At 62.2% G+C, this 113839-nt stretch carries 105 protein-coding genes and 1 pseudogene (1 of these 106 cut by a window edge); 60 read left to right on the top strand and 46 right to left on the bottom strand.

Features of this window, described 5'->3' with window-relative positions; all coding sequences use genetic code 11:
• Positions 1-323, top strand: partial view of an aspartate/glutamate racemase family protein gene (locus tag AAIL66_RS17250; protein WP_003063973.1) — the final stretch only. The gene continues 412 nt to the left of window position 1, outside the view; the window shows 323 of its 735 coding nt (coding positions 413-735); the start codon falls outside the window, past its left edge; it ends in the stop codon at positions 321-323.
• A 157-nt stretch (positions 324-480) separates the two neighbouring features.
• On the opposite strand, the gene AAIL66_RS17245 is transcribed toward AAIL66_RS17250, so the two are convergent.
• Complete coding sequence (locus AAIL66_RS17245; RefSeq protein WP_343497302.1) at positions 481-1368, bottom strand: LysR family transcriptional regulator; 888 nt, start codon at positions 1366-1368, stop codon at positions 481-483.
• Positions 1369-1619: 251 nt separating this feature from the next.
• Between AAIL66_RS17245 and AAIL66_RS17240 the strand changes: the two genes are divergently transcribed.
• The 7 genes and pseudogenes from AAIL66_RS17240 (at position 1620) to AAIL66_RS17210 (ending at position 12139) form a co-directional block, all read left to right on the top strand.
• Positions 1620-3317, top strand: a complete 1698-nt coding sequence (locus AAIL66_RS17240) for an acyl-CoA dehydrogenase family protein (protein WP_343497301.1) — start codon at positions 1620-1622, stop codon at positions 3315-3317.
• 95 nt (positions 3318-3412) lie between these two features.
• Positions 3413-4408, top strand: a complete 996-nt coding sequence (locus tag AAIL66_RS17235) for a tripartite tricarboxylate transporter substrate binding protein (protein ID WP_343497300.1) — start codon at positions 3413-3415, stop codon at positions 4406-4408.
• A gap of 41 nt (positions 4409-4449) precedes the next feature.
• Positions 4450-5433 (top strand): annotated as a pseudogene (locus AAIL66_RS17230) (tripartite tricarboxylate transporter substrate binding protein).
• 169 nt (positions 5434-5602) lie between these two features.
• Positions 5603-6781 (top strand): M20 aminoacylase family protein, encoded by a 1179-nt coding sequence (locus AAIL66_RS17225; RefSeq protein WP_343497299.1) that lies wholly within the window; start codon positions 5603-5605, stop codon positions 6779-6781.
• A 29-nt stretch (positions 6782-6810) separates the two neighbouring features.
• A complete protein-coding gene (locus AAIL66_RS17220) occupies positions 6811-7818 on the top strand; it encodes a tripartite tricarboxylate transporter substrate binding protein (RefSeq protein WP_343497298.1) in 1008 nt (335 codons plus the stop codon).
• A gap of 92 nt (positions 7819-7910) precedes the next feature.
• Positions 7911-9050, top strand: a complete 1140-nt coding sequence (locus tag AAIL66_RS17215) for a CoA transferase (protein WP_343497297.1) — start codon at positions 7911-7913, stop codon at positions 9048-9050.
• 167 nt (positions 9051-9217) lie between these two features.
• Positions 9218-12139: an aconitate hydratase gene (locus AAIL66_RS17210; RefSeq protein WP_343497296.1), complete on the top strand. Its 2922-nt coding sequence runs from the start codon at positions 9218-9220 to the stop codon at positions 12137-12139.
• A 72-nt stretch (positions 12140-12211) separates the two neighbouring features.
• On the opposite strand, the gene AAIL66_RS17205 is transcribed toward AAIL66_RS17210, so the two are convergent.
• From AAIL66_RS17205 to AAIL66_RS17195, 3 genes are all read right to left on the bottom strand, one after another.
• Complete coding sequence (locus tag AAIL66_RS17205; RefSeq protein ID WP_012839226.1) at positions 12212-12601, bottom strand: VOC family protein; 390 nt, start codon at positions 12599-12601, stop codon at positions 12212-12214.
• 149 nt (positions 12602-12750) lie between these two features.
• On the bottom strand, positions 12751-13866 hold the full coding sequence (locus AAIL66_RS17200) for a PepSY-associated TM helix domain-containing protein (RefSeq protein WP_343497295.1): 1116 nt from the start codon (positions 13864-13866) through the stop codon (positions 12751-12753).
• Between the two features lie 49 nt (positions 13867-13915).
• Positions 13916-16132, bottom strand: coding sequence for a TonB-dependent siderophore receptor (locus tag AAIL66_RS17195; RefSeq protein ID WP_343497294.1), 2217 nt, complete (start codon positions 16130-16132; stop codon positions 13916-13918).
• 540 nt (positions 16133-16672) lie between these two features.
• Here AAIL66_RS17195 and ilvD point away from each other — a divergent pair.
• Together ilvD and AAIL66_RS17185 are read left to right on the top strand one after the other, a co-directional pair.
• Positions 16673-18487: a dihydroxy-acid dehydratase gene (gene ilvD, locus AAIL66_RS17190; RefSeq protein ID WP_034359447.1), complete on the top strand. Its 1815-nt coding sequence runs from the start codon at positions 16673-16675 to the stop codon at positions 18485-18487.
• Between the two features lie 97 nt (positions 18488-18584).
• Positions 18585-19580: a Bug family tripartite tricarboxylate transporter substrate binding protein gene (locus AAIL66_RS17185; protein WP_034359444.1), complete on the top strand. Its 996-nt coding sequence runs from the start codon at positions 18585-18587 to the stop codon at positions 19578-19580.
• 264 nt (positions 19581-19844) lie between these two features.
• Here AAIL66_RS17185 and AAIL66_RS17180 read toward each other — a convergent pair whose 3' ends face one another.
• The 3 genes from AAIL66_RS17180 to AAIL66_RS17170 all read right to left on the bottom strand — a co-directional run bounded on the left by AAIL66_RS17180 (position 19845) and on the right by AAIL66_RS17170 (position 23182).
• Positions 19845-20705, bottom strand: coding sequence for a plasmid replication/partition related protein (locus AAIL66_RS17180; protein WP_034359442.1), 861 nt, complete (start codon positions 20703-20705; stop codon positions 19845-19847).
• Positions 20706-20860: 155 nt separating this feature from the next.
• On the bottom strand, positions 20861-22249 hold the full coding sequence (gene yegQ / locus AAIL66_RS17175) for a tRNA 5-hydroxyuridine modification protein YegQ (protein WP_343497293.1): 1389 nt from the start codon (positions 22247-22249) through the stop codon (positions 20861-20863).
• A gap of 27 nt (positions 22250-22276) precedes the next feature.
• The gene (locus tag AAIL66_RS17170; RefSeq protein ID WP_343497292.1) at positions 22277-23182 is read right to left on the bottom strand and encodes a LysR substrate-binding domain-containing protein; all 906 of its coding nucleotides are present in this window, start codon (positions 23180-23182) and stop codon (positions 22277-22279) included.
• A 146-nt stretch (positions 23183-23328) separates the two neighbouring features.
• On the opposite strand from AAIL66_RS17170, the gene AAIL66_RS17165 reads away from it, so the two are divergent.
• Positions 23329-24087 (top strand): sulfite exporter TauE/SafE family protein, encoded by a 759-nt coding sequence (locus AAIL66_RS17165; RefSeq protein WP_343497305.1) that lies wholly within the window; start codon positions 23329-23331, stop codon positions 24085-24087.
• A 73-nt stretch (positions 24088-24160) separates the two neighbouring features.
• Here AAIL66_RS17165 and prfH read toward each other — a convergent pair whose 3' ends face one another.
• From prfH to AAIL66_RS17110, 11 genes are all read right to left on the bottom strand, one after another.
• On the bottom strand, positions 24161-24748 hold the full coding sequence (prfH, locus tag AAIL66_RS17160) for a peptide chain release factor H (protein ID WP_343497291.1): 588 nt from the start codon (positions 24746-24748) through the stop codon (positions 24161-24163).
• Positions 24739-25893, bottom strand: a complete 1155-nt coding sequence (locus AAIL66_RS17155) for an RNA ligase RtcB family protein (protein ID WP_343497290.1) — start codon at positions 25891-25893, stop codon at positions 24739-24741. The genes prfH and AAIL66_RS17155 overlap by 10 nt, the downstream gene beginning before the upstream one ends.
• A 389-nt stretch (positions 25894-26282) precedes the next feature.
• Complete coding sequence (gene tolA / locus AAIL66_RS17150; protein WP_343497289.1) at positions 26283-27437, bottom strand: cell envelope integrity protein TolA; 1155 nt, start codon at positions 27435-27437, stop codon at positions 26283-26285.
• Positions 27438-27514: 77 nt separating this feature from the next.
• Positions 27515-27946, bottom strand: a complete 432-nt coding sequence (locus tag AAIL66_RS17145; protein WP_012839211.1) for a biopolymer transporter ExbD — start codon at positions 27944-27946, stop codon at positions 27515-27517.
• Between the two features lie 124 nt (positions 27947-28070).
• Positions 28071-28775 carry a protein TolQ gene (gene tolQ / locus AAIL66_RS17140; RefSeq protein WP_003063920.1) on the bottom strand — a complete coding sequence of 235 codons (705 nt, stop codon included), beginning with the start codon at positions 28773-28775 and terminating at the stop codon, positions 28071-28073.
• Entirely contained in the window at positions 28772-29206 is a 435-nt protein-coding gene (gene ybgC, locus AAIL66_RS17135; RefSeq protein ID WP_034359495.1) for a tol-pal system-associated acyl-CoA thioesterase, read from the bottom strand. Before ybgC ends, tolQ begins: the two co-directional genes overlap by 4 nt.
• 52 nt (positions 29207-29258) lie before the next feature.
• Positions 29259-30452 (bottom strand): pyridoxal phosphate-dependent aminotransferase, encoded by a 1194-nt coding sequence (locus AAIL66_RS17130; protein ID WP_343497288.1) that lies wholly within the window; start codon positions 30450-30452, stop codon positions 29259-29261.
• Between the two features lie 207 nt (positions 30453-30659).
• Entirely contained in the window at positions 30660-31196 is a 537-nt protein-coding gene (gene nusB, locus AAIL66_RS17125) for a transcription antitermination factor NusB (RefSeq protein ID WP_003063915.1), read from the bottom strand.
• Positions 31189-31662: a 6,7-dimethyl-8-ribityllumazine synthase gene (ribH, locus tag AAIL66_RS17120; RefSeq protein WP_003063913.1), complete on the bottom strand. Its 474-nt coding sequence runs from the start codon at positions 31660-31662 to the stop codon at positions 31189-31191. Before ribH ends, nusB begins: the two co-directional genes overlap by 8 nt.
• A 15-nt stretch (positions 31663-31677) precedes the next feature.
• On the bottom strand, positions 31678-32799 hold the full coding sequence (gene ribBA / locus AAIL66_RS17115) for a bifunctional 3,4-dihydroxy-2-butanone-4-phosphate synthase/GTP cyclohydrolase II (protein ID WP_003063911.1): 1122 nt from the start codon (positions 32797-32799) through the stop codon (positions 31678-31680).
• A gap of 359 nt (positions 32800-33158) precedes the next feature.
• Complete coding sequence (locus tag AAIL66_RS17110) at positions 33159-33464, bottom strand: 2Fe-2S iron-sulfur cluster-binding protein (protein ID WP_012839207.1); 306 nt, start codon at positions 33462-33464, stop codon at positions 33159-33161.
• Positions 33465-34016: 552 nt separating this feature from the next.
• Between AAIL66_RS17110 and AAIL66_RS17105 the strand changes: the two genes are divergently transcribed.
• From AAIL66_RS17105 to AAIL66_RS17095, 3 genes are all read left to right on the top strand, one after another.
• The gene (locus tag AAIL66_RS17105) at positions 34017-34928 is read left to right on the top strand and encodes an SDR family NAD(P)-dependent oxidoreductase (RefSeq protein WP_003063906.1); all 912 of its coding nucleotides are present in this window, start codon (positions 34017-34019) and stop codon (positions 34926-34928) included.
• A gap of 317 nt (positions 34929-35245) precedes the next feature.
• Positions 35246-36772, top strand: coding sequence for a glutamate--cysteine ligase (gshA, locus tag AAIL66_RS17100; protein WP_045840008.1), 1527 nt, complete (start codon positions 35246-35248; stop codon positions 36770-36772).
• A gap of 157 nt (positions 36773-36929) precedes the next feature.
• Entirely contained in the window at positions 36930-38585 is a 1656-nt protein-coding gene (locus AAIL66_RS17095; RefSeq protein WP_238585749.1) for a methyl-accepting chemotaxis protein, read from the top strand.
• Positions 38586-38602: 17 nt separating this feature from the next.
• Here AAIL66_RS17095 and AAIL66_RS17090 read toward each other — a convergent pair whose 3' ends face one another.
• Both AAIL66_RS17090 and AAIL66_RS17085 read right to left on the bottom strand, forming a co-directional pair.
• Positions 38603-38821, bottom strand: coding sequence for an oxidoreductase-like domain-containing protein (locus AAIL66_RS17090; protein WP_080746229.1), 219 nt, complete (start codon positions 38819-38821; stop codon positions 38603-38605).
• A complete protein-coding gene (locus AAIL66_RS17085) occupies positions 38818-39042 on the bottom strand; it encodes a hypothetical protein (protein WP_343497287.1) in 225 nt (74 codons plus the stop codon). The genes AAIL66_RS17090 and AAIL66_RS17085 overlap by 4 nt, the downstream gene beginning before the upstream one ends.
• A 123-nt stretch (positions 39043-39165) precedes the next feature.
• Between AAIL66_RS17085 and ylqF the strand changes: the two genes are divergently transcribed.
• Positions 39166-40119 carry a ribosome biogenesis GTPase YlqF gene (ylqF, locus tag AAIL66_RS17080; RefSeq protein ID WP_034359425.1) on the top strand — a complete coding sequence of 318 codons (954 nt, stop codon included), beginning with the start codon at positions 39166-39168 and terminating at the stop codon, positions 40117-40119.
• Between the two features lie 166 nt (positions 40120-40285).
• Entirely contained in the window at positions 40286-42571 is a 2286-nt protein-coding gene (locus AAIL66_RS17075) for a GGDEF domain-containing phosphodiesterase (RefSeq protein ID WP_034359423.1), read from the top strand.
• Positions 42572-42636: 65 nt separating this feature from the next.
• Here the strand turns inward: AAIL66_RS17075 and AAIL66_RS17070 are convergent, their stop codons facing one another.
• The gene (locus tag AAIL66_RS17070) at positions 42637-43833 is read right to left on the bottom strand and encodes a M20 aminoacylase family protein (protein WP_034359420.1); all 1197 of its coding nucleotides are present in this window, start codon (positions 43831-43833) and stop codon (positions 42637-42639) included.
• Between the two features lie 338 nt (positions 43834-44171).
• On the opposite strand from AAIL66_RS17070, the gene AAIL66_RS17065 reads away from it, so the two are divergent.
• Positions 44172-45191 (top strand): phosphoesterase, encoded by a 1020-nt coding sequence (locus AAIL66_RS17065; RefSeq protein ID WP_003063891.1) that lies wholly within the window; start codon positions 44172-44174, stop codon positions 45189-45191.
• Positions 45192-45245: 54 nt separating this feature from the next.
• Here AAIL66_RS17065 and AAIL66_RS17060 read toward each other — a convergent pair whose 3' ends face one another.
• Positions 45246-46013 (bottom strand): pseudouridine synthase, encoded by a 768-nt coding sequence (locus tag AAIL66_RS17060; RefSeq protein WP_343497286.1) that lies wholly within the window; start codon positions 46011-46013, stop codon positions 45246-45248.
• A 201-nt stretch (positions 46014-46214) separates the two neighbouring features.
• Between AAIL66_RS17060 and rarD the strand changes: the two genes are divergently transcribed.
• Both rarD and AAIL66_RS17050 read left to right on the top strand, forming a co-directional pair.
• On the top strand, positions 46215-47105 hold the full coding sequence (rarD, locus tag AAIL66_RS17055; RefSeq protein WP_034359486.1) for an EamA family transporter RarD: 891 nt from the start codon (positions 46215-46217) through the stop codon (positions 47103-47105).
• A gap of 81 nt (positions 47106-47186) precedes the next feature.
• A complete protein-coding gene (locus AAIL66_RS17050) occupies positions 47187-48182 on the top strand; it encodes a diaminopimelate dehydrogenase (protein WP_034378409.1) in 996 nt (331 codons plus the stop codon).
• 94 nt (positions 48183-48276) lie between these two features.
• On the opposite strand, the gene AAIL66_RS17045 is transcribed toward AAIL66_RS17050, so the two are convergent.
• The gene (locus tag AAIL66_RS17045; RefSeq protein WP_034391897.1) at positions 48277-49581 is read right to left on the bottom strand and encodes an MFS transporter; all 1305 of its coding nucleotides are present in this window, start codon (positions 49579-49581) and stop codon (positions 48277-48279) included.
• 344 nt (positions 49582-49925) lie between these two features.
• Here AAIL66_RS17045 and AAIL66_RS17040 point away from each other — a divergent pair, with 344 nt between their 5' ends.
• Positions 49926-50273 carry a hypothetical protein gene (locus AAIL66_RS17040; RefSeq protein ID WP_003053278.1) on the top strand — a complete coding sequence of 116 codons (348 nt, stop codon included), beginning with the start codon at positions 49926-49928 and terminating at the stop codon, positions 50271-50273.
• A 437-nt stretch (positions 50274-50710) separates the two neighbouring features.
• Here the strand turns inward: AAIL66_RS17040 and AAIL66_RS17035 are convergent, their stop codons facing one another.
• Positions 50711-51532: an META and DUF4377 domain-containing protein gene (locus AAIL66_RS17035; protein WP_034391894.1), complete on the bottom strand. Its 822-nt coding sequence runs from the start codon at positions 51530-51532 to the stop codon at positions 50711-50713.
• Between the two features lie 437 nt (positions 51533-51969).
• On the opposite strand from AAIL66_RS17035, the gene AAIL66_RS17030 reads away from it, so the two are divergent.
• Positions 51970-52428, top strand: a complete 459-nt coding sequence (locus AAIL66_RS17030) for a DUF2242 domain-containing protein (protein ID WP_224648528.1) — start codon at positions 51970-51972, stop codon at positions 52426-52428.
• Between the two features lie 112 nt (positions 52429-52540).
• Here AAIL66_RS17030 and AAIL66_RS17025 read toward each other — a convergent pair whose 3' ends face one another.
• The 5 genes from AAIL66_RS17025 to AAIL66_RS17005 form a co-directional block, all read right to left on the bottom strand.
• Positions 52541-53422, bottom strand: coding sequence for a M23 family metallopeptidase (locus AAIL66_RS17025; RefSeq protein ID WP_034391891.1), 882 nt, complete (start codon positions 53420-53422; stop codon positions 52541-52543).
• 115 nt (positions 53423-53537) lie between these two features.
• Entirely contained in the window at positions 53538-54164 is a 627-nt protein-coding gene (locus AAIL66_RS17020) for an FMN-binding negative transcriptional regulator (protein ID WP_034391889.1), read from the bottom strand.
• Between the two features lie 127 nt (positions 54165-54291).
• Entirely contained in the window at positions 54292-56403 is a 2112-nt protein-coding gene (locus tag AAIL66_RS17015) for a DUF3300 domain-containing protein (RefSeq protein ID WP_343497285.1), read from the bottom strand.
• Positions 56404-56739: 336 nt separating this feature from the next.
• Positions 56740-58152, bottom strand: a complete 1413-nt coding sequence (locus tag AAIL66_RS17010; RefSeq protein ID WP_343497284.1) for a YdgA family protein — start codon at positions 58150-58152, stop codon at positions 56740-56742.
• Positions 58153-58463: 311 nt separating this feature from the next.
• Positions 58464-60281, bottom strand: a complete 1818-nt coding sequence (locus AAIL66_RS17005) for a glutamine--tRNA ligase/YqeY domain fusion protein (RefSeq protein ID WP_343497283.1) — start codon at positions 60279-60281, stop codon at positions 58464-58466.
• A gap of 225 nt (positions 60282-60506) precedes the next feature.
• Between AAIL66_RS17005 and AAIL66_RS17000 the strand changes: the two genes are divergently transcribed.
• From AAIL66_RS17000 to AAIL66_RS16980, 5 genes are all read left to right on the top strand, one after another.
• On the top strand, positions 60507-60848 hold the full coding sequence (locus AAIL66_RS17000; RefSeq protein ID WP_343497304.1) for a hypothetical protein: 342 nt from the start codon (positions 60507-60509) through the stop codon (positions 60846-60848).
• A 132-nt stretch (positions 60849-60980) separates the two neighbouring features.
• Positions 60981-61424, top strand: coding sequence for a type II 3-dehydroquinate dehydratase (gene aroQ, locus AAIL66_RS16995; protein ID WP_034359392.1), 444 nt, complete (start codon positions 60981-60983; stop codon positions 61422-61424).
• On the top strand, positions 61418-62356 hold the full coding sequence (locus AAIL66_RS16990) for an alpha/beta hydrolase (protein WP_034359390.1): 939 nt from the start codon (positions 61418-61420) through the stop codon (positions 62354-62356). The genes aroQ and AAIL66_RS16990 overlap by 7 nt, the downstream gene beginning before the upstream one ends.
• Positions 62353-62763, top strand: coding sequence for an alternative ribosome rescue aminoacyl-tRNA hydrolase ArfB (gene arfB / locus AAIL66_RS16985; protein WP_003063861.1), 411 nt, complete (start codon positions 62353-62355; stop codon positions 62761-62763). The genes AAIL66_RS16990 and arfB overlap by 4 nt, the downstream gene beginning before the upstream one ends.
• Before the next feature lie 195 nt (positions 62764-62958).
• On the top strand, positions 62959-63651 hold the full coding sequence (locus AAIL66_RS16980; RefSeq protein ID WP_034378397.1) for a dienelactone hydrolase family protein: 693 nt from the start codon (positions 62959-62961) through the stop codon (positions 63649-63651).
• On the opposite strand, the gene AAIL66_RS16975 is transcribed toward AAIL66_RS16980, so the two are convergent.
• From AAIL66_RS16975 to AAIL66_RS16965, 3 genes are all read right to left on the bottom strand, one after another.
• Positions 63645-63977, bottom strand: coding sequence for an SMR family transporter (locus AAIL66_RS16975; protein ID WP_034359382.1), 333 nt, complete (start codon positions 63975-63977; stop codon positions 63645-63647). The two genes, AAIL66_RS16980 and AAIL66_RS16975, sit on opposite strands and share 7 nt — an antisense overlap.
• A 140-nt stretch (positions 63978-64117) precedes the next feature.
• Positions 64118-64924, bottom strand: coding sequence for a type I methionyl aminopeptidase (gene map, locus AAIL66_RS16970; protein ID WP_034359380.1), 807 nt, complete (start codon positions 64922-64924; stop codon positions 64118-64120).
• Positions 64921-65184 carry a ParD-like family protein gene (locus tag AAIL66_RS16965; RefSeq protein WP_003063854.1) on the bottom strand — a complete coding sequence of 88 codons (264 nt, stop codon included), beginning with the start codon at positions 65182-65184 and terminating at the stop codon, positions 64921-64923. Before AAIL66_RS16965 ends, map begins: the two co-directional genes overlap by 4 nt.
• Positions 65185-65570: 386 nt before the next feature.
• Here AAIL66_RS16965 and AAIL66_RS16960 point away from each other — a divergent pair, with 386 nt between their 5' ends.
• The gene (locus AAIL66_RS16960; protein WP_012839185.1) at positions 65571-66950 is read left to right on the top strand and encodes an FAD-dependent oxidoreductase; all 1380 of its coding nucleotides are present in this window, start codon (positions 65571-65573) and stop codon (positions 66948-66950) included.
• 1 nt (position 66951) lies between these two features.
• On the opposite strand, the gene AAIL66_RS16955 is transcribed toward AAIL66_RS16960, so the two are convergent.
• The 3 genes from AAIL66_RS16955 to AAIL66_RS16945 all read right to left on the bottom strand — a co-directional run bounded on the left by AAIL66_RS16955 (position 66952) and on the right by AAIL66_RS16945 (position 71316).
• Positions 66952-68622 (bottom strand): phospholipase D family protein, encoded by a 1671-nt coding sequence (locus tag AAIL66_RS16955; protein WP_343497282.1) that lies wholly within the window; start codon positions 68620-68622, stop codon positions 66952-66954.
• 22 nt (positions 68623-68644) lie between these two features.
• Positions 68645-70252, bottom strand: a complete 1608-nt coding sequence (locus tag AAIL66_RS16950; RefSeq protein ID WP_343497281.1) for an alkaline phosphatase D family protein — start codon at positions 70250-70252, stop codon at positions 68645-68647.
• A gap of 86 nt (positions 70253-70338) precedes the next feature.
• Complete coding sequence (locus tag AAIL66_RS16945) at positions 70339-71316, bottom strand: NADPH:quinone oxidoreductase family protein (protein ID WP_034405774.1); 978 nt, start codon at positions 71314-71316, stop codon at positions 70339-70341.
• A gap of 123 nt (positions 71317-71439) precedes the next feature.
• Between AAIL66_RS16945 and surE the strand changes: the two genes are divergently transcribed.
• The 23 genes from surE to AAIL66_RS16830 all read left to right on the top strand — a co-directional run bounded on the left by surE (position 71440) and on the right by AAIL66_RS16830 (position 95074).
• Positions 71440-72225, top strand: coding sequence for a 5'/3'-nucleotidase SurE (gene surE, locus AAIL66_RS16940; protein WP_034359368.1), 786 nt, complete (start codon positions 71440-71442; stop codon positions 72223-72225).
• Positions 72222-73007, top strand: a complete 786-nt coding sequence (locus tag AAIL66_RS16935; protein WP_034359483.1) for a protein-L-isoaspartate(D-aspartate) O-methyltransferase — start codon at positions 72222-72224, stop codon at positions 73005-73007. The genes surE and AAIL66_RS16935 overlap by 4 nt, the downstream gene beginning before the upstream one ends.
• Before the next feature lie 13 nt (positions 73008-73020).
• Positions 73021-73881 (top strand): peptidoglycan DD-metalloendopeptidase family protein, encoded by an 861-nt coding sequence (locus AAIL66_RS16930; RefSeq protein ID WP_034359366.1) that lies wholly within the window; start codon positions 73021-73023, stop codon positions 73879-73881.
• Positions 73882-73883: 2 nt separating this feature from the next.
• Positions 73884-74942 carry an RluA family pseudouridine synthase gene (locus AAIL66_RS16925; RefSeq protein WP_343497280.1) on the top strand — a complete coding sequence of 353 codons (1059 nt, stop codon included), beginning with the start codon at positions 73884-73886 and terminating at the stop codon, positions 74940-74942.
• Positions 74943-75041: 99 nt separating this feature from the next.
• Positions 75042-76214 (top strand): SMC-Scp complex subunit ScpB, encoded by a 1173-nt coding sequence (gene scpB / locus AAIL66_RS16920; RefSeq protein ID WP_343497279.1) that lies wholly within the window; start codon positions 75042-75044, stop codon positions 76212-76214.
• Positions 76211-77797 carry a pseudouridine synthase gene (locus AAIL66_RS16915; RefSeq protein ID WP_343497277.1) on the top strand — a complete coding sequence of 529 codons (1587 nt, stop codon included), beginning with the start codon at positions 76211-76213 and terminating at the stop codon, positions 77795-77797. The genes scpB and AAIL66_RS16915 overlap by 4 nt, the downstream gene beginning before the upstream one ends.
• Positions 77798-77919: 122 nt before the next feature.
• A complete protein-coding gene (gene ndk / locus AAIL66_RS16910; protein WP_003053316.1) occupies positions 77920-78345 on the top strand; it encodes a nucleoside-diphosphate kinase in 426 nt (141 codons plus the stop codon).
• A 132-nt stretch (positions 78346-78477) separates the two neighbouring features.
• A complete protein-coding gene (gene rlmN, locus AAIL66_RS16905) occupies positions 78478-79599 on the top strand; it encodes a 23S rRNA (adenine(2503)-C(2))-methyltransferase RlmN (RefSeq protein WP_034376389.1) in 1122 nt (373 codons plus the stop codon).
• A gap of 25 nt (positions 79600-79624) precedes the next feature.
• On the top strand, positions 79625-80476 hold the full coding sequence (pilW, locus tag AAIL66_RS16900; protein ID WP_223305607.1) for a type IV pilus biogenesis/stability protein PilW: 852 nt from the start codon (positions 79625-79627) through the stop codon (positions 80474-80476).
• Complete coding sequence (locus AAIL66_RS16895; protein ID WP_343497276.1) at positions 80469-81452, top strand: RodZ domain-containing protein; 984 nt, start codon at positions 80469-80471, stop codon at positions 81450-81452. The genes pilW and AAIL66_RS16895 overlap by 8 nt, the downstream gene beginning before the upstream one ends.
• A 19-nt stretch (positions 81453-81471) precedes the next feature.
• Positions 81472-82752: a flavodoxin-dependent (E)-4-hydroxy-3-methylbut-2-enyl-diphosphate synthase gene (gene ispG, locus AAIL66_RS16890; protein WP_034378387.1), complete on the top strand. Its 1281-nt coding sequence runs from the start codon at positions 81472-81474 to the stop codon at positions 82750-82752.
• A 199-nt stretch (positions 82753-82951) separates the two neighbouring features.
• On the top strand, positions 82952-84268 hold the full coding sequence (hisS, locus tag AAIL66_RS16885) for a histidine--tRNA ligase (RefSeq protein WP_012839174.1): 1317 nt from the start codon (positions 82952-82954) through the stop codon (positions 84266-84268).
• 49 nt (positions 84269-84317) lie between these two features.
• Positions 84318-84995, top strand: coding sequence for a tetratricopeptide repeat protein (locus AAIL66_RS16880; RefSeq protein ID WP_034359353.1), 678 nt, complete (start codon positions 84318-84320; stop codon positions 84993-84995).
• 2 nt (positions 84996-84997) lie between these two features.
• On the top strand, positions 84998-86173 hold the full coding sequence (gene bamB, locus AAIL66_RS16875) for an outer membrane protein assembly factor BamB (protein WP_052057692.1): 1176 nt from the start codon (positions 84998-85000) through the stop codon (positions 86171-86173).
• Positions 86174-86188: 15 nt separating this feature from the next.
• A complete protein-coding gene (der, locus tag AAIL66_RS16870; protein WP_012839171.1) occupies positions 86189-87529 on the top strand; it encodes a ribosome biogenesis GTPase Der in 1341 nt (446 codons plus the stop codon).
• A gap of 104 nt (positions 87530-87633) precedes the next feature.
• Positions 87634-87888: an RNA chaperone Hfq gene (gene hfq / locus AAIL66_RS16865; RefSeq protein ID WP_012839170.1), complete on the top strand. Its 255-nt coding sequence runs from the start codon at positions 87634-87636 to the stop codon at positions 87886-87888.
• Between the two features lie 62 nt (positions 87889-87950).
• Positions 87951-89153, top strand: coding sequence for a GTPase HflX (hflX, locus tag AAIL66_RS16860; protein WP_034359351.1), 1203 nt, complete (start codon positions 87951-87953; stop codon positions 89151-89153).
• Positions 89154-89224: 71 nt separating this feature from the next.
• Positions 89225-90616, top strand: coding sequence for an FtsH protease activity modulator HflK (hflK, locus tag AAIL66_RS16855; RefSeq protein ID WP_034359349.1), 1392 nt, complete (start codon positions 89225-89227; stop codon positions 90614-90616).
• Positions 90617-90627: 11 nt separating this feature from the next.
• Entirely contained in the window at positions 90628-91518 is an 891-nt protein-coding gene (gene hflC, locus AAIL66_RS16850) for a protease modulator HflC (RefSeq protein ID WP_003063801.1), read from the top strand.
• Positions 91519-91664: 146 nt separating this feature from the next.
• Positions 91665-91853 carry a DUF2065 family protein gene (locus tag AAIL66_RS16845; RefSeq protein WP_012839168.1) on the top strand — a complete coding sequence of 63 codons (189 nt, stop codon included), beginning with the start codon at positions 91665-91667 and terminating at the stop codon, positions 91851-91853.
• Between the two features lie 93 nt (positions 91854-91946).
• Positions 91947-93095 carry an ATP phosphoribosyltransferase regulatory subunit gene (locus AAIL66_RS16840; protein ID WP_003063798.1) on the top strand — a complete coding sequence of 383 codons (1149 nt, stop codon included), beginning with the start codon at positions 91947-91949 and terminating at the stop codon, positions 93093-93095.
• A gap of 37 nt (positions 93096-93132) precedes the next feature.
• Complete coding sequence (locus AAIL66_RS16835; RefSeq protein ID WP_003063796.1) at positions 93133-94509, top strand: adenylosuccinate synthase; 1377 nt, start codon at positions 93133-93135, stop codon at positions 94507-94509.
• Positions 94510-94549: 40 nt separating this feature from the next.
• Positions 94550-95074, top strand: a complete 525-nt coding sequence (locus AAIL66_RS16830; protein ID WP_003063794.1) for a phosphoribosyltransferase family protein — start codon at positions 94550-94552, stop codon at positions 95072-95074.
• Between the two features lie 116 nt (positions 95075-95190).
• Here AAIL66_RS16830 and AAIL66_RS16825 read toward each other — a convergent pair whose 3' ends face one another.
• Positions 95191-95337, bottom strand: a complete 147-nt coding sequence (locus AAIL66_RS16825) for a hypothetical protein (protein ID WP_165570843.1) — start codon at positions 95335-95337, stop codon at positions 95191-95193.
• 17 nt (positions 95338-95354) lie between these two features.
• On the opposite strand from AAIL66_RS16825, the gene AAIL66_RS16820 reads away from it, so the two are divergent.
• The 9 genes from AAIL66_RS16820 (at position 95355) to AAIL66_RS16780 (ending at position 105466) form a co-directional block, all read left to right on the top strand.
• The gene (locus tag AAIL66_RS16820) at positions 95355-96521 is read left to right on the top strand and encodes a beta-propeller fold lactonase family protein (RefSeq protein ID WP_034378382.1); all 1167 of its coding nucleotides are present in this window, start codon (positions 95355-95357) and stop codon (positions 96519-96521) included.
• 72 nt (positions 96522-96593) lie between these two features.
• The gene (locus AAIL66_RS16815; protein ID WP_343497275.1) at positions 96594-97421 is read left to right on the top strand and encodes a polysaccharide deacetylase family protein; all 828 of its coding nucleotides are present in this window, start codon (positions 96594-96596) and stop codon (positions 97419-97421) included.
• Positions 97422-97442: 21 nt separating this feature from the next.
• The gene (locus AAIL66_RS16810; RefSeq protein WP_034359337.1) at positions 97443-98423 is read left to right on the top strand and encodes a sterol desaturase family protein; all 981 of its coding nucleotides are present in this window, start codon (positions 97443-97445) and stop codon (positions 98421-98423) included.
• 14 nt (positions 98424-98437) lie between these two features.
• Positions 98438-99325 carry an EI24 domain-containing protein gene (locus AAIL66_RS16805; RefSeq protein ID WP_034359334.1) on the top strand — a complete coding sequence of 296 codons (888 nt, stop codon included), beginning with the start codon at positions 98438-98440 and terminating at the stop codon, positions 99323-99325.
• A 322-nt stretch (positions 99326-99647) separates the two neighbouring features.
• Complete coding sequence (glnA, locus tag AAIL66_RS16800) at positions 99648-101063, top strand: type I glutamate--ammonia ligase (RefSeq protein WP_003063782.1); 1416 nt, start codon at positions 99648-99650, stop codon at positions 101061-101063.
• A gap of 179 nt (positions 101064-101242) precedes the next feature.
• Positions 101243-101755, top strand: coding sequence for a hypothetical protein (locus AAIL66_RS16795; RefSeq protein WP_343497274.1), 513 nt, complete (start codon positions 101243-101245; stop codon positions 101753-101755).
• Positions 101756-101791: 36 nt separating this feature from the next.
• Positions 101792-102901, top strand: a complete 1110-nt coding sequence (gene glnL / locus AAIL66_RS16790) for a nitrogen regulation protein NR(II) (protein ID WP_034359329.1) — start codon at positions 101792-101794, stop codon at positions 102899-102901.
• Between the two features lie 46 nt (positions 102902-102947).
• A complete protein-coding gene (ntrC, locus tag AAIL66_RS16785) occupies positions 102948-104498 on the top strand; it encodes a nitrogen regulation protein NR(I) (RefSeq protein WP_034359327.1) in 1551 nt (516 codons plus the stop codon).
• A gap of 200 nt (positions 104499-104698) precedes the next feature.
• Positions 104699-105466, top strand: coding sequence for a hypothetical protein (locus tag AAIL66_RS16780; protein ID WP_343497273.1), 768 nt, complete (start codon positions 104699-104701; stop codon positions 105464-105466).
• A gap of 13 nt (positions 105467-105479) precedes the next feature.
• Here AAIL66_RS16780 and xth read toward each other — a convergent pair whose 3' ends face one another.
• From xth to AAIL66_RS16745, 7 genes are all read right to left on the bottom strand, one after another.
• Complete coding sequence (gene xth, locus AAIL66_RS16775; protein ID WP_041744257.1) at positions 105480-106256, bottom strand: exodeoxyribonuclease III; 777 nt, start codon at positions 106254-106256, stop codon at positions 105480-105482.
• Between the two features lie 129 nt (positions 106257-106385).
• Entirely contained in the window at positions 106386-106571 is a 186-nt protein-coding gene (locus AAIL66_RS16770) for a helix-turn-helix domain-containing protein (RefSeq protein ID WP_343497272.1), read from the bottom strand.
• Positions 106572-106860: 289 nt separating this feature from the next.
• Positions 106861-107088: a hypothetical protein gene (locus AAIL66_RS16765; protein ID WP_343497271.1), complete on the bottom strand. Its 228-nt coding sequence runs from the start codon at positions 107086-107088 to the stop codon at positions 106861-106863.
• A complete protein-coding gene (locus AAIL66_RS16760) occupies positions 107089-107304 on the bottom strand; it encodes a hypothetical protein (protein WP_343497270.1) in 216 nt (71 codons plus the stop codon). It abuts the gene before it with no gap.
• On the bottom strand, positions 107301-107864 hold the full coding sequence (locus tag AAIL66_RS16755; RefSeq protein ID WP_343497269.1) for a hypothetical protein: 564 nt from the start codon (positions 107862-107864) through the stop codon (positions 107301-107303). The genes AAIL66_RS16760 and AAIL66_RS16755 overlap by 4 nt, the downstream gene beginning before the upstream one ends.
• 183 nt (positions 107865-108047) lie before the next feature.
• Positions 108048-108857 carry a hypothetical protein gene (locus tag AAIL66_RS16750; protein ID WP_343497303.1) on the bottom strand — a complete coding sequence of 270 codons (810 nt, stop codon included), beginning with the start codon at positions 108855-108857 and terminating at the stop codon, positions 108048-108050.
• Positions 108857-110005 (bottom strand): hypothetical protein, encoded by a 1149-nt coding sequence (locus AAIL66_RS16745; RefSeq protein WP_343497268.1) that lies wholly within the window; start codon positions 110003-110005, stop codon positions 108857-108859. The genes AAIL66_RS16750 and AAIL66_RS16745 overlap by 1 nt, the downstream gene beginning before the upstream one ends.
• Positions 110006-110305: 300 nt before the next feature.
• Here AAIL66_RS16745 and AAIL66_RS16740 point away from each other — a divergent pair, with 300 nt between their 5' ends.
• On the top strand, positions 110306-110707 hold the full coding sequence (locus AAIL66_RS16740; protein WP_343497267.1) for a lysozyme inhibitor LprI family protein: 402 nt from the start codon (positions 110306-110308) through the stop codon (positions 110705-110707).
• A 1011-nt stretch (positions 110708-111718) separates the two neighbouring features.
• Here AAIL66_RS16740 and AAIL66_RS16735 read toward each other — a convergent pair.
• The 3 genes from AAIL66_RS16735 to rdgC all read right to left on the bottom strand — a co-directional run.
• The gene (locus AAIL66_RS16735) at positions 111719-111976 is read right to left on the bottom strand and encodes a hypothetical protein (RefSeq protein WP_012837702.1); all 258 of its coding nucleotides are present in this window, start codon (positions 111974-111976) and stop codon (positions 111719-111721) included.
• A 709-nt stretch (positions 111977-112685) separates the two neighbouring features.
• Complete coding sequence (locus AAIL66_RS16730) at positions 112686-113084, bottom strand: hypothetical protein (protein WP_343497266.1); 399 nt, start codon at positions 113082-113084, stop codon at positions 112686-112688.
• 94 nt (positions 113085-113178) lie between these two features.
• A partial coding sequence (gene rdgC / locus AAIL66_RS16725) for a recombination-associated protein RdgC (protein ID WP_343497265.1) occupies positions 113179-113839 on the bottom strand: 661 nt, incomplete at its 5' end.

The raw sequence follows: 113839 nt of genomic DNA, 5'->3' as shown, positions 1-113839 counted from the left end.
CGGTTCGCGCCAGCGGCATGGCTGTGCTGGAGTTGGAAACTCAACCCGAGCGCGCGGTCGAAGCGATTGTTCGTCAAGCCAGCCTTGCCGTCAGCGAAGACCATGCGGAAGTCATTTGCCTCGGCTGTGGAGGCATGGCTGAACTGGATGCCAGGATCCGTGAACTGACCGGTGTACCAGTGGTCGATGGAGTAGCCGCGGCCGTGACCATTGCCGAGTCGCTCGTGCGCCTGGGCCTGAGCACTTCCAAGGTCCGTACCTACGCTCCCCCCCGAGCCAAGCGTGTGACCGGCTTCCCATTCACTAGCCAAGTGGCAGGATGAATTGCCCGGAGTTGTGTAAATCGTCCTGGCCCCTTATTTCCATGCAAATAAGCGTTCCTTGTGAGCAGCCAATGCTATTTCGAAGAATTCGGCGGTGAAGCGTTGAAGCAGATCCGGGCAGGCCTGCCGGTCAGCGATGATCAGTCCTGACTTGGCCTCATAGTTCCGTCACGGCCTGCTGCAGGCAGGCCAGCAATGCCTGCACCAGCGGATTGGCCGGTGTACGCCGCCACATGGCCAGCATCTCTGATGATGGCTGCGAGCCTTTGAGCGGGCGGAACACCAGGCGCGGCATGCCCACGCGTGTCAGCGCCTGGGGTACCAGTGCCACGCCCTGACCCAGCGAAACCAGCGAGATCACCGACAGCCAGTGCCGTACCTCGTGGCGTACTTCGGGTGCAAAGCCATGGGCCAGGCACATCTCGTAGATGCGCTGGTGATAGGTAGGCGAGACCAGGCTGGAGAACAGGATCAGACGGTCGTTTTTGAGTTCGGCCAGATCGATGGCGGCGCTGGCCTGCAGCGGGTGGCGGTCGGGCAGGCAGACCACGAAAGGCTCTTCCATCAGCAGCCGGCTGGCAATTCCTTCGGGCGGCTGTATGGAGTGGACCAGGGCCATGTCCAGCCGCATTTGCTGCAGGTCCAGGATTTGCTCTGCGCTGTTGGCCTCAAGCATGTCCACGCGCACCAGGGGGTGGTCGTGCTGGAATCGTTCCAGCGCCTGTGGCAAGCCGCGGTACAGGCTCGACCCCACGAAGCCCAGGCGCAGATGGCCGCGCGTGCCCTGGGCCACGTCGCGCGTTTCCTGTGCGGCCTGCTGACTCAGAGCCAATAGCTGGCGTGCCTTGTCCAGCAAATGTTCACCGGCCGCAGTCAGCCGTACGCCCTTGCTGCTGCGCTCGAACAACTGGGCCTGCAGTTCCTGCTCCAGCTGCTTGATGGCCACGGACAGCGGGGGCTGGGAGATCGACAGCCGCTGCGCCGCACGGCTGAAATGAAGCTCTTCGGCGAGGGTGACGAAGTAGTGCAGCAACCTCAGTTCCATGATTTATTGATATTTAAAAAGTATTGAGAAAGATTTTAATAATATTTGACGTGAATATATGAGGGTGCTGAAATTCGTGGCAGTCCTTGCCTCAATTGCCGGCTTTGTGTGCGGTACATATCGCCTGAATTCGTCATGGCCGAACCCAGAGACGGCAAGCAAGGTAAGCCCTGTAGCGAGGTTGTCGTTCTCTTTCCAATGAGAGGGTGCTCAGCTCCTCAGGGGATATTCGAATTCAGCAGGAGACGTTCATGTCCGCCAACGATAAGAGCCAGATGCATGCCGTGGCCCAGGCTGCCCATCCCGTGCCTGATCGCCACGGTGCCAATTTCTATGCCACCGATCCTGAGTTGCAGTCGCTGCTGGCGCTTTATCTGCCAGCCGATCTGCTGGCCCATCTGCAGCCCTATCTGCAGCGCATGGGCGAGTTGGCCGGTGGGCGCATCGACGAGCTGGCCGGCATGGCCGACAGGAATCCGCCCACGCTCGAGCACCGCAGCCGCGCCGGCCAGGACAGCCAGCGCATCATCAAGCATCCAGCCTATGAAGAGCTTGAGCGCATCGCTTACGGAGAGTTCGGCCTGCAAGCCATTTCTCACCGGGAAGACATGCTGGGCTGGAGCGGCAAGATGCCGCCCATCGTCAAGTACGCACTGACCTTTCTGTTCGTGCAGTCCGAGTTCGGTCTGTGCTGCCCGTTGTCCATGACCGATTCGCTGACGCGCACGCTCAAGAAGTACGGTACCCCCGAGCTGGTGGACAAGTATTTGCCTCAGCTGCTCTCACTGGATTGGGAGAACCAGGCTCAGGGCGCGATGTTCATGACCGAGCAGGCCGCAGGCTCGGACATCGCGGGCACGCTGACTCTGGCCGCCCCGCAGGCCGACGGCTCATGGCTTCTCACCGGCGACAAGTGGTTCTGTTCCAACCCCGATGCCGAGTTCGCCATGGTGCTGGCTCGTGTGGAGGGCGGGGCGCCGGGCATGAAGGGCATCTCGCTGTTTCTGCTGCCGCGTTCCCTGGACGATGGCAGCACCAACCGTTACCGCATCATCCGTCTCAAGGACAAGCTGGGCACCAAGTCCATGGCCAGCGGCGAGATCCGCATGGACGGCGCCGTGGCCTATCTCGTGGGCCAGCAAGGCCGGGGCTTTGTGCAGATGGCCGACATGGTCAACAACTCGCGCTTGTCCAACGGTGTGCGTTCCGCCGGCATGATGCGCCGTGCTGTGGCCGAGGCCGAATTCATCGCCCATGAACGCATTGCCTTTGGCAAGCGCCTGGAGCAGATGCCGCTGATGCAGCGCCAGCTCGACAAGCTGCGCGTGCCCGCCGAGCAGGCGCGCACCATGGTGTTCCAGACCGCGCAGACGCTGATGCGCTCCGACGCGGGCCAGCCGGATGCCTATGCGCTGCTGCGCATTCTGACGCCGCTGATCAAGTTCCGCGCCTGCCGCGATGCACGCAAGGTCACTGGTGATGCGATGGAAGTGCGCGGCGGTTGTGGCTATATCGAGGAGTGGAGCGATCCACGTCTGGTGCGCGATGCCCACCTGGGCTCCATCTGGGAAGGTACAAGCAATATCGTGGCGCTGGACGTGATCCGCGCCATCAAGCGCGAAGGTTCGTTGCCTGTGCTGCAGCAGTATCTACATGGCTTGCTCGATCATGCCAGCCTGGTGCCCGGTTACCGCCAGGCGCTGGAAGATGCATTGACCCGCGCCGGCACCCTGGCCGACAGGGCCGCTCAGGACGGTGGCGAAGTGCTGGCCCGCCAGGCCGCCACAGCTCTCTACAACTGCACCACGGCCATCGCCATGGCTTGGGAAGCCGCACAGACCGGCTCGGCCGAGCGCCTGCGCCTGTCGCAACTGGTGCTGCTGCACCGTGTGCTGCCGCGCGATCCGCTGGACGATGCGGCTGCCGTGCCGGCGCAGTGGCTGGAGTGATTGCCGGCGGCCTTGAAATAAGTAGAAGAAACGGCTGAAACGCTTCGTGAAAAAGGTGTTATCGGCTCTCGGATTATTTCTGCAAGGAGACAAGTATGCGCAATCACGCAAGAGAGCGCCGACGGCTGCTGGCCGCAGCCTCGGGTGCAGTGCTGTTGGCGGCAGCCCATTCGGCCGCACAGGCTCAGGGTGACTCCTATCCGGTTCGGCCGATTCGCCTGGTGGTTCCCTATGGTGCCGGCGGACCGACGGACGCGCATTTGCGGGTGGTGGCACAGCAAGCCTCGCAGCTGCTGGGGCAACTGGTGGTCATAGAGAACAAGCCAGGCGCCAACGGCACGTTTGGTGCGGTGGAGCTGGCGCGGGCTCAGCCGGATGGCTACACCCTGGCGGTGCTGCCTGCCAGTGTCTATCGCGAACCGTATCTGAACCGGGTGAGCTTCGACCCCTTGAAGCTGAGCTACGTGATCGGCATGACCGACTACACCTTCGGGCTGGCTGTGCGTAGGGAAGCGCCGTGGAAGAGCTGGAAGGAGTTTGCCGAAGATGCGAGCAGGCGTCCCGGCCAGATCTCCGTCGGTGCGGCCGGTCCGGTGCAAACGCCCAGCATCGTACTGAGCGAGCTGGTGCAGTCCACGGGCCTGCAGCTCAATCGCGTGCCCTACAAGGGAGATTCGGAGCAGGCCAGCGATCTGTTGGGCGGCCACATCGATGCGGGCGTGCTCTCCGGCGTAGCCTCCCAGCATATCCAGTCGGGCCGATTGCGCTACCTGGCAATGTTCACGTCCAGCCGTGTTCCGCAGTTCCCCCAAGTGCCCACTTTGAGAGAGCTGGGCGTGGACGCGGTGATCGAGTCGCCCTATGGCATTGCCGCCCCTGCCGGCCTGGCGCCAGCGCGGCTGCGCATCATTCATGACGCCTTCAAGGCGGCGCTGGAGTCGGCACAGGGGCGCAAGATCCTCGAACAACTCAATCAGCCGCTGAACTACCGCAGCCCGCAAGAGTTCGAGCAGTACGCGAGGAGCGCCTACGCACGCGAGAAGACGCGCATGGAGCGCTTCAAGGCCGTTGCCGGCGGCACCCCGCAGTGATTTTGCCGGTTCATCGGCAACACCCTTCCAAGGAGACAGACATGCATAAAGCCAGACGCGCAGCGCTGGGCCTGATGGCATCCGCCGCCCTGTCGGCGGCACTGCCCGCGCTTGCCCAGGAGAAATATCCGACACGCCCCATCACGTTCATCGTGCCGTTTCCGCCCGGCGGCCCTACCGATGCCATGGCACGCATTCTGGCGACCGAGCTGACCAAGGAGCTGGGCCAGAGCGTGATCGTGGAGAACAAGGCTGGCGCCGGCGGCAATATCGGAGCGGACTTCGTGGCACGTGCCAAGCCTGACGGCTAAACGCTGATGTTCGGTACTTCGGGTCCGCTGGCCATCAACAAGCCGCTGTACAAGTCCATCAGCTACGACCCGCGCACCAGCTTCACGCCCATCATCTACGTGGGCTATCTGCCCAATGTGCTGGTGGTTCGGCCGGACTTGGGTGTCAGCAACGTCAAGGAACTGATCGCGCTGGAAAAGAGCAAGCCCGGCAAGCTCAATTTCGCGTCTTCGGGCAATGGCGCTTCATCCCATCTGGCGGGTGTGCTGTTCAACGGCCTGGCCGGCACCCAGCTGCAGCATGTGCCCTACAGGGGCACGGGGCCGGCGCTTAACGACCTGCTGGCCGGTCAGGTGGACATGAGTTTCACCGACATCCTCACGGCCATGCCCTATATCAAGGCCGGCAAGGTCAAGGCCCTTGGCGTGGCCACGGCCAAACGTTCCAGTGCCATGCCCCAGATCCCCACGATCGCCGAGCAGGGTCTGGCAGGCTATGACGTGAGCGTGTTCTTCGGCGTGGTCGGCCCCAAGAGCATGCCGGTGGAGCGGGTTGAGCTGCTCAATCAGGCCTATGCCAAGGCGCTGGATTCCGAGAATGTGAAGAAAGCCTTTGCGGCCCAGGGCCTGGAGCGCGGCGCGGATGCACAGCCCGCCTATCTGGCTGGCTTCGTGAAGAGCGAGCTCGACAAATGGAGCGAGGTGGTGCAAAAGGCCGGCGTGAAGCTTGACTGATGGCGCTGTCGCTTGGGCGCAAGCGCAGGCATGCCATCGAAGGGTGGACGTGTTAGAACTTTTCGAAACGTCTCGCCTTGGCCGAGAGGAGGACACTGTTTCGCACTGCCTGCCACTGCCCGAGAGCCCATGCAAGGCATGAGTCGGGGTATTTCAACTATCCATAGCCATGACATCTTCAACTTCCCTTCTGCTCGCCCAACTGCAGTCCGTTGCTGCCGAGTTCGTGGAGATCCGCCGCAGCATTCATGCGCATCCCGAACTTGCCTTCGAAGAGACGCGTACCAGCGATATGGTGGCCGAATCCCTGGCTCGCTGGGGCTATACGGTGCACCGCGGCCTGGGTGTCACCGGTGTGGTCGGCGTGCTCAAAAAGGGCTCGGGAAGCAAGTCGCTGGGCATACGCGCGGACATGGATGCCTTGCCTATCCATGAAAGAACAGGCCTGGACTACGCCAGCCGCCTGCCCGGGAAAATGCACGCCTGCGGTCATGACGGACATACAGCCATCCTGCTGTGCGCGGCAAAGTACGTTGCCGAGAAGCTTGATTTCAACGGTACGCTGAACCTGATCTTCCAGCCGGCCGAGGAGAACGAAGGCGGCGCCATGCGCATGGTGGACGAGGGCCTGTTCGAGCTGTTTCCCTGCGACGAGATCTATGCGCTTCACAACGCACCGGGTCTGCCCGTGGGCCGGATGGCCATCAGCCAGGGACCGGCCATGGCCTCGTTCGACCGCGTGACCGTTACGCTGCGCGGGCGCAGCGCCCATGGCGCCATGCCGCACCACGGCATAGACAGCATGCAGTGCGCGGCCAGCATCGTGCTGGGGCTGCAGTCCATCATCACGCGCGAGATCGATGCCCAGCAGGCGGCCGTGATCACGGTGGGCTCCATCCAGGCCGGCGAGGTCTTCAACATCGTGCCTGAAAGCGCCGTGCTCAAGATCGGCGTGCGCGCCCTGCACCCGGACGTGCGCAGTTGGGTGGAAAAGCGCATCAAGGCCTTTGTGCAGGCCCAGGCCGAGAGCTATCAGCTCAGCTGCGACATCGACTACGTGCACAAGTACCCAGTGCTCGTGAATTGCGCAGCCCAGACCGAATACGCGCGGCAGGTGGCCATACGCCTGCTGGGCGAGGACAAGGTGGGCGAGCGCACGCCGACCATGGGTAGCGAAGACTTTGCCTACATGCTGCAAAAGCGCCCCGGCGCCTATATCCGGCTGGGCAATGGCGTGGGGGAGGACGGAGGCTGCATGGTGCACAACCCGCTGTACGACTTCAACGACAAGGCCCTGCCCATAGGTGCGGCCTTCTGGGCGCACTTGGTGCAAAGCTATCTGGCCTGAGCGGTCGCACCTTGAACGGGAGAGAAGAGATGAACACATGGAACCGCCGCGGCTTTATGCGGCACACGCTGTGGCAGACGGCTGCCCTGGCGGCAGATTCGAGCTGGGTCCGGGCTGCAGAAAGATTTCCTGCCAAGCCACTGATTCTCATGGTGCCTTTTCCCGCAGGCGGGGCCAGCGATGTGGCGGCGCGCATCTTTGCCGAATCCATAGGCCGCAGCATCAGGCAGCAGGTGGTGGTGGAGAACCTGGGCGGCGGAACGGGCCTGATTGCCGCAGCCAAGGTGCTCAACGCGCCTGCAGACGGCTATATGTTCTTCCATGGTTCGGCCAACGAGATCTTCCTGGCACCCATGCTCAATACGGCAGCGCGCTACAAGCCGGGGGACTTCACGCTGGCCGCTCCCACGACGGAGTCGCCCATAGTGCTCATGGTCAAGAGCGGGTTGCCGGTCAACAGCTATGACGAGTTCATCGAATATGCACGCGCCAGCAAGAACGGCCCGCTGACCTATGGCACGGTGGGTGTGGACTCCATGTACAACCTCATGGGCGATGCTCTTGCAGCCAGACTGAGGCTGCCGTTTTTGCATGTGCCCTACAAGGGCGGCGCGCCGGCCCTGCAGGACCTGGCAGGAGGGCAGGTGGACTTCGCCATCCTGCCTTATCAGGCAAGCTTTGAAGGCATGGCCAAGCAGGGACGGCTGAAGATTCTGACCAGCTTTTCCAAGGTATTGCCCAAGGAGCTGACCCATGTTCCGCTGATATCGCAAAGCCGCCTCAGCCCGGATTTTGAATACACCGTCAGTGCGGGCTATTTTGTGAAGAGGGGCACCTCCGCGGACCGGGTTGCCGCGCTGCGCAGTGCCATAGGGCAGGCGCTGGTGAATCCGGAAATCCGCGCCAAGCTGGAACTGGAGGGCAAGCACCTGCGCCAGCCTGTTGCCTCGCAGGTAGAGGCGGACCAGAGCTTCCATGCCATCCATCAGCGCCTGAGCGCGCTGGTGCGCAGCGTGGGCCGAAAGCCTCTGGCCTGAGACATGGGCTGCCGCGACTGGCGGTGCATGCCCACGAGCAATCTTTGATCAACACGCAGGCCATGGGCCCGCATTCTGTCGGAAAGTGAAACATGCACAATCCAGCCACGATTGGCGCCGGAGCCCTGCAGGGCGTCAAGGTGCTTGATCTGTCACGCATTCTCGGCGGGCCGTTCTGTGGCCAGATACTGGGCGACCATGGCGCCGATGTGCTCAAGGTGGAGCCGCCGCAGGGCGATGACACCCGCACCTGGGGGCCTCCGTTTAGCGACGGCGTGGCCTCCTACTACTTCGGCTTGAACCGCAACAAGCGCCTCCAGTTTCTCGATCTGTCCGCGCCCGAAGGCCAGCAGCGCGTGCGCGCCTTAATGGCCGAGGCTGATGTGGTGGTGGAGAACTTCAAGGTCGGCACCATGGAGAAATGGGGCATAGGCTATGAGCAGATGCGCGAAGAGCTGCCGCATCTGATCTGGTGCCGCGTCACGGGCTTCGGCGCCGACGGCCCTCTGGGAAGCCTGCCCGGCTACGACGCCGCCATCCAGGCCATGGCCGGCATCATGAGCATCAACGGCGAAGCCGACGGCGACCCGCTGCGCGTGGGACTGCCGGTGGTGGACATGGTGACGGGGCTGAATGCCACCATAGGCGTGCTGCTGGCCCTGCACGAGCGGGGGCGCAGCGGACAGGGGCAACTGGTGGATGCTTCGCTCTACGACTCCGGGCTGTCGCTGCTCCACCCCCATGCGGCCAACTGGTTCATGGGGCGCAAGGTGCCGCAGCGTTCGGGCAATGCACATCCCAATATCTATCCCTATGACGTGCTCAGCACGGGCGGTGCTCCCATCTTTCTGGCCGTGGGCAACGACAGGCAGTTCCGGTTGCTGTGCCAGCATGTCGGGCAGGAGGGACTGGCGCAGGACGAGCGCTTTGCCACCGCAGGCCAGCGCTCCGTCCATCGTGCCGAACTCAAGCCCTTGCTCGAGCAGGCGTTTGCGCCCTTAGATGGCGTGAAGCTTGCCGACGAACTGATGGCCATCGGCGTGCCTGCCGCACCGGTGCTCGATGTAGCTCAGGCGCTTGAGCACCCGCATACCGTACACCGCGAGATGGTGGTGACGATGGGCCAATACCAGGGGCTGGGCGCTCCGGTCAAGCTCAGCCGCACGCCGGCCAGCTACCGCTTTGCGCCCTTGAGCGAAGGAGAGGATTTTCTGCCGGACGCCGGCGCCTGAGCTTGCTTCGGCGCGACTCCAGCCCGCCCCGTGCGGGCTTTCTTTTCTTGCGCCCATGTGAGCCGGTTTGCGTTGCCGGCGCCCTGTCCCACCCTTTTCACGGGCATTGTGTGCACAATGGAATGCAAAAGCGTTTTCCCTGTGTTCTGTCCATGGAGAGTCTCACGATGTCGCATGCTTTTGCCAAAACCCTGAAGTCCTTTGAACTGGCCGAGGGCAAGAAGGGCAAGTTCTATTCCTTGCCGGCCCTGGCCAAGCAGTTCCCGGAGATCAAGCGCCTGCCTGTCTCGATTCGTATCGTGCTCGAATCGGTGCTGCGCAACTGTGACGGCAACAAGATCACCGAGGAGCATGTGGCGCAGCTGGCGCGCTGGCAACCCAAGGCCGAGCGGGTCGACGAGATTCCGTTTGTCGTCGCGCGCGTGGTGCTGCAGGACTTCACCGGCGTGCCCTTGCTGGCCGATCTGGCCGCGATGCGCAGCACCGCTGCCAAGCTGGGCAAGAAGCCCAAGTCCATCGAGCCGCTGGTGCCCGTGGACTTGGTTGTGGACCACTCCATCATGGTGGACTACTTCGGCACCAAGAAGGCGCTGGACTTGAACATGAAGCTGGAGTTCCAGCGCAACCAGGAGCGCTACCAGTTCATGAAATGGGGCATGCAGGCCTTCGACACCTTCGGTGTCGTGCCGCCGGGCTTCGGCATCGTGCACCAGGTCAATCTGGAATACCTGGCGCGCGGCGTGCACAAGGCCAGGAGCGGCAAGGGCGAGGCGGTGTACTACCCCGACACCCTGGTCGGCACCGACAGCCATACCACCATGATCAACGGCATAGGCGTGGTGGCCTGGGGTGTGGGCGGCATCGAGGCCGAGGCGGCCATGCTGGGCCAGCCCGTGTACTTCCTCACGCCTGATGTTGTGGGCTTCGAGTTGACCGGGCAGTTGCGCGAAGGCGTGACGGCCACCGATCTGGTGCTCACCGTCACGGAGCTGCTGCGCAAGGAAAAAGTGGTCGGGAAGTTCGTCGAGTTCTTTGGCGAAGGAACGCGCAGCCTGTCGCTGCCGGATCGCGCCACCATCGGCAATATGGCCCCTGAATATGGGGCGACCATGGGCTTCTTCCCAGTCGATGAAAAGACCATCGAGTACTTCAAGGGAACGGGACGTACCAAGAGCGAGATTCAGGCCTTCGAAGCCTACTTCAAGGCCCAGCAGCTGTTTGGCGTGCCCAAGGCCGGCGAAATCGACTACTCGCATGTGGTCAAGCTGGATCTGGGCAAGGTGGCACCGAGTCTGGCCGGGCCCAAGCGCCCGCAGGACCGCATCGAGATCGGCCATGTGGCCGGGCAGTTCGACGAGCTGTTCAGCGCTCCCGTGGCCCAGAATGGCTTCAATCTCCCAGCCGATCAGCTGGCGCGTCGCCATGTGGTGAGCCCCGATGGTCCCGAGGCCTTGCAGCCCGAGAGCAAACCCCTGTCGGCCGGTGCGGAGCGCAACAAGGCCGAGATGGTGAGCAACACACCCGAGACCGGCAAGGTCGAGGCCAGTGCGATTGCTGCTGATGCCAGCCATGCGGTTGCAGCGCCGGAAAAGAGCTTCGATATCGGCAGCGGCGATGTGCTGATTGCAGCCATCACCAGCTGCACCAATACCTCCAACCCCAGCGTCATGCTGGCGGCGGGCCTGCTGGCCAAGAAGGCGGTACAGGCAGGCCTCAAGGTCAAGCCGCATATCAAGACCTCGCTGGCCCCGGGCTCTCGCCTGGTCACCCGCTATCTGACCGAGGCGGGCTTGCTGCCTTATCTGGAAAAACTGGGCTTTGCGCTGGCAGGCTACGGCTGCACCACCTGCATCGGCAATGCCGGTGATCTCACCCCCGAGATCAATGCCGTCATCACGCAGAACAATCTGGTCTGCTCGGCCGTGCTCTCGGGCAACCGCAATTTCGAGGCCCGCATTCACCCCAATATCAAGGCCAACTTCCTGGCCAGTCCTCCGCTGGTGGTGGCTTACGCGATTGCCGGCACGGTGCGCAAGGACCTGATGACCGAGCCCGTGGGCAAGGGCAAGGGCGGCAAGGATGTGTATCTGGGCGATATCTGGCCCAGCAGCGAGGAAATTCAGGAGCTGCTCAAGTTCGCCATGAACGGCAAGGCCTTCCGCAGCAATTACGAGCAGGTGGCCAGCGAGCCAGGCAAGCTCTGGGAAAAGATTCGGGGTGTGACGGGCGCCACCTATACCTGGCCCGAGAGCACCTATATCGCCGAGCCGCCGTTCTTTGCCGACTTCGCTCTGGATTTGAAAGCACCACCCGAAGACGGGGGCAGCGCTTCAGGTCAGAAAGGCTCTAACTCCAGTGCGGTGCACGGTGCTCGCATCATGGCCTTGTTCGGTGACTCCATCACCACCGACCATATCTCGCCCGCAGGCTCCATCAAGGAGTCTTCGCCGGCAGGCAAGTGGTTGCTCGAGCATGGCGTGCACAAGGCCGACTTCAACAGCTATGGCTCGCGCCGGGGCAACCACGAGGTGATGATGCGCGGCACTTTTGCCAATGTGCGTATCAAGAATCTGATGATCCCCGCCGCAGGCGACGGCTCGCGCGAGGAGGGCGGTGTCACCCTGTTCCGCGACGACCATGGCCGGGCCGAGAAGATGGCCATTTACGACGCGGCCATGAAATACCAGGCCGCGGGCCGTGCCACGGTGGTGCTGGCAGGCGAGGAATACGGCACGGGCTCCAGCCGCGACTGGGCGGCCAAGGGCACGCAACTGCTGGGCATCAAGGCCGTGGTGGCGCGCAGCTTCGAGCGCATTCACCGCTCCAATCTGGTGGGCATGGGCGTGTTGCCGCTGCAGTTCAAGGGCAATGACAGCTGGCAAACCCTGGGTCTGACGGGCGAGGAGTTCATCGATGTGATCCCGGCCGCCGACCTGGCGCCGCAAAGCGATGCCCAGCTGGTGATCACCAGGCCCGATGGCAGCAAGAAAACCGTGACCGTGAAGCTGCGCATCGATACCCCCATCGAGGTGGACTACTACCGCCATGGCGGCATCCTGCCCTATGTGCTGAGGCAGTTGCTGGCCTGATTGCGCCAGCTTGCCAGGTAAAAAGGCCTGTCCTCCTCGGAGGCAGGCCTTTTTCGTGGGCTGGCGCGAGCCCTATTTCATCGAGTGCAGGCCAAACATATTGCCTTCGGTATCGATGGCCAGGGCAATAAAGCCATAAGGGCCTATGGAGACTTTGTCGCGGTGCAGGCTGCCGCCGTTGCGTGCGACGCGGGCGGCCTGCTCGGCGCAGTCTTCACAGACGAAATAGACCAGCGTGCCGCCGCCGCCAGAGGGGCATTCCGGCATGCGGACCAGCGCTCCGGTGGCACCAGCGTTATCCGGCTGTCCTGGAAAGGCCCACATCTCCATGTCGGGGTGCTCGCCGCCTTCCGGCATGGCCAGCGCTTGCAGCTGACAGCCCAGCACGGCTTCGTAGAAGCTCCTGGCGCGCGACATGTCCTGCACGTAGATCTCGAACCAGCCAACGGGATTCATAGCCATCTTCAGCTCCTTGTCTGCTCATCGGTGGAAGTCCAGATGCTGAGGCCGCAGAGGCTGTGATGCAAGCAGACCCGGCCCTTAACAGGGGCTTCGAGCCTGGAACATGGGGCAAGGGCCGGGCGCGGGCTGCCGGGCGCCGGCCCGCACTCTCAGGGCTTTCTCTGGGCGGCAAGCTTTCTGGCCTTGCGGCGGTGCCACCAGAGCCAGATTCCGCTGATGCCCAAGCCACCCAGCACCAGGCCGTTGAGGCCGGCCAGGATTTCCATCAGTACGCCACCCAGCTCGCCCGTGTGCAGCGGATAGGCCATGGCCACCGCCGCAGCGCCGGGGTCGAGTTCATTCCAGCGCCTGACGTCCAGCACGGCACCATTGCGCGGGTCCAGCCATACCGAGCTGATGCCGTTGGGGTGCGGTTCACCGGGGGCGCGAAAGCGGATGCGTACTGCCTGCTTGGCATTGGGCGGCAGCTGCACGAAGCTGGCCTGGGCATCGGGCATGGCCGCGCGGGCCGAGGCCAGCATGGCATCCACATCGGCTGGCAGCGGTTTGGCAGATGTTTCCGTAGTCAGTGCGGGCAGCTTGGGTGGCTTGATTGCCGTGCTGCTGCTGAGCACATTGAGCCAGTCGCCCAGCGGCCGCCATGCCATATAGGCACCGGTGACGACCGACACCGCTATCAGCAGGCCCATGATCACGCCGCCGATGCGGTGCATGTCGAACAGGGCGCGCACCAGGCTTTTATTGAGTTCTATGCGCCAGTTGCCCGGCCAGCGCTTGGGCCACCAGAGAATGACGCCCGTCAGCAGCAGCAGCAGGTAGGCCAGGGTGGTCCAGGCCAGTATGGCCTTGCCGTTGGCGTCCAGCAGCAAGGTGCTGTGCAGCTTGAACAGCGTGTTGACAAAGCCCTCGGTCTCGCCGCGGCGGCCCTGCTCCGCTCCGGTGACGGGGTCCAGGTAAATGGTGCCGCGCCAGTCCGCAGCCTGAACGCGCAGCCACAGGCTGTCCTGTGTCTCCTGAGGCAGCCGGAAGCGCAGAGTGGCTTTGCTGCCGAACTCCTCATGGGCTCTTGCCAGTATCGGCGTCAGTGCTGCGGCCTGCTGCGCATGCGCCGTGCGGGCCTGGAATAGCTCGGGGTGTGCCATGCGGTCCAGCGGCTGGCCGATGATGAGCAGGGTGCCGGTGAGCCCGGCCAGAATCAGAATCCAGCCCAGGCCCAGGGCAAACCAGCGATGCAGCCGCAGCCACAGAGAACGGAGCGAAGTCATTGCGCGTGATGGTGTGATGCCCCGCGAGGTGGGCTCGCGGGGCCGCCGCTTAGAACGGCAGGGTGGCCTGAACGTACAGGGTGCGTGGCATGCCCACGTATTTGCCACCGCCGTTGTTGTCGGTGGAGCGGGTGAAGTAGCGGCGGTCAAACACGTTCTTCATGCCAACGGTCAGGCGCAGATTGTTCAGCTCCTTGCCGGCCTGGTAGCTGGTGCGCAGGCCCAGGATGGCAAAGCCCGGGATATCGCCCAGATTGCCATTGGCGTCTTCCTGCGTGATGTAGGGATTGGGCTTGGCGCTGGTGCCGGGCGTGCCGGGCGAGCGTTGCTTGGACTGGGCGTTCAGATCGGCATTGAAGGTCCAGCGCTCCATCGCATAACGTGCCGACAGGCCGGCCGTGTGGCGCGAATAAAGCGGCAGGTCGCGGCCTGCGAAGGGACCGGCCTGGCTGGTGGCCTGGGTGAAGGTATAGCTCATGCCCAGCGACAGGCCCTTGAGTGCCGGGTAGTTCTTGCCGAAGTCATAGCGCAGCGCCGATTCCAGACCACGGTGGCGCGTGGCACCCAGATCGGTCCAGATGCCGTTGCCGGTGCCGTCGCCCGGGCGGTCCAGGAACAGCTCCTTGTTGAAGTCGATATTGAACAGCGTCAGCTCGCCATTCCAGGTGTCGCTCTTGTAGTGCGTGCCCAGCTCATAGGTCTTGGCCGATTCGGGATAGAGCTGGTTGTTGGACGACTGGGCCAGCTGTGCGTACTGCTGAGGCCCGAAGGACTTGCCGGCATTGGCGAACACCGACCAGTGGCTGTCGACGCGGTAGAGCACCGACAGCGTGGGCAGCCATTCGTTGGCGGCCGCCGTCGGGTAGATGGCCGCTGCGGTCGCGCCCTTGTAGTCCACCACATTGTTGAAGGAGCGGATGCGCTCGTAGCGCACGCCGGGCGTGATGGTCCAGTTGCCCACATCGATGCGGTTGTCGATATAGAAGGCATTGGCCGTGGTGCCGCCCTGGCTGGTCTGGGTGGTGTTCAGCGGCAGGGCCATGGCATCGACCTGGCCGGGCACATAGAAGCCCGAAGTGGCCAGCGCCGTTTCTGAGCTCTTTTCCTTCAGGTAGCGATAGCCAACGCTGACTTCCTGCACCACGGAGCCGGTCTCGAAAATGCGCGAGTAGCGCGGCTCCACGCCGTAGTAGCTGTAGTCGCGCGGTGCGGCCGTGAGGCTGCGCTTGCCGGCATTGGCACCAGTGGCGTCGCGTTCGATATAGCTGCCGCGGAAGGAGTCCACGTAGTAGCTGAGCACTTCGAAGTTGTTGCGACCGTCCTTGTAGCTGTACTTGAGCGAGCCGTCGGTGCGACGGCCCGTGAACTGGTCATAGTTGCGCGTGCTCTGGAACGGGTCGGCTGCGTACTGGGCCGTGGTCAGGCCGCCGGGCATTTGGCCCTGGCCCTCGAAATGGTGCAGCGAAGCGGAAATGCTGCTGTTGTTGCTGAGCTTGTAGCTGCCCTTGACCAGCAGGTCGTCGATGTCGGTCTTGTCGTTGTTGCTGCGCCAGCCCTTGCCGTGCGTGCCCGAATACAGCACGGCCAGGCCCAGGCCCGACTCGTTGGTGCCGCCCACAAAGAAGCTGGGCGTGGTCTTCACGTTGCCGCCGTGGCTGTAGATCTCGGTGCCGATGGAGGCTTCGGCCGCAAAGGTCTTTGGAATGGCACGCGTCGTGAAGTTGATGATGCCACCCACGTTCTGCGGGCCGTAGCGCACCGAGCCTGCACCGCGCACCACGTCGATGGAGTCCAGATTGCCCAGCGCCACGGGCGCCAGCGACAGCTGGGGCTGACCGTAAGGAGCGTAGGAAACGGGCACGCCGTCCTGCAGCACATAGGAGCGTGGCGACAGGCGTGCGGTCAGACCGCGCACGCTCAGGTTCAGGGAGATATCGCTGCCGCCCGTGCCGTTGCTGTCCTGAACCTGCACACCGGGCACCAGGCGCAGCGCTTCGCGCAAGGTGGCCGCGCCGCTTTCCTGAATGCGCTCGCGCTCGACGATGGTGCGGGCGCCTGGATGCTCCAGCACCTTCTCGGCGTTGGACATGTCGCCATCCAGCCAGTTGCCGGTGACGGTGACCGAGTCCAGGGCGGCTTCGGCAGCGGCGGCGCTGGCCGTCTGTGCATGAACGGGGCTGGCGAGCACGCCAAGGGCTGCGGCAACGGCAGCGGCGGCGCTGCTCAGGCGAAAAGCGGGGGAGTCGGAAAGATGGAGGTTAGCCATGGGTGTTGTAGGGGAGTGCACACAGCACCTGGCTGGCATGAACAGCGCGCTGCCCCAGCCTTGCGCTGGCGGCATCTCTTGTCTTCAGTCGGGGCCGGAGGGGACTATGTGGCGTTTATTGGCAGGCGCAGATATTAATGAGAATGGCTGTCATTTGGCTGTATGTGGTTATGTTGAGACACAAAAAAACAGCCTCCCTGTTCGGCAATCTCGGCGGTCGAGGCCGCTGCGTGTGGGCGTTGGCAGGAGAAGGGCTTGACCCTGCTCGGGCAGCAGCTCCTGCAGACTGGGCAGTTGGGGCAGGCAGCTGCCGGCCTGACATGCCTGGCCGCAGTGGAGTCAGCGGTCCGTGGACGTTCGGCAGATGTCTCTTGCGCAATGCTGCGTCAGCGGGCTTTTTCTTGTGGCAAGGCGGGCGGCGGCAAGGTGAAACGCCAATGTTCAGGACTGGGGCTGACCGTTATTGTTCATAAGCATGCGGCGAAGTTCCGGCACATTCCTGCAGCCGCTGGACTTCATCCCGCTTCCGCTTCGCGCCCCATGAACGATTCCCGCTCTACCGATTCCCAGGCCGCCGTCAGCGGCCACGCTGAACCCTCCGACTCCTCTGTGCCATCCTCCGCCCCGGGCCTGCGCTCGGCCATCGTGCACCGCGGCACCTTGCGCGCCAGCGCGCGCAGCTTTCTGCATGCGCTGGGCCAGGACGATGAGGAGATTGCACGCCCGCATGTGGGTGTGTTCCATACGGGCGGGGAGATGAGCCCCTGCAATATGAATCTCCGCGACCAGGCCCAGCATGCCAAGACCGGCATCTACGCGGGCGGCGGAATGCCGCACGAGTGCCCCGTGGTCTCGGTCAGCGACGGCCTGACCATGGCGCATTCGGGCATGCGCTTTTCGCTGATCTCACGCGAGCTGATCGCCGACAGCGTGGAGGCCTCGGTGCGCGGCCACCAGTGGGACGGCATCTTTGCCGTGGGCGCTTGCGACAAGAACCTGCCGGGTCTGATGATGGCCATGGTGCGCTGCAATGTGCCCAGCGTCTTCGTGCATGGCGGCTCGGCCCTGCCCGGGCAGATGCCAGGCAGCGTCTCGGGGCGCGACCTCAACGTGGTCGACACCTACGAGACCATAGGCAAGGTGCTGGCCGGTACCTCCACCATGCAGGAGCTGGACACCGTCACACGCTCCTGCCTACCCTCGGCCGGGGCCTGCGCCGGGCAGTTCACGGCCAACACCATGGGTATGGTCAGCGAGGCCCTGGGCCTGGCGCCTATAGGCTCCAGCATGGTGCCGGCCGTGTTCAGCGAACGTGCGCCGCTGATGCGCCGCGCGGGCCGCCAGCTCATGGAAATGGTCTGGGCCAGCGCCAGGGGCGAGGCCGTGCTGCCGCGCGACATCGTCACGCGCAAGGCCCTGGAAAATGCCTGCGCCGTGGTCTGCGCCACGGGTGGCTCCACGAATGCGGCCCTGCACCTGCCGGCGATCGCGCACGAGGCCGGCATACGCTTTCACCTCGACGACGTGGCCGAGATCTTCGCGCGCACGCCGCTGATCGCAGACCTCAAGCCCGGCGGCCGCTTCCTGGCGCGCGATGTCTACTACATCGGCGGTGCGGCCGTCATCCTGCGCACCCTGCTGGAGCAGGGCCTGCTGCATGGCGATGCATTGACCTTCACGGGCCGCACGCTGGCCGAGGAAGTGGCCGATGCGGCCGAGCCCGACGGCGAAGTGGTGCGCAAGGCCGGCAACCCGATCTCGGCGGATGGCGGGCTCACGGTGCTCAAGGGCAATCTGTGCCCTGACGGTGCCCTGCTCAAGACCGCAGGGCTCAAGACCCTGGTGCACCGCGGTCCGGCCCGCGTCTTCGACTCCGAGGAACAGGCGCAGGACGCCGTGCAGGCCATGGCCTACGAGAGCGGCGATGTGCTGGTGATACGCAACGAAGGCCCCAAGGGCAGCCCCGGCATGCGCGAGATGCTGGGCATCACAGCCTTGCTCTACGGTCAGGGCATGGGCGACAAGGTGGCACTGCTCACCGACGGGCGCTTCTCGGGCGCCACGCGCGGCCTGTGCATAGGCTACGCGGGGCCGGAGGCCGCTGACGGTGGGCCGATTGCCGCACTGCAAGACGGCGACATCATCGCCATCGATGCGCGGGCCGGCGCGCGCAGCATCACGGTGGAGCTGGAGCCCGCCGTCATTGCCGCGCGGCTGGAAGCCGCCAGGGCCAGCCGCGCGCAGCAGCGCCCCCTGGGCGGGCTGCTGGAGAAATACGCGCTGACCGTGCGCCCCGCCCACCAGGGCGCGGTCACGCATTCGGGGGCGGTGACCTGGCTGCGCGACAGCAAGTGATGCGCACAGAGGCAAAGACAGCGACCCGGGAGGGTGAAGCGACTCCAGGGCCTGAAAGACAGAATTAACGACGACTCAAAACACCAAGGAGACCAATATGAACTTCAACCGCCGTGAGTGGCTGCAGGCCGCAGGTGCGGGCAGCGCGGGAGCGCTGCTTTCGGGCCTTGGCCTGCCGGCACTGGCCCAGGCGCCGCTAGAGAATCTGAACATCATCACCGGCTTCGCGGCCGGTGGCACCTCGGACGCCATCTGCCGCCGCGTGGGCACCAAGCTCGCCGCCTATGCCAAGGCCGTGGTGGTGGAGAACCGCACGGGCGCGGGCGGGCAGATCGCCATCAACTACGTCAAGGGTCGCCCGGCCGATGGCTCGGTGATGCTGCAGACGCCCACCTCCATGCTCACCATCTACCCGCACATCTACAAGAAGCTGGGCTACGACCCCGTGGCCGATCTCACGCCTGTGACCGTGGGCTGCATCTTCGACTTCGGCTTTGCCGTCGGCCCCATGGTGCCGGCCAGCGTGACCACCGTGCCCGAGTTCTTTGCCTGGGTCAAGACCCATCCCGACGGTGCCAGCTTCGGTTCGCCCGCCGCGGGCTCCACGCCGCACTTCGTCGGCGCCCTGCTGGGCCAGCAGGCGGGCGTGGACTTCAAGCACGTGGGCTACCGCGGCTCGCAGCCCGCGCTCATGGACATGATGGGCGGCAACATCGCCGCGGTGAGCTGCCCCGTGGGCGATGCCATGCAGCACGCGGCCAGCGGCAAGATGCGCCTGCTGGGCGTGAGCGGCGCCAAGCGCAACCGCTTCATGCCCAAGGTGCCCACCTATACCGAGCAGGGCTACAAGAACATGGCCCACAGCGAGTGGTTCGGCTTCTTCCTGCCGGCCAAGGCCAAGCCCGATCAGGTGGAGCGGCTCAACGCTCAGATGCGTCAGGCCCTGGCCAGTCCCGATGTGGTCGACAGCCTGGCCGTGTTCGGCCTGGAGGCCATGTCGTCCTCTTCCGCCGAGCTGGCGGCGCTGATCAAGGAAGACCTGGCCAAGTGGGCGCCCATCGTCAAGCAGGTGGGCTTCACGGCCGAGGCCTGATCAACCGTGTCCGGTGGTCTCGGGGCCGTGCCGCCGACTTGACGGGCGGTTCGGCCCCGTCGCACCGCCTGGTCGGAGCTAAGACATGCTTTCGGTCAGGCCGCCAGCGGCGATGTGCTGGCAGGCATCAGCGTGGCTGCCACCGAAAACCGCATGCCGCGCGAGCGCCAGCGCCGGATCGTGCAGCTCATGCGCAAAAGCCTGCGCGCCCATGGTTTCGACGCGTTCTGAGCGGCAGGCAGGGGCCATCGCAGCTGCTGCGGCTTAACCCTGTTCGGCCAACAGGTCCTGCAAGGTCTTGACCTGCAGGCGCAGGCGCTCGTTCTCGGCTTCCAGCTCGGTGACGCGGGCCTGCAGCTCTTCGGGGCTGGCGGCTGGCGCGGCTTCTGCCGATTCTTCGGCTTCGGGCTTGGCGGCCTTGGGCTTTTTCTTGGCATCGCGCACGCGCTTGGCTGCCTGCTTGAGGGCATCGGCGCCTTCGGCGGCCACGGCTTGCTGCTCTTCCTCGGGCAGGGTGGCGACCACGGCTGCGGCATTGAGCGAGAGTTCGCCGGCCTTGACCGCGGCCACGACTTCGGGCGCGGCCTTTTCCTGGATGGTCTCGATCATCTTGACCTGACCGGCCGACAGGCGGGCGGCGCGTGCCAGGGCTTCACGTGTGTCCAGCGCTTCGTCGGGCACCTTGGCCACGCTGGCCAGCGCCTGGGCCACCACGGGGTCGGTCTCGCCTTCCCATGGGGCTTCCTCGCTGGCCGGCTGGGCGGCCTTGGCGGCGTTCACGGCAGCGGCTGCTGCAGCGCGTCGCTCGGCAATGATCTCGCGCTTGCGCAGCGCCAGCACGCCGCGCTGGAAGTCCGAGACTGAGCGGCGGCCCAGATGCTGGTCGATCATCCACAGATGCACGTCGTCCATGTTCTTGAACTGCGTGGCCTGCACGGTGTTGAAGGGCAGGCCGTGTTTCTGGCAGATGCCGTAGCGGTTGTGGCCGTCGATGAGCAGATCGCCCCAGACCACCAGGGAGTCGCGGCAGCCTTCGGAAAGGATGCTGCGCTCCAGCGATTCGTGCTCGTCCGGGGTCAGAGGGTCGATATAGGCCTTCAGGCCTTCGTCAATTTTCAGTTCCATGTGTGTTCTTCAAATTGAGGAGCTGCCTGCGCTTGTTATCGTTGATTTTCAACATGAATTCAATTTGAATTCAAGAGAAGACGAGCGAAAGCAGCTATAGAGAAAAGAGCAACGCCCCAGCGTATGGGGCGTTGGAAAAGCAAAGCCGGTCGAGCTTACAGCAGACGCGAAATCAGCGCACCTTCCACAGGGCCTTCCAGCGGAATGCGCACGCGCACGGGGTTGCCTTGTGCGACTTCCACAGGCTGGCCTTCGAGGTTGAACATCTTCTCCAGCTTGACTTGGCGGTTGCCCTGGGGATGAATCACTTCGATGGTGTCGCCCACGGCGAAACGGTTCATGGTTTCAATCTCTGCCATGCCGTCGGCCCAGCCGCGCACCGCGCCCACGAAGTGGCTGCGCTGCAGCACGCTGTGGCCGGTTTCGTAGTTCTGGTAGTCGTTGGCAGGGCGGCGCTCCAGCAGGCCGCCGGTATAGCCGCGGTTGGCCAGGCCTTCGAGTTCGGTGATCAGATGCGGGTTGAACGGACGGCCGGCCACGGCGTCGTCGATGGCGCGGCGGTAGGTCTGGGCTGTGCGGGCCACGTAGTACAGGCTCTTGGTGCGGCCTTCGATCTTGAGCGAGTCCACGCCGATCTTGGTCAGGCGCTCCACATGCTCCACGGCGCGCAGGTCCTTGGAGTTCATGATGTAGGTGCCATGCTCATCTTCCATGATGGGCATCATCTCGCCGGGGCGGCCTTTTTCCTCGAGCAGATAGATGGCATCGGCCTTGGGATGGCGCTGCTGGTCACCGCAGGTGCTGGTGAACTGGTTGTCCAGATCGTTCTTGGCTTCTTCGAAGTTGAAGCCGTTTTCCATGGTCTGGCCCAGCGCCTCGCCGGTGTTGGGGTCCACGGCCGCGTCATGCGTCTTGTAGTCCCAGCGGCAGGCGTTGGTGCAGGTGCCCTGGTTGGGGTCGCGGCGGTTGAAGTAGCCCGACAGCAGGCAGCGGCCCGAGTAGGCAATGCACAGCGCGCCGTGCACAAACACTTCCAGCTCCATGTCGGGGCATTCCTGGCGGATCTTCTCGATCTCGTCCAGGCTCAGCTCGCGAGACAGGATGATGCGCGAGACGCCCATCTTCTGCCAGAACTTCACGGTGGCGTGGTTGGTGGTGTTGGCCTGCACGGACAGATGAATTTCCTGCTCGGGCCACTTTTCCTTGACCATCATGATGAGCCCGGGGTCGGCCATGATCATGGCGTCGGGCTTCATGGCGATGATGGGTTCGATGTCGCGCAGATAGGTGCGGACCTTGTCGTTGTGTGCAATCAGATTGCTGGTCAGGAAGAACTTCTTGCCGCGTGCATGCGCCTCGGCAATGCCCTGGCCGATCTGCTCCAGGCGGAATTCGTTGTTGCGCGCGCGCAAGCTGTAGCGCGGCTGGCCGGCGTAGACGGCGTCGGCACCAAAGTCGTAGGCGGCGCGCATCTTGTCGAGCGAGCCGGCAGGCAGCAGCAGTTCGGGGGCTTTGAGGGTCATGATGGCGCTATTGTCCCGCATAGCGCTTTTCACCGTGGCTTGCTAAGGCTACGCGGTCTGTAGCAGCTGCGCGTGCAACTGCTGCGCAGGCAATGACAGGGAGGCCGTCGCGGCGGGCGTGCACAGCAGCAGTTGGCGCTGCGCCCAGGCGTCGGACAGCGGCACGGCCACCACGCCGGTGGCGGCGGCGTGGCGCTGCACGGCGGCCAGCGGCAGCACGGCAATGCCCACGCCCTGGCCCACGAGCTGGCACAGTCCCTCGAAATGCTGCAGCTGGACCTGGATGCGCAGCAGCCTGTCGTTGATCCGCAAGGCCTGTTTCTGCAGCAACTGCTGCAGGGCGGAGTCGCGTGGCAGGCCGACCCAGTTCTCGTTCAGCAGCTCGGCCAGCGGAAGGTGCGCGCGCCCGGCCAGCGCATGGCCCAGCGGCAAGGCGGCGGCCAGCGGGTCCGGCCTCCAGGGCTGGCAGTGCAGTCCTGCCAGCGCCGCCGCGTCTTCGACATCCCAAGCGGCCACGCCGATATCGCACAGGCCCTGGCGCAGTCCGGCCAGCACTTCGCTGCTCGGGCATTCCTGCAGCTCCAGCGCAATCTGCGGGTGCTGGCGCAGAAAGCCGCTGACGGCCAGCGGCAGATGCTCGCGCACGGCCGAGGTATTGCCGCGCAAACGTATCTGCCCGGCCAGGCCGGCGCCGAATTCACCCATGGCCCCACGCAGTAGCTGCATCTGGCTGAGCACCTGGCGTGCATGCTGGCCCAGGGTGTGACCCGCAGCCGTGGGCTGCACGCCGCGTGCCTGGCGAATGAGCAGCGCCGTGCCCAGAAGCTGTTCCATGCCGCGCACGCGCTCGCTGGCCGAGGCCAGCGTGAGATGGCTGCACTGTGCCGCCGCCGTCAGCGTGCCGCTGTCGAGGATGTGCACAAACAGCTGGAGGTCGGTCAGGTCAAAGCGCATTTGATTCAAGCCTAAGGTTTATACGAAGTCTAGTTTTGGCAAATCCCGCTGGTCAGGCGCGTCTTGCAGCCGGATTATCTGCGTTATGCAAGGTATTGATGATTCCTGCTTGGTTTTTATGGTTCGGATGATACGAAGGATTGATGATGTGGAATGAAGGCTGGATGGCTGCGGCAGCCATTGCCGTGTTTGGACTGGCGGGTTGTGTCAAAGGCGTGGTGGGGCTGGGCCTGCCCACGGTTTCCATGGCCTTGCTGGCGGTGTTCATGTCGCCCGCGCAGGCGGCGGCCTTGCTGCTTTTGCCTTCGCTGGTGACGAATCTGGTGCAGATGCGGCCCGTGGCGGGTTTGCGGGCCTTGTTGCAGCGTCTGGGCTGGATGCAGCTGGGCATTGTGCTGGGCACGCTGGGAGGTGTGGCCCTCTGGGGCGGAGTCGGCAGCCTGTCAGCAGCCAGGCCGGCTCTGGGCCTGGCGCTGGTGATGTACGCCCTGTGGGGGCTGTCGGGCCTGCGCTGGCAGACGCCGGTGCCGCACCAGGCCTGGCTGGGCGCGGCATGCGGCCTGTTGACGGGCGCCATCACGGCGGTGACCGGTGTCTTTGTCGTGCCAGCCGTGGCCTTTTTGCAGTCGCTGGGCCTGGCCCGTCCCGCACTCATGCAGGCCATGGGCCTATGCTTTACCACTTCCACGCTGGCCCTGGGAGCCGGCTTGCTCTGGCAGAGTCAGGGCCTGGGTGTGCAGGCGCAGGATCTGGGGCTGGGACTGCTGGCTTCGGCCCTGATGCTGATTCCGGCGCTGGCCGGCATGCACTGGGGCGAGTTGCTGCGCGAGAAACTCTCGCCCGAGCTTTTCCGGAAGCTGCTGATGCTCAGTCTGCTGGTCCTGGGTGTCTACCTGTGCTTCTGAGTGGCAGGGGCTGCAGCGACATTGCCGCCGCCCCCGCGTTTGCGAGGCGGGCGGCAATGTCGTTACGGGACGGTTACAGGCGGAAGACCTTGACGGCCTGGCCGCGCTCGACTTCCCAGTGCTGCTGGTTGCGCAGGCGCTGCGCCTGCCCCTCGCTGCGCGCATTGTGCTGGGCCAGCTTGATGGCCAGCAGCTCGCGCGCCAGCCGCTTGTTGGCATGCTGGCTGCGTTCGCTCATGACCTTGACGGCCATCCCGCTGGGCACATGCAGGGCATGGACGGCCGAGTCCGTGGTGTTGACATGCTGGCCGCCCTTGCCCGAAGCCTTGCAGGACTGGAACTGGATCTCGCCGTCCATGGCCAGCTGGCGCGGCGGCTCGCAGCGCTGCACGGCGACGAACCAGTTCTTGCGTGGATGCCGGGGCCGGAAGGGGCTGGCGAAGATCCACTGGATGGTGCCCAGCCATTCGCGCAGGGCGGGTGTCTCGAGCTCGCAGCGCAGCAGCACCGAGCGGTAGCCGGCCGGGGTGCGGGACTCCTCCAGCACCTCGACGGCCAGGTCCTCGGCCGCACAGGCCTGCAGCAGCTTGCGCAGCGTCAGCTGCAGCGCGTATTCACACTCGGCGGGGCCGTGGGCCGAGCTCAGTTGCATCAGCAGCATTGCATGGCTCCCTTCTTGTAGGTCAGCAGGGGCCTGAGACGCGCGACCAGCTCCACCAGGCCGGCTTGCTGCAGGCTGGCGACCACGGAGTCCACATCCTTGTAGGCCTGGGGGGCCTCCTCGTAGACCAGCTCGCGGTCGGCGCAGACCACGGCGCTGCCGAAGCGCGTGCGCAGCAGCTCGTCCAGCGTGAAGCGGGGCCGCAGCCGGCCCATGCAGTCCGTGCGAGCCCATTTGCGGCCGGCGCCGTGGGCCAGCGAATCCAGGGCCTCGTGCCGCCCGGTGACGGGCCGCACCAGATAGCTGTAGTCGCCGCGCGAGCCCGGAATGACGACCAGACCCCGGTCTGCCGGCGTGGCGCCCTTGCGGTGCAGAAAGCCGTCCTGGCCCTGCCAGCGGTGGGCAAGCACATGGTTGTGCGTGATGTCGAGTACGGCCTCGCCCTGGCTGCGGATCGCGCGCAGCAGGCGCTGGGCGATGCTGCTGCGGTTGAGCCGCGCATAGTCAATGGCAGCATCGTGCTGCAGCAGGTATTGCCTTGCGGCTTCGCTGCCGGCGGCCAGGCCGTCGTGGCTGAAGCGCTGCACATGCTCGCGCAGTATGGCTCCGCCAAGGCCGCGCGAGCCGCTGTGCACCATGAGGTGCACGCGCTTTTTGTCGAGCGCGCCTTCCTCGTAGAGGGTCTCGACCTGCTGCAGTTCGGCAAAGTGGTTGCCGCCGCCGATGGTACCCAGACTCTGCAGCAGATAGGCCGGATCGGCGACACCGCTGGTCTGCGCGATCTGCTGCAGCTGCGCCATGTCCACGGTCTCCAGCAGCTCCTGAGGCAGAGGGCCGTCGATATTTCCCACGGCTTTTTCGAGCTTGGCGCCTGAAGTCCTGTGCACGGCCAGGTCGGTCGCGTACAGAGACATGCCGCAGCCTATGTCGCCGCCGACCAGGGCCGGGTAGAAGCGTCCTGTCGAGAAGAATGCCGCGCCCACGGGATAGCCCCGGCCCGGATGCAGGTCGGGCAGGCCGACGGCGGCGCGGATGCCGTCCAGATTGGCGGCTGTGGTGTGAAGTTGCTGGATGGCCGCGTCCTCGATCCAGACGCTGCTGTTGGCGAACACCTTGACGTAGGTGTCCGAAAAAGAATTGCCCATGAATGGCCCTTGGTCGAATGCATGAAATCAGCGATGGGGCAGTCGCGACATGCTCGGCCGGCAGGCATCCGGGAATTCACGCGCAGCACAAGGCCTGGCTCCATGGCGTCGATGGGCCGGGCGAGGTCTGCAGCGTGGCGGGAAGCGCTAGAAGGCTTTAGGCGGGCACGACTGCAAAGGGATTTGTCGTCTGGGACATGGCTCTCTCCTTTGCGTGAGTGGGAAAGCGCGCAATCCGTCGTGGATTACGGCAAAGAAAGGCATGCTATGGACTGGCGGGCGGCGGCGCAAGCCGTGCAACTCGGTGCGTTGTGGAATGGCCACAGATAAAAAAGCCCCGCGGGCCATGCCAGCGGGGCTTGGGGGAAAGCGCGGGGAGCAGTCCCGCGTCAGTCCTGGGGTCTGAAGCCTATGACCAGATCCGAGGGCACCTTGCCGTCGATATCGCGCGGCAGCTTGTCGGTCTTGTGCAGGGCGCGCACCACGGCTTCATCCCAGGCCGCGTTGCCGCTGGACTTGGAGATCGTGGCACTGGTGATGGTGCCGTCCGGTGCCGTGCGCACGCGGACCTCGGCACGCGGATTGCCGCTGACCGCATCGGGGTAGACGATGTTGGGCTTGACGCGCGCGGCCACCTTGGCGGCATAGCCGGCCGATGGTCCGCCGCTGGCACTGCTGCCCGCGCCGCCCGTGCGGCTGCCGCCGCTGCCGGCCTGATCGCTGCCGCCGGAGCCGCCGGCCAGCCCTTGCAGGCGTGCCAGCTCGGCCTTGCGACGGTCATCGGCTGCCTTGGCATCCTTGGCGTCCCTGGCCGCCTTCTCCTTGGCTTCCTTGGCTGCTTTTTCCTTCTCTGCCTTGTCCTTCTCGGCTTTTTCCCTGGCAGCCTTGTCCTTGGCGGCTTTCTCGGCTTTCTCTTTTTCAGCCTTTTCCGCTTTTTCCTTCTCGGCCTTGTCCTTGGCAGCCTTGTCGGCCTTTTCCTTTTTCTCGTGCTCGAGCTTTTCCTTGCGTTCCTTCTCCGCTTTTTCAGCCTTCTCGGCCTTTTGTTTTTCCAGCTGCGCCTTTTCGGCCTTTTCCTTTTCGGCCTTGTCCTTTTCGGCTTTTTCCTTGCGCTCTTTTTCGCGCTGTTCGCGGGCTTCCTGCTCGGCCTTTTCCTTCTTCAGCTGCTCCTGCTTTTTCTTTTTGGCCAGGGCAATCTCGGCCTCATGATCGTCGTCATGGGCCTGAGCCTTGGGGGCAGGCGCAGGAGGAGGCAGCGGTGCCACCACGGGTTCCGGCGGAGGTGGTGGCGGCTCGGGCGCCGGAGCCGGCTCCGGCGTGGGCTCCGGAACGGGAGGCGGCGGTGTCACGGCGGCTGCGGAAGCCGGGGCGGAACTGCTCCAGACCTCGGCTTCGACCATGGCCTCGTCGGCTTCTTTGGGGGGGCGCACCGTCCACAGCAGGGCCGCGATCAGCAACCCGTGCGCGGCCAGGGCGAGCGACCATGAGCGCGCCCGGCCTTTGGGGCGGGGCGGGGCAAACTGATCGCGATCTTGCTGGTTAGGCATGGTGAATTGGTGGTCTGCGCGGGCTGCGGCTTCAAGGCATCAAAGTCGCGGCCGGCGGCAGAGCTTCCTGTAGGGGATCAATTGCTGGAAGAGGAAACGACGCCGAAGGCAATGCGCTTGACGCCGGCCTTGGACAGCGTGGTGTGCGCCTTCATGACGTCGTCAAAAGGCAGACCCTTGTCGGCGATGATCTGGATGGCGCTGTCCTCGCCCTGGCCTTGCTGCCAGGACTGGGCCAGACCCTTGAGGTCGTCGAGCTTGATGGTCTGGGTGTTGCTGCCGTTCTTGAACTGGATGCTGCCGTCCTTGTCGAGCAGCACATAGGCAATGTTCTTGGTCGGCGGGCGCGAGGACTTGCCCGCGCTGGGTACGTTGATGGAGCCCGGCGTGAGCATGGGCGCCGTCACCATGAAGATGATGAGCAGCACCAGCATCACGTCGATGAAGGGCACCATATTGATTTCGTTGACGGTGCGGCGATTGCGACCGCGTGAACTCATGGCTGGCATGGATCACACTCCTTACAAATAGGCTGCTTGCGCGAGGCTCAATTCAGAGGCGCAGTGCAAAGGCCCGCGGGCCTTGTGTCCTGTCAAGGCCAGAGGCCTGAAGCGACTCGGGAACAGTTTCATCTCAATGGCCGGAGGCGGAGCCGCTGGCAGTGGCACCGACATTGCGCTGCAGGATATTGGAGAACTCTTCGATGAAGGTTTCTTCCTGGCTGGCGATGCGGTCGATGTGGTGGGCGTAGCGGTTGTAGGCCGTCACGGCGGGGATGGCCGCAAACAGGCCCATGGCGGTGGCGACCAGGGCCTCGGCAATGCCGGGGGCCACGGTGGCCAGAGTGATCTGCTCCATGTTGGCAAAGCCGGTGAAGGCGTGCATCACGCCCCATACGGTGCCGAACAGGCCGACGTAGGGCGAGACCGAGGCCACGGTGCCCAGGAAGGACAGGCCGGATTCGATCTCGTCGAGTTCGCGCTGAAAGCTTGCGCGCATGGCTCGGCGCGTGCCGTCCATCAGCGTGGCGACATCGCCGATGCGGCGCTCGCGCAGCTTCTGGTACTCACGCATGCCGCTGGCAAAGATGCGCTCCATGGGGCCGCCGGTCTTGGCGTTCTGCGCGGCAGAGGCATAGAGGTCGTTGAGGCTGGTGCCCGACCAGAAGTCCTGCTCGAAGTTGTCGTTGAGCGAGCGCACTCGCTTCAAGGTCTGGGCCTTGCGAAAAATGGTGGCCCAGCTCGCTATGGATGCGATCACCAGGATCAGCATGACCAGTTGTACCACCCAGCTGGCCTGCATGATGAGGCTGAGGATGGACATGTCTTGGGAGTTCATGAAAGTTGCTCCAGGATATGGTTCGGAATTCTCGCGGGGCGCATGGTCTTGCCATCCACCCACCCAATTCGGATGGAGCCCGTGCACAGCGGCGTGGGCTCTTGGGCGTGACTGTCGGAATGGACCAGCAGCGCCTGCTGCTCGATTGTGAGCGAAGCGCGGCCGGCACTTTTCAAGCTAGCGGTAACAAAGAGTTGGTCATCGAGTCGCGCCGGGTGCAGATATTCAAGCTGCGCAGACGTTACGACAAAGATGCCGCCGGTTTGTTCCCGCAACTTTTGCTGGGCGATGCCCAGCGAGCGCAACCACTCGGTGCGGGCACGCTCGAAGAACTTGAGGTAGTTGGCATAGAACACGGCGCCGCCGGCATCGGTGTCTTCCCAGTAAACGCGCATCGGGAATGTGAACACCCCGGCTGCGGCGGCTTGCATGGCATCGGCCCCGTCAGGCAAAGGCGCTGGTTGGCTCTGCATCATCACGGATTCAGCAGAAGAGCTTTTTCATGCGAGCAATGGCTTCCTGCAGCTGCTCCATGGAGTTGGCGGTGGAAAAGCGCACATAGTTCGCCGTCTCGGCCTGACCGAAGTCGCGGCCGGGGGTGATGGCCAGGTGAGCCTGGTTCATCAGCGCATAGGCAAAGTCCCAGCTGCCTTTCACGCCGAGCTTTTCGGCGGCAGCGCGGCAGTCGGCCCAGGCGTAGAAAGCGCCGTCGGGCTTGACGGGCACGGGCAGGCCTATCGATTCGAGAGCCGGGATGAAGTAGTCGCGGCGGGCCTTGAACTCGGCGCGGCGGCGCTCGTATTCGGCAATGCTCTCGGGCTCGAAGCAGGCGAGGGCCGCATATTGCGATACGGTGCTGGCACAGATGAACAGATGCTGGGCCAGCATCTCTATGGGCGCGACCAGCGACTCGGGCACTACCATCCAGCCCAGGCGCCAGCCCGTCATATTGAAGTATTTGCTGAAGCTGTTGATGGAGATGATGTCATCGCCCAGCTTCAGGGCCGATTGGCCAAAGGCGTCGTCGTAGGACAGGCCCAGGTAGATTTCGTCGACGATGGTCAACCCGCCTTTGGCGCGCACGACGTCGTGGATGCGGCGCAGCTCATCGGGAGCAATCGAAGTGCCCGTGGGGTTGGACGGCGAGGCCAGCATCACGCCGCGCGTGCGCTCGCTCCAGGCGGCTTCGACCTTGGCGGCGCTGAGCTGGAAGCGCTCCGCCGCCGAGGAGGGGATGAGCACCGGCTTGCCCTCGGCCGCCGAGACAAAGTGGCGGTTGCAGGGGTAGCTGGGATCGGGCATCAGCACCTCGTCGCCCTCGTCGATCAGCGCCAGACAGGCCAGCTGCAGCGCGGCCGAGGCGCCGGCCGTGATGATGATGCGGCGCGCCGGCACGTCCACGCCGAAGCGGCTGGCATACCAGGCGCTGATGCGCTCGCGCAGCTCGGGCAGGCCCGGTGCCTGGGTATATTGCGTGCGGCCGTCGCGAATGGCGCGCTCTGCCGCTTGCTGCACCAGAGGCGGGGCGCTGAAGTCCGGCTCGCCAATGTTCAGATAGATCATGGGCGTGCCGCTGGCGCTGGACTGGCGGGCCACTTCCTGCGCGTGCTTGGCCATTTCCATGACGTAAAAAGGCTCGATACGTTGGGCGCGGCGGGAAAGCTCGATGACGGACATGGACGACGTTATTCTTTCAATCAATCAGCGTTCGGGTGCAGTCTGGTGCCGGAGGATGCAGCCGGTACAGCAGCCTGGCACCCATAAAAAAACTGCAACCAGCCAGCCGGTGCACGATAGCACCTGCGGCCCTGTTGCAGTATTTGCATTGACTATGCATGTGGCGCCAGCAGGGCCGCGCAGGCACGGCGCTGCAGATCAAGCGGTTCAGCTCGCAGACTTGTTGGCGCGGTCATGCGCCACTTCGGTGGCGCGCAGCTCGGGAGCCAGTCCGTTGAGCACGGCGTTGACATACTTGTGACCGTCGGTGCCGCCGAATTCCTTGGCCAGCTCGATGCACTCGTTGAGCACCACGCGCCAGGGCACGTCGGGGCAGTTCTGGAACTCGTACACACCAATCCACATGCAGGCATGTTCGATGGGCGAGATCTCGGTCAGGCCGCGATCGAGCTTGGGCGTGATCAGTGCATCCAGTGCAGCTTCGTTTTCCACGCAGCCGCGCAGCAGTGCATCGTAGTGCACCACGTCGGCCTTGTGAAAGCCGGCCAGATCGCGCGTGAAGCGGTCGATATCGAGCACCGCATTGCGGCCCACGATGTGCTGATACAGGCCTTGCAGTGCGAACTCGCGTGCGCGGCTGCGATTGGATTTGGAGCCCGCCTTGCGTGCGCCGGTGCTGGTCAGGCCGGTGCGCTTCTGGGGAGGGCGGCGCGAGCCGGACTCGCTGGATTGTTCTTCACTCATGATCGTCGTAGGAGTTGAGCAGATTGGCCATTTCCACGGCGACCTGGGCGGCGTCGCGGCCCTTGTCTACCTGGCGGGCAATGGCTTGCTCCATGTTTTCAGTGGTGATGATCGCGTTGGCGATCGGCAGGCGGTAGTCCAGGGACAGGCGTGTCACGCCTGCGCCCGATTCGTTGGCTACCAGCTCGAAGTGGTATGTCTCCCCACGGATGATGCAGCCCAGCGCCACCAGGGCGTCGTACTGATCGGTGTCGGCCAGTGTCTGCAGCGCCACGGGCACTTCGAGTGCGCCGGGGACGGTGACATGGTCGATGTTCTCGCTCTTCACACCCAGTGCCAGCAGCTCATCGCGGCAGGAGGCAAACAGGGTGTTGGTAATGCTTTCGTTGAAGCGTGCTTGCACGATGCCGATCTTCAGTTCGGCGCCGTTGAGGTTCTGGCCTTGGCCTTTTTCTGCGTTTTGCATCTGGTGTTCCGTCTCTTATTCTTTGGGGATGTAGCCCGTGATTTCCAGGCCGTAGCCTGCCATGCTGGGCATGCGGCGGGGCTGGCCCATGAGGTGCATCTTGCTTACGCCCAGCTCGCGCAGGATTTGCGCGCCCACGCCATAGGTGCGCAGGTCCATGCGGCCACGCTCGGGCGCCTGGGCCGAACGGGCCTTGCCTTCGAACTGGGTCAGCAACTGCTCGCCGGACTCGCTGCAGTTGAGCAGCACGGCCACGCCCTGGCCATTGCCGTTGATGTACTTGAGGCTTTCGTCCAGGCACCAGGAATGCTGGTTGCGGCCGGTTTCGAGCGCATCTAGCACCGACAGCGGCTCGTGCACGCGCACGGGCACGGTGGTGTCGGGCTGCCATTCGCCCTTGACCAGTGCCAGATGCACGGAGCCGCTGGGCACGTCGCGGAAGGCATGGGCGATGAATTCGCCATGGGCCGTCTGCATGGGGCGGCTGCCCACTTTCTGCAGCAGGGATTCGTTGCGGCTGCGGTATTCGATGAGGTCGGCAATCGTGCCGATCTTGATGCCATGCTCGGCGCAGAACAGCTGCAGATCGGGCAGGCGGGCCATGGTGCCGTCGTCCTTCATGATCTCGCAGATCACGGCCGAGGGCGTGCAGCCTGCCAGCGCGGCCAGATCGCAACCAGCCTCGGTATGGCCGGCGCGCATGAGCACGCCGCCGTCCACGGCCTGCAGCGGGAAGATATGGCCGGGCTGCACCAGATCGCTGGGCTGGCTGTTCTTGTTCACGGCCACCTGGATGGTGCGTGCACGGTCGGCGGCCGAGATGCCGGTGGTCACGCCTTCGGCGGCTTCGATGGAAATGGTGAAGGCCGTGCTGTACACGGTGCCGTTGCGCGCGGCCATGGGAGGCAGCTTGAGGAATTCGCAGCGCTCGCGGGTCAGCGTCAGGCAGATCAGGCCACGGCCGAAGCGGGCCATGAAGTTGATGGCTTCCGCCGTGACATGGTCGGATGCCAGAACCAGATCGCCTTCGTTCTCACGGTCTTCTTCGTCAACGAGAACGACCATGCGGCCGGCACGCATTTCCGCCACGATTTCTTCGACGGGCGAGATGGGCACAGGTTGGAGGGAGCTGTTCATGGAATGCCTTCTTGGACGTGAACTGGATGCGATGCACTGCAGTCGGCGGCTGGCGCATGACACGCACCAGTGAGGCATTGCCGACGCCGCCATGGGCGCAGGCAGGACTTCCAAAGAACGTGTGAGGCGGGGGCCGCCTGGGCGGAGCCGCTTTCTGCAGGGCAGGGCCTTGCGGAAAGCGCTCATTCTATTGCAGAGCGGGCTTTGAGCGCGCAAGCCGACCCTGAAACCATGATGCAGTGCAAGAACCGGATGCAGTTCCAAGGCGTGGCATCCAGCAAGAGCCGCCCCGCCCCATGGCCTGCCCCAGCAATGATGCCGTCCCCCTTGGGGGGAAGCGGTAAGGCTGCTCCGGGGGCTTACAAATACTCATGATCCTTGAGCACCACATCGCTGTCGGGATAGGCACAGCAGGGCAGCACATAGCCTTCGGCCTGCTCTTCGGTCGTCACCCCCGGCCACTCGATGTCGTAGTGCACGCTGCCCGATACCAGCTGCCCCATGCAGGTGCGGCAGGTGCCGTTGCGGCAGGAGCTGGGCCAGTTCACGCCGCCGCTCTCCAGCGAGTCCAGCAGGGACTGGTCGGCCCAGGCGTCGACCTGCTGGCCGCTGGGCTCGCACTTGGCGATGAAGAAGGGAGGGGCAAAAGCAGAGTCGTTGGACATGAGGCGCTGTAGTGATTCTTTGCAAAACCCGTTGTTTTAGCTGGTTTGCCAAGGCCGTGGGCCCGGTGCGGATTGCCTGTTTTTTCAGCGCTGAAAAATGAACCTTTTGAAATCAATGACTTGCCTGACTTATTCATGGGGTGGTTGCAGTTGTTCACAAGGATGTCCAGCGTAGGACGGGATAAGTGGCTGGTTGTCGGATAGGAGCTGATCAAAAAATAGGCAGTTTGAGAAATTCCATATAAATCAAGTGCTTGAGCCATTGCTGCAAAAGCTATTCAGGCTTGTCCACAGGCTTGTTGAGAAAAATTGGGGAAAAGCCCGTCGCTTGTGGATGACTGATTTTTGCTATTGAAAGAAGAGCTTGTAGCGAATACAGATATTGAAATTTGAATAGTTTTAATATTGAAACCAAGTGATTTTTTGCAGTAAATGCTCCCGGATTAATAGCATTCTCCAGACTTACCCGCAGGCAGTCGCAAACGCTACGCTGCGCTGCAGCATGGGCGCTTAAAGTGGCTGCATCAATGCACAAGCAAGGAGCAGGACATCATGGCAATGGATTTTCAAGGTCGTGTGGCCATCGTGACGGGGGCGGGCGGCGGTCTGGGGCGTCTGCATGCGCTGGCCCTGGCCAGGCGCGGTGCCAAGGTGGTGGTCAACGATCTGGGCGGCGCGGTGGACGGCTCGGGCGGTTCGGCCACGGCGGCGCAGCAGGTAGTGGATGAAATCCGCGCTGCGGGCGGCGAGGCGATTGCCAACGCGGCCTCCGTGACCGACTTCGACGCCGTGCAGGCCATGGTCAAGCAGGCCATCACGGCCTGGGGGCGCGTGGACATTCTGGTCAACAACGCCGGCATTCTGCGCGACAAGAGCTTTGCCAAGATGGACATGGCGGACTTCCGCCTTGTCGTCGACGTACACCTGATGGGAGCGGCCAATTGCTGCAAGGCGGTCTGGCCTTATATGCAGGAGCAGAACTATGGCCGCATCGTGATGACGACTTCGTCGACGGGCCTCTACGGCAATTTCGGCCAGGCCAACTATGGCGCGGCCAAGCTGGCCCAGGTGGGTCTGATGCAGACGCTGGCCATCGAAGGGGCCAAACACAATATCCGGGTCAACGCGCTGGCCCCCACGGCGGCCACACGCATGACGGCGGGTCTGCTGCCCGAGCCGGTGCTGGAAGCCTTGAAGCCGGAGGCCGTGGTGCCTGCCATGCTGGTGCTGGCGCACGAGAGCGCGCCCACGCGCACCATTGTCTGCGCTGGCGCAGGCGGTTTCGAGGCTGCTCATATCACCATGACCGAAGGCGTTTATCTGGGCATGGGTGAGACCGTTCCCGAAGAGTTGGCCGCGCGCTTGGCTGAAGTCACGGCCAGCGAAGGTCAGCAGGTGCCGGCCAGCGGCGCCGTCCAGGGACAGGTGGAAGTGGGCAAGGCCATGAAAGCACATGGACATTGATCAAGGCCAAAGTCGCAGCATTTTTTGCCCTGCACGAGCGGCAAGAGCAGTTGGCGATTGCGATTAGCACAGCTGAAAAAAGCCCTCTCGCGAGGGCTTTTTCTGTTTTGGAGTGAGCATGTGCTCATGTTTGGGTTGCTGTTAACCTGACAAATTTCTGGCAGAAGCCCTGGCTCTTGGCGGCTCAACAGGCCGAAAAACGTGGTTAAGCGGCCAGCCGCCATCGCGTTGCGTCTTGTTTCTCTATCATTCGCCGTCTGGGCGCGATTGGGCAGACGAAGTTTGTCGTCAGCGTCTTCACTAAGAAGGTAAGAACAATGAAGACATCGCAGGCCGCCGTGAATATGCCCACCGCCGAAAGGCTGCTGGGCATTCGTCGCGGCATCGAGAAAGAGGGACTGCGGGCACTGGCCACGGGCTCGCTGGCCCTGACGCCGCACCCGGCGGAACTGGGCTCGGCTCTCACGCACCCGCACATCACCACCGATTACAGCGAGTCCCAGCTGGAGCTCATCACCGGCGCGCGCCTGGGTGTCGAGGAATGCCTGGACGAGCTGACCGAAGTCCATCAGTTCGTGCTGCGCAACCTCAGCGAAAGCGGCGAGCTGATGTGGAACTCCAGCATGCCCTGCCGCCTGCCCACCGACGAGACGATTCCGCTGGGCCGCTATGGCAGCTCGCACTCGGGCCGTTCCAAGAGTGTGTACCGCATGGGTCTGGGCCACCGCTATGGCCGTCGCATGCAGACCATCTCGGGGATTCATTACAACTGGTCGCTGCCCGGAGTGAGCAGCGACCAGTACTTTGCGCTGATCCGCAACTTCCGCCGCAACGCCTTTGTGCTGCTGTATCTGTATGGCGCCTCTCCCGCGCTGTGTCCCTGCTTTGTGGAAGGGCGCGAGCATCGCCTGCAGCCGCTGGGCGACGGCAGGCATGCGCTGTACCTGCCCTATGCCACATCGCTGCGCATGGGGCGCCTGGGCTATCAGAGCGATGCGCAGTCCAGCATCAATGTCAGCTACAACGGACTCGACGGCTATGCGGACTCGCTGCACGAGGCGCTGACCCGTCCCTATCCGGCCTACGAGCAACTGGGCGTGCGCAACCCCGGTGGCGACTACAACCAGCTGGGCACGGGCCTGCTGCAGATCGAGAACGAGTTCTACGGCACCATCCGCCCCAAGCGTACCGTCAAGAGCGGCGAGCGCCCGCTGCACGCGCTGCGCGAGCGCGGTGTGGAATATGTGGAAGTGCGGCTCATGGATATCGATCCGTACGAAACCGTGGGCATTGCGCCGGCCACCATGCGCATGATCGACGTCTTCCTGCTGCACTGCCTGCACAGCGACAGCCCCGACGACACGCCCCAGGAAATTGCCGACCTCAAGCACAACCAGCATCTGGCTGCGGAACAGGGCCGCGAGCCGGGCCTGAAGCTGGTGCGCAACGGCCAGCAGGTGCTGCTGACCGACTGGGCACAGGAAGTGCTCGAGCAATGTCGTCCCTATGCCCAGGCGCTGGATGCTGCTCATGGCACAAGCGACTACAGCGCTGCGCTGGATCAGGCCCTGGCCCGCGTGCAGGACGCGCAGTCCACGCCTTCGGCCCATGTGCTCAAGGAGCTCACCGGCGCCTATGACAATCGTTTCATAGACTTCATGACCACGCAGTCCGCCAAGGCGCGCGATGCCTTGCTGGCCATGCCCTGGACGGCCGAGCAGCAGGCGCGCTACGAGCGGATGAGCCAGGAGTCGGTGACCGCGCAGCAAGCCATCGAGGCTGCCGACACCATGACGTTCGAAGAGTGGCGCCAGCGCTATATGGATCCAGCCAGCCTGCTGTAATTCTTGGAATTTGATAGCTGGGAGCGCTTGCAATCTATGGGTTGCAGGCGCTTTTTTATTGCATTCGGTGCTGCGGCTGTCACGTCATTGTCATCTGTGTTTCATATCGTAACGACCAGCGGAGCACTGCGCTCCGCGCTTGATCGGCGGTGTGCTCATGTTGTTGAAGAAATTCCAGAACCTTTCGGTGGCTCGCAAGATGTGGGCCTTGTTCCTGGGGCTGTTGCTGTGCAATGTGCTGGTGGCAGGCGGCCTGTTCAGCTATCTGCAGAATGTGGAGCAGCGGGTCAGCGCCGCTGTTCAGGCCACGGACAAGCGCATCAATCTTGCGCTGCGCTGGCAGGCGCTGACGCTGCAGAGCGTGGAGGCTGCGCTGGCCAGCGTGCTCTCTTCGGAAGAGCATCTGATTGCTCAGCTCTCGCAGAAAGCTCGCGGGCTGATGCAACAGGCTGGTGGTCTGCAGCAACAGGTGCAGGCCGATGCTCAGAGCGAAGTCGATCGAAGCGGCCTGGCCAGGGTGGAGCAGGAACGCAAGGCAGTGCTAGATATCTATGAGCAGGCCTATCAGGCGCGTGATCTGGGCAAGGCCTGGGAGGCGCAGAAGCTGGTGGACGAACAGCTGATCCCCGCCTCCAGGCGCTATGTCCAGGCCCAGGATGCCTTTATCGAGGCTCAGCAGCAGCAGCGTCTGGACGCCGAGCAGCATGGGCGCGAGCAAACCGCCATCGCCAAGCGCATGGCCATGGGCGTGGGCCTGTTCATGGGCCTGGTGGGGGCGTTGCTGTCGTTGACGACGATTCGCTCCATCACCACGCCCTTGAGCGAAGCGGTGCAGCTGGCGCAGACCATTGCGGCGGGCGATCTCAGCTATGCACCGCCGGCGACGGGGCGCGGCGACGAGCTGGGTCGGCTCATGCAGTCGCTGGCGCTGATGACTAGGCAGTTGCGCGGCCTGGTAGGCGAGGTGCAGGGTGGTGTGGAGGCCGTGGCTGCCGCATCCAGCCAGATGGCGCAGGACAACAGCGATCTCTCCGATCGCACAGCCCATGCTGCAGAGCAACTCAAGGCCACGGTCAGCAGCATAGAAAACATGGTCACCCTGGTCACCCATTCGGCCGACAGTGCGCGCCATGCCGACCAGAGTGCGCGCAGTGCCGCCGAGGCGGCGGCCAGCGGAGGCAGCGTGGTGCAGGAGGTGGTTCGCAATATGGAGCACATGGCGCAAAGCAGCCAGCAGGTGGCTGCCATTGTGGGGGTGATTGACGGCATTGCCTTCCAGACCAATATCCTGGCGCTGAATGCCGCCGTGGAAGCGGCGCGGGCAGGCACTCAGGGCCGTGGCTTTGCGGTGGTGGCGGCCGAGGTACGCGAGCTGGCCCAGCGCAGTGCCGAAGCGGCCAAGCAGATCCGCCAGCTCATGGAGCACTCCACCAAACAGATGAAGTCGGGACAGACATTGGCGCTGCAGGCCGGCCAGCGCATGGAGCATATCGTGCGCGATGTGCGCACGGTCAGCGGTCTGATCGCCTCGATCACCGAGGCGGCACAGGCCCAGAACCAGGGTATCGCCCAGATCAGCGAGGCGGTGCAGGCACTGGACCATATGACCAGCCAGAACGCGGGTCTGGTGGCCGAATCCAGCGCAGCAGCGCGCGAGCTATTCCATCAGGCGCAAAGGCTGGAGGCAGGGGCGGGGCGCTTCCGTATTGACTATCAAGCGCTGGATAACGAGATCGCCGATATCGAGGTGGACGTCATGGAAAAAGAAGTCCATGTGCCTCGCCTGGCTGCGCTGGAAGCCGAAATGGCATGACTCTCGAGTAGCGGGCTTCAGGCCTCGGTCATGGCTTGGGCCGCATCCTCCAGCCAGAAAGTCAGCGCGCCGTAATAGCCTTCCCAGACGCAGCCGTTGCAGCCGCGCCCGCAGCAACTCGTGGGCTCGGGCGGCGGCTGGCGCAGCGTCACCGCCGCTGCTGCTGCGCGCTGCTGCCACAGCGCAATCTGGCTGCGCGCCTGTGTCAGCGGCTGCAGCAGGGCTGTGTCGCTCATTTCTTGAAGCGAACCCAGAGAAACTGGGCTATGAAGGCCAGACCCAGCACCAGAGCAAACCAGCCCACGATATGGGACTGGGCAAACAGCTGGGCAATACTGCTTTCAGGCTTGAACACAGGGGCCAGCAAGATGATGATGCCGATCAGTGCAATCGTCAGGCCCTTGATCAGAATTTCGTTGCGGGCTTTGGACTTTTGGGGGGCGGAGGGCAAGGGCATAAGCGAGCTGGCAGGTCAGAAAAGCAGAGGGAGATTATCCTTGCGCGCCTGAATTCACTGACATAAAAGGGTGTTTGCGCCCATTGCGTGCTCGCACCCTGCAAAAAAGAAAGATCTCCGCTTATGGCCATCCAATGGTTTCCCGGTCACATGCATCTGACGCGTCAGGCCATCACGGAGCGCGTCAAGGAAATCGATGTGGTCATCGAGGTTCTGGATGCGCGCTTGCCCGGCTCCAGCGCCAACCCCTTGCTGCAGGAGATGACGGGCCACAAGCCGCGCCTGAAGATACTCAACAAGCAGGATATGGCCGATCCGGTCCAGACCAAGGCCTGGATGGACTGGTACAACGCCCAGAGCGAGACGCGCGCCATTGCGCTGGACGCCTCGGAACCTGCTCCCACCAAGCGTCTGATCGAGCAGTGCAAGCTGCTGGCGCCCTCGCGTGGCGGTCTGGCCAAGCCCATGCGGGTGCTGATCTGCGGCGTGCCCAATGTGGGCAAGTCCACGCTGATCAACTCCATGAGCGGCAAGACCCAGGCCAAGACCGGTAATGAGGCCGGTGTGACCAAGCTGGAGCAGCGCATCGTGCTGGCCGACGACTTCTACCTCTGGGACACGCCCGGCATGCTGTGGCCGCGCATCATCGTGGAGAAAAGCGGCTACAACCTGGCGGCCAGCGGTGCCGTGGGGCGCAATGCCTACGACGAAGACCTGGTGGCGCTGGAGCTGCTTTTGTATCTGCAAAAGCACTACGCTTCCATGCTGGAGGCGCGCTACAAGCTGGGCATTTCGGCCGATGAAATTGCGGCGTTGCATGATGACGAGCTGCTGACAATGATCGGCAAAAAGCGTGGCGCCGTGATGAGCGGCGGCCGCGTGAACCTGCAAAAGGCGGCCGAGCTGGTGCTGACCGACTTCCGTGATGTGAGCATTGGCCGCATCACGCTGGAGACTCCGGCCGAATTCGAGGTCTGGCTTGCCGAGGGCCAGCAAAAAGATGCGGAGCGCCAGGCCAGGAAAGATGCACAGACCAAGGCACGCCGAAGCGCGCGGCGGCAGCAGCAGCAGCGTTAGGCTGCAGGCGACAAGCCTGATGCGGCCAGGCCAGGCCAGGCCTGGCATGCACTCAAGCCGGGCAGGCCGTGCGTCTGGGCTTTCAAGACCTAGCTCGCCGGACGATTGAACTAATTGGCAACTGCCCCTAGCATTCATCATTCAGTCTGAATGCCAAAGGGCTTGCATGCAGCGTCACTTCGTTGAGGCCAGATACCGGTTGCCCATGCGCCGCATGGTGTGGCTGGGCTGTCTCTGGATGTGGGTTCTGGGCGCTGCAATGAGTCTGGTCTGGTTGCTGATGCCGGCGATGGACGACATGGATCTGGCGCTGTCCGGCGGCGTCATGCTGCTGTCGCTGCTGTGCATGGGCCTGGCCAAGGCCAGGCAGTGGGTCTGGGCAGTGTCCTGCTTTGTCTGGGGCAACTGGCTGTTGAGCTTGCTCTGGGTCTGGCACATGGGAGGGCTTTATGGGCCGGCCGTGATGGCATTTCCTGCCTGGCTGGCTGTTGCGCTCTGGGTGCAGGGCACGCGTGCCGCCCTGACGATGCTGGGGCTGTCCTCCATCGTCGTTTCTGCCCTATGGTGGCTGGCTCCTCATATCGGCACGCCGTTTGCAGCTCTATCGGCAGCCGAGCATCTGCTGGCGATGGTTCATTTGCTGGGCATGATGATGCTGGTGCTCATCATTTGCTTGCAGGCAAGAGCCAGCCTGGGGCGGCGCGTGCAGAAAAGCCAGGAGATGCTGGCCGCACTGGAGGCCAGCCAGAACGAGCTGCGCAAGTTCTATCGGGCGGTCGAGCAGAACCCCGAGAGCATCGTCATCACCGATCCCGAGCTGAAGGTCATCTATGTCAACGAGGCCTTTCTGCTGCGCTCGGGCTATGCGCGCGAGCAGGTGCTCGGCCAGTCTACCGAGCTGGTGTCCACCATGGGCATGGACCACAGTCACCGCCAGCGTGCGCTCAAGCAATTGGCCAAGGGCACGCTATGGCGTGGCGAGATGACCAATCGCACGAGCAAGGGTGAGGCCTTGCGGGAGTCGGTGCTGGTGACGCCGATTCGCACGCCTCAGGGAGAGGTCGTCAATTATGTGGAGCTCAAGCGCGATCTCTCCGAGCGCGTTCTGGCCGAGCGCCGTATCCACGACCTGGTCTACCTGGACTCGCTCACGGGGCTGCCCAACCGCCATTCGCTGACCTTGCATCTGCGCGAGCTGGCCCTGGTTCGGCAGGATGTCAGCCATGGCTTGCTGCTGCTGGACGTAGATCGCTTTTCCGTCTTCAACGATGTGCATGGCATGCAGCACAGCGACGAGCTGGTGCAGGCCATGGGGGCCAGGCTGGTCGAGGTTCTGCCTGACGATGCCTGGATTGCGCGTGTTGCGGCTGCGGAGTTTGCTATTGTTTTTGATAGCCTGCACAAGCAGGCCGAAGGTGTGGAGGAGCAGCTGCAGCAGTATGCGCAGACCTTGAAGAAGGCCTTGCAAAAGCCGTTCTCTCTCAACAGCTGGGTGGAAACCGAGTTTGTCAGCTGCTGCATTGGCGGTGCCGTGCTGGAGCCGGCCATTAAAGGCGGCAACAGCCATGACGTGCTGCGCTTTGCCAGCGTGGCCTTGCATGAGGCCAAGCTGGGCGGTCCGGGCAGCGTGGTGCTGTTCGAGCCGCGCATGGCCCAGGATGTGTATCGGCGCGTGCGCATTGCCAGGGATTTGTACCACGGCATCTCCGACGGGGAGTTGCGTCTGTATCTGCAGAGCCAGACCGATGCGCGCGGTCGCTGCGTGGGTGCCGAGGCGCTGGTGCGCTGGCAGCACCCCGAATGGGGGCTGGTAAGCCCGGGAGAGTTCATTCCGGTGGCCGAGGAGTCCGAGCTCATCGTGCGTCTGGGCGACTGGGTGCTGCGTCAGGCCTGCATGCTGCTGGCCAGGCCGGCCATGGCAGAGCGTGGACTGCGTCTGTCGGTCAACGTCAGCGCTCAGCAATTTGCGCATGACGATTTCATGGCCACGCTGGACAAGGTCTTGAGGGAAACCGGTGCCAATGCTCGCCAGCTGACACTGGAGATCACCGAAGGCACCTTGCTGCGGGATCTGGATCAGGCGCGTCGGCGCATGCTGGCACTGCGTGGCCTGGGCATAGAGATTTCTCTCGATGACTTCGGGACCGGCTATTCCAGTATGTACAGCCTGCAGCACCTGCCGATTCAGGAGCTCAAGATCGACAGAAGCTTTGTCAGCGGCAGCCATCGCTCCGAAAAAGATGCTGCCCTGGTCGAAGCCATGTTGCTGGTGGCGCGGCGCTTGCAACTGCGCGTGGTGGCAGAAGGTGTGGAGCTGTCCGAGCAGGCGCTGCAGTTGACGCAGTGGAACCCGGACATCGTGCTTCAGGGCATGCTGCTCGGCATGCCCATGCCGCAGCAGCGTTGGCTGGTCGAGGTGTTGGGCGAGCCCGATGCCGCTGCCAAGATATGAAAAAAGCCCACAACCATTGCTGGTTGAGGGCTATCAGCTATGAATAGCGTAGTTCTTGGCTGTCGTCAGGCGGCCGGCTGCTCAAAATAGCGACGTGCCAGCAGATCCCAGAACCTCGAGCCGCGACCGATGTTGTCATCGTTGAAGTCGTAGGCCGGATTGTGCAGGCTCACGCCGGGCTGGTCGCCCTTGGCATTGCCAATCCAGCCATAGGCGCCGGGGACGGCCTCCAGCATGAAGCCGAAGTCTTCGGAGGTCATGGCGGGCAGCACATCGTCAAAGGCGTTGTCGTCACCGACCACTTCACGCATCACGGCGGCCATGAACTTGGCTTCGCGGGCGTGGTTGGTTGTGTTGGGGTAGGAGCCGGGGCGCAGCGTGAACTCGGCCGTGCACAGATGGGCGGCTGCCACATGGCTGCTGATGCGTTTGAGGCCTTCTACAAACATCTCGCGCGTTTCCTTCTTCAGGGTGCGCACGGTGCCGGCGATGATGGCGTCATCGGGAATGATGTTTTCCACCGTGCCGCTGGTGATCTTGCCCACGGTGAGCACGGCCGAGTCCAGCGGATCGGTGCTGCGCGAGACCAGGGTCTGCAACTGGCTGACGATGGCGCAGGCCACGGGAATCGGGTCCAGCGTGGTGTGGGGCATGGCCGCATGGCCACCCTTGCCATGGACCCTGATCTGAAAGCGCAGGGTGGAGGCCATGATGGGGCCAACGCGCACGGCCATCTGGCCGGCCGGCAGCGATGGCCAGTTGTGCAGCGCAAACACGGCTTCGCAGGGGAATTTGTCGAACAGGCCGTCATCCATCATGGCCTTGGCGCCAGCGCCTCCTTCTTCGGCTGGCTGGAAGATCAGGTGCACCGTGCCGTCAAAGTCGGGTTGCTGAGCCAGGGTGGTTGCAGCGCCCAGCAGCATGGTGGTGTGGCCGTCGTGGCCGCAGGCATGCATGCGGCCCTTGTTCTGGCTGATGTGCCCGAAGGTGTTGATTTCCGTGACGGGCAGGGCATCCATGTCGGCACGGATGCCGATGCTGCGGCCGGGGTTGTCCTTGCTGCGGCCCTTGCCGTGGATGCTGGCGACAACGCCAGTCTGGCCCAGGCCGCGATGCACGGTCAGGCCCAGGGCCGTGAGGTATGCGGCGACCTTGTCGCCGGTGCGGTGCTCTTCGTATTTGAGCTCAGGATTGGCGTGCAGGTCGCGGCGAAAACTGAGCAGCGTACCGAGGTGAGGAGTGATATCGGGTGTAGATCGCATACAGGGGCCGCGGAGCACCCAGCGCTGTAACTGTCGTGGCAGGCAAGCGTTGCGGGCCTGCCGGTGACCGCAGCATTTCAATAGCAAGACCCCCATCATAGGCGTATGCGAAGAGTGGGGGCTTAGGTAGATACCGAAATCAGGGATTTCAGCGCTTGTGCTAACCAAGGAAAAAGCAAGCGATGACTTACAAGGCGTGAAGCCTCTTGCGGGCAGCCGGATGAGCCCTGCAGGCAGTGTCTTGCAGGGCGAAACACCCGCCACGGAAGCAGTCAGCCGTGAGCCCGCAATGCCCGTGCGTCGCCTCGCTCCGGCGCAAACGGCGAAAATACCCGGTTATGACCGCACAGAACGCCAAAATTTCCCTGTTCCAGCAGTTGCTGGTACGCCCCGATCGCAACGATCCCAAGCCCCTCATCCTCTACCATGGCCGTCGCTGCCCCGACGGCTTTGGCGCGGCGCTGGCGGCCTGGCTGTTCTATGAAGGTCAGGCCGAGTTTCGCGGTCTGGATCACGGCGAGATTCAGACGGCCGACGACCTGGGCGATCTGGCCGGTCGCGCCGTCTATGTGCTGGACTTTGCCTTTGAGCCCACGTTGATGGCCGAGATCGAGTCGCGCGTGGCCAAGCTCGTGGTGCTGGACCATCACAAGAGTGCGGCCGAGAAACTCAGCGGCTACCAATGCCAATGCGGCGTGGTGCATTTCGATATGAGCAAGTCCGGCGCGCGTCTGGCCTGGGAGTTTTTCCAGGCCGACAAGCCCGTGCCCGGTCTGATTCGCTACATCGAGGACCGCGATATCTGGAAATGGGAATTCCCCGAAAGCGCGGCGTTTCTCGCGGCTCTGGACATGGAGCCCGTGCGCAGCTTTGAGCGCTGGGCCGAGATTGCGGCCTTCACGCCCGAGCAGGAAACCGTCTACATGGCCCGTGGCGGCGCCATGGACGAGAAATTCCAGAAGCTTTGCGCCGATATTGCCGACGGCGCCCAGGTGCTGGTCTTCAACGGCAGGCAGGGCCTGATGGTCAACTGCCCGGGCATGTTCCACAGCCAGGTGGGTGATTTGCTGGCGCGCCAGAGCGGCAGCTTTGCCCTGATGTGGCATGCCAATCACAAGGGCACCAAGGTGGGCCTGCGCTCGCGCTCGGAGTTCAACTGCATTCCTCTGGCAGAGAGCTTTGGCGGCGGAGGCCATGCCCAGGCCTGTGGCTTCAAGATGGGCAACGAGCGTCTGGTGGAGTTGCTGCAGGGTGAGCTCAAGGCCGAACCCGAAGCGCAATACGAGTTTGCGGCCGCACCAGGCCTGCAGTTCGACGAAGAGGGCAAGTGGATTCGCGCTACGCCAAAGTCTGCGTAGTTGCAGAAAATCATAGCTGTCAACGCTTGAGATACAAGCGCTGACAGCTGTTTCTTATGCTATGGGTTGCCAGCCCGGCAGCGCCAGCAGCTTTCGCCAGTCCCGCGCTTCCTGCAGCTGAGTCAGGCTGGACCAGTCGGCCTCGAAGCGCATGAGCTGCCCGCTCACGGGGTGGGCAATCTCCAGTGCCCTGGCATGAAGCCATAGCCGCTGTTGACCCAGGCGTTCGGCCCACCAGCGATTCAGCGGCCCCTTGCCATGGGTGGCGTCGCCGATGATGGGGTGGGCCACATGCTTGAGATGGCGGCGTATCTGGTGTCTGCGGCCCGTGGTCGGCAGGGCTTCGACCAGGCTGATGCGGGTTTCGGGGTGTCGGCCGTCATAGCTTTCGGGCCAGGACAGGCGCGCCAGACAGCGCAAGTGCGTGTGCGCGTCCTGCACCGGGGCATCCTCGGGTGCATCGTCGGGCTTGAGGGGATGATCGACTTCCAACGTTTCGGGCAGCCAGCCGCGCACCAGGGCCCGATATTCCTTGCGGGTTTCATGGGCTGCAAAGCTGGCAGCCAGAGCCTGGGCCGCTTGCTTGTGCAGTGCCATGAGCAGCACGCCGCAGGTGCCCTTGTCCAGCCGGTGCACGGGCCAGACATGATGGCCCAGCTGGTCGCGCAGCGTCTGCATGACAAAGCGGGTCTCGTGCGCATCCAGGCCCGTGCGATGCACCAGCCAGCCGGCGGGTTTGTAGACCACGACCATATGCTCGTCCTGCCAGAGTATGTGCAAAGGCGGATTGGCAGAGCCGTCGGGCAGGGCGGTATCGGGCATGTGGAAGGCAGACAGAAGAGGGCGAGCCGCACTCTAGCGCACAGTGCAAAGCTTTGCTGACCAGGGTCTGCCTGCCGACAGGCCGCTTCGTGGCCGAGAATCGGTGCGGGCCGCTTGACGTCGGCTCATTTTTTGAAGTAGCTGCCAGCGCTTGACGGATCAATGCTGGCCGCCATTTGGAGGCTTGATCTTGTGTCTGTGATGTTCAAGGGTGTGGTGGTTTCGGTCCTGGCGTCCGTGCTGTTCGCCTCGCTGTACTACCTCTCGCCTTTTCTTGCCCCGCTCGATGGCGAGCAGATCTTTGGCTGGCGCGTGCTGGTGACGTTGCCCTTTACCACTGCCCTGCTGTTCGCTCTCAAGGAGGTGGCGGCGGTACGCGACTTGCTGGCAAGAGCGCTGGCCCAGCCCCGGTTTGGAATGCTGCTGGTGCTGAGCTCGGCGCTGCTGGGCGTGCAGCTATGGATTTTCATGTGGGCACCCATGAACGGGCGTGCGTTGCCAGTGTCGCTGGGCTATTTTCTGCTGCCGCTGGTGATGGTCGTGGCCGGGCGTGTGCTGTTTGCCGAGCGTCTGACGCTGGGTCAGAGCCTGGCTACGCTCCTGGCGGCTGCGGGCGTGGCGCATGAGTTCTGGCAGGCCGGCGGCATGTCCTGGGAGACCTGGGTGGTGGCGCTGGGCTATACGGTGTATTTCTCACTGCGCCGCTGGCTGCAGACCGATACCCTGGCCGGTCACTGGATAGACATGGCGCTGCTGGTTCCGGTGGCCATTGCCTTCACGCTGCGCACGCCAGACAGTTGGCCGCTGGTCGCGGGTCATCCGACGTTATGGGGCCTGCTGCCCTTGCTGGGCATCGTCAGCGCCGTGGCGCTGGCGCTGTACATGATTGCCAGTCGCTGGCTGCCGCTGGGCCTGTTCGGTCTGCTGTCCTATGTGGAACCGGCCTTGCTGGTCGTGGTGGCCTGGCTGCTGGGTGAGAGCATGGAGCCGCAGCAGCAACTGAGCTATGCGCTGATCTTTGCCGCCGTGGGCCTGCTGATCGGCGATGGCTTGCGGCATTCATGGCGTGGGCGTTCACACACATCGGACTGAGATTGCTGCAGTTCCAGCCCCAAGTTGGTGCATCACAGGGCAATAATTGAAGTTTTGTTTTGTTTGAAGGAATAGCTCGTCATGGCATCGACCTCATCCCCTATCCGCGTTGCTATCGTCGGTTACGGCAATCTGGGCCGCGGCGTGGAAGCTGCTGTCGCCAAGAACCCCGATATGCAGCTCAAGGGGATTTACACCCGTCGCGACCCTTCCCAGCTCCAGCCCCTGAATGCAGATACGCCTGTGCATTCCATGGATGTTTTGCTGTCGCACAAAGGTCAGGTCGATGTGCTGATTCTCTGCGGCGGCTCCAAGGACGATTTGCCCAGGCAGGCGCCCGAGCTGGCGGCTCATTTCAATCTGGTCGACAGCTTTGACACCCATGCCCGCATCCCCGAACACTTTGCCAACGTGGACAAGGCCGCTCAGGGGGGTCAATGCACGGCCCTGATCTCGGCCGGCTGGGACCCCGGCATGTTCTCCATCAACCGCGTGCTGGGTGAAGCCCTGCTGCCTGACGGCGCTACCTACACCTTCTGGGGCAAGGGCCTGAGTCAGGGCCATTCCGACGCCATCCGCCGCGTGGAAGGCGTGGCCGGCGGCGTGCAGTACACCATCCCTGTGGAAGAGGCGGTCAACAAGGTGCGCTCCGGCGTGCGCCCCGAGCTGTCCACCCGCGAGAAGCACCAGCGTGAATGCCATGTGGTGCTCAAGGATGGCGCCGACGCCGAAGCCGTGCGCAAGACCATTGTGGAAATGCCTCACTACTTCGACCAGTACGACACCACGGTCCACTTCATCAGTGCCGAAGAGCTGGCTCGCGATCACTCTGCCATGCCCCATGGCGGCTTTGTGATCCGCAGCGGCAATACCAGTGCCGAAAACAAGCAGGTCATCGAATACCGGCTGCAGCTGGACAGCAACCCCGAGTTCACTTCCAGCGTGCTTGTGGCTTATGCACGCGCCGTGCATCGCCTGGCCCAGGCTGGTCAACATGGCTGCAAGACGGTATTTGACGTGGCCCCTGGCCTGCTGTCGCCCAAGAGCGCCGAACAACTGCGTGCCGAGCTGCTGTAAATCAGCCGCCGCGATCAGCAAAAAGCCTCGCAGGGTCTGCGAGGCTTTTTTGTGTCGAAACGGGTTGTAGCGTCAATTGCCCGATGATTGGCAGCTATTGATCTTCAAGTGCTTGCGGGGGCTCGAGGCCGCTTACGCGCGCCGCATCTTCGAGCCTGTCCACATCGCGCAGGGGCTTGAACAGTGCCATCCAACCACCCACCACGCCCAGCGTGCACAGGCTGCCCAGAATGGCGGCGGGAACTGCGCCGAACCAGGACGCGCTGCTGCCTGCGCGGAACTCGCCCAGCTCGTTGGAGGAGCCGATGAACAGCATGTTCACCGCATTCACGCGGCCGCGCATATGGTCGGGCGTGGAAAACTGCACCAATGCGCCGCGAATATAGACGCTGACCATATCGGCCGCACCGGCCACGGCCAGTGCCAGCATGGACAGTACAAACCAGTGCGAGAGCGCAAACACCAGATTGGCCAGTCCGAACACTGCTACGGCGGCAAACATCACCTTGCCCACGCGGCGGTTGATGGGGCGCGATGCCAGCCACAGGCCCATGCAGACCTCTCCCGCAGCCATGGAGGAGCGCAGCAGGCCCAGGCCTTGCGGACCTACCTGAAGCACCTCGTGCGCATAAACGGGCAGCAGGGCCACAACGCCACCCAGCAGCACAGCAAACAGATCGAGCGAGATGGTGCCAAGGATGATGGGGCGGGTACGCATGAAATGCAGACCTTCGGCAAAGCGTTGCCACATGGTGGTTTGCACGTCAGTGAGGATCCTGGGGCCGGCAAAATGTACGGGGACCTGGCTCAGCAGGCCGGCTCCCAGAAGCAGAGCGACGCCGCAGACCGCATAGGTCAGCACGCCGCCGCCGAGCGCGTACAGCAGGCCGCCCAGCACGGGAGCGGCAATCGCCGAGATACGCATCAGCATGCTGTTGGTGGCCAGTGCCTGGGCCAGTTGCTCGCGGGCAACGATCTGCGGCAACAGGCTTTGCAGCGCCGGACCGCTGAAGGCGCGACTGCAGCCAAACAGCACCAGCACTGCATAAATCCAGTGCACATTGTGCGCGCCGCTCTCGGCTAGCAGCCAGAGCAGGCCCGAGCAGACTGCGGCCACCAGCCAGCTGATGCCAAGCAGGCGCTTGCGGCTCATGCGGTCGCTGAGATCGCCAGCGGGAATCAGCAGACCCGCCATGGGCAGGAACTGCGCCAGCCCGACATAGGCCAGAGACAGAGGCTCGCGGGTGATGTCGTACACCTGCCAGGCCACCACCACTGCCTGCATCTGCTGGGCAAACATGGCAAGCATGCGTGCCAGCACGAAATTGACAAAAGCGGGATCGCGCAATGGCGGGATGGAGGAGGCCTGAGGCGCTGTAGAGGTGACGGGGGTGGACAAGGTGAGATCCGTGAGTGCGGCTGAGGAGGCGGGAGTTGGCCTGGGCCGACGTCCTGCCTTGGCGACCTGAAATGTCAGAGGGCCGAGTATGCGCGATCGCCTTGTTTTCTGCAGTGCCTATGGCCGTTCTGAGCATTCACTTCTGCTGCGGTTCATATCCGGCAAGCAGGCTGCGGATTAACCTTCATGCCATGCAGGAGAGAAGCCTTGTTTGTCAAAAAATGTTTACCGACGAAGGCATGAGTCACTTTCCCACACGCAAAGAAACGGCGGCGATTCATCATAGCTTCACACAAATGGTTTGGCGTTATGAATAGCGAAGCTTTCTCTCAAGGAGTCACATCATGTCCATGCTTTCGATGCAATACGCAGGAACTCTTCTGGGCCGCGAAGCAGTCATTGAATTCCCGGACAGCCAGGCCCAAGTCCGCTACACCGCCAGCGGTCAGATGCGCTGGCGCGTGGTGGACTCGCAAGGGCATATTTCCGAGGGCTGCGAGAACCTCAGCTATCTGCAACTGAGCGACCACCTGCATTTTTTGAACTGGATCGAGAAAACCGGCTTCACGGTCAGCCAGGTCATAGATTCGGCCAAGGGCACGGTGCAGGCTTTCTGGTCCTACGCTGACAACCAGTGCGAAAGCGGCCATCGTTCCTCCATGTTTGTGGAAGGTCGTTTCCGTCTGCGTTGAATCTGTCGGCTATTGCCCGGGGCATGGAGCCGGGGCAGGAGCCAGCTCAATGATTTGTGTGTGAGGTCAGTGACTTTCCTCTCTTGCCGGCATCCGAAAGGTGTCGGCTTTTTTCTCCGTGAAACATTGCAGGCTCAATCATCCCTGCGTATTTTTTGATCGCAGGGCCCGAAGTCAATGCCTGTGCGGCCTCGCTCTGCTTTTCCGAGGCTTGTCCACAGGCGGCTCCACAGACGCTGGGCATAACCTGTAATCCTGTTTTCCGAACTACTGCGTTCAGAAAACATTCCCTAAGTAGTTATTGCCAAAAGAAAATCGTCCTTTGGCAACGAACCATGTTTGATGAAACGTGGTGCGTGAAACATCGGCGTTGAATGTACGCATGAAAATAGAAAAGCCGGCACCAGGGCCGGCTTTTTCAATGCCTGAGCGCCGGCTTACTTGCGCTTGTCGGCGATGGCCGAGGACACCACCATGTCCAGCACATAGACATAGCTTGAAGCATCGGCGGGTACATTCTGGCGCTTGAAGCGGTTGATGCGCAGCACATTGCTCACACCGGTTTCGTGCTTGTAGCCTTCAATCTCGCTGTAGAAGTTCTCCCACTGGCCGGTATAGGTCTTGACGCCGTTGTCGCCGTAGCGGATCTCGCGTACCTGCAGACACTGATGGCGGCCTGCACCTGCACTACAGGCCTTGCGCTCGGGACCGACCTCGAGAAATATGCGTTCGGGCGCGCTGCCGTATTGGGTCTGGGCAGTGGGCTTGCCGTTGAGCTGCCAGCGCGTGCCATCAATGAATTGCAGCGTCAGGCGAGGCTGTTCAGTGGAGGAGCCGCCGAGCTGCACATTCCATTGCTTGGCCGTAGGCAGAATGCGCGCTACCTTCTGCTCCAGCATCATCAGCTGGTTGTCATTGCAGGCACGCAGGGTGCTCATGCCGCGCTGCAGATTGATGCGCTGGCCCTCAACGGTGTAAGCCGACGAGATGACGTTGCACAGATTCTTGACGACGACGCGCTGATCCACGAAGTCCAGCTCGATAGGTGCCTGGCTGGAGCCCAGAAACCAACTCTGGTCCTCATTGCCAGCCGGTGTGTAGGCCTGCTGCAGTTTCCAGTGGTAGGCGGTCAGCGACGCGGCATCGCCTGCGGAGCCTGTAGGGCCGGGCTTGCTTGCACCGCCGCCGCTTGTCGTACCGCAGGCGGCAAGCGTCATGGAAGCAACAAGGGGAAGGCACCAGGTCCAGCGAAATTTCATAGGGTTTCCTTAAGGTCGAATAGAGGAATACGGCAAACCGTGTCAGCAGAAACAGAGTCTCTGTTGACCATATCAGTTCCCTGCGGGTTTTATCTGACCTTAACCCAACGTTGCGGTTGTTTTGCGCTTCGACAACCTCAGAGTGTCAACAAATGCTGCACGCGGAAGGGCGGAGAAATCAGATGTGCCGCCCGGGCGTGAAGCCCCTGTAAAGATCGAAAAAATCCGTACGACTAGACAGCGCTTCGTCAAATTAGTCTTTGCCAAGCTGCTACGCTTCAAAGGTTCGGGCTATGAAGAAACTACGGCCCAGGCATCAAGGAGTTTCTGTGCGCTTAGGTGGTGTTGCTTTGTTTGGGCTGAATTGGGGGCGGCTGGGTTCTGTGGGCATATTGGCAGGTTTGCTGGGGGCATGCTCGGCAACCGCACCTCAGCATATGCCGGTACAGGAGACTTTTGACTCCAGTTCCACGTTTTCCCGCGGCTTTGATGCGACACCGGCACAGACTTGCGAGGCCGCACGTCGCGCCTTGTTGAGCCAGGGTTATATCGCAACGGCCAGGACGCAGGAGCTGATAGAAGGGCGCAAGAACTTCCAGCCCAATACGGAGACCAATCTGGAAATCAATTTCCGTGTGGTCTGCGTGCCGCAGACCAGTGATGGCCTGGTCAGTCTGGGTTTTGCGACAGCGTTGCAGGATCGCTATTCGCTAAAGAAGAGTGCAACCTCGGCCAGCGTGGGGGTGAGCGCTCTGGGTTCGCTGTCTCTGCCGTTTTCCTCCAGCAACGATTCGCTGGTCAAGGTGGGCAGCGAGACCATTTCCAAACGCAGCTTCTACGACAGTTTCTTTGAGTTGGTGGAGAACTATCTGAAGCAGGATCGGGATGCACCATAGTTTCGAGCAAACCGATCTGCAGCGTTTGGTAGGTCGGGCGCTTGTGATTCTGATCTGGTAGCAAGAACTAAAAAGCGGCTCGCTGAGCCGCTTTTTCGTCTGCGAGATCCGTTCAGATGAACAGCGCCGGGTCCACCATGGCGCGGTTCAGCATCACGCTCCAGTGCAGGTGGGGACCGGTCACGCGGCCTGTGGCTCCGACCTTGCAAAAGGAATCGCCTGTCTGCAACTGGTCGCCCGGCTTGCAGTCCACCTGGCTCAGGTGGCAGTACATGGTGAGCAGGCCGCCGCCATGGTCCAGCCAGACCGTGCCGCCGTTGAAGAAATAGTCGCCCACATCGATCACCTTGCCGGGTAGCGGTGCACGCACCGGCGTGCCCGTAGGGGCGGCGATGTCCATGCCGCTGTGCGGATTGCGCGACTGGCCGTTGAAGACACGGCGCAGGCCGAAACTGCTGGAGCGGCGACCCGGCACCGGCACGCGCATGTGCAGGCTGCCGGAAGGCAGCGGCTCTGTGAAGGTGGCCATCACGGTCTTCAGGTGGGCGGCCTCGCGTTCGTAGCGGGCATTGTCTTCGGCAGACAGGTCCACCGTCTTGGGTGAGACCTTGAGGCGTTGCTCCACATACTGTTTGTCGCGCACCGTATAGCTCATGGTGCGCAAACGGCCGTCGGCCTTCACGCCAACGCTTTGCTCACCCGGTGTGGTGGCAAGCGGTATGCCCACGAGTGCGGTCCATTCGATCATGTCACCCACCACCAGAACCTCGGCCTCCGCTGCCGTGACCAGGGGACGTGCGGAAGCAGGGCCCAGCGACAGGCGTGCGACGCCGCCGGGAACCCTGCTGTCCTGCGGCCAGAGCGCGCTGTCCGAGTTGGCGCTGCGCGCAGCCCAGGCTGGTGCTGCGGCAAACAGCGCCGATTGCGCCATCCATTGCAGCAGGCGACGGCGCTCGGGAGGGAGAGAAGGGTTGGAAATTTTTTCGGCTGGCATGGTGCTTATCGGGTTGTGCAGGCATTGTGCTGTATTGCTATCGATAGCGGAGCTAAAGGCGATACAGGGATGGGAGCTTTACGCATGTCTATGACTTGCAGGTCGGCAGCGGCGATCAGGGCAGGCGCATGCTCCGGGCCAGATCCAGCTGTCCCAGTTGCTCCAGGGCCTGCACTGCACCGAGCCGGTCACGCTGCTGCTTGTTCTGGCTCAGCTTGAACTTGGCTTCCAGGCGGTCGACGGTAATTTCCAGGCCCACGATGGCGCCGAGCATGCGCTGCAGATAGTCGGGCGGAGCATCGCTCATTTTCCACGGGGCCTGGGCATTGTTCCGAGCCTCATGGCGGCGGGTGAGCCGGCCCACCACGCCGCGCACGAACTTTTCATCATCGCGCACACCGATGCGGCCGTGCGCATGGACCACACGGTAGTTCCAGGTCGGGACCTGCTCATGGTTCTCGTGCTTGCTGGGATACCAGTTGGGGGAGATATAGGCCTGCTCGGCACGGAAGATCACCAGCACGGAGCTGTCGTCCCGGATCTGCTGCCACACAGGGTTGGCGCGAGCCACGTGGGCGATAAGGCGCAAAACGCCGTCCTCGTCCTGCAACAGCTCGAAAGGCAGGTGATTGGCGTCCAGCCCCGAGTCGGAATGGGTGACCAGGCAACCCAGGGGATGGGCTTGGATCAAGTCATGCAGGGAGGCTGGATCATCAGTCTTGAAATGGCTTGGGTTGTACATGAAGGCTGCTGCAATGAGTGGCGCAAAAACGAATGAGCTTCTATGAGCTTGTTTATACCGTCATGCAGGCTGCGCACTGACAAGCCGCCTGCATGGCAGGCGGCATGGTACGAAGGCGAATGGCGTTTCAGCGGTGCTCGCGATCCCCGCGCGAGCGGCCCTCAGACCGCGTCGCTTGCATGCGAGCCTGTTGCTCGGCCTGGTGCTGTTGAGCCTGCATTTGTGCCTGCTGCTGGCGTTGGGCCTGTTCCTGTGCCCGTTGTTGCTGCATCTGGGCCTGCTGCTGGCGCTGTTGTTGTTCACGAGCCTGTTGCTGCTGCATTTGTTGCTGGCGCTGAGCTTGCTCCTGGGCGCGCTGCTGTTGCATTTGTTGCTGCTGGAGCTCCTGCTGCTCTCGGGCTTGATGCATTTGCTGCTGGCGCTGGGCCTGCTCCAGGGCGTGCTGCTGTTGCATCTGCTGCAGCTGTGCCTGCTGCCGATGCTCTTGCTGATCACGGGCTTGCTGCATTTGTTGCTGGCGCTGAGCTTGCTCCTGGGCGTGCTGCTGTTGCATCTGCCGCAGCTGTGCCTGTTGCCGATGCTCTTGCTGATCACGGGCTTGTTGCATTTGCTGTTGGTGTTGAGCTTGCTCCTGGGCGCGCTGCTGTTGCTGCTGCATCTGGGCTTGTCGCTGGCGCTGATGCTGCTGCTGCTGCTGCTGCTGCTGCTCGCGGACTTGCTGCATTGGCTGCTGACGCTGGGCCTGCTCCAGGGTGTGCTGCTGTTGCACCTGCACAGGAGTTTGCTGCTGCATTGCTTGCTGGCGCTGGGTTGGCTCCTGTGGGCGTTGCTGCATGGCTTTCTCCACCATGGCAGCCTGCATCTGCGGCGCCTGAGGTGGATGGCGATCATGGGGGTCTTGCGGCGGCATCAAAGCATTGCCATTGGATGCGCGCGGCCCGCCTGGAGCATGGTTGGGTCCCTGGGCAAGGCCCGGCCTGCCCTGTAGCTGTGTAGCCAGGGGGCTCTGTGCTGGCTGGCGCTGGTTCAGGCCATGGCCACCGGCTGTCATGGCGGCGGCACCGACGGCAGCGCCCACAGCCATCGTCCCCGGCCCAGCAAGGACGCCTGCCGCCTGGGGCGGCCCGGCCGGCTCGCGGCGCTCGCCTGCGGCATTTTCATGGATGCTGTTGATATAGGTGTTGTCCGTGCGATGGATGTTCTGCACCACGGTTCGCGACTGCGATATATAGGTGGTGTTGTTGTAGACCACGGCCGGACGGGCTTGCGGGGGCGGGGGGCGCTCGCCGTGACGCCAGGGCCTTTCGGGATCGCCCCAGTGCATATTCCAGGCATTCCAGCCCCAGGACGGATGTCTGTCCATGGACCCGGCCAGCACGATGGCGGTGCCAAAGCCCAGCAGGCCGGCAATCACGGGCACGCCTGCCACGGGAGCTGGAGGCGGCACCTCCACATAGCGGTAGCCGCCATATACGGGCAGCGGCTGACCGTAGACTGCAGCCGGGTCGTACTGAGGAACGTAGACCGTATCCACTTGGGTGGGGCTGATTTCAATGAACTGCTCCGGCGGCTCTATGACCGGGTCGGGCAGCGGTGTGACCACGGCTCCTGGCGTATAGGCCACGGCGGCAGGCGTGGACGCCAGGTTGACCTTGAGCTGGCTGGAGGTCTTGAGCGTGCCGGCCTTGTAGGCACGGTTGCGCATGACCTGTATGGCGTTCATCACATCCGAGGGATCGTTGTAATAGGCTTTGCCCAGCGCCGTGGTCCAGGGCAGGTTGGAGGCCATCTGTTCCAGCACATTGGGAAACTGGGTTAGTGATTTGACGGAAGGGTCCCAGTTCTGGGCGTTGACGGCATTGGTCATCGCAGTCTTGTGCAGTCCGGGGTTCTGCCCCAGCCAGGTTTCGGCGGCGCTGATCTGGTCTGGATAGGTGGCACCGGCCAGGATCTGGGCCACAAGCTTGTCCGGGTAAAGCGCAATCGGCGCCACCATCCGGTAGAGCGCGTCAGCACCGGGTGGCACATAGGCTGCGGGCTGAGGCTGGGCGGCATCGGGCGTGGCGGAAGGTACCGAGGCTGGCGGCGCACTGTCCGCCTTGATCGGCGAATCCTTGTCGTTGCAGGCGCTCAGCGCCATGGCGGCGGCCAGGGCAATCATGCCTGGATGCCATAGGCGGGCGACCGTTTTTGGCTGCAGTTCCGGCTGCTCGGGCCGGGTCCTGGGGAAATGCGACATCTGACGCTCCTTGCGCCGCGCCGTGCAAATCACGGTGCTTTGGCGGATGTTGTTTTAACGCCAGTTTTGAGCCGTTGTTGACAGAGTGTTGTAAGCAAATAAAGCGTGTGGTTGCAGGCCATGCTCCGAGAGATATCGTGAATTTTGATAGCTTCTTTCGCAGTGTGGGTAAGTGCTGAAGGCTGAAAACAATGAACACTTCGGGCAGGAGTTGCTGACGGTGCTTTCTCGTCTGCATCTCCATACTCGGGGGGCGTTCTTCCCATGAAAAAGGCCTGCGCGAGGCAGGCCTTGGAGCTATCCGCGAAGCAACACGCCTCCCGGGTCTGGGTCACATCATTCGGTCATGGTGCCCATGAGTGTGCTGGTACCCATGGCGTCCAGCGGCTTGCCGTTGACCTGGAATTCGCCCTTGGCATAGACGATCTCGGTGCGCATCTTGCCGTCCTTGTCTTCAAAGATGCCTTGCTCCTTGAGCATGTCTAGGCTGGCTTGAGTCTGGGCTTTGGCGGCTTCCTCGATATCTTCGGGTTTGTACTCGCTCTCGTCTTCAAACACGGCCAGCAGGCTGGAACGTCTGCGCGAGAGCATCATGTTTTCCATGAAGGGCTTGGGCATATCGGCCTTGAGGCTGACCTTCAGATCCTGCAGCAGAGTGCCCATCTTCTCGCCATCGCCCAGATACTGAATGGCTGCCGCGAACTCGCTCACGCCGTCGGGGGTGCGCATGGACAGGCGTTTGAGCTCGATCACGGGCTGGCGCGCCAGGGCCTGTGTCAGCGACTTGAGCATTTTCTCGCGCAGATCGCCGCTGCCCTGCTCCTCGGCATCTTCGTCGTCAGTGGCCTCGCCGAGCAGCGGGTTCTTGCGCTTGCTCATTTCCACGACCTGGTTGATCCAGTTGGCATCGACATTGTTGAAGGCCATGTCCAGCAGCAGGTCGTCAGCCTGTTTGTCTTCGAGTTTGGCGGTCTTGATGCCGGTCTTGAGCGTCATTTCCACGACCTCGCCTTTGAGGATGGTGTCCGAATCCATGGTGATGCCTTCGAAGTGGCTGGCAGAGCTTTTGCCTTCCTCTTCCTGCTTGGTGGCGGCAATCTTGGCAATCGTCATGGCAAACGGGCCGGTCCAGAACTGCTGGCCCGGGGGCTGTTTCATGTCGAAGCGCATATCGGCCTTGTCCAGCGTCACGCTGCCTTCCTCGTCCTTGAACTGCAGGCCGGCGAAGCTGCCCGTGCCCTTGGCGGCCTTCATGTCGGCGGGCATGTCCCAGACGATCTTCATGCCGCCCCAGTTCATTTCGCTGTCCTTGATCTTGCTGCTCACGGCCGGCGACGTCATGACGTTGGAGCTGCTGCGGCCCCAGCCGACCTTGGTGTCGACTTCCAGCGGAGAGCGGCCGTTGAGCGCGGTCTTCAGCGCCGGGTCCGCGTCTTCGGGCAGATTGAAGCTGGTGTGAATCTCGGCGGCATGGCCAAGGGGGAGCGGTCCGTGGCTGATCTTGTGCTCGGCGGTGAACTGGACGGGCTCGTCGCCGCTGTCCAGGGTCCATACCGTTTTGGCGGTGGAGGAAAAAGCGCCGCGGTCATAGCTGGTGACCTGAATCTTCACGCCATGCTCGCTCCACTTGTCCAGGCCTTCGGTAAAGCTTTGCTGCAGTTTGCCGCCCATGTAATAGCTGGTGCCCAGTGTTCCTGCCACGATCACGGCGATGGCCGCTGCAATGCCTGCTCCTGCTTTTCTGTTCATTCTTGACCTTTGATGAAAATAAAAAATCCGCGAATGAATTGCGGATTGGTAATGTTGCGGTGAGCAGGATTCTAGAAAGAAAATAATCAAATGCTCTGAATTTCAGAACATTTTATGCAAATGTTTATCGAGTATTGAAAATCAATACCGGCGGTATTCATTTCAATATGTAACCGGAATGCATTGGGCGCTATCCATTTTCCGATCGGAGAACCGAATAGCTTTTCTTGGGATAAATGCCGCGGCAGTTTGCGCAATAAAAAAAGGCCGCCAGTGAATCCTGGCAGCCTTGTTGAAACCGGCTGGAGTGTTTACTTGCCCCAGCTGTCCTTGAGTCCCGTGATCTTGTTGAACACGGGCTTGTCGCTCCGGTGATCCTTGCGGTCGGCCACAAAGTAGCCAAAACGCTCGAACTGGAACTTGTCGTCAGCCTGTGCAGCCTTGAGCGAAGGCTCCACATAGGCGGTGACGACCTTAAGGCTGTCGGGGTTCAGCAGGGTCAGGAAATCCTTGCCGCCTGCATCGGGCTGCGGGTCGGTGAACAGACGGTCGTACATGCGCACTTCGGCCTGCAGGCCATCGGCCGCGCCCACCCAGGTGATGGCGGCCTTGACCTTGACGCTGTCGGCGCCCGGTGTGCCGCTCTTGGTGTCGGGCACCACGGTGGCCAGCACCTTGGTCACATTGCCATCGGCGTCCTTTTCGGCGCCCGTGCATTCGATCACATAGCCGCCCTTGAGGCGGACCTTGTTGCCGGGGAACAGGCGCTTGTAGCCCTTGGGCGGCACTTCGGCAAAGTCTTCGCGCTCGATCCAGACTTCGCGGCCAAGGGTGAAACGGCGCTCTGGCACGGTTTCACCTTCCGCCGCGTGGGGCAGGGCGGGCAGGTGGCAGTCCTCCAGATGTTCGGCGCTGCCAAACACTTCGGCCCAGTTGCTGAGTTCGAGCTTGACTGGGTCCAGCACGACCATGGCGCGGTGTGCCTTGTTTTCCAGATCTTCACGCAGGCAGCCGTCCAGCGTGCCGTAGTCAATCCAGGCGTAGTCCTTGGTCACGCCGATGCGTTCGCAGAAGTTGCGGATGGACTCCGGCGTGTAGCCGCGGCGGCGCAGGCCGACCACGGTGGGCATGCGCGGGTCGTCCCAGCCGGTGACGAACTGGTTGTCCACCAGATGCTTGAGCTTGCGCTTGCTGGTGATCACATAGGTCAGGTTCAGGCGCGAGAACTCGTACTGGCGGGGCTGGGGGGCGTCGATCAGACCGCCTTCGCGCAGGTGGTTCAGCAGCCAGTCGTAGAAGGGGCGCTGATCCTCGAACTCCAGTGTGCAGATGGAGTGGGTGATGTGCTCGTAGGCATCCTCGATAGGGTGCGCAAAGGTATACATCGGGTAGATGCACCACTGATTGCCAGTGTTGTGATGCTCGGCGTGGCGCACGCGGTAGATGGCAGGGTCGCGCAGATTGATATTGGGCGCGGCCATGTCGATCTTGGCGCGCAGCACGGCGGCGCCATCGGCCAGCTTGCCGTCCTTCATGTCGGCAAAGCGCTGCAGGTTTTCGGCCACGGAGCGGTCGCGGAAGGGGCTGTTCACGCCGGGACGGGTGAAGTCGCCGCGGTTGGCCTTCATCTCGTCGGCCGATTGCTCGTCCACGTAGGCCAGGCCTTGCTCGATCAGGTAGACCGCACAGCGGTACATGAAGTCGAAGTAATTGCTGGCGAAGTAGAGGTTCTCGTGTCCGTCGGCATCCTTCCAGTCGAAGCCCAGCCAGCGCACGGCATCGATGATGCCGTCCACATATTCCTGGTCTTCCTTTTCTGGATTGGTGTCGTCGAAGCGCAGATGGCAGACGCCGCCGAAGTCGCGTGCCAGGCCGAAGTTCAGGCAGATGGACTTGGCATGACCCACGTGCAGATAGCCGTTGGGCTCTGGCGGAAAGCGGGTGCGGATCTTGGCTTCGTCTACCTGGCCGCTCTGGTGATGCTGGGCATCGCCGGGCGCGCCGCCCCAGTGACGGGCGGCATAAGTGCCCTTGTCCAGATCCGATTCGATGATCTGGCGCAGGAAGTTTGTGGGCTTGACCGCTTCGGGGGCGGTGTTGTTGGATTTGGAGGCGTCAGCAGAGCTCATTGCACCATTTTAGGCCGGCTGCCATGACCTCATGTCGATCTGCGGACACTGCAGCTTTGCCGCGTGTGCATTTGGACACAATGTTTTGGAGGAACCGTGCCATCCTGACGGGACTCTGAAACGTTATATCCCCAAGGGCCGAAGGCGCAGCACAGATTTGCAAGCTTGCCCCGGTGACACATAAACAGAGGAGAGATTGTGATGTCCAGAACAACTTCCCCCCGCATGGCCAGGCTGCTTGCCGCTGGCTCTATCGCTATTGCTGGCCTGATGGCTGCCGCAGGCGCCCAGGCGCATGGCGGCGTCAGCCTGTCGGTCGGCATCGGCGTGCCCGGCGTGGCCGTGGGCGTCGGCGCTCCCGTTTACGCCACACCCTATATGGCGCCCGCCCCGGTCTATATGCCGCCGCGCCCTGTCTACTATGCGCCTCCGGCACCGGTCTACTATGCGCCGCAGCCTCCCGTGTATCGTCCCGCACCCGTGATGGTTGTGCCCGGCCCGGTCTATTACGGTGGCGGCCCGCGCTGGCGTGGTCATCGCCATCATCATCATCATCACTATCGCTGATGACATCGATGACGGAGCCCTGAAAGACTCTGCACCACAGACGGCTGCCCAGGCAGCCGTTTTTTATGCCTGCGGGTCGGTTGCAGCGCTCGCATAATCCGGGCAGTCCTCAAAAATCAGGAGAGTGCTTCCGTGAAAACCGTCTATGTCCTCAATGGCCCGAATCTCAATCTGCTGGGCATGCGCGAACCCGCCATCTATGGATCGGCCACGCTGGCCGATGTGCGCCAGCTTTGCGAAGAGGCCTGTGCACGCCATGGCCTGAAGCTGGAGTTCCGCCAGAGCAACCATGAGGGCGAGCTGGTGGACTGGATTCACGAGGCAGGCCGGTTGCACTCCAAGGGGGAGTTGCAGGCGCTGATCATGAATGCAGCGGCCTACACCCATACCAGTGTGGCAATTCTCGATGCCGTCAAGGGCACGGCCGTGCCGCTGGTGGAGTTGCACATCAGCAATGTCCATGCGCGTGAGAGCTTTCGCCACCATTCCTATCTGTCGGCCACGGCGCGCGCCGTGATGTGCGGCTTCGGCGTGGCAGGCTACGGTCTGGCTATCGATGCGGTGGCGCAGTGGTGACATCGGCGGTTGAAGCAGCCTGTTCGCTGGAGCAGGTCTCGCAGGAACTGGGGGTCGAGCTGCCGGCAGCCATTGCCCGGCTGCAGGCCACGGCGCAGCGCGTGCAGACCCGGCTTGGAGAAGCCGCCGACAGCGGCTTGATGGTCTGGCATGGCTGGCAGCCCCCGGCCGGGGTGGTGCAGCGCGGTCTGCCCCTGGTGCTGCTGCATGGCGGCAGTGGCAGCTGGACGCATTGGTTGCGTGTGATTCAGCCGCTGACCGAGGCGGGCTACAGCCTGTGGCTGGCCGATCTGCCGGGTTTTGGTGAATCCGATGGAGTGCCTGGCGGCATGGATGTGGACACTATGCTGGAGCCTCTGGCCTATGGCATTCGGCAGTTGCTGGGCAATGCCGATACGGGTCCGGTCTGCGATCTGGTCGGCTTTTCCTTTGGCGGCATGACCGCCGGCCTGCTGGCTGCCGAGCATCCGGAGCTGGCCCGGAGGCTGGTGTTGGTCGGCGCTCCCGGCATGGGAATGACCGAGGGACGCAGCGTGCGCCTGCTGGGCTGGCGCCACCTGCCGGGGCTGGAGGCACAGATGCAGGCCCATCGCCACAATATCGCGGCCCTCATGCTGCATGACGAGGTGCTGATCGATGAAGAGACGCTGGCACTGCATGCGCTCAATGTGGCTCGCGACAGACTGCCGCGCAGACGGCTGTCGCGCACCGATGTGCTGGCCCGGGCCCTGACCCGTATCAAGGTGCCGGTGGCGGCGATCTATGGCGAGCATGACCCTCTGTATGCGGGCTGCCTGGCCGAGCTGCAACTGCTGATGCAGCGTCAGTGCCTGGGGGCGCTGGACTGGCAGGTGATGCGGAACGTCGGCCATTGGGTACAGCACGAGGATCCGGCCACCTTCTGCGCCGCGCTGCAGGAGGCTCTGTCGTGAGCAATGCGGCCGCCTTCGAGCTGACCGAAGCCGATGTGCAATGGAGCGCCGTGCGCGCTCAAGGCCCGGGCGGCCAGAATGTGAACAAGGTGGCCAGCGCTGTGCATCTGCGCTTTGACGTTCGAGCCTCGCGTCTGCCGGTCGATGTGCAGCAGCGCTTGTTGGCTTTGGGCGATTCGCGCATCACCACTGACGGAGTGGTGGTCATCAAGGCGCAAAAATACCGCACTCAGGAACACAATCTGTGGGATGGGCTGCAGCGCCTCAATGCGTTGGTAGCCACGGTTGCAAGGCCGCCACGCCCGCGCAAGCCCACCAAGCCGACCTGGGGCTCGCAGCAAAGACGCCTGCAGGGCAAAAGCCTGCGCTCTGGCATCAAGGCATTGCGCGGGCGGGTGCATGACTGAGCTTGTGTAGCGGCAAAGCCACGCTCAGGTCGGTCAACTGTATCAAAAGGCATGCGCGCACCCTGTCGGGCCGAGTACGGATCGGTCAGCCAGCTGCGGGTCTGCGCTATATTGTTTTGATAGCTGCAGTCGCAGAATGCAAAAGCGCTACAGCCTGTTTCCCATCAAATTCCGTGCTGCCTTCGGGAGTTGTCCATGAGCACATTGCCTTTGACTTATCTGGAGCGGCCCGCGCAGCTTGACGCCGGCCGGCCTGCCTGGCTGCTGGTGCTCATGCATGGCGTGGGCAGCAATGAGCAGGACCTGTTCGGCCTGGTGCCCTATGTGCCGCCGCAATTTCATGTGCTCAGTCTGCGTGCGCCCTTTGCCATGGGCATGGGTGCTTATGCCTGGTTTCAGTTCACTGTGGATGCCGATGGTACGCGCCATATCAATGTGCCGCAGGAGCAGCAGGCGCGTATCTTGCTGCAGCAGACGGTGCAGCAGGCCGCGCAGCAGCTGGACATTCCGCCCGAGCGGGTGGTGCTGGGGGGCTTCAGCCAGGGCGGCATCATGAGTCTGAGTCAGTTGCTGACCCAGCCCCAGACCTTGCGTGCCGCACTGGTCTGGCACAGCCGTCTATTGCCCGAGATCGCGTCGCTGCACGCGCCCGCTGCCGCATTTGAGGGCAAGTCGGCCTGGGTCAGCCACGGCACTTATGACAATGTGATTCCGCTGACCAGCGCCCATGCCGTGCGTGACCGCCTGGCCTCCTTGCCCTTGCAACTGAGCTATCACGAGTATCCGGGCGCCCATGAGATCCGGCCCGAGGAGCTGCGCGCCAGCATGCAGTGGTTGCAGGATCTGACGCAGTCAGTGGAGGACTTCGGGGGCGAGGGCGATCAGTGACCGGCGGTCTTTGAAAACAGATTGATCACCAGCACGCCCCCCACAATCATGGCCATGCCGGCCAGAGCGGGGGCATCGAGCTTCTGGCCCTGCCAGAAGTAGGCAACGGCCGAGACCAGCACGATGCCCACGCCGGACCAGATTGCATAGGCCACGCCCGTGGGCACGGTACGCAGCGTCAGCGACAGCAGATAGAAAGAAATCGCATAGCCCACCAGGGAAACCGCGGTAGGGCCGAGCCTGGAGAAGCCTTCCGACCTGGCGAGGAAGGAGGTGGCAATCACCTCGCAGATGATGGCCAGACCCAGATACAGGTAATTTGTCATGCCGGGCACTGTAGTGCGGCTGGGGCCGGGCTGTTTCCAGGCTGGTTTCAAGACCCCGGACCGCTTCTGGCCGTTATTGCCAAAATCCAGCGCCTGTGCGCACATAGCCGAGGGCAATATGCACGGTTCGCCGCGCTTGATCAGATGGCAGGGTAGTCGCCTGTACCCTCGGGCCAGGGGGTCAGCACCTCAAATCCGGTCTCCGTCACCAGCACCATATGCTCCCACTGGGCGGAGAGCGACTTGTCATTGGTGATCACGGTCCAACCGTCCGCCAGTTCGCGCGTGGCGGCCTTGCCGGCGTTGAGCATGGGCTCGATGGTGAAGATCATGCCGGGCTGCAGCGTCAGGCCCTGACCGGGCGTGCCGTAGTGCAGCACCTGGGGCTCGTCGTGATAGACCTTGCCGATGCCATGGCCGCAGTACTCGCGCACGATGGAAAAGCGCTCGCGTTGGGCCACGGTCTGGATGGCATGCCCCACATCGCCCAGCGTGGCCCCGGGCTTGACGGAGCGGATGCCGGCCACCAGCGCTTCATAGGTGGTGTTGACCAGGCGCTTGGCCAGATTGCTGGGCTGGCCCACGTAGTACATGCGGCTGGTGTCGCCGATCCAGCCTTCGGGCGTGGTTACTGCGACGTCGACATTGATGATGTCGCCGTCCTTGAGGACCTGCTTGGTATCGGGGATGCCGTGGCAGACCACATGGTTGACCGAGGTGCACACGGTTTTGGGAAAACCATAGTAGCCCACATTGGTGGGCGTGCATTTCAGCTCGTTGACGATGTAGTCGTGGCAGATCTTGTCCAGTTCCTCTGTGCTTACGCCGGGCTGCACATGAGGGGTGAGCATGGCCAGCACCTTGGCGGCCAGGCCGCCGGCCTTGCGCGAGAGGTAGATGTCGGTGGCGTCATGAATGGGTACGACTTTCTGTTTGCCGCGCTTCATTGCATGCCTCCTACCAGGCGCACCGGACGGGGGCGGCGCACGACTGTGTCGGCTTCATGAGCGCTGGCAGGCTGCAGCTCACGCTCGGCTTGCTGCAGCAGCAGGGCGCAGATGCCTTCGTAATTGAGCTGGGGGTGATGCTCGGCCAGCTGGCCTACACGCAGCCAGTGCTCGGCCTGGGCATTGATGGAGCGGCCGAGGGCCGCGCTGGAGACACGAATCTGGTCGTGCAACTGGTCTGAAATTTTGACGATTCCCATGGCCGAGCATCATAAGGTCTGTATACGTTTCGTATATTGACAAACGCAAATTGCATGGTTGAAGCAGCGGTTTTGCCGCTGCTTGACAAGCGCTGTTCGTCGAATGGGGTTTTAAGGCTACGTCGTACGACATGGCGCTCAAGAAGTTGATAGCGCGCCACGCTTGATTGGCATTGCTTGCAGCCAGGGTTATTCAGAAAATTGAAAGCTTTCAAGGCAGACCTTGCATTCGTGCAGCTCAAGTCTTATAAAAGATATATATCATCAGTATTTGCCTTGTCCATATTGAGTTTCCTGCTATAAAAATTGAAGAACAATCAATGCGTGCCAGATATCTTGAGATGTTCTGGCGTCCGGTCACAACAGACGCAGAGTCAGGGTCGTTCATGGAAAACGCAGTCAATCAAGCAGAGCAGGGCGAGCAGCCCATCACCGAATCCCAGGAGCCGCAAGCTCGAAAGCCACAGCATCCACGCAATGGGCATGCGGCCCGCATCGTGGTCGTGGGCGGTGGTGTGGCGGGGCTGGAGGTGGCCACGGCCCTCGGCAAGCTCAAGAGTGAAAGCATTGACACGGTGACGCTGGTGGACAGCGACTCCGCCCATGTCTGGAAGCCCATGCTGCACACGATTGCAGCCGGCACTCGCGATCTGGCCCAGCAGCAGACCACCTATCTCGCCCAGGCCACCGATGCCGACTTTGCCTACCAGCCCGGCGAGATGTGCGGTCTGGACCGCGAGGCGCGTGAAATTCTGCTGGCCCCCATTTATGCACCCGATGGCCGCGAGCTGGTGGCGGGTCGGCGTCTTGCCTATGACAAACTGGTGATTGCGGTGGGCAGCGGTGCCAACGACTTCGGCACGCCCGGTGTGCATGAGCATTGCTTCATGATCGATTCGCGCCGCAAGGCCGATGCCTTCAACCAGGAAATTCGTTTGCGCATGGTGCGCTGCATGACCAGCGGCGAGCAACTGCAGGTGGCCATCGTGGGCGGCGGTGCCACCGGGGTGGAGCTGGCGGCGGAGCTGGTTCAGCTTGCAGAGAGTGCCACGGCCTACGGCGCCTTGGGCGAGGCCGCCAAGTTCCGCATCGTGCTGATCGAGGCCGGCTCGCGCCTGCTGCCCAGCTTTCCCGAGGAGATCTCCGAAGCCACGCGTGTGCGACTGCAGGCCCTGGGCGTTTCCGTGATCGTCGGCGGCCGCGTCAGCCGTGCGACCGAGCAAGGTTTCGAGCTGGCCAATGGCGAGCTGATTCCTGCCAGCCTGCGTGTCTGGGCAGCGGGGGTAAAGGCCCCGGAATTCTTGATGCAGCTGGGTTTGCAGACCACGCGCAGCAATCAGCTACTGGTCAATGACGAGATGCAGACCAGCGACCCCGATATCTATGCCCTGGGCGACTGCGCCAGCTATACCCTGCCGGGCAAGCAGGAGGCCTTGCCTCCTACGGCCCAGGTTGCCCACCAGCAGGCCCGCTATCTGATCGAGACCCTGCCCCATGTGCTGGAGCGTCCCGGTGCCAAACCCGTAGGCTTTGCCTATCGTGACTTTGGAGCCCTGGTGTCGCTTGCGCATTACGACGCCTATGGCTCGCTGGGCAAGTTCGGCCTGTTCAACGGCGGCGTGATCCGCGGCCGCATGGCCATGCTCAGCCACATCATGCTGTACCGCTCGCACCAGGCGCGCCTTTACGGCTTCTGGCGCGGCGGCCTGCTGTGGCTGATCGACCTGATGAACGCGCGGCTGCGGCCCTCCATCCGCCTGGACTGAGTTACAAAAATCCTTCGATGGGCAGCCAGCTCAGCACCCGCACCATGAAGCGCTGCCACCAGCTGGTGCCGGGGTCGGCACTGAAGGTCTGGGCTTCATGGGGCGGCTGCGGACTCTGGCCCGTCCAGCTCAGCCTGCCCTGCGCGTCCAGTTGCACCTTGTAGGCCATGTACGGCAGATGCTGATCCAGCGAGGTGCTGACCTGCTGGCTCAAGGCCGGGTCTTTGATGACCAAGCCCATTTCGGTATTGAGCATGGCCGAGCGCGGATCGAAGTTGAAGGAGCCGACAAAGAGCTGCTTGCCGTCGACCGCGAAGGTCTTGGCATGCAGGCTGGCGCCCGAGCTGCCCGTGGTGGCGGAGCTGCCGCTCAGCGCTGCAGGTGAGGGGGCTTCGCGCTTGGGAGTCTTTTCGGCAGGCTCGCTCTTCCGGGTCTTGTCCGGCTCGTTGGCTGCGGGCTGGTTGCGCAGATCGATCTGGCGGCGCATCTCGTAGAGTTCCACGCCCATTTTCAGCAGCGGTTTGCGGTATTTCTCGTAGCCGGCATGCACCACGGCCACATCGGTTGCCTCCAGGCTATTGGTCAGAATGCGTACTCGCACACCTTGCTGGCGCAGGTGAGCAAAGGCGTCGACTCCGGCCTGGGTGGGCACGAAATAGGGCGACACCACTTCCAGCAACTGCTGCGGCTGGCCAATCACGGGCTGGAGCTGGGACAGCAGCAAGTCCTCGGGCGCGGCTTCGCGCAGGACCTTGGCCGGGTCGTCGCTGACCAGGGTGGTCTCGGCCCATTGCAGCGGCAGTTGACCTGCCAGCAAATCGGTGCTGAAGCGGCTGCGGCTGACGGCCTTCACATAGGCCTGTGATTCGGGGCGATTCACATCGGCGTGCAGGCTTGCATAGACCTTGTCCACGGCCTGCTGTGGCATGGCGGGCAGCAGGCTGGCTGCCGGGTAGGCGGAGGGGCTGTTCCAGTAACGGTCGAACTCCGCTGCAACCTCGCCCACCACCGAGCCTGTGGCCACCACATCGAGGTCGGCGAACAGCACGCCGTCGGAGGCGGCAAAGTACTCGTCGCCGATATTGCGCCCGCCCACGATGGTGGCGGAGGAGTCGGCCGTGTAGCTCTTGTTGTGCATGCGCCGCTGGGTGCGTGCGAAGTCCGTCACATAGCCAATCGCCTTGGGCGTGCGCAGGGCGAAGGGGTTGAATAGCCGCACCTCGATTAGAGGGTGCTGGTCCAGGGCGGCCAGTGTGGCGTCCATGCCGCCGGTGCCGCCATCGTCCAAGAGCAGGCGCACGCGCACGCCGCGGTCTGCCGCAAGCAGCAACTCATCGAGCAGCAAATGGCCGGTGGTGTCGTTGCGCCAGATGTAGTACTGCACATCGAGCGTGCGCTGCGCGGCTCGGGCCAGCAGCGCTCGGGCGGCATAGGCGTCATGGGCATCGGCCAGCATATGGATGCCGCTCTGCCCAGGATGTGCCTGCTGCAGCGGCGCCAGCGCCTGGCCGAGCCGGGTTTGCAGGGCCTGCTCGGTGCTCAGGGCCTCGCTGGCCATGCGATCCGGCAGGGGAGGCAGGCCGCAGCCTGTGAGCAGCCCCGCGATCAGAAGGGCGGCCGCCGTACCGCGCCACAGGGGAAGTTCGGGTCTCGAGGCCTGTGTGTTTTGCATGACCCGAGTATGCCGCAGCGCATCAGGCGATCTTCACAGGGCCGGGGCGGCGATCTTCCACCACAAAGCGTGCCAGCGTATAGAGACTGCTGTCGGCCTGGAGCGGGTTGCTCACGGCGCGTAGCTCCGTGGTCATGGACTGCGGCGCGATATCCACGAGGCTGTAGCCACGCTCCTCGCAGCGTGCGAAAAGCACCTGAGGGTTGTGGGCCACGATGGCATCGACCCTGGCTTGTGTGGTGCCGCTGTGCGAGCTGATGGAGGTGCCGCAGAACTCGCTGGCAATCACCGGGTTGGCCCTGTCCGGGGTCTGATCGGCCTGGGCCGCAATGGCGCAGACATAGTTCTGGTGAATGTCTCCGCCGAGCAGCACGCTGTTGCGCGGCTGGCTCTCGGCAATCTGGCGCACCAGGCGCTGGCGTGCCTGGGGGTAGCCGTCCCAGCTGTCGGTCGACTGCCTGCCATTGGGATGCCTGCGGGCCGCGAACAAGGTGGTCTGCACCACGGTGCTCCAGCGGGTGGCCTCGGCCCTCTGGCGAGCATCATCCTGCAACTGCCGGGCCAGCCAGCGCTCCTGGTCCCAGCCCAGAAAACTGCGCGCCGGATCTTGCAGGGCAGGGCATTCGGCAGGGTCCACGGTGCCGGTGCTGGCCTTTCCCTCGGGGCGGCAGGCCTGCAGATCGCGGTACTGGCGGCCGTCCAGCAGATGCAGCCTGGCGAGCTTGCCCCACTGCAGGCTGCGGTACAGCGCCAGTCCCTGAGAGTTGCGCTGCAATGCGCTGTTACGCAGCGGCATGTTTTCGTAGAAAGCCTGCCAGGCCGCCATGCGCCTAGCTAAAAAGTGAGCGCTGTCCCCGCGCCCGTACTGGGCTACATAGTCGTTTTCAACCTCGTGATCGTCCCAGATGACGGACCAGTTGCACACGGCATGGGCGGCCTGCAGATGGGCATCGCTTTTGTGCAGCGCATAGCGGTCGCGGTAGTCCTGCAAGGTCTGGGCGGTACGCAGTGGCTGCGGACGCGCCAGTCCATCAGGCTTCGCCGGTTGCGCATATTCATAGATGTAGTCGCCGAGAAACAGCACCAGATCGGGCGAGGCCTGCGCGGCATCGGCCCAGGCACTGTAGAAGCCATGTTCCCAGCGCTGGCAGGAGGCCACGGCCAGACGCAGCTTGCGTACATCTGCTCCGGGCGCCGGGGCGGTACGGCAGCGTGCGGTGGTGCTGAAGGCGTCGCCACAGCGGAAGCGGTAGAAATACCAGCGGTCCGGACTCAGGCCGTTGACCTGCACATGGACGGCATGGCCCCATTCGGCCCTGGCCTGAGTCTGCCCATGAGCCACGGGCTGGCGGAACTGGGCATCATGCGCCACTTCCCAATGCACGGTCTGTGCTGCCAGGTCTGGCGCGACCGCCGTACCAAGATAGGCCAGAGGCGCTGTGAGCCGTGTCCAGATCAGGATGTTGTCGGGTTCCGGGTCGCCGCTGGCCACTCCCAGGGTGAACGGGTTGTGGGCCAGTGATTCCGTGGCACGGGCCCAGGCGGGCAGGGCGCCCACGGCCGTGGCAAGGCTGGAGGCAATCAGAAAGCGCCGGCGATCCGGCGCGGGCGTGTGGGCAGGAGAAAACATGGCGATGCTGCGGTGTCGGGGTTTTGTAGCCAGTGGCTGGAAGTATCTCCCTGAGCCCACAGGCATCGCCGCGGTTTACCGCAGCTTTACGCGTTGACCAGCACCAGCTTGCCCTGTACCTGGCGCGAGCCCATGCGCTCATAGGCCGCGAACAGCTCGCTCATGGGCATGGTGCGGTCGATTACGGGCTTGATCCTGCCTTGCGCCCACCACTGTGCCAGCTCCTGCATCATGGCGGCATTGTTCTGCGACTCGCGCTTGGCGAAATCGCCCCAGAACACGCCGACCAGGGAAGCGCCCTTGAGCAGAGGCAGGTTCAGCGGCAGCGAGGGGATGGGGCCGGAGGCAAATCCTATGATTAGATAGCGGCCGCGCCAGGCAATGGAGCGGAAGGCAGGTTCGGCAAAATCGCCGCCTACGGGATCGTAGATCACGTCGGGTCCCTTGCCGTCTGTCGCTGCCTTGATGGCTTCACGCAGATCGCCCTGGCTGTAGTTGATGGTGAGGTCAGCGCCCTGGGCCTTGCACAGCGCACATTTCTCGTCGGTGGAGGCAGCGGCAATCACCCGGGCACCGGCCGCCTTGGCAATCTGTATGGCTGCCGTGCCAACGCCCCCAGCTGCGCCCAGCACGAGTACGGTCTCGCCGGCCTTGAGCTGACCGCGATCGATCAGCGCATGGTGGGAGGTGGCATAGGTCATGATGAAGGCGGCGGCATCGACAAAGGGGAAGTCGGCCGGCAGCGGCATGCACATGGCAGCGGGTGCCAGCGTATGTGTGGCGAACCCGCCCGTGCCCGAAAGACAGGCCACATGCTGGCCTGGCTTGAGATGTTTGACCCCTTCGCCCACGGCCTGCACCACGCCGGCATATTCCGAGCCCGGCACAAAGGGCAGGGGCGGCTTGATCTGGTATTTGTTCTGCACGATCAGCAGATCGGGAAAGTTCAGGCTGGCGGCCTTGACTTCCAGCAGCACCTGGCCGGGGCCGGGCTGTGGCGTGGGCTGCTCGGTCCATTTCAGGGTCTCGACGCCGGTGGGGGTGGTGCAAAGCCATGCGTGCATATCTTGTCTCCTGATCTTCTTGAGGTGAGATTGGGGGGAATCGGCTCGCAGATGATAGAAGTGTGGTGCGAATGCCGCGTGTCTCTGTCGTGACCTTGGAGCCGCCTACAATCCGCCTCATCCATGAAGATTCTTATTTGCAATGACGACGGCTTCCAGGCCCCAGGCATCGTGGCCCTGCACGATGCGCTGCGCACCGTGGCAGACGTCGAAGTGGTGGCGCCCGAGCACAACAACAGCGCCAAGTCCAATGCCTTGACGCTGAATGCACCGCTGTATGTGCATCAGGCCTATAACGGCTTTCGCTATGTGAACGGCACGCCAGCAGACTGCGTGCATATCGCGTTGACCGGCCTGCTTGGCTACCGGCCCGATCTGGTGGTCTCGGGCATCAACAACGGCGCCAATATGGGCGACGACACGATTTACTCGGGCACCGTGGGCGCGGCCATGGAAGGCTATCTGTTCGGCATTCCCTCGATTGCCTTCTCGCAGGTGGACAAGGGCTGGGCCGAGCTGGAAGCGGCAGCTGCCACCGCCCGTCAGATGGTTCAGCAGATGCAGGCCCAGCAACTGATCGGTACTGCTCCCTGGCTGCTGAACGTGAATATTCCCAATATGCCGCTGCATGCACTCAAAAGCGTCAAGCTGTGTCGCCTGGGGCGCCGTCATGCGGCCGAGCAGGCCATTCAGCAGCAAAGCCCGCGTGGCGAGACCATGTACTGGATCGGCAGTGCCGGCGCAGCAAAGGACGACTCCGAAGGTACGGACTTCCATGCCACGGCCCACGGCCATGTCTCCATGACTCCGCTCAAGGTCGATTTGACCGATCATGAAAACCTCGGCTATTGGGCGCAGACGGCCAGCAAGCTGGCAGGTCCATCCAACACATCGGCGGCCGCATCGTGAGCGAGCGTCGTCCGCCTCAGGTCCCGGGCTGGATTGCACGCTCGGTGCAGACGGGCACCGGCGCGGCACGGCCGCCCGTTGCTCCCAAGCCCATCAATCCCTTGCGTGTGGCCGCCTCGCCGGTGGGCGTGGGGCTGGACTCATCCACGGTGCGTGCCCGCATGGCCCAGCGCATCGGTGCGGCCGGTGTCAGCAACCCTGCCGTGCTGCAGGCCATGGCCACGGTGGAACGTCACCGCTTTGTCGACAGCGCTCTGGTCAACCAGGCCTACGAAGACACCAGTCTGCCTATCGGCCTGGGCCAGACCATCTCCAAGCCCAGCATCGTGGCCCGCATGATCGAGCTGCTGCTCGACTCCGATGCGGCCCGAAACGGGCAAGGGCGCGTGCTGGAGATCGGTACGGGCTGCGGCTATCAGGCTGCAGTGCTGTCCATGCTCACCAAAGAGGTCTATTCGATAGAGCGGCTGCGCGGCCTGCATGAGAAAGCACGCAGCCATCTGCGCCCCATGCGCCTGTCGAATGTGCATCTGATTCTCGGAGACGGCATGGTAGGTTTTGCCAGTGGCGCGCCCTATGCGGGCATCATCTCCGCTGCCGGCGGTGACGTGGTGCCGCAAGAGTGGTGCGATCAGTTGGCGGTGGGCGGGCGTCTGGTGGCTCCGGTCGTGGTGGGTGCGGGTAAGCAGGCACTGCTGGTGATTGACAAGAGTTCACACGGTTTTACGCAGACAGTTTTGGAAGCAGTCAACTTTGTCCCTCTAAAATCGGGGATCGCCTAGAAGGGAATAGCTTATGTTGGTATCGCGAAGTCTTGGTGCATGGGGAACGGCCGTGCTGGCAGGTGTCATCCTGGCCGGTTGTGCTGCCCAGGCAAACAGGGCTCCTGTGGAGGATCGCGGACAGTCGGCCTCCTCGTCTTCAACTGTGGACGTCAAGTCGCTGCCCGGCGCTGAAAATGCCGGCAAGCCGGGTTACTACACGATCAAGCCTGGCGACACTCTGATCAGGATTGGTCTGGAGCACGGCCAGAGCTGGAAGGACATTGCTCGCTGGAGCAATCTGGACAATCCCAACGTGATTGAAGTCGGTCAGGTGGTGCGTGTGGTACCACCCGGACGCGAGGCGCCTGTCGCATCGTCCGGTTCGGGCCGCGGTGTCGCGCCCGTGGTTGTGGGTGGTGGCAGCGCCGCAACGACGACCACACCCGTGACTCCCCCGGCTGCAACCGCAACGCCAGTGCCATCCACGCCTGCAACAAGCCCGGCGCCTGTTGCCAAGGGTGCCGATGATGTGAACTTCATCTGGCCTGCCAGCGGCTCGTTGATTGCCGGCTTCGACGAGCAGCGCAACAAGGGCTACGACATCAGCGGCAAGGCCGGCGATCCCGTGCTGGCTGCTGCCGATGGCCGTGTGGTGTATGCCGGTGCCGGCCTGCGTGGCTATGGCAATCTCATCATCCTCAAGCACAACAACACCTATCTGACCGCCTACGCCCACAACCAGTCTCTGCTGGTCAAGGAAGATCAGGCCGTGAAGAAGGGACAGAAGATTGCCGAGATGGGCAGCACCGATGCCGATCGCGTCAAGCTGCACTTCGAGGTGCGTCGCCAGGGCAAACCTGTCGATCCTTCGCGTTATCTGCCCTCGCGTTGAGCATGGCCTCACAACGCAAGCAAGCCGCACAAGCCCCTGCCCCGCAGGGGCTTGTGCCTTCTGACGCGGTCGAGCAGAGCTGGGACGAAGCAGCCGAAGACGCCATTGCCTCGGCCGAGGTCGAGAACCGCGAATTCACAGTCGCCGCCGAGCATCATGGTCAGCGTGTGGACAAGGTGCTGGCGCTGGGGGTGTCCGAGTTCTCGCGCAGCTATCTGCAGCAGTTGCTGGCCGACGGTGCGGTCACTCTCAACGGCAAGGTTCTGCTCAAGCCCTCGGTCAAGGTGGCCGTGGGTGACCGCCTGAGCGTGGAAATGCGGCCCACCCAGCAGAGCATGGCTTTCCAGCCCGAGACCATGGATCTGCAGGTGGTCTATGAGGACGAGGATCTGCTGGTCATCAACAAGCCTGCGGGTCTGGTGGTGCATCCGGCGCCCGGCAACTGGACGGGCACATTGCTCAACGGCCTGCTGGCGCGTGACGAAAAAGCGCGTCAGGTGCCGCGTGCCGGCATTGTTCACCGGCTGGACAAGGACACCAGCGGTTTGATGGTGGTGGCGCGCAATCGCAGCACCATGGATGCGCTCATCAAGATGATTGCCGCGCGCGATGTGAGTCGCCAGTATCTGGCGCTTGCCCACAAGCAATGGGGCAGCCGCAAGCGCCGCGAAGTCGATGCGCCGATCGGCCGCGATCCGCGCAACCGTCTGCGCATGGCGGTGGTGGACCTGAATCTGCATCCCGGCAAGCAGGCGCGTACCGACTTCGATCTGGTCGATGGCGATGCCGCGCACAGCCTGGTGCGCTGCACGCTGCACACCGGCCGCACGCACCAGATCCGGGTGCACATGGCTTCGCTTGGTCATCCGCTGATAGCCGATACGCTGTATGGCGGCCAGCCCGAGGGCGGGCTGGAGCGCCAGGCACTGCATGCCTTCAGGCTGGCCTTTGAGCACCCTGTGACGAAAAAGCCGCTGGTCCACTATGCGCCGCTGCCACAAGACATGGCCGGTGCACTGGATTTATGGGGTCTGCGTTACAATCTGCCGGAAAGCCTCTGACCATCACTCGCATGGCATCTTTGGGGCGCTTCCCTCTCTTCTTAGAATCAGGCGTCCCACCGCAGTCGGTGCGACAGCCGCTCCCGAAACGCTGCGCCCATGAATACGGTAGATGCCAAGCGGGTTCTTGAAACAGCATTGATTTGTGCCCCGCAGCCTGTGACGCTGCGGGAATTGCGCTCACTTTTTGATGATGTGCTGGGCTCGGACACGGTTAAGGATTTGCTGCTGGACCTGCAAAAGGACTGGGCCCTCAAGGGCGTGGAACTGGTGCAGGTGGCTTCGGGCTGGCGTTTCCAGAGCCGGCCAGAGATGCGCGTCTATCTGGACAAGCTTCACCCCGAGAAGCCGCCCAAGTACACGCGGGCGACGCTGGAGACGCTGGCCATCATTGCCTACCGTCAGCCGGTCACGCGGGGTGATATCGAGGATATTCGCGGTGTGACCGTGAACAGCCTGATCATCAAGCAGCTGGAAGACCGAGGCTGGATCGAGGTCATCGGCCATCGTGAGACCGTGGGACGGCCCGCGCTGTTTGCCACCACGCGCCAGTTTCTCGATGATCTGGGTCTGCAGTCGCTGGATCAGCTGCCCATGCTGGAGGAAACCCAGGCCCAGCAAAGTCTGTTCAAGGCGCTGGATGGGGAGGAGGGCGACCAGACAGCAGCGCCGCAGGTCAGTGCAGAGGATGCCCAGCCCCAGGAGGGTGTGGAAGCCTCAGAGCCGGCCGAGGTCGCTGAGGATACGGATGTCGCTGCAGAGTCCGATGCTGCTGAGAGTGAAATCCTGAGGGCCCCGGACGAGGAAGGTGGCGCCGAGGAGCTGCTGGATACCGATGCCGACCCAGTGGCGCGAGCGCCTGCAGAGCTTGTGTCGGAGCTTCAGCCTGAGGCCGATGCGCCAGAGTTGGAGTCATATCCGGACCAGGCGCAGAGTCATATTGAGCAAGATGCTACTGAAGAGATAGCGATTGAGCTGCCGGATTCGGAGCCAGGGCCGACTGAGGGGCCGCCATCCGTGAGCAAGCCCAAAGCGGCCAGGCCCGCCAGGACTGCCAAGGCAGCAGAGCCGGAGCCCAAACCGGCGGCCAAGAAAACAGGTCGAACCGAGTGGGTGGGCCTGAAGGCGTTTCTCGAGGATGACTACGGCAGCGATGACGACGAGGCCGAGGACGCAAAGACGAAAGCGCGGGCCGACGATGCCGTCGGGTCAACAGAACAAGGAATTGTGGAGGGTGACGATGGCGTCATCCCCGAAGGAAAACTGGAATGAACAACGAGACATCGAACCCGATGCCCGAGTCCGCAGCCGCTTCGCCCGAAGCCGAGCCGGTCAAGAAGACTCGCAAGCCCCGCGCAGCCAAAGCCGATGGGGCCAAGGATGCCGCCGAGGCCAAGAAGCCTGCCGCACCGCGCAAGCGCGCCGGCGTCAAAAAGGACGCTGCTGGCGAGGCCAAGCCTGCGCGCAAGCGAGTGACCAAGCCGCGTGCCGAAGAAGCCGTGGTCGTCGAGGAGCCGGTTCAGCCCGTGGTCGAGCAGGAGCTGCAGTCCCAGGACCAAGACCAGGGTCATGACGCAGCAGATACCGTCGTTGCCGAAGTGGCTGTGCAGAGCGTTGCCGCTCCTCATGGGTCCAAGGGGCGCAAGGGGCAGAACATCGACTTTGCCGATGTGATCTCGGGCGACTTCGACGACGAGGAAGAGAACGGCAGCGCCATGCCCGCCAAGCGCGTGCTTGCGCCCCAGGTCGATTCTCCCAAGCTGCACAAGGTGCTGGCCCAGGCCGGCATGGGGTCGCGCCTGGAGATGGAGCAACTGATACTGGAAGGGCGCATCTCGGTCAACAACGAGCCTGCCCACGTCGGCCAGCGCATTCAGTTCGGCGATATCGTCAAGGTCAACGGCCAGCCCATCCGCTTCCGTATCGACCCGCCGCCCGCACGCGTGATTGCCTATCACAAGCCCGTGGGCGAAGTGGTGACGCATGACGATCCGCAAAACCGCCCCACGGTGTTCCGCAAGCTGCCCAAGCTGCAGCATGGCAAGTGGCAGTCGGTGGGTCGCCTGGACCTGAATACCGAAGGTCTGCTGCTGTTCACCAGCTCGGGCGAGCTGGCGAACTCGCTGATGCACCCCCGCTTCGGCCTGGAGCGTGAATACGCGGCCCGCGTGCTGGGCGCGCTGAGCAAGGAAGAAAAGCAGCGCTTGCTGGACGGCGTGCAGCTTGAAGACGGCGAAGCCAGCTTCGGTGCAGTGGAAGATGGCGGTGGCGAAGGTGCCAACTGCTGGTACCGCGTGACCATCTCCGAAGGCCGCAACCGCGAAGTGCGACGCATGTTCGAGGCCGTGGGCCATGCCGTCAGCCGTCTGATCCGCATTCGCTACGGCGCCATGATGCTGCCGCGCGGCCTCAAGCGCGGCGCCTGGGTGGAGCTCGATCAGGTCGATATCCAGGCGCTGATGTCGGCAGCCGGCGTCAAGGAGCGCGCTCCCGTCGAGCGCAACAACGGCGGTGCCCGTGGCGCCAACAACCGTGGCGGTCGTAACAGTCGCAGCGGCGGCCGCGGCAATGGCATGAACGCCGATCGCGCCCCTCAGGGTCGTCGTGAAGGCGGCGGTCAGCGCCGAGGCGAGTGGGACGGCAATCGTCCGGCACCTAGCGGCATGTTGGGCGACAACCCGCGCAACAAGTCCGGCGGTCGCTCCGGTGGCTCGGGCCGTTCGCAGGGAGGCGGTCAGCCCGATCCCATGCGCACTTCGGTGGGCTATATCGGCAGCGACAGCCTGTCGCGGGCCCGCCAGAACGCCAAGCGTCGCCCTGGTGGCGGTGGCGGTGGTCGCCGCGGCGGCCGCTAAAAAGGCGTCCGTAAGGATTTGAGTGCTGCCCGGACTTCAAGGTCTATGGCGGCACCGTTAAAATCAACTGTTTTGCTTTTTCGGCAAAAACCCATAGTAACCCTGATTAGGAAATAATCATCATGGCTATCGAACGTACCCTCTCCATCATCAAGCCCGACGCAGTTGCCAAGAACGTGATCGGCCAAATCTACGCCCGCTTCGAAGCTGCCGGCCTGAAGATCGTGGCTGCCAAGCTGGTGCACCTGTCGCGCGGCGAAGCCGAGCAGTTCTACGCTGTGCATGCTGCCCGTCCTTTCTTTAAGGATCTGGTGGACTTCATGGTCTCCGGCCCCGTGATGATTCAAGCTCTGGAAGGCGAGAACGCCATCCTGAAGAACCGTGAACTGATGGGCGCTACCGACCCCAAGAAGGCCGAAAAGGGCACCATCCGCGCCGACTTCGCCGACAGCATCGATGCCAACGCCGTGCACGGCTCCGACGCTGCTGAAACTGCTGCTGTGGAAGTTGCCTTCTTCTTCCCCGGCATGAACGTGTACTCGCGTTAATCCACGCTAGCTTTACAGCATGCTCTCGCTGACGCCAGCGCTTTGCATTCGTGCAAAGCGGGTGTCAGCACTTGAAGATGCTGGCCACGGCGTGGCAAACACCGTTCGCAAGACGCCTCGCCACATGCCGATATGACTACTAATTTGCTTGATTTTGACCTCGAAGGACTGACCGCTTATTGCGAGCAGCTCGGGGAGAAGCGTTTCCGTGCGACGCAGCTGTTCCGCTGGATTCACCAGCGTGGCGCATCCGATTTCGACCAGATGACAGATCTGGCCAAGTCTTTGCGCGAAAAGCTCAAAAGCCGGGCCCACATTACCGCTTTGCCTGTGGTGACGGAGCATGTCTCTGCCGATGGCACCGTGAAGTGGCTGTTCGATGTGGGTGACGGCAATGCCGTTGAATCCGTTTTCATTCCTGAGGACGACCGAGGCACGCTGTGTGTATCGTCCCAGGCAGGTTGCGCCGTGGGCTGCCGCTTTTGCTCGACGGGGCATCAGGGCTTCAGTCGCAACCTCAATACTGGCGAAATCCTTGCCCAGCTCTGGTATGCCGAGCATTCGCTGCGCAAGCGCTTCGGCACCGAAGATCGCATCATCTCCAACGTGGTGATGATGGGCATGGGCGAGCCTTTGCAGAACTACAGTGCGCTGGTGCCTGCCTTGCGCGTGATGCTGGACGACCATGGCTACGGCCTGTCGCGTCGTCGCGTGACGGTGTCCACCTCGGGCGTGGTGCCCATGATGGATCGTCTGTCGCAGGACTGCGCGGTGGCGCTTGCGGTGTCGCTGCACGCGCCCAATGATCCGCTGCGTGACAACCTGGTGCCGCTGAACAAGAAGTACCCGATTGCCGAGCTGCTGGATGCCTGCGAGCGCTATCTGGAGTTCGCGCCGCGTGACTTCATCACCTTTGAATATTGCATGCTCGACGGCGTTAACGATCAGCCTGAGCATGCGCGCCAGCTGATAGAGTTGGTGCGCGCGCGCGGCGATGGCAAGAGCTGGTGCAAGTTCAATCTGATCCCGTTCAATCCCTTCCCCGCTTCGGGTCTGCTGCGCTCGCCTTCGGCCCGTGTGACCGAGTTCGCTACGTTGCTGAGCAATGCCGGCATCGTGACCACGGTGCGCAAGACCCGCGGTGACGATATCGATGCGGCCTGTGGTCAGCTCGCGGGCGACGTGAAGGACAGAACTCGCGCTGCCGAGCGCATGGCCAAGCAGCGTACTATCCCGCTCAAGCAGGTGTCTTGACGGAGTTTTGAATAAAGGACAATCAATGAGGGCAGTGGTACAGCGACCGGTTTGGCAACATTGGGGCTTGTTGGCCCGGTGGGGGGTACCGGTTGCGGTCGCGGCACTTGTGGGTTGTACTTCGACAACGACCACCACCACTTCCTCTACGTCCGTACCCCAGGCTTCCGTGGTTGGCACGGGCGGGGCCCAGATCGCCGATGCCAATCGCCGTGCCCAGATTCGCCTGGAATTGGCTGCCAATTACTTTCAGGCCGGGCGCCTGGATGTGGCCATGGACGAGGTAGGGCAGGCCTTGGCTGCCAAGCCCGATTACGCCGATGCATACGGCCTGCTGGGCCTGATCCTCATGCAGAACCAGGACTGGACGCAGGCCGAGATCGCCATGCGCAAGGCCGTGGATCTCAATCCGCGCGACGGCAACCAGATTCACAATTACGGCTGGATGCAATGCCAGCAAAAGCATTTCGACGTAGCCCAGCAGTGGTTTGATAGAGCCTTGCAGGCTCCGGGCTACCGTGAGCAGCCCAGGACTCTGCTGGCCAAGGGCATGTGCTACCAGCAGGCGGGACAGTTGGAGCAGGCCTACCAGAACATGTTTCGTGCCTACGAGATGGATGTGGGCAACCCCGCTGCAGGCTACAACCTGGCAAATGTGCTTTGGCTCAAAGGTGATCTGAAGAAGGCGCAGTTCTACATCCGGCGCTTGAATAACAATAGCAATCAGGCCAGTGCGGAAAGCCTCTGGCTGGGGATCAAAATAGACAGGGCATTGCACGACGACATTGGAGTGCGTCAACAGGCCGATCAGTTGCGCGAGCGTTTTCCTCAATCGCGTCAGTGGCTGGCCTATGAACGTGGAGCTTTCAATGAATGAGGCTGCGGTGGAAGAGGAAACTATGCAAAGCGAAGAGCAGGTGCCAACTCAGGGTCAGGCCACGGCCGGAGTCTTGTTGCGTCAGGCACGGGAAGCAGCCCGGATGCAGTTGCCCGTGATGGCTGCGACATTGAAGGTGCCACAGCACAAGCTGGAGGCGCTGGAGGCCGATGACTATGCGGCCTTTCCCGATCATGTGTTCATGCGTGCTCTGGCCATGGGAATGTGCCGGACCTTGCATATCGATGCCGAATCGGTGCTGGCCAAGCTGCCACGCAGCGAGATCAAAAGCCTTGCCAATGCGGGTCCAGGCATCAACGAGACCGTCAAGGTGCGCAGCAGCTTCAAGGTCACGGGTACACCGCTGGACTCCGGCAACAGCAGCTCTCGCAAGATTGCGGCAGGCGTGCTGATTCTGCTGGCAGCTGCCGCTGCCGTGTACTTTGTGCCATTCCAGCAGATGGTGGACGGCCCCGATGGGGCAGGCGCGCCAGTGCCGGCTCAGGCCCAGTCCGGCCAGACGGCAGTGGTGAGCGCGCCGGCTGCAGAACCGCTTGCCCAGGCCGAGGGCGGCGCACAGGGCAGTTCTGCCACACCCGCGGCGGCAGTGACAGAGTCTGTGTCGGTTGCTGCTGCCAGCATGCCAGGCGACGGAACTGCAGCAAGCGCTCCCGCAGCTGCGACAGCTGCCCAAACCGCAGCCCTGGCAGCCGAGGTGGCCACGCCGGCGACCGGCGCTGCCGGCCTGCTGGTGCTGAAGGTGAATACCGGCCAGTCCTGGGTCAAGGTCAGGGACGGAGCCGGCAAGGTGGTGCTGGAAAAGACCCTGTCCAAGGATGAATCTGCGACTGCCGAAGGCCAGTTGCCCCTGTCTGTGATTGTGGGCAATGCCAAGGGCACGCAGGTGACGGTACGTGGCGAACCCTTCGATATCTCGAGCACACGCGACAATGTGGCTCGCTTCGAGGTGAAGTAACCGTTCGAGGTAAACAAGAGTGCAAGATTCTCAAAGCTCGCAGCAGCTCAGCCAGGCGATAGCCATTGCCAGCCCGCTGCCGCGCAAATCACGCCAGGCCCGTGTGGTGTGGCGCAACAACGTGGTCACTGTCGGGGGCGATGCACCCGTGCGCGTGCAGTCCATGACCAATACCGACACCGTGGATGCGGTGGAAACCGCCATCCAGGTGCGCCAGCTGGCCCAGGCCGGCTCGGAGATGGTGCGCATCACGGTGAACACGCCCGAGGCGGCGGCGGCCGTGCCCTATATCCGCGAGCAGCTCGACCGGATGGGCGAATATGTGCCGCTGGTGGGGGACTTTCACTACAACGGCCACCGTCTGCTGACCGACTACCCCGACTGCGCCCAGGCGCTGTCCAAGTACCGCATCAACCCCGGCAACGTGGGCAAGGGCGACAAAAAGGACAAGCAGTTCGGCCAGATGATCGAGATTGCAGCCAAGTACGACAAGGCCGTGCGCATCGGCGTGAACTGGGGCTCGCTGGACCAGGAAATCATGGCCGATCTGATGGATCAGAACAGCCGTCGCGAGAGGCCCTGGGAGACACGCCAGGTCATGTACGAGGCGCTGATCACCTCGGCCATCAGCTCGGCCGAGCTGGCGAGGAACATCGGCCTGAACCCCGATAACATCATCCTGTCCTGCAAGGTCAGCGGCGTGCAGGATCTGATCTCGGTCTATCGCGAGCTGGCGCGCCGCTGCGACTATGCGCTGCATCTGGGGCTGACCGAGGCCGGCATGGGCACCAAGGGCACGGTGGCATCGACGGCTGCGCTGTCGGTGCTGCTGCAGGAGGGCATTGGTGACACGATTCGCGTCTCGCTCACGCCCCAGCCGGGTGAAGCGCGCACGCAGGAGGTCGTGGTGGCCTCCGAGATTCTGCAGGCTCTGGGCCTGCGCGTGTTCGTACCCAGCGTCACCGCCTGCCCGGGCTGCGGCCGCACCACCAGCACCACCTTCCAGGAACTGGCCAAGAAGATCGACGATTTCCTGCGTGGCGAAATGCCGGTCTGGCGCACCCAGTTCCCTGGCGTGGAAGCCATGAAGGTGGCCGTGATGGGTTGCATCGTCAACGGCCCCGGCGAGAGCAAGCATGCCGATATCGGCATCAGCCTGCCCGGCAACGGCGAAGCGCCAGCGGCGCCCGTTTTCATTGACGGCGAGAAGGCCTTGACGCTGCGCGGCGAGCATATCGCCGAGGAGTTCCAGACCCTGGTGCTGGAATATGTGCAGCGCCGCTACGGCCTGAAGGCCTGAGCGACTCGAACGCTTGCAGCGGCCCGGCATGCGGGTGGTGATTACGCTTGCTGGCACAATGCCAGCGAGCCAAGACTTTGGAATTGATAGCTGCTTGCGCACTATCTGTATGGATTTGAATTAGGTTTCTAGTTGAAGGGCATGATTGCCATGCGCAATATGCTCTTGTTTTGCTAGTAACCCAAGTGTGAGACTTCACGTGGCCAAGAACGAAAAACTGACCGCCGTCAAAGGCATGAACGACATTCTCCCACCCGATTCGGCGCGTTGGGAGTGGTTTGAAGCCAAGGTGCGCGATCTGATGGGCCGCTTTGCCTATCGCAATATGCGTACCCCCATCGTCGAGCCCACGGCCCTGTTCGTGCGCGGCCTGGGCGAGGTGACCGATATCGTCGAAAAGGAGATGTACTCCTTTGAGGACCGGGCAGATAAGCATGGCCAGGCCGAGCATCTGACCCTGCGTCCTGAAGGTACGGCCGGCGTGGTGCGTTCGGTAGTGGAAAACAATCTGCTGTATGAAGGCGGCAAGCGTCTGTTCTACATCGGTCAGATGTTTCGGCGCGAAAAACCCCAGCGCGGTCGCTATCGCCAGTTCCACCAGGTCGGTGTGGAAGCCCTGGGTTTTGCCGGTCCCGAGCTGGATGCCGAAGTGATTCTGCTGGCCGCTCAACTTTGGAAAGAGCTGGGCATTGAAGGCGTGCGTCTGGAACTCAACAGCCTGGGTCAGCCCGAGGAGCGCAAGACCCACCGCGAGGCGTTGATTGCCTACTTCGAGCAGCACACCGAGGTGATGGACGAGGAAGCCAAGCGCCGCATGTACAGCAACCCGCTGCGCGTGCTGGACACCAAGAATCCTGCCATGCAGGAAATGGTCAACGCAGCTCCCAGGCTGATGGACTATCTGGGCGATGCATCCAAGGCGCATCTGAAGGCCGTGCAGGATATTCTGGATGCCAACGATGTGGCCTGGAGCCTGAACCCGCGTCTGGTGCGCGGCATGGACTACTACAACCTCACGGTGTTCGAGTTCATTACCGACAAGCTGGGTTCGCAGAGCACGATCTGCGGCGGCGGTCGTTACGACTATCTGATCGAGGAAATCGGCGGCAAACCCGCTCCGGCCGTGGGCTGGGGCATGGGTGTGGAGCGCGTGCTCGAAGTGCTCAAGGAGGTGGGGGTAGAAATTCCCCAGCCCGCAGCCGATGTCTACGCCATCATTCCCGACGCCTCGGTGCTGCCTCAGGTCTTCAAGACCGTGCAGCAGCTGCGTGCAGCCGGTGTGGCGGTTCAGATGCATGCAGCGGCCGGCGGCTCGGCCGAGGGCATGGGCTCGATGAAGTCCCAGTTCAAGAAGGCCGATGGCTCGGGTGCACGCTTTGCCCTGATCTTCGGCTCCGACGAGCTGGCCCAGGGCAAGGTGACTGTGAAGTCGCTGCGCGACGGCGAGGGCCAGCAGGTGCAGCAAGCTCTGGCGGACGTGGCCCTGTGGGCCGGCAGCCTAAAATCGGCGGTTTGATTTTCCGCACCTCGTTTTCCGACCAGCGTTCCACTCAATCTAAGTAGCCATGGCAAACCATCTCGATCTTGAAGAACAAGAGCAAATTGAGCAGCTCAAGCATTTCTGGAATTCCTGGGGAACTCTGATCACCAGCGTGCTGGTCGTGGTCTTTCTCGGACTGGCCGGCTGGAACGGCTGGCAGTACTGGCAAAAGCGTCAGGCCACCCAGGCCTCGGCCCTGGAGTTCGCCGTGGACGAAGCGCTGACGGCCAAGGATGCGGCGCGCGCAGACCAGGCTTTCAGCGAGCTGCGGGACAAGTACGCGGGCACTGCGCAGGCCGCCCAGACGGCTTTGCTGATGGCCAAGGCCTCAGTGGATGCCGGCAAGCTCGATGACGCCAAGGCTCAGCTGAGCTGGGTGGCCGACAAGGGCGATGAAAGCTTCAAGGCCCTGGCTCGCATTCGTCTGTCTTCCGTGCTGGAGCAGCAAAAAAGCTATGACGAAGGCCTGAAGGTACTTGAGGCGGCCATGCCCGAGTCCTATGCCGGTCTGCAGGCTGATCGCCGTGGCGATCTGTATGTGGCGCTGGGCAAGCAGGCTGAGGCGGTTGCCCAGTACCAGGCTGCCTACAAGGCACTGGACAAGGATCTGGACTACCGCCATCTGGTGGAATTCAAGCTGAACGCGCTGGGCGTGGCTCCTGAAGCCGCAACCCTGGTCAAGACAACGCCGTCGGAGAAATAATCTTGAAGACTTTTGCCCATCAAGTGAAGTTCGCTGCCCCCGCAGCGCAATCCGCAGCCCGTGTGCTGGTGCTGACTGCTGTGGCCGCGTCGCTGGCTGCCTGCTCCATGTTCGGCGGCAAGGACAAGCCCAAGCCTCTGGACCTGGGGGCCAATCCAGGCAAGATCGCGGTGCATCAGGCTTGGTCGGCCAAGCTCGGCAACGAAGTGCCTCTGGCCATGCCTGCGCTGGTGCAGGGCAATACCGTCACCGTGGTCACCAAGGATGGCAGCGTTACGACGCTTGATGGCAATACCGGCAGCCAGCTGGGCAAGTTCAGTGCGGGCGAGCCGCTGACCACCGGCGTGGGCAGCGACGGACAGCGCACGGCGGTGGTTACACGCAGCAACCAGCTCATGGTGTTTGCCGAAGGCAAGCAGCTGTGGAAGAACAATCTGACTGCCGCAGTCTATACGCCGCCTCTGGTGGCTGGCGGCCGCGTGTTCGTGATGGCGGCGGACCGTTCTCTGGCGGCCTTCGATGCCAATACGGGTCGTGAGCTGTGGTCGGTTGAAGGCCCCAGCAATGAACCGCTTATTCTGCGCCAGCCAGGCGTTTTGCAGGCCGTTGGTAATAATCTGGTGGTAGGCGTGTCCGGACGTCTGGCAGGTGTTGATCCTGACAATGGCTCGGTGCGCTGGATGGCTCCTCTGGCCGCACCGCGCGGGACCAACGATGTGGAGCGACTGGTGGATCTGGTCGGCCCCGTCAGCCGTGTGGGCAGCAGTGTCTGCGCACGTGCGTTCCAGGCCTCGGTGGGGTGCGTGGATGTGAGCACGGCCAATGTGCGCTGGACGCAGACCTCCAAGGGTAGCGATGGCGTGGCGGGCGACGAGCAGGCCGTGTTTGGCGCCGAAAGCAACGGCACGGTACAGGCTTGGAATCGTGCAGACGGTCAGCGTCTGTGGTCCATCGACAAGCTGCAGTACCGCAAGCTGACGGCACCTCTGGTGCTGGGCCGCTCCGTGGTGCTGGCCGATGATTTGGGGACAGTGCATATGCTCTCGCGTGAAGATGGCTCTGCACTGGCCCGTTTGGAAACTGACAAGGCAGGAGTTGCCACTTCCCCGGTTGTCGCCGCCAATACTCTGGTGATCGTCAGCCGAAGCGGAACTGTGTATGGCTTCAAGCCGGATTGATAGGTTGTTTTTGGAATGAAGCCAGTTATTGCCCTGGTAGGGCGCCCCAATGTGGGCAAGTCGACGCTGTTCAATCGACTCACGAAGTCGAGGGATGCCATCGTCGCCGACTTTGCAGGGCTGACGCGTGACCGCCATTACGGCCAGGGCCGTCAGGGCAAGCATGAGTACATCGTCATCGATACGGGCGGTTTCGAGCCGGACGCATCGCGCGGCATCTTCAAGGAGATGGCCAAGCAGACGCAGCAAGCCGTGGCGGAAGCCGATGTCGTGATCTTCGTGCTGGATGCGCGTGCCGGTCTGTCCGGTCAGGATCACGAGATCGGCAACTACCTGCGCCGTCTGGGCAAGCCCACCATTCTGGTGGCCAACAAGGCCGAAGGCATGAAGGATGGCGTGCAGCTGTCCGAGTTCTATGAGCTGGGTCTTGGCGAGGTCGTGCCCGTGTCTGCCGCCCACGGTCAGGGTGTGCGCAGTCTGGTCGATGCAGCCCTGGGTCTGCTGAATCTGCCCGAGCCTGAAGACGAGGTCTTTGGCGAGGAAGACCAGAAGCCCGTGCGTCTGGCGGTGGCAGGTCGTCCCAATGCCGGCAAGTCCACGCTGATCAATACCTGGCTGGGTGAAGAGCGCCTGGTGGCTTTTGACATGCCCGGCACCACGCGCGATGCGATCACGGTGCCTTTCGAGCGCAATGGCCAGAAGTTCGAGCTGATCGACACCGCAGGTCTGCGCCGCAAGGGCAAGGTGTTCGAAGCCATCGAGAAATTCTCGGTGGTCAAGACGCTGCAAGCCATCGAAGGTGCCAATGTCGTGCTGCTGCTGATCGATGCCACGCAAGGCGTGACCGACCAGGACGCCCATATTGCGGGATATATCCTGGAAAGCGGCCGCTCGGTCGTGCTGGGCATCAACAAATGGGATGCCGTGGATGACTACCAGCGTCAGATGCTGGAGCGCTCCATCGAGACGCGCCTGTCCTTCCTGAAGTTTGCGCCGCTGCACTTCATCTCGGCACAAAAGCGCCAGGGTCTCGAGCCGCTGTGGAAATCCATCATCCAGGCTCATCGTGCAGCCACCTGCAAGATGCCTACTCCTGTGCTGACGCGCATTCTTATGGAGTCGATCCAGTTCCAGACGCCCAAGAAGGTGGGGGCCTATCGTCCCAAGATGCGCTATGCCCACCAGGGTGGCATGAACCCGCCCATCATCGTGATCCATGGCAACTCGCTGGAACTGGTCACCGATGCGTACAAGCGCTTTCTGGAAGGCCGTTTCCGCAAGGAGTTCAATCTTGTCGGCACCCCGTTGCGCATCGACTTGAAAACCTCCCATAATCCTTACGCCGACAAGGATTAATAGCTGTCTGCTGGTGCCTACGGGAAAACCCTTTTCGCTGTTTTTCCCGGGCCCTGTGGTAATGTGTCGGTTTACAACAACACTCTTCGAACACGGAGAATATCGTGAGCAATAAAGGTCAACTCCTCCAAGATCCGTTCCTGAACGCACTGCGTCGTGAACATGTGCCGGTCTCCATCTATCTGGTCAACGGCATCAAGCTGCAGGGCCAAATCGAGTCGTTCGACCAATATGTGGTGCTTTTGCGCAACACTGTGACCCAGATGGTATACAAGCACGCCATCTCCACCATCGTTCCCGGTCGCGCCGTGAACTTCTCGGCCGCTACTCCGGCTGACAACGACGCCGCTGCTGCCTAAGCTTTCTTGCGTCAACGCCCGCCGGCTAGTCCGGCGCGGCTCTTACCCTACGGGACAGGTATTTGAGTTCTGAATCCTTTGAACGTTCCGCGTCTGCGCCAGTGCTGCTGGTGGGCGTGGATTTTGGTGTTCCCCATTTCGATGACGAGCTGGAAGAGCTGGGCCTGCTGGCACAGACTGCTGGCTTGCAACCCGTGGCGCGCTTGACCTGCAAGCGCAAAGCTCCCGATCCCGCGTTGTTCGTGGGCAGTGGCAAGGCGGATGAGATCCGCATGCTGGCCCAGATGCACGGCGCCAAGGAAGTCTGGTTCGACCAGGCTCTGAGCCCGGCGCAGCAGCGCAATCTGGAGCGCCATATCCAGATGCCGGTCAACGACCGGACCATGCTGATCCTGGAAATCTTCGCCCAGCGTGCACGCAGCCATGAAGGCAAACTGCAGGTGGAGCTGGCTCGCCTGCAATACATCAGCACGCGCCTGGTGCGCCGCTGGAGTCACCTGGAGCGTCAGGCTGGCGGTATCGGTGGCCGTGGCGGCCCCGGTGAAAAGCAGATCGAGCTTGACCGCCGCATGATTGACGATGCCATCAAGCGCACCAAGGAGCGCCTTAAAAAGGTCAAGAAGCAGCGTTCTACGCAGAGGCGTCAGCGCTCGCGTCGCGAAGTTTTCAATATTTCCCTGGTTGGCTATACCAATGCCGGCAAATCCACGCTGTTCAATGCCATGGTGAAGGCTCGCGCCTATGCCGCAGATCAGCTGTTTGCCACGCTGGATACCACCACCCGGCAGATGTATCTGGCGGAGGCCGAGGAGTCGGTTTCCCTGTCGGATACCGTCGGTTTTATTCGTGACTTGCCGCACGGTCTGGTGGATGCTTTCCAGGCCACCTTGCAGGAGGCGATTGACGCCGATCTGCTGCTGCATGTCGTGGATGCATCGAACCCCGGATTCCCCGAACAAATACAACAAGTCCAAAAAGTTCTGGGTGAAATCGGGGCCGATGATGTGCCCCAGATTCTGGTTTTCAACAAGCTGGATGCCATTGAGCCCGAGCGTCAGCCTGCCATGCTGCAGGATATGTATGAGCTCGATGGCACGCCGGTGCCGCGTGTGTTTGTCAGTGCTCGCTCGGGGCAGGGGCTGGCGCAGCTGCGGCAGATGTTGGCTGACCGGGTTTTGCAGGTACGTGAAGAGGCGGCACGCGAAGAAGTCGAGGGGCAGGACGATACGTACTGGATGTCCCCTGATGACGACGCGCAATACTAGGGGCTTGCGTTCCTATTGGGCACAATGCTTGCCATGGTCCATGTCTTTTTGAAAACACAGAGACGTCTCGCATGAATTTTTCACAACGCGTCCATCGCCTGGCGGTGCTGCCGCAACGCATTCGCGGGATGTTCAATTTGAACGATCCGCGCTGGGGTCGTGGCGACAACAACAACGAAGATGGCTCCAAGCCGGACGGCTCGGCACCCGAAGGGGAGCGTCCTCCGATGCCGCCCGCACCCGAGCAGCGACCCCGTCCTTCCTCTCCTCAGCAAGGCCAGCCGCCTGATCTGGAAGAGGTGTGGCGTGATCTCAATCGCAAGCTTTCCGGCCTGTTTGGTGGTGGCTCCGGCAACGGCCGTGGTGTGCCGCCCAGCCGCAGCGGCGGTCAGCCTGGCGAGCCTTTCAACCCCGGCAAAGGAATTTTCCTGATTGCCGGCGTGGCTGTGCTGATCTGGCTGGGTACGGGCTTTTTCATCGTGCAGGAAGGCCAGCAGGCCGTCATCACGCAGTTCGGCAAGTACAAGAGCACCGTGGGAGCGGGCTTCAACTGGCGCCTGCCTTATCCCGTTCAAAAGCATGAGCTGGTCTATGTTTCGCAGATTCGCTCTGCGGAAGTGGGGAGCGACAACATCGTGCGCAGCACGGGGCTGCGTGAATCGGCAATGCTGACCGAGGACGAGAACATCGTCGAGATCAAGTTTGCCGTGCAGTACCGCCTGAGCGATGCGCGAGCCTGGCTGTTCGAAAGCCGCAGTCCTTCCGAGGCCGTGATCCAGGTGGCAGAGTCCGCCGTGCGTGAAGTCGTCGGCAAGATGAAGATGGACGCGGCTCTGGCTGAGGAGCGTGACCAGATCGCGCCGCGAGTGCGCGATCTGATGCAGTCCATTCTGGATCGCTACAAGGTGGGCGTTGAGGTGGTGGGCATCAATATGCAGCAAGGCGGCGTGCGGCCGCCCGAGCAGGTGCAGGCCTCGTTTGACGATGTGCTCAAGGCTGGTCAGGAGCGTGAGCGTGCCAAGAATGAGGCCCAGGCTTATGCCAACGATGTGGTGCCCCGTGCTGCGGGTGCTGCGGCGCGTCTGGGTGAGGAGGCTGCTGCCTACAAGTCCAAGATCGTGGCCCAGGCTCAGGGTGATGCCGGACGCTTCAGTTCGCTGTATTCCGAGTACCAGAAGGCTCCTCAGGTCACACGTGACCGTCTTTACATCGATGCGATGCAGCAGGTCTACACCAACGTGACCAAGGTTCTGGTGGAGTCGCGCCAGGGCTCCAATCTGCTGTATCTGCCTCTGGACAAGATCATGCAGAACGTGGGTGGCAGCGCCGCTGCTCCCGCTGCGTCGGGTGATGCAGCTGCCGGCGGCGCAGCTTCGGCTCCAGCCAACGTACGTGTAGTACCCAATCCCGCCGGTGATGCCCGCAGCCGCGATGCGCGCAGCCGTGACCGTGACGCACGCTAGGAGAGAATGCAGTGAATCGAATCGGATTTTTTGTCACCAGCATTCTCGTGGTGCTGGCCTTGCTGAGTTCGACCCTGTTTGTCGTGGATCAGCGTCAGTTCGGTGTGGTCTATGCGCTGGGTCAGATCAAGGAAGTGATCACCGAGCCCGGGCTTAACTTCAAGCTGCCGCCACCGCTGCAGAACGTGCGTTACATCGACAAGCGTCTGCTGACGCTCGACAGCACCGATACCGAGCCCATGCTCACGGCTGAAAAGCAGCGCGTGGTCATCGACTGGTATGTGCGCTGGCGCATCTCCGAGCCTTCGGAATACATCCGTAACGTGGGTCTGGATGAATCTGCCGGTGCCATGCAGCTCAACCGCGTGGTGCGCAATGCCTTTCAGGAAGAGATCAACCGCCGTACCGTGCGTGAGCTGCTGTCTTCCAAGCGTGAAACGCTGATGGCCGACGTCAAGCGTGAAGTGCTGGAAACCGTGCGCGGCTCCAAGCCCTGGGGTGTCGACATCGTCGATGTGCGCATCACTCGCGTGGACTATGCCGAGACCATCACCGAGTCCGTCTATCGCCGTATGGAGGCCGAACGCAAGCGCGTGGCCAACGAGCTGCGCTCCACAGGCGCGGCTGAGGGTGAAAAGATTCGCGCCGAGGCCGACCGTCAACGTGACATCACCATTGCCAATGCCTACCGCGATGCACAGAAGATCAAGGGTGAGGGCGATGCTGAAGCGGCACGGGTCTACGCAGAAGCCTTTGGCAAGGATCCGCAGTTTGCGCAGTTCTATCGCAGTCTGGATGCTTACAAGGAGAGCTTCTCCAAGAAGAGCGATGTGCTGGTGTTAGATCCTTCGCAAAGCGACTTCTTCAAGGCTTATCGCAGTGGCGGCTCCGCTGGCAAATAGGCCTTGGCTTGCGCAAATTCGGATCAGGCGTGGTGTTTTGCCGATAGAAATGCCTGTTGTGCATCCTTGTTTGCGCAAGTTCGGAAAGCTCTGACAACGATACAAGCAATGGCCCCTTGAGGGCCATTTTCTATTGGGAGATGGCAATGGACTGGTGGGAGATCCTGGGACTGGCGATCGCCATGTTGCTGGTGCTGGAGGGGCTGCTGCCCCTGTTCGCGCCCGGGCTGTGGCGCCAGCTGTTTTCCCAGTTGCTGCAACTCAGGGATGGGCAGCTGCGCTTTTGCGGATTGCTCTGTATCGCAGCAGGCGCCATCATGCTGGTGCTGCTTTAAATACTGCCGATACTGGCTAGGCCTTAGCGGTCAAATTGGGCAGGGCTGGCAAAGCCGGTAGAATCGCATTTTTAACAGCCTCCCCATTTCTCCATGTCTGCTTGGGTCCTGCCGGATCACATTGCCGATGTTTTGCCCTCCGAGGCACGGCACATCGAAGAATTGCGTCGAGGATTGCTCGATACTGCGCGCAGCTATGGCTATGAGCTTGTCATGCCACCCATGCTGGAGTATCTGGAGTCCTTGCTGACGGGTACAGGCGAAGCTCTTGCCCTTCAAACCTCCAAACTGATTGACCAGCTCTCCGGTCGCACCATGGGCCTGCGTGCAGACATGACGCAGCAGGTGGCACGCATTGATGCACATTTGCTCAATCGCAAGGGCGTAACCCGTCTGTGCTACTGCGGTCCTGTCGTTCATGCGCGCCCCGATCGTCCGCGTGCCACGCGTGAGCCGTTCCAGTTCGGTGCTGAAATCTACGGCCATGAAGGCCTGGAAGCCGACCTCGAAGCCCTGCATCTGGCTCTCGACTGCCTCAAGGGAGCGGGCGTCAAGGACGTCATCGTGGATCTGGCCGATGTGCGCATTGTGCGCAGCCTGCTGGCTGGCGTGATGGTGGACGAGCAGGTGCTGCGTGGCGTGCATGCGGCCCTGGCCTCCAAGGATGCAACCGAGCTGGCTCAGCTGACCCGCGATTTCCCCGAAGCCTCGCGTGAAGGCCTGATGGCGCTGCTGCAGTTGTACGGCGGCATGGAAGTGCTCGATCAAGCTGAAAAGCTGCTAGAGCGCACTGCTGGCGTGCGCAATGTGCTGTCACATTTGCGCTGGCTGGTGCAGCATCTGGATGGCGTCAAGGTCAGCTTCGACCTGGCCGACCTGCGTGGCTACTCCTACTACAGCGGCACGCGCTTTGCGATCTATGTGCCCGGTGGCAGCGATGCCCTGGTGCGCGGTGGCCGTTACGACGAAGTCGGTGCAGTGTTCGGGCGCAATCGTCCCGCTGCCGGCTTCAGTCTCGATATCAAACAACTGGTGGCTGTCGTGCCCGAGCGTCCGCTCAAGGCTGCCATTCGCGCCCCCTGGGGTGATGACGCGCAAGTGGCTGCCGCCATTGCCGCATTGCGCCAGCAGGGCGAGACGGTGGTCTGCGTGCTGCCAGGGCATGAAAGCGAAGTGGATGAGTTCCACTGCGACCGTGAGCTTGCCAATGTCGGCGGGCAATGGGTCGTGCAAGCCATTTAAGGCATTTGACTAATTCTTCGATTTATCGGATTGGAATATGAATACATCCAAAGGTCGCAATGTGGTCGTCGTCGGCACCCAGTGGGGTGATGAGGGCAAGGGCAAGCTGGTTGACTGGCTGACCGAAAGCGCCAACGGCGTCGTGCGTTTCCAGGGCGGTCACAACGCCGGTCACACATTGGTCATCAACGGCGTGAAGACGGCTCTGCACCTGATTCCCAGCGGCATCATGCGTCCCGGCGTGAAGTGCTACATCGGCAACGGTGTGGTGCTCTCCGTGGGCAAGCTGTTTGAAGAAATCGAAGGCCTGGAAAAGGCCGGCGTGCAAGTGCGTGAGCGTCTGCGCGTGTCCGAAGCCTGCCCGCTGATCCTGCCTTTCCACCAGGCTCTGGACGTGGCCCGTGAAGCGGCCCGTGAAAAGGGTGGCGTGCAGAAGATCGGTACCACCGGCAAGGGCATCGGCCCCTCCTACGAAGACAAGATCGCCCGCCGTGCCCTGCGTGTGCAGGACCTGAAGCACCCCGAGCGCTTCGCCACCAAGCTGCGCGAGCTGCTGAGCCTGCACAACCACATTCTGGTGAATGTGCTGGGCTCCAAGAACTTCGACTTCGGCGCCGGCCTGGCTCCCTACATGAAGGACGGCGAAGTTCAGTTCGACGCCGTGTACGAAGAAGCCATGCGTCATGCCGAGCTGATCAAGCCCATGATTGCCGATGTTTCGCGCGAGCTCAATGCCGTGCACGCCGAAGGCGGCAACCTGCTGTTCGAAGGCGCGCAAGGCACGCTGCTGGACGTGGATCACGGCACCTACCCCTATGTCACATCGTCCAACTGCGTGGCCGGCAATGCCGCCGCAGGCGCTGGCGTGGGCCCAGGTCTGCTGCACTACATCCTGGGCATCACCAAGGCCTACTGCACCCGCGTGGGCGGCGGCCCCTTCCCCACCGAGCTGGAATGGGAAAAGGAAGGCACTCCCGGCTGGGTCATGTCCACCGTGGGCGCTGAGAAGGGTGTGACCACCGGTCGCTCGCGCCGCTGCGGCTGGTTCGATGCTGCGCTGCTCAAGCGTTCGGCCCAGATCAACGGCCTGTCCGGCCTGTGCATCACCAAGCTGGACGTGCTGGACGGCATCGAAGAGCTGCAACTGTGCGTGGGCTATGAGCTCGACGGCGAGAAGATCGACCTGCTGCCTCTGGGCGCGGACGATATCGAGCGCTGCAAGCCGATCTACGAATCCATTCCCGGCTGGACCGACTCCACCGTGGGTGTGACCGAGTACGACAAGCTGCCCGTGAATGCCCGCCGCTATCTGGACCGTATTGCCGAAGTGACCGGTGTGCCCATCGCCATGGTGTCCACCAGCCCCGACCGCGATCACACCATCCTGATGCACAACCCGTACAGCGCCGCCTGATCGGTCCGGGTTTTACTGAACTTTCAAAGGAACTGTGCCCATGCTGACAGAAGACGGTAAGCACCTGTATGTGAGCTACGACGAGTACCACGGTCTCATCGAAAAGCTCGCCATCAAGATCCACCAGTCCGGCTGGGAATTCGACACCATCCTGTGCCTGGCACGCGGTGGTCTGCGTCCCGGCGACATCCTGAGCCGCATTTTCGACAAGCCCCTGGCCATCATGTCCACCAGCTCCTATCGCGCCGAAGCCGGCACGGTGCAGGGCCATCTGGACATCGGCCGCTTCATCGCCACGCCCAAGGGCGATATTTCCGGCCGCGTGCTGCTGGTGGACGATCTGGCGGACTCGGGCGCCACGCTCAAAGCCGTGATCGCCATGCTCAAGACCAACTACGCACCCATTACGGAGCTGCGCAGCGCCGTGATCTGGACCAAGGGCGTGTCGACCTTCGAGCCTGACTATTCGGTGGACTTCCTGGCCACCAACCCCTGGATTCACCAGCCTTTCGAAGGCTATGACACGCTGAATCCCGAAAAGCTGGCGGAGAAGTGGAAGGTCTGAGGACCCGTCACCGACGTTGGCAAAGGAGCCCTTTTGGGGCTCCTTTTTTTATAGAGCAATGATGTTCATCAATAGATGAGCGTCATGTGCCTTTATTCCAACGGTTTCAAGCTTTTTTAAAGCTGTACCGTAATAAAAGCAGGAGCTAGCTGCTCCTGTTTTTGAATTGTTGTCATGATGCGGCCTGCGCCGATCAGGCAAGCTTGGCGCGGCATTTCAACAAGCTTTGTAAACCAGAAGGCTTGTGTTGGCAGCGGCTGCATTGACGCAGCTACACTGCATGGATTCTGAGAAGGTGGTGGTTGTGGGACGTCTTTCTATTGGGCGCACTGGCGCTGCTGTGGCATTGGTCGTGGGCGTGGGCGCTGCGGCATGGTTGGGGGCTTCGGCCTTGCCCGGTTTCAAGTCTGCCAAGGCAGCCGCACCGGCGGTCCCTGCCGCTCCTGTGGTCGCGCCCGCGGCGGCGGTTGCAACCGGTGCACCTTTGCCGCCAGCTGCTGTCAAGCCGGCACAGGCAGCGCGTGCCGTGCAAGGCCCGACGCCCATCTTTGTGCTCAATTCCCTGGATGCATCCATCAGCGTGATCGATCCGCAGACCTGGAAGGAGCAGTCGCGCATTCCCACGGGCAAGGAGCCTCACCACCTGTATCTGACGCCAGACGAGAAATCACTGGTGGTGGCCAATGCGCTGGGCGATTCGCTGACTCTGGTGGATCCGCGCACGGGTGCCGTGCAGCGCGTGATCCGCGATATCGTGGACCCATACCACCTGCGCTTTTCACCAGATATGAAGTGGTTTGTCACGGCTGCCAACCGCCTCAACCACATCGATTTCTACCGCTGGGATGCGGCCACGCAGACGCCGACCCTGGTCAAGCGCGTCTCCACCGGCAAGACGCCCAGCCATTTGTTCATCGACGCGCAGAGCAAGACGCTGTACTCCACCATGCAGGACAGCGACGCCCTGGTGGCCATCGATATCGCCACCCAGACCATCAAGGCCCGAGTGCCCACCGGCCCCATGCCTGCCGACGTCTATGGCAGCCCTGATGGCAAAAAGCTGTTTGTCGGCCTGACGGGCGGCGATGGTGTCGAAGTGTTCGACATCACCGGTCCCGAACCACGCAGCCTGGGTCAGATCAAGACGGCAGCCGGCGCCCATGCCTTCCGCGCCGCCGGCGATGACCGTCATCTGTACGTGAGCAATCGCGTGGCCAATACCATCAGCAAGATCGATATGGTCAGCAGCCAGGTCGTTGCCAATTACCCGGCGCCTGGCGGCCCCGACTGCATGGATGTCTCGGCCGACGGCCGCTACATCTTCGTGGCCTCGCGCTGGGCGCGCAAGCTGTCGGTGATCGACACGGTGGAGAAGAAGGTGGTCAATCAGGTCAATGTGGGCAAGTCGCCTCACGGTGTCTGGACGCTGTCCCACGCTGCGCGCTAAGGTGCTTGTCCCTGCTGCATCGAAACGGCAGGGATGGCTTGGTCTCCGTGTTGACCACCTCAAGGAGGGTGGATGCAAAGACGTTGTTTCATGCTCGGCTCGCTGGTCGGCGGCCTGCCTGCCGTCCCAGCCTTTGCTGCCGAAGCTGCAAGGAAGATGGCTTCAGGCGCTTGCTCCAAGGCGGTCTACCTGACCTTCGACACCGGGCATATGGGCATAGCCCAGCTTGTCGCCCAGGTTCTGCAAAAGCACAAGGTGCCCGTCACATTCTTTGCGGCCAATGAGGCCACGAAGGAGGGGGGCAGCAGTCTGAGCGACTTCTGGGCGCCCTGGTGGAAGGCGCGTGCCGACGAAGGTCACCAGCTCGCATCCCATACCTTCGACCATATGTACTGGCTGGCCGATATCCGCGACAAGGCCACAGGCCAGGTCACGCACTTCAAGGTCAAGCCATCGGCCGGGCCCAGAGCCGGTCAGAGCTATGTGGTGTCTGCCGATGAGTACCGCCAGGAGATTGCCCGCTCCGCTCAGAGGCTGGCGCAGATCACGGGTCGCAAGACCTTGCCGCTGTATCGTGCGCCGGGCGGCAAGACATCGCCAGCGCTGATTGCCGCAGCGCAGCAGGGAGGCTTTCAGCATGTGGGCTGGGCGCCGGCAGGCTTTCTGGGCGACGAGCTGCCCAGCGACAGGTATCCCAATGAACGCTTGCTGGCCCAGGCACTCAAAAACATAGGCTGCGGCGATATCTTGCTGGCCCACCTCGGCATCTGGTCGCGCCAGGACCCCTGGGCCCCGGCGGTGCTGGAGCCGCTGATCGTCGGTCTGCTGGATAAGGGTTTTTGCTTTCGTACGCTGGCCGAGCATCCGGCGTACCAGGGCTGGATTGCGCAGCACCGCTGAGTGCGGCAAGAGGAGTGAGTTGTGGATTGGTTGGTTCAGATGTTTGGAGAGGCGCAGCAACGCTTGTTTGAAGGCGTGGTTCAGCCGTTTCTGTTCCATTTCGGCATGGCGAACCTGCTCGAAGATGGCTACACAGCCACGGGCTGGCTGCTGGTGGGGCTGCTGCAGATAGCGGTCATGGTCGCGGTGATCGTGCCGCTGCAGCGCTGGAGGCCGGTCGAGCCCGTGGTGGACCGCCAGGCGATTCGCGTGGACATCCTCTACACGCTGATTCACCGGCTGGGATTTTTCCGGCTGGCATTGTTCTTCACGATCGATCCCTTGTGGGATGCCCTCATGGGCAGGCTTCATGTCTTGGGCATGCCTGGCTTTCATCTTGACGATATCTGGCCGGGCGTGACGGACAACGCCTGGGTCAGTCTGTTGATGTATCTGGTCGTGTTCGATCTGGTCGAGTACTGGATTCATCGAGGTCAGCACGGTTTTACCTGGTGGTGGAAGCTGCATGCCGTGCACCACTCGCAGCGCCAGATGACGGTGTGGAGCGACAATCGCAATCACCTGCTCGACGACGTGATCCATGACGCCATCATCGTGCTGGTGGCACAGCTGATTGGCGTGGCTCCGGGGCAGTTCGTGGCCATCGTGGCCCTGACCCAGCTCAGCGAGAGCTTTCAGCATGCCAACGTGCGCATCTGGTTTGGCCAGTTGGGCGAGCGCCTGTGGATCAGTCCACGCTTTCACCGCCGCCACCACGCCATCGGTATTGGCCACGAACCCATGGCGCCCGTGCGCAACAAGAAGGTGCATGGAAACAATTTCGGCGTATTGTTGCCCTGGTGGGACATATTGTTTGGCACGGCCAACTTTGATCTGCGCTATGACCCCACTGGCATTCGCGATCAGGTGCAAGCGAATGCAAAAGGACAATTGCGCGACTATGGCCGTGGCTTCTGGGCGCAGCAGTGGCTGGCTGTCCTGCGATTGATGGGTCGCGCATAAGCCAATCCTTGAGTATGCTTGCCAGCATGAGCTTGCTACTCGACTCTTTTTGGCGTGCCATGGCGTATTGCCTGCATAAGCGGGTCATTGTCTGGTCACTCTTGCCGCTGCTGGCCATGGCTTTGATGGCCTGGCTTCTTGGTTACTTCTTCTGGGCCGATGCGGTCCTCAAGGTGCAAAGCCTGCTGGACGGGGTGGGCTGGCTGCATTCCTTGTGGCTATGGCTGCAAGGGCTGGGCCTTGGGTATGCCTCGGAGGTGGTGGCTTCCATTTTTGTTGTGTTGGGCGCAATGCCGGTACTCGTGGTGCTGGTTTTGCTGCTGGTAGGCCTGTTCATGGCACCAGTGCTCACGCAGCTGGTGGCCGAGAAACGCTTTGTCGGTCTCGAGAAAAAGCATGGCGGCTCCACCATGGCCAGCCTGGTCTGGTCGGGCGGCTCCACGCTGATTGCGCTGCTGGCCTTGTTTGTCACTCTGCCGTTATGGGTGTTCCCGCCGCTGATGCTGGTGGTGGCGCCTTTGATCTGGGGATGGCTCACCTACAGGGTCATGGCATTTGACGCCTTGTCCGAGCATGCCAGCAAGGACGAGCGCCGGGCCCTGTTTGCCCGTCATCGCATGTCGCTCATTCTGATGGGCGTGATCTGCGGCTATCTGGGTGCAGCGCCCGGTGTGGTCTGGATTTCCGGGCTGCTGTTCCTGGCTGCTTTCTGGATTCTTGTGCCCATTGCCATCTGGATCTATGCGCTGGTGTTTGCCTTCTCTGCACTGTGGTTTGCCCACTTCTGTCTGGCGGCGCTGGAGCAGATGAGGGCGCAGACCATGCCGAGTGCTGCCGACCCGCAGGTCCCGTTTGCACCTGGTGCAGATGATTCGGATGGTGCAGCTTCGGTGGCTCGCTGAAAAGCGTCTGCAGCAGGTTGAATCAGGTGCCATGCACCAAAAACAATCTTGTTTCAGAAATGCACCAAATTGGTGTCAATTAATTCACCAAGATGGTGCAATTGTTTAGCGTGCTCTGGCAGTGAGACAATGCGCGTCTGTTTGGTGCAGTTTGCAGATGCAGCTCTGGTAAGTGCTTATGTCTTGTGCCGAATATCTTTACACCAAGGCTCGGTTTCGGTGCGCAGATGTTGTTGCGAGGCGCCGAGGTCGAGTTGGCACGCAAACTGCTAGATACTATTCATTCTTTATTTGATCAGCCAAAGTTGGCAGGAGAGATCTAATGGCGAAGACCGTTGCAGACGTGATGCAGATGGTGCAGGATAACGAGGTCAAGTTCGTGGACCTGCGCTTTACCGATACCCGCGGCAAGGAACAGCACGTGACCGTGCCCGTGTCGCACTTCGACGAGGACAAGTTCGCCTCGGGCCATGCTTTCGACGGTTCTTCCGTTGCCGGCTGGAAGGGTATCGAAGCCTCGGACATGCAGCTGGTTCCCGATCCCAACACTGCCAATATCGATCCCTTCTTCGAAGAAACCACACTGATTCTGCAGTGCGATGTGATCGAACCCGGTGATGGCAAGGCCTACGACCGCGATCCCCGTTCCATTGCCAAGCGTGCTGAAGCCTACCTGAAGGCTTCCGGCCTGGGCGATACCGCTTACTTCGGTCCCGAACCCGAATTCTTCATCTTCGACGGCGTGCGCTGGGGTACCGAGCCTCACAACCCCTTCTTCGAAATCGAAGAATACGAGGCTCCCTGGAACACCGGCACCAAGTTCGAGACCGGTAACCGTGGTCACCGTCCTCGCGTCAAGGGTGGCTACTTCCCAGTTCCTCCTGTCGACAGCACCCAGGACATGCGTGCAGAGATGTCGCTGCTGCTGGAAGCGGTCGGCATCCCTGTCGAAGTGTTCCACCATGAAGTGGCCGGCGCCGGTCAGAACGAAATCGGCACACGCTTCTCGACCCTGGTCGAGCGTGCCGACTGGACACAGCTGCAGAAGTACATCATCTGGAACGTGGCCAACACCTACGGCAAGACGGCAACCTTCATGCCCAAGCCCTACGCTGGCGATAACGGCTCCGGCATGCACGTGCACCAGTCCGTGTGGAAGGATGGCAAGAACCTGTTTGCCGGCGACGGCTATGCCGGCCTGTCCGACTTCGCCCTGTACTACATCGGCGGCATCATCAAGCACGCTCGTGCGCTGAACGCCATCACCAACCCTGGCACCAACAGCTACAAGCGTCTGGTTCCCGGCTTTGAAGCGCCCGTGAAGCTGGCTTACTCGGCCAAGAATCGCTCGGCCTCCATCCGTATTCCTTACGTCAGCAACCCCAAGGCTCGTCGCGTGGAAGCACGCTTCCCCGATCCTCTGATGAACCCCTACCTGGGTTTCGCAGCTCTGCTGATGGCCGGCCTGGACGGCGTGGAAAACAAGATCCATCCCGGCGAAGCCGCGACCAAGGATCTCTACCACCTGCCCCCCGAGGAAGACAAGCTGGTGCCTACCGTCTGCCACAGCCTGGATCAGGCTCTGGAAGCCCTGGACGCAGACCGTGCGTTCCTGACCAAGGGCGGTGTGTTCTCCGACAGCATGCTGGATGCCTACATCGAGCTGAAGATGGGCGAAGTGACTCGCTATCGCCAGTCGGTGCACCCTGTCGAATACGATATGTACTTCTCGCTGTAAAGCAGAGGTCAAAAAAGGCGGCGCAAGCCGCCTTTTTTATTGAGCGCTCGCTGCGGCGGGCGTGGCAGCAAAGGAACCAAACGGGTTGGTGGCGGTCAAGTAGTCAATAAAAGCCGCAGGCTTGGAGCGATACTCAGGGTATTGCGGACTTGCGGCCGCCGTCTGCCTGAGAGGACCGAATGAAGAAGTTTTATGTGTTGTCGTTGCTGTGTCTTGCATCCGGGCTGGTTTCTGCCCAGGATGTGATCTACCGCTGCGGCAATGAGTACACCAACAATGTTTCGCAGGCCAAGGCCAAGGGATGCAAGCCGGTCGATGGCAGTGGCGTGACGGTGATTCACGGCACCAGGCCCTCGGGTGGCAATGCCGCTGCGGCTTCGGTCAAGCCCAAGCCGGCAAGTAGCTCTGTATCGAGCGCGCCGGCCACGGCCCGTAGCGACAGTGCCGCGCAGAAAGCGCGTGACTCCGATGCACGAGCGATCCTGCAAGGCGAGCTGAACAAGGCCCAGGCCAGACTGTCCGAGCTGAAGGCGGAGTACAACGATGGCAACCCCGTGCGCACGGCACTGGAGCTGCGCAATCCTCAGGGCTACCCGGAGCGGGTGGCCAAGCTGAAAGCCGATATCACACGCCAGGAAAGTGATATCGCAGGCATCAGGCGAGAGCTGGACCGGCTGCCTGCGGTCAATTAATCCGGCCCCTGGGGCTGGTCATTTTTGGTCTATCGAATGAGTTCCACTGCAGCCCCGCTCCCCGATATCCCCAGGCCTGATCCGGATCAGGCCAATGCTCACGGCTACCAGTCGCTGGACTGGCTTTGCACCCTGATTGCCGTGCTTGACGAGTACGGCATGGTGCGCTTCGTCAACGCGGCGCTGGAAAACGCCCTGGGCCAGTCGCGCCGCATCATGGTGGGCAGTGACTTCGCCACCTGCTTTGCCGAGCCTGCCTTGCTGGACAAGGCGCTCAGCGGCGCCCGTTCCAACGACTTTGCTGCGCTGCGCTTCGAGGCCAGCCTGCTGCGCCTGGGGCAGGAGCCCTTGCCGATTCATGCGGCGGTTTCGCTGGCCGAGAAGGCCGGCCATGTCATGGTGGAGATGTGGCCGCTGGAACAGCAGGCCCGTCAGGATCGCGAGGAGCGCATCCGAGAGCAGGCTCTGGCGAACAAGGAACTGATCCGCAATCTGGCGCACGAGATCAAGAATCCGCTGGGCGGCATTCGCGGCGCGGCCCAGTTGCTGCAGATGGATCTGGTCACGCCCGAGCTGCTGGAATACACCACGGTCATCATTCACGAGGCAGATCGCCTGCAGGCGCTGGTGGACAGATTGCTGGCCCCGCATCGCCACCCGCATGAGGTGGGCGACGTCAACATCCACGAGGTCTGCGAGCGCGTGCGTTCGCTGGTGCTGGTCGAGCACCCCCAGGGGCTCAGGATCACGCGCGACTATGACATCTCCATCCCCGAGTTCAGAGGCGACAGCGCACAGCTGATACAGGCCTTGCTCAATATCGTTCAGAACGCGGCCCAGGCGCTGGGGCGGCGCATTGCAGAGGGCGATGCCGAGATCATTCTGAGGACGCGTGTGGCCAGACAGGTCACTCTGGGGCGTGAGCGCTACAGATTGGCACTGGAATTGCATGTAATCGACAACGGGTCAGGCGTGCCAGATGCCATCAAGGAGCGGATTTTCTATCCTTTGGTCTCAGGCAGAGACGGCGGATCCGGCCTGGGGCTGACGCTGGCTCAGACCTTTGTGCAGCGTCACCATGGCCTGATCGAATGCGAGAGCCAGCCGGGGAGGACGGATTTCCGAATCCTGATACCGCTGCCATAAAGCCTGACATTATCAATATGCAGAAGAAGGGAAGGATGTTGCACGAATGAAGCCAATCTGGATTGTGGACGACGACCCTTCCATCCGCTTTGTGCTTGAAAAGGCATTGGGGCGTGAAGGCTGGCCCATTCGCAGCTTTACCCAGCCGCGCGATGTGCTCAAGGCCCTGGCTGATGTGGACAACAGCGATCCCGAGCGTCAGGCTCCACAGGTGCTGGTCAGCGATATACGCATGCCTGGCGGCTCGGGCCTTGAGCTGCTGGAGCAGGTCAGGGCGCAGCAGCCCGGGCTGCCCATGATCATCATGACGGCCTATTCCGATCTGGACAGTGCAGTCTCGGCATTCCAGCGCGGGGCCTTCGAGTATCTGCCCAAGCCATTTGACGTACCCAAGGCCGTGGAGTTGATCCGGCGCGCCGTCGAGGAAAGCCAGCGCGAGGAGGTGGCCGATGTGCAGGCTCCGGTGCAGGCGGAAATGCTGGGTCAGGCACCCGCCATGCAGGACGTGTTTCGTGCCATCGGCAGACTGAGCCAGAGTCATGTCACGGTGCTGATCACCGGGGAGTCCGGTGCCGGCAAGGAGCTGGTGGCACGGGCGCTGCACAAGCATTCTCCGGTTGCCGGCGGACCGTTTGTGGCCATCAATACCGCAGCCATTCCGAAAGATCTGCTGGAGTCCGAGCTGTTCGGCCACGAGCGCGGCGCCTTTACCGGTGCGCAGACCCAGCGCAGGGGGCGTTTCGAGCAGGCCGAAGGCGGTACGCTGTTTCTCGATGAAATCGGCGACATGCCGTTCGAGCTGCAGACGCGTCTGCTGCGGGTGCTCTCCGACGGCCATTTCTACCGGGTTGGCGGACATCAGGCCGTCAAGGCCCATGTGCGTGTGATTGCGGCGACGCACCAGGATCTGGAGCTGCGCGTCAAGGACGGTGCTTTCCGCGAGGACTTGTTCCATCGTCTGAATGTGATCCGCCTGCGCCTGCCCGCGCTGCGCGAGCGCAAGGAAGACGTCCCCATGCTGACTCAGCATTTCCTGCAGCAAAGCGCGCGTCAGCTGGGGGTTGAGCCCAAACGCATGAGCACGGCCGCCATGAGCCGCCTGCAGGCCTTCAACTTCCCGGGCAATGTGCGCCAGCTGGAAAACATCTGCCACTGGTTGACCGTTATGGCTCCGGCCCAGCAGATTGCACTCAAGGACTTGCCGCCCGAAGTGCTAGGCAGCTCTGCATCGGTGAGCACAGCAGTCTTTGCCGGCGCATTGAGCAGTGGTGTGGGCCTTGACCAGTCCAAGGTAAACCTGCCAGAGGCGGCGTCCATGTCCGTGCCTGGCACTGCGGCAGCTCCTTTGACCGAAGCTCCGACATTGACCGAGGGCTGGCTGGAAGGGTTGGGCAAGCAGGCCGAGGAACTGTTGTCGCAAGGCCACCACGATGTATGGGATCAGCTGTCCCATCAGTTCGAGGCACAGTTGCTGCGAACGGCTCTGGCAGCCACGCATGGTCGCAGAGTGGAAGCTGCCAGCCGGCTGGGGATTGGCCGCAACACCATCACCCGGAAGCTGCAGGAGCTGGGATTGGAAAACGAGAATTTCGACTGAAGCAGTGCAGTGGCCACTCGCTCTCGCGGTGGGTTTTATCCGTCCTACATGGTGCAATCACGGTTGACGACATGAGGCAGATGGCGCAGGGGTAAAAATCAACAGGCCTTTTGTTGATTGGACTGTTTGCGTTGTCTGCCTTGCCTTTATCCATCTCTTTCCCGCCTGCACCGGAGTCTTTTCCGCGGGATGCGAACGCCTTGTCGCCATTGCTGCAGATGCCGGAGGCCGAGGAGGCCTTCTGGCACGAGCGCTATATGTGCGAGCCTTACTTTGTCCCAGGGCGTAGCTTTGATCAGTATTACCCCGCCTATCTGCTGGGCTGGCAGGCCGGCAGATATCGGGCTCGGCAGACGGCTTCGGGGGGGAGCAGGAGTTTCGAATCCCTGGAGGCCGAGCTGCGCCAGCATTGGTCGCTGCATTGCGGGGGCAGCCTGCTGGACTGGTCTCAGGTCAGAGCAGCCGTCAAGGCAGCCTGGCGCCGTGCGATTGTTCCACCCGCGTCCAAGCCTTGCGCGGAGGCCGTACTGGGCCAGATGGCGAAGAACAGTCTTGCTCTGGCGTTGCAGGCAGGACTGCGTTTCGCGCAAAGCTCCAGACTGTTTTTGACGACTGCGGACGCCAGCATGGCTGTTGATGCCCTGCGCCGCTTCTCGCAGGATTCACACAAGCTGGTTTCCGAGCTGGAGGAGCTGCTTGATGGTGTTCCGGTCGCCCCGCTATCCATGGCCTTGGATGAGGGTGGTCTGCTGGAGCGAGTGCGCAAGACCTGGCTTGACTACTTGGGGGAGACGGCGGCCGAAACCTGGCTGGATGTGCTGCGGCGCTTGCAGACCTGGCTGGAGCGCACGGAGCACACTGTTCAGCTGGATTTGCCGGTCAAAGTCGCCAAGCTGCTCAAACGCCATGTGATGCTGTTGCGTGGCCAGCTGCAGGCCTTGCAGTGGCTGAGCCATGGCGCCGCCTGATCCGCGTCCCGCCTCAGTCCAGTGTGACAACCACGGGGGCGTGGTCGCTGGGCTGTTTGTTCTTGCGCGGAGCACGGTCCACGCTGCAGGCGCTGACCTTGCTCTTGAGAGCCTCGCTGACCAGAATATGGTCGATGCGCAGGCCGCGATTCTTCTGAAAGCCCAGCATGCGGTAATCCCACCAGGAGTAGCTTTTCTCCGGTTGCTCGAACATGCGGAAGGCATCGCTCAAGCCCAGTTGCAGCAGGCGCTGGAAATGGTCGCGCTCTTCCACCGTGTGGTGGATCGTGTCCTTGAGGCCGACGGGGTCGTAGGAGTCGCGATCTTCGGGAGCCACGTTGAAGTCCCCCACCAGCACCAGGCGCGGATGCAGGGTCATCTGGTTCTGGATCCAATCGTGCAACGCCTGCAGCCAGCGCATCTTGTAGGCAAATTTTTCCGAGCCAGGTTCCTGGCCGTTGACGAAGTAGCCGTTGATCAGACGAATTTCGCCATTCGGCGAGTCTATGGTCGTGGCAATGATGCGGGCCTGTTCGTCGTCAAGCCCAGGGATGTTGCGCACCACATCGCGCCCCGTGTCGCGCGTGATCCAGGCCACGCCGTTATAGGTCTTCTGGCCGTGGCTGACTGCCTTGTAGCCGGCTTCCTCGAACGCCATGTGCGGGAACTTGTCGTCGGTGAGCTTGAGCTCCTGAAGTCCCAGCGCATCGACGGGGTTGGCGGCAAGCCAGTCCAGCACCTGCGGCAGTCGTACGGACAAGGAGTTCACATTCCAGGTGGCAATTTTCATCTTCTTAAACTTTCCTTATTTCATGCGGGTTCCAGAAGGGTGGCTTCTTGAAAAAGGCCTCTAGCTACCAGCCTAGCTACCAGTAATTCGGGCCCTTGGATAGCGCAGTCATCCAGCATTCTGAAGCGCCTAAGAGCTCATGTGTTTCTCAAGGGATTCCGCTGTGACGCCACTGGCGCGCTCGCTGATTTTGACCATGACGAGTTTCCCGACTTTGATCAGGCGGTAGGTCGTAGAGCGCGAAATTCCCAGCATCTCAGCGGCCTTGTTGATTCTGTAGATTCTTTGAGGAGTATGTGTGGTCGATGCGGTCATGGTTTGGGGTCCTTTCGCAGGTGCACCTGAAAGGCGCGCATATAGAGGTTCCAGAGGCGGAGGCCATCGGGGCAGCGCTGCTGTTTGCCTCCTGAGAGGCCAGCAGCGCAGCAGGTAGGGCAGTTGAAGTGGTGGGCTATGTAGGCCTTGTCTTCCGGCAGGCCCACGGTGCTGGCGCTGGTTGCCATGAGGTCTCCCAAAAGCAAAACCCCGCATCAGCGGGGCTTGGGGTGGTTGATAGGTTCGCGCCATCTGTCGCGCTTGTCGCCTCGATCGCGGGCTCGGCGGCTCATGCTTGGCCTTTCTGCGCCTCAATGCGCTTGAGCAGCGCTAGGCGGGTTGCAATCAGGTGCTCTGAAACATCGTCATGCAGTGGGATAAGGGTTGCCCGTGATTCCCCGTCTTTCTGAAACGCGCCAAGCATCCCGATAAACAGGTCGGCAGCCTCTGCGCGAATGGGCGCAATGTGCTGTTTCCCATCCACCTCTATGAATACGTTGATTGCTGTGATAGCCATCTACGTGCCTTTCTGCGCCTGGGCGCGCTGTGCTGCCCATTTGGCAGGTGTGACGATTGCTGTGGAACGGTCGGAGGCGATGACCGTCAGCCGGCATGCGATTTCCTTTGTGCCAAAGTTTTCGCACGCCAGCACGTATCCGTCCTCATCTTGGTAGGCGCGACTGAGGCCGTGCCACTCCTCCCAGTGGATCGCCAAAAGTTCAACAAGGCTCATGCCTGCTGCGCTCCTTCCTTGGCTGCTGCCTGGGTCTTCAAGGCTTCCCGCACTGCATCGCAGATGCGCGCCAGTCCGAGGTATTCGGGGTTGTCGATGCTGGCTGCATCTCCCACGGGGTACCACCATTCGTCCTGCCCATAGAGCTCCTGCAGCAGCTCGGTATCGGCATGCCAGCACTCATTGAGGGTTTCGCAGAGGTGCAAGTCACCTGCGCGCTCGTATAGATCGCGTGCCTCATCGTTTGTGAGCAGGCGCTTCTGGCGTTGAGCCAGCACCTTTTTGCGGGCGTCTTTCTCGAGCGTGTGGCCACAGAACTTCTCGCCGCGCAACTCCGGGGCAAGATTCTTTATCAGGTAGTGGTTGTCGCAGGTGATGAAAAACTGGGCGATGGACTCCTTCCCCATGGCACCCCAGTAGCTGGCCCAAGCCTTGCCGTAGCTCTCGATATTGATTCGCCCCTGGCCGGGGCCGATGTCATCCAGCGTGACCCGGATCGGGTCAAGGCGCGGCACCTCGGTGATGCGCAAGATGGTGATGGTTCCGACTTCAACCTTCATGCTCACCCCCTTGCGCTGCCTGGGCGGCGCGCTGTGTCATCGGGAGCAGAGCGCGCTTCCACCATGGAAGTGCATTGAGGATGCATGCTGCCTCTGCATAGTCACGCATGTCCTGAGCGTTGTAGCCATGGACTGCCATCGACTCATCAAAGGCTAGAAGGCGAGGCTTTGGCAATTCGGGGGCTAAGAAGTGCACTCGCATGGCAAAGACTCCTGTATTGCGTTGATTCGAACGATCTTGTTTGCCTGGGCCCAGAACCGCTGATGCGGGATGTGCTCAGTAGCTGGAATGCCGGCAGCCTTCATTGCCGCGAATTTCGGCTCCATGTCTTCCAGGTAGACGGGCTGGCCGTCATCCCAGTGAATGGCGTGGCCTATCTCGTCCTCTGCCCACTTGGCCTTGAGCCAGATGTCCGGTCGAATGCAGTAAACGATGTACCAGTGCTGCCAGCCAGCCTTGAGGCAACCGATGCAGTTGCCATGCTTGAAGACGCTGTAGGTGCAGGGGCGCGGGATGCCCAAGGCCTCGGTGCTCTCGTGCTGTCGCTCCATCCAAATCAGCGGGTAGTCCGTCTTCCAGCCCTGCGCGCCCATGATCCCGGCGCGGCGCTGGATGCGGTCTTGCTCGTTGGCATCGAAGCCGTAATAGATAGTGCTGTCGTCCTGCGATGCGTTCGCGGCCAGCCACTCCATGAACGGCTCGGTCTTGAGCCGCGCGGTGCACAGCTCTTGCCCGTTGTTCACCTTGAAGGCTCCGGCCTCCACGCACACGTCGAACTGGTCTTGTGTGGCGTTGCGCCGGTTGGCGAACGTAATCGGCACGCCCAGCAGCCCGGCCACTTCCCGTTTGAATCGCTTGATGTCCGCATGCTCCACGCTGAAATGCATGTCATGGTTCAGCAGCACTAGGTTCTTGGTGCCGTAGCGGTGGGCCACATCGAGCGCCACCAGGGCGGAGCTGTGACCGCCTGAATAGCAGACGATGTGCTGCATCACTCCCCCTTTGCTGCCGCGATAGCGGCGCGGTCGATCGATGCGCGCATTGCCTCTGCGCTGTCTGGGCCGGTGGTGACTTCGTACACGCTCGGCGTTCCCGGCGCTCCAGACTGAGCGCAGTTGCCGTAGAAGCGCAGCGTCAGCCCCAAGCGGGCCGCTGTCCTGAATGCTTCACCGTCCGCATCCCGCGCGTCTGTCTGCGCCTGGGGTGCATGCTCGGGCAGGGGCGAGTGCTTCGGCTTTGCTGCCTGCTTCGCACGGATGGCTTCAACCTTTGTCCAGATGCGCGCCAGCTCCGTTTCGCCGCAGGCATGCATATCCAGGCCGTTGGCCAGGCACAGCGCAGCCAGAGTGACCATCACGCCACCTGCTTCCTGTGCGGGCTCACCCCAGGGGCGGCCGTACACGTAGTCAACAAGCTGATGTGCCTCGCTGGCCGTGCAGCCGCAAGACTGCACCAGCTCCAGGGCCTCTTCTAAGAAGCGATGGTTACGCTCGATGCGGTCGGCGGAGATTTCAGGGCCGAAGCAGGCCATCATCCAGGGCTGCACGCGCTGCTGGAACTTTTGGGAATACGCTGCAGGATCGGCGCGCAGCTCAAGGGCGGCGCGGGCAAAGCCAATCACTCCTGGGGCGCCGCCGTGGTACTGGGTTCCGTGTCCAAGCTCGGGGTACTTGCTAGGGGACTCACTGAAAAAGCACTCGCCGGCGTTCAGAGCTATCAGCTCCGCATCACTCGGCTCTACCGCCTGCGCGGGAAGTCCGGTAGCAGTAGCCAGCAGGGCGCGCAGCTTGGTTTCAATGGCGCGGTAGGCTGTCTCTGCTTCGCCAGCCAAGCGCTTTTCCTCTTGGCGCTGCTTTTCGCTGGATTCCTCGGACATCGCGTCTAGGCTGGATTCAGCAGCAATCCAGTTGCGGGTTGACCAATCCTTTACCAGCTCCATCACTTCCTTGATGGCTGTATCAGGCTCAGGCAGCACCACTGGCGCGACTGCCGGGGTGGCGGCAAGCGCGTCAGCCACGCGCAGGTGATCAATGTGAGCAGCTTTCTCATTGCTGAACCCATACCACTTGTTGCCGTACCCGTTGTAGATGCGTTCCAGCCGTGCTGCTTCTGCGCGCAGCAGCTTTTCAGCGTCGCGCACTGCATCAGGCACTGCCACGGCTGCGGCCGCTGCCTGGGGCTCAGTTATCTGGTGCAGGCATGTGTCTGGGGAATGTCGTTGCACGATCTCGCGCAAGACATCGACAGTGATGCAGATGGTGTCTGGCTGGCCGAACTCGGCTACTTCTGCCTCGCAGCAGTCACGGATGATGAGATCTGAGTTGTCTTGCATATAGGTGGCTCCCAGAATGAGAAAAGCCCGCGGTGGCGGGCTTGTGCTGAGTGGTTGCTCAGTTTGTGGTGATTGGACAGAATGCCCGCTCCAACAATAGGAGGGGCTATGAAGAAAAATGTATTTGTATTCGCGGCTTTTGCAGCTTTAGCTTTCTCTGCGCAGGCCGGCCAGCAGTCGAACATTTCTGCGGAGCGCTCTAAGTGCTACGACAGGGTTGATCTTGGTGGCATGAAGAACTCTCAATGGGCATCTTGCGAAGAGGCGGAACTGGCAAGACTTGATGTGAAGCTGAATAGCGTCTACAAGCAGGCCAGAGCGAAGATGTCGGAAGAAGAGAAGAAGGCTCTGACTCAAGCACAAAGGGATTGGCTAAAGTTTCGCGAAAGCTCTTGCAAGCTCTGGGAGGTTCAGAATTTGCAGGCTCCTTCTGGGTACCACGGCTACACGTCATGCATGACGGAAATGACTGATAAGCGTGTTTCTGAGTTGCGAGATTGGGCGCAATAAGAGGCGGCTTCACTCCCGAATGAGAAAAGCCCGAGGCGGCGGGCAATTGGATAATTGAGTCTTCAAAAAATGGAGGTGATATGGATGTGATGGATGAGGACCCTCAGTACAACCACATGCCGCCAAGTAGCGTCAGCTTCTATTTCCAGAACCTGCAGAGGTCGGCGCGTGTGACTTCGGAGGCCCTAAGTGCGCTACGGCCAGCGATGCCAGTGAATACCGAAGCTGACAACCTAGCGGCATACAGAGCTCACTGGGAAGCACTGCATGACATCGCTACAAAGATTGAGCCTGACCCGACAGGCGTGGTGCACATTTGGAAATGCCACCTGCCCAAGGTAGGTTGAAGGAGCTGGAAAGCAAAAAGCCCGCTCAGTGGCGGGCTTGGGTTACATCTTTAAGTGGTTCTTACGGGTATGCCGTATTCAAAGGTGAGAGCGGGTGAATGCGCTGTCGTGTGCAGATCGGTGCTTGCAAACAGGCGCGCTATATGGCGTTCTCAACGCAGTTGCGTGTAGATGCATCAGGATGTGAGTATTGAAAGAACGGTGAAACTTCAGAGCTTTGACAGCCTTAACATGGACTCATCCAATAAAGGAGATCGCCATGAGAACACTATCTGCTATTGCTTTGCTGGTTGCTGCGGGGGCGCTCGGGGCCTGCGATGACAAATCCCCAAAGCCCGAGATGGAGTCTCGACCGCCTGCAACGGGTGGTATGGCGGCACCACCTTCGCCTACACCTGGTTCGCAGATGCCAGCACCTGAGCCGTCTCCTGCTAACCCCGCACCCAGTCCGCAGCCAGGGACGCAATAAATTGTCCTGTGCTGAGTGGAAGCTGTGGGAAAACAGTACAAAGCATCTCCTGATAAGCGGGTGCTACGCCTTCAAATAGAAAAGTCCGCTCAGTGGCGGGCTGTGATTGGTGGGTAGGTTGTGGCTGGTCGTTCGGGTTAGCGTCTGCTGGAGCGTGGTGAGCAGCGAGCCGTCTATAGACTGGGATTCCTGCAGTCAGCAGGACGATCTGGGGTATATCAATAGCTCCATCAGGTCTGCCTTGGCGGCCACGGTCACAAGTCCAGCTGCCGCGAGTGCGCGCACAAAGCCGAACCCGTGCTGACGAGCGTTCTCCAGCTGTATGGCCGATTCCGGCTTCTTGTCATAGGCTGCGCGAACCCTGTCAACGATGATTTTCCAATCAGCGTGAAGGTTGTTTGGCAGCAGCTCGTAGCGATATGTCTGCGCGGGCTGTGAAGCATTGCTCGTCATGTTCGCTCCTCCGTGACTTGGCCTCCAGCTTACGCTTACTCTTTCCTGGCACGATGCCATTCCGAATGAGCAATGCCAGAGGTGCTGCTTTGCTGCTCGTGAGCTTCTCTAATCGCAGTAGGATTGACCGCGCTTTTTGAAGGAGGCCCTATGGAGCGAACAATTCAGGGTTTGCAGGTGTTTTCATCGGCATCGCAGACCGGACTCAATTCGATGTATGCGGCTAGAGTAGGGGTATGTGCCCACGGTGGAGAGACGCACTACTTTCAGGTGGGGTCGGCTGAGACGGAGTTACACGCGGAGCAGCTCGCTGCGGAATACATTTTGCTGATGAAAGAGCTGCCAAGTGATTGGTTAGACCAGTGTCTTGAGCCGCCAAAGTCCGAGTAAGGCCGCTTTCAGTCTCAAAGCCCGCTCATTGGCGGGCATAGTCTGGAACACCTGATCTACTTCAGGCGAGCAACATGCAGGGTGAAAGATACAGGTGTCGCAATCAAATATTGTTTGCGTCATGATCTGATCTTTGGAGTAGTTCCTCTCCTCGTTGAATGAAGAGTTGCATCACTTCCGGTGTTTCAAACCTAATTTGCGAAGCTTCATCAGAAAGGGACGCTTTGTTCCTATTAAACGGGAATGAAAAGAAGGTATTCACTACATAAATTGCTCGGTGCGTCTTATGCCGTGAGTGGAGCTGACGAAGTGACCGGAATTAGTCCGCGCCCGTTTTAATTTCCTTAACTTGTACCTCGAGCCAGCCCGCCTTGATGGCCAGCCCTTTGCATTGCTGTGCGGCTTCCTGAAGGATGTACGGCTTGCTACGAACTGCAGTGCGTTTTGCGGTGCGAAGCCATGCAGTCTCATCAAAGGGCTCCGGCGGTTTACCTCCGGCCTTTTGCGCCATCTGGCAGAGCCGCTCGTGCGCCTGCCTTGCCTCTTCCAGCATTCCGGGTTTGATGCCGGAGACGCGCCAGCCCTTGTGCACGGACACTGCATCCGCCTTAGCAGCCAGGCGCCGCTGGCGCTCGAGCTCCATTCCTTGAGCTCGCATGGCGGCCATGCGGGAATCGGTGATGGGGTCGCCGTTGTGGTTCACAAAAGTCAGACTCATGGAAGCCTCCAAAGAAAAAGCCCGCTCATTGGCGGGCAGTCGATTCATTGATATGGGCACGCGGCCCGGTTTATGCAAATCTATGAATAGCTGCTCATGTGCTGGCGCTTGCAGCCAGCGAGGCGGGCAGGTCGCCCAGAGCAGTGCGGCCTTCGCCGCCCAGGGCTTCGATCAAGTCGGGGATCAGGCTCGAGAGCTCGCCGGTGGCGATCGCTACATCGGTATCAAAGCCGCCATCGTCCTGGCTGTTGCCGTCCATGACAGCATCCAGCAGCGCGATGTTCTTGATCTGCAGGCCTTCGGTCAGCACAAAGCTCACACGATCGTCCCAGGTCATTGCCAGTTTGGTGGGCAGCTTGCCGTGCTCGATGTGCTGGCGAACCTCATCAATATCCAGCGGGTGGCGGGCGTAGCGCACCACGGCCTTGGATTCGTCGGCGGCTTTGAGCTCCGTTTCCCGGTCTGCGCTGAAGCCGGCGGGTGGCTCCTGCGTCATCAACCAATGCGCCATGGCGGCCTGCGGGCTGGTCTGGGTGTCTAGCAGGGCGAGGGCAAAGCCGGGCAGGCCCTCGACCAGCAGCGTCACCACTTCATCGGCGCGGCCCTGGGCGCTGGTATCGAGCACCAGGGTGCGGGCCTGCGGGTCGACCCAGACCCACATACTGCCCTGCTTGGTGAAGGCCATGGGCAGCAGGTCCAGCTTGGCCTCGTCCTTGAGCTCCTTCTTTTCCTTCTTGCCGGGCTTGCGACCCTCC

Origin of the sequence: Comamonas sp. F1-6 (genome assembly GCF_039581415.1) — a bacterium.
GTDB lineage: Bacteria > Pseudomonadota > Gammaproteobacteria > Burkholderiales > Burkholderiaceae_C > Comamonas > Comamonas thiooxydans.
The sequence above is the reverse complement of the archived record's forward strand: the minus strand, read 5'-3'. Positions and strand labels throughout refer to the sequence as shown.

Bases quoted from the DNA above. Each gene is read 5' to 3' on its own strand.
- AAIL66_RS16770 (WP_343497272.1), bottom strand. From the start codon at position 106,571: ATGACCGCATCGACCACACATACTCCTCAAAGAATCTACAGAATCAAC.
- AAIL66_RS17225 (WP_343497299.1), top strand. From the start codon at position 5,603: ATGACATCTTCAACTTCCCTTCTGCTCGCCCAACTGCAGTCCGTTGCT.
- AAIL66_RS17040 (WP_003053278.1), top strand. From the start codon at position 49,926: ATGTCCATGCTTTCGATGCAATACGCAGGAACTCTTCTGGGCCGCGAA.
- AAIL66_RS17180 (WP_034359442.1), bottom strand. From the start codon at position 20,705: ATGGAACTGAAAATTGACGAAGGCCTGAAGGCCTATATCGACCCTCTG.
- AAIL66_RS17220 (WP_343497298.1), top strand. From the start codon at position 6,811: ATGAACACATGGAACCGCCGCGGCTTTATGCGGCACACGCTGTGGCAG.
- ilvD (WP_034359447.1), top strand. From the start codon at position 16,673: ATGAACGATTCCCGCTCTACCGATTCCCAGGCCGCCGTCAGCGGCCAC.
- AAIL66_RS17235 (WP_343497300.1), top strand. From the start codon at position 3,413: ATGCGCAATCACGCAAGAGAGCGCCGACGGCTGCTGGCCGCAGCCTCG.
- AAIL66_RS17215 (WP_343497297.1), top strand. From the start codon at position 7,911: ATGCACAATCCAGCCACGATTGGCGCCGGAGCCCTGCAGGGCGTCAAG.
- glnA (WP_003063782.1), top strand. From the start codon at position 99,648: ATGGCGAAGACCGTTGCAGACGTGATGCAGATGGTGCAGGATAACGAG.
- AAIL66_RS17095 (WP_238585749.1), top strand. From the start codon at position 36,930: ATGTTGTTGAAGAAATTCCAGAACCTTTCGGTGGCTCGCAAGATGTGG.
- rarD (WP_034359486.1), top strand. From the start codon at position 46,215: ATGTTCAAGGGTGTGGTGGTTTCGGTCCTGGCGTCCGTGCTGTTCGCC.
- AAIL66_RS16845 (WP_012839168.1), top strand. From the start codon at position 91,665: ATGGACTGGTGGGAGATCCTGGGACTGGCGATCGCCATGTTGCTGGTG.
- AAIL66_RS16840 (WP_003063798.1), top strand. From the start codon at position 91,947: ATGTCTGCTTGGGTCCTGCCGGATCACATTGCCGATGTTTTGCCCTCC.
- AAIL66_RS16915 (WP_343497277.1), top strand. From the start codon at position 76,211: ATGAACAACGAGACATCGAACCCGATGCCCGAGTCCGCAGCCGCTTCG.
- AAIL66_RS17015 (WP_343497285.1), bottom strand. From the start codon at position 56,403: ATGTCGCATTTCCCCAGGACCCGGCCCGAGCAGCCGGAACTGCAGCCA.
- AAIL66_RS17110 (WP_012839207.1), bottom strand. From the start codon at position 33,464: ATGTCCAACGACTCTGCTTTTGCCCCTCCCTTCTTCATCGCCAAGTGC.
- AAIL66_RS16735 (WP_012837702.1), bottom strand. From the start codon at position 111,976: ATGACGAGCAATGCTTCACAGCCCGCGCAGACATATCGCTACGAGCTG.
- glnL (WP_034359329.1), top strand. From the start codon at position 101,792: ATGAGTTCCACTGCAGCCCCGCTCCCCGATATCCCCAGGCCTGATCCG.
- gshA (WP_045840008.1), top strand. From the start codon at position 35,246: ATGAAGACATCGCAGGCCGCCGTGAATATGCCCACCGCCGAAAGGCTG.
- AAIL66_RS16750 (WP_343497303.1), bottom strand. From the start codon at position 108,857: ATGCAGCACATCGTCTGCTATTCAGGCGGTCACAGCTCCGCCCTGGTG.
- AAIL66_RS17130 (WP_343497288.1), bottom strand. From the start codon at position 30,452: ATGTCCGTCATCGAGCTTTCCCGCCGCGCCCAACGTATCGAGCCTTTT.
- AAIL66_RS17155 (WP_343497290.1), bottom strand. From the start codon at position 25,893: ATGGGCAATTCTTTTTCGGACACCTACGTCAAGGTGTTCGCCAACAGC.
- AAIL66_RS16895 (WP_343497276.1), top strand. From the start codon at position 80,469: ATGAATGAGGCTGCGGTGGAAGAGGAAACTATGCAAAGCGAAGAGCAG.
- AAIL66_RS17195 (WP_343497294.1), bottom strand. From the start codon at position 16,132: ATGGCTAACCTCCATCTTTCCGACTCCCCCGCTTTTCGCCTGAGCAGC.
- AAIL66_RS16975 (WP_034359382.1), bottom strand. From the start codon at position 63,977: ATGACAAATTACCTGTATCTGGGTCTGGCCATCATCTGCGAGGTGATT.
- xth (WP_041744257.1), bottom strand. From the start codon at position 106,256: ATGAAAATTGCCACCTGGAATGTGAACTCCTTGTCCGTACGACTGCCG.
- surE (WP_034359368.1), top strand. From the start codon at position 71,440: ATGAAGATTCTTATTTGCAATGACGACGGCTTCCAGGCCCCAGGCATC.
- AAIL66_RS17060 (WP_343497286.1), bottom strand. From the start codon at position 46,013: ATGCCCGATACCGCCCTGCCCGACGGCTCTGCCAATCCGCCTTTGCAC.
- ylqF (WP_034359425.1), top strand. From the start codon at position 39,166: ATGGCCATCCAATGGTTTCCCGGTCACATGCATCTGACGCGTCAGGCC.
- AAIL66_RS17030 (WP_224648528.1), top strand. From the start codon at position 51,970: ATGCCGGTACAGGAGACTTTTGACTCCAGTTCCACGTTTTCCCGCGGC.
- AAIL66_RS17075 (WP_034359423.1), top strand. From the start codon at position 40,286: ATGCAGCGTCACTTCGTTGAGGCCAGATACCGGTTGCCCATGCGCCGC.
- AAIL66_RS17020 (WP_034391889.1), bottom strand. From the start codon at position 54,164: ATGTACAACCCAAGCCATTTCAAGACTGATGATCCAGCCTCCCTGCAT.
- AAIL66_RS17025 (WP_034391891.1), bottom strand. From the start codon at position 53,422: ATGCCAGCCGAAAAAATTTCCAACCCTTCTCTCCCTCCCGAGCGCCGT.
- AAIL66_RS16930 (WP_034359366.1), top strand. From the start codon at position 73,021: ATGTTGGTATCGCGAAGTCTTGGTGCATGGGGAACGGCCGTGCTGGCA.
- AAIL66_RS17070 (WP_034359420.1), bottom strand. From the start codon at position 43,833: ATGCGATCTACACCCGATATCACTCCTCACCTCGGTACGCTGCTCAGT.
- AAIL66_RS17210 (WP_343497296.1), top strand. From the start codon at position 9,218: ATGTCGCATGCTTTTGCCAAAACCCTGAAGTCCTTTGAACTGGCCGAG.
- der (WP_012839171.1), top strand. From the start codon at position 86,189: ATGAAGCCAGTTATTGCCCTGGTAGGGCGCCCCAATGTGGGCAAGTCG.
- AAIL66_RS16950 (WP_343497281.1), bottom strand. From the start codon at position 70,252: ATGTTTTCTCCTGCCCACACGCCCGCGCCGGATCGCCGGCGCTTTCTG.
- AAIL66_RS17200 (WP_343497295.1), bottom strand. From the start codon at position 13,866: ATGACTTCGCTCCGTTCTCTGTGGCTGCGGCTGCATCGCTGGTTTGCC.
- AAIL66_RS17090 (WP_080746229.1), bottom strand. From the start codon at position 38,821: ATGAGCGACACAGCCCTGCTGCAGCCGCTGACACAGGCGCGCAGCCAG.
- AAIL66_RS16835 (WP_003063796.1), top strand. From the start codon at position 93,133: ATGAATACATCCAAAGGTCGCAATGTGGTCGTCGTCGGCACCCAGTGG.
- pilW (WP_223305607.1), top strand. From the start codon at position 79,625: ATGAGGGCAGTGGTACAGCGACCGGTTTGGCAACATTGGGGCTTGTTG.
- AAIL66_RS16805 (WP_034359334.1), top strand. From the start codon at position 98,438: ATGCTTGCCAGCATGAGCTTGCTACTCGACTCTTTTTGGCGTGCCATG.
- AAIL66_RS17185 (WP_034359444.1), top strand. From the start codon at position 18,585: ATGAACTTCAACCGCCGTGAGTGGCTGCAGGCCGCAGGTGCGGGCAGC.
- AAIL66_RS16960 (WP_012839185.1), top strand. From the start codon at position 65,571: ATGGAAAACGCAGTCAATCAAGCAGAGCAGGGCGAGCAGCCCATCACC.
- AAIL66_RS17050 (WP_034378409.1), top strand. From the start codon at position 47,187: ATGGCATCGACCTCATCCCCTATCCGCGTTGCTATCGTCGGTTACGGC.
- AAIL66_RS17165 (WP_343497305.1), top strand. From the start codon at position 23,329: ATGTGGAATGAAGGCTGGATGGCTGCGGCAGCCATTGCCGTGTTTGGA.
- AAIL66_RS17145 (WP_012839211.1), bottom strand. From the start codon at position 27,946: ATGCCAGCCATGAGTTCACGCGGTCGCAATCGCCGCACCGTCAACGAA.
- ribH (WP_003063913.1), bottom strand. From the start codon at position 31,662: ATGCAAAACGCAGAAAAAGGCCAAGGCCAGAACCTCAACGGCGCCGAA.
- AAIL66_RS16820 (WP_034378382.1), top strand. From the start codon at position 95,355: ATGGATTCTGAGAAGGTGGTGGTTGTGGGACGTCTTTCTATTGGGCGC.
- AAIL66_RS16740 (WP_343497267.1), top strand. From the start codon at position 110,306: ATGAAGAAAAATGTATTTGTATTCGCGGCTTTTGCAGCTTTAGCTTTC.
- AAIL66_RS16815 (WP_343497275.1), top strand. From the start codon at position 96,594: ATGCAAAGACGTTGTTTCATGCTCGGCTCGCTGGTCGGCGGCCTGCCT.
- AAIL66_RS16955 (WP_343497282.1), bottom strand. From the start codon at position 68,622: ATGCAAAACACACAGGCCTCGAGACCCGAACTTCCCCTGTGGCGCGGT.
- AAIL66_RS16795 (WP_343497274.1), top strand. From the start codon at position 101,243: ATGAAGAAGTTTTATGTGTTGTCGTTGCTGTGTCTTGCATCCGGGCTG.
- ribBA (WP_003063911.1), bottom strand. From the start codon at position 32,799: ATGAACAGCTCCCTCCAACCTGTGCCCATCTCGCCCGTCGAAGAAATC.
- nusB (WP_003063915.1), bottom strand. From the start codon at position 31,196: ATGAGTGAAGAACAATCCAGCGAGTCCGGCTCGCGCCGCCCTCCCCAG.
- AAIL66_RS16965 (WP_003063854.1), bottom strand. From the start codon at position 65,184: ATGGGAATCGTCAAAATTTCAGACCAGTTGCACGACCAGATTCGTGTC.
- hflK (WP_034359349.1), top strand. From the start codon at position 89,225: ATGAATTTTTCACAACGCGTCCATCGCCTGGCGGTGCTGCCGCAACGC.
- AAIL66_RS16825 (WP_165570843.1), bottom strand. From the start codon at position 95,337: ATGCAGCCGCTGCCAACACAAGCCTTCTGGTTTACAAAGCTTGTTGAA.
- map (WP_034359380.1), bottom strand. From the start codon at position 64,924: ATGAAGCGCGGCAAACAGAAAGTCGTACCCATTCATGACGCCACCGAC.
- AAIL66_RS17240 (WP_343497301.1), top strand. From the start codon at position 1,620: ATGTCCGCCAACGATAAGAGCCAGATGCATGCCGTGGCCCAGGCTGCC.
- AAIL66_RS16730 (WP_343497266.1), bottom strand. From the start codon at position 113,084: ATGAGTCTGACTTTTGTGAACCACAACGGCGACCCCATCACCGATTCC.
- AAIL66_RS16765 (WP_343497271.1), bottom strand. From the start codon at position 107,088: ATGGCTATCACAGCAATCAACGTATTCATAGAGGTGGATGGGAAACAG.
- AAIL66_RS16830 (WP_003063794.1), top strand. From the start codon at position 94,550: ATGCTGACAGAAGACGGTAAGCACCTGTATGTGAGCTACGACGAGTAC.
- AAIL66_RS17105 (WP_003063906.1), top strand. From the start codon at position 34,017: ATGGCAATGGATTTTCAAGGTCGTGTGGCCATCGTGACGGGGGCGGGC.
- AAIL66_RS16980 (WP_034378397.1), top strand. From the start codon at position 62,959: ATGAGCACATTGCCTTTGACTTATCTGGAGCGGCCCGCGCAGCTTGAC.
- AAIL66_RS17170 (WP_343497292.1), bottom strand. From the start codon at position 23,182: ATGCGCTTTGACCTGACCGACCTCCAGCTGTTTGTGCACATCCTCGAC.
- AAIL66_RS16945 (WP_034405774.1), bottom strand. From the start codon at position 71,316: ATGCACGCATGGCTTTGCACCACCCCCACCGGCGTCGAGACCCTGAAA.
- prfH (WP_343497291.1), bottom strand. From the start codon at position 24,748: ATGCTGCTGATGCAACTGAGCTCGGCCCACGGCCCCGCCGAGTGTGAA.
- AAIL66_RS17245 (WP_343497302.1), bottom strand. From the start codon at position 1,368: ATGGAACTGAGGTTGCTGCACTACTTCGTCACCCTCGCCGAAGAGCTT.
- AAIL66_RS17010 (WP_343497284.1), bottom strand. From the start codon at position 58,152: ATGAACAGAAAAGCAGGAGCAGGCATTGCAGCGGCCATCGCCGTGATC.
- AAIL66_RS16925 (WP_343497280.1), top strand. From the start codon at position 73,884: ATGGCCTCACAACGCAAGCAAGCCGCACAAGCCCCTGCCCCGCAGGGG.
- ndk (WP_003053316.1), top strand. From the start codon at position 77,920: ATGGCTATCGAACGTACCCTCTCCATCATCAAGCCCGACGCAGTTGCC.
- AAIL66_RS17035 (WP_034391894.1), bottom strand. From the start codon at position 51,532: ATGAAATTTCGCTGGACCTGGTGCCTTCCCCTTGTTGCTTCCATGACG.
- rlmN (WP_034376389.1), top strand. From the start codon at position 78,478: ATGACTACTAATTTGCTTGATTTTGACCTCGAAGGACTGACCGCTTAT.
- AAIL66_RS17000 (WP_343497304.1), top strand. From the start codon at position 60,507: ATGGCCAGGCTGCTTGCCGCTGGCTCTATCGCTATTGCTGGCCTGATG.
- yegQ (WP_343497293.1), bottom strand. From the start codon at position 22,249: ATGCGGGACAATAGCGCCATCATGACCCTCAAAGCCCCCGAACTGCTG.
- AAIL66_RS17065 (WP_003063891.1), top strand. From the start codon at position 44,172: ATGACCGCACAGAACGCCAAAATTTCCCTGTTCCAGCAGTTGCTGGTA.
- ntrC (WP_034359327.1), top strand. From the start codon at position 102,948: ATGAAGCCAATCTGGATTGTGGACGACGACCCTTCCATCCGCTTTGTG.
- AAIL66_RS16755 (WP_343497269.1), bottom strand. From the start codon at position 107,864: ATGAAGGTTGAAGTCGGAACCATCACCATCTTGCGCATCACCGAGGTG.
- AAIL66_RS17085 (WP_343497287.1), bottom strand. From the start codon at position 39,042: ATGCCCTTGCCCTCCGCCCCCCAAAAGTCCAAAGCCCGCAACGAAATT.
- AAIL66_RS16760 (WP_343497270.1), bottom strand. From the start codon at position 107,304: ATGAGCCTTGTTGAACTTTTGGCGATCCACTGGGAGGAGTGGCACGGC.
- tolQ (WP_003063920.1), bottom strand. From the start codon at position 28,775: ATGAACTCCCAAGACATGTCCATCCTCAGCCTCATCATGCAGGCCAGC.
- tolA (WP_343497289.1), bottom strand. From the start codon at position 27,437: ATGCCTAACCAGCAAGATCGCGATCAGTTTGCCCCGCCCCGCCCCAAA.
- AAIL66_RS16880 (WP_034359353.1), top strand. From the start codon at position 84,318: ATGGCAAACCATCTCGATCTTGAAGAACAAGAGCAAATTGAGCAGCTC.
- scpB (WP_343497279.1), top strand. From the start codon at position 75,042: ATGAATACGGTAGATGCCAAGCGGGTTCTTGAAACAGCATTGATTTGT.
- ybgC (WP_034359495.1), bottom strand. From the start codon at position 29,206: ATGCAAGCCGCCGCAGCCGGGGTGTTCACATTCCCGATGCGCGTTTAC.
- AAIL66_RS17205 (WP_012839226.1), bottom strand. From the start codon at position 12,601: ATGGCTATGAATCCCGTTGGCTGGTTCGAGATCTACGTGCAGGACATG.
- AAIL66_RS17005 (WP_343497283.1), bottom strand. From the start codon at position 60,281: ATGAGCTCTGCTGACGCCTCCAAATCCAACAACACCGCCCCCGAAGCG.